Source organism: Streptomyces sp. NPDC001530 (genome assembly GCF_042894545.1).
Lineage (GTDB): Bacteria > Actinomycetota > Actinomycetes > Streptomycetales > Streptomycetaceae > Streptomyces.
Genome location: NZ_JBIAVS010000017.1, coordinates 168,287 through 250,303 on the forward strand (window position 1 = coordinate 168,287; position 82,017 = coordinate 250,303).

Consider the following 82,017-nt stretch of genomic DNA (forward strand, 5'->3'; position numbering starts at 1 on the left):
CGGCGCGGGAGAGCAGCGGTGTGGCGAGCGCGTCCCGCGCCAGTTCCGCTTCGGAGTGCAACCGCACCGGCGGCAGGGGGGAGCTGTCTGACATCGGCTCGTTCTCCTAGGACGCCTCGAAGGCCGTACGACCACCTGGATGCCGTACGACCGCCCGAAAGCACCGTACGGCGTGCCGCACGACCGCCGGATGGCTGTCGTACGACTCAGCCGCTCAGCCTAGACGGATTTCCACCCATGCCGCCCGGTTCATGTCCCTGACAGCAGCCATACACCCCCGAAACCTTGACAACTCCCCTGCCCACACACGAGATTGACGCGCGTAGAAGTTGAACGGCACTCTGCTCACCGGCCTCTACGCGCGTCACTGGCCCGCACGCAGGTCGCGCTCCCCCCACTGCTCCACCCTCGTCCCGGCGCTCACGCACGTCCCCGGAGGGATTCCCTTGCCGAGCAAGAGAACCGCGCGCATAGGCGCGCTGACCGTCGCCGCGGTCTGTTCCACCCTTTCCGCCGTGGTGCTCACCACACCCGCCCACGCGGACACCGTCCACATCCACGACATCCAGGGCACCACCCGGACCTCCCCGCTCGCGGGCACGAAGGTCACGGACGTGGCGGGCATCGTCACCGGTGTGCGGACCTACGGTTCGTCGAAGGGCTTCTGGTTCCAGGACCCGAACGCGGACGACAACCCGGCCACCAGTGAGGGCGTCTTCGTCTTCACCAGCTCCGCCCCGAAGGTCGCCGTCGGTGACTCGGTCACGGTGTCGGGCACGGTCTCGGAGTACGTTCCGGGCGGCGCCTCCTCCGGCAACCAGTCGCTCACCGAGATCACCAAGCCGACGGTGACCGTGGTCTCCAGCGGCAACGCCGTCCCGGCCGCGACGGTCGTCGACGCCGACTCCGTACCGGAGGACTACACCCCGGCGGGCGACACCGCCGCGGGCGGTTCGATCAACGGCCTGACCCTGGAGCCGTCGACGTACGCGCTGGACTACTACGAGTCCCTCGAGGGCATGAACGTCCAGGTCGAGGACGCCCGCGTGGTCACGGCCACCGACCCGTACAGCGAGCTGTGGGTCACTGTGAAGCCGCACGAGCACGCCAACCGCCGCGGCGGCTCGGTGTACGGCTCGTACACCTCGCAGAACACCGGCCGGATCCAGATCCAGTCCCTCGGCTCGACCGCGGACTTCCCGGTCGCGAACGTGGGCGACGAGCTCACGGGCACCACCGCGGGCCCGCTCGACTTCAACCAGTACGGCGGCTACACCCTCGTGGCCAGCCGGCTGGGCACCCTGGAGAAGGGCGGCCTGGAGCGCGAGACGACGCGGAAGCAGTCGCGCGGCGAGCTGGCGGTGGCGACGTACAACGTCGAGAACCTGGACCCGGGCGACGCCACCTTCGACGCCCACGCGTCCGCGATCGTGAACAACCTGCAGTCGCCCGACATCGTGTCCCTGGAGGAGATCCAGGACAACAACGGTGCGACGGACGACGGCACGGTCGCCGCCGACCAGACGGTGCGGAAGCTGATCGACGCGATCGTGGCCGCGGGCGGCCCGACGTACGACTGGCGCTCCATCGACCCGGTGAACGACAAGGACGGCGGCGAGCCCGGCGGCAACATCCGCCAGGTCTTCCTCTTCAACCCCGAGCGGGTCTCGTTCACCGACCGCGCGGGCGGCGACTCGACGACCGCCGTGGGCGTCACGAAGGTCAACGGCAAGGCGCAGCTGACCGCGTCCCCCGGCCGTGTCGACCCGGCCAACGCGGCCTGGACCTCCAGCCGCAAGCCGCTCGCGGGCGAGTTCGTCTTCCGCGGCAAGACGGTCTTCGTGATCGCCAACCACCTCAACTCCAAGGGCGGCGACCAGGGGCTGACCTCGCAGTACCAGCCGCCGGTGCGCAGCTCGGAGATCCAGCGGCACGCCCAGGCGACCGCGGTGAACTCCTTCGTGAACGAGATCCTGAAGACGCAGAAGAACGCCGACGTCATCACCCTCGGCGACATCAACGACTTCGACTTCTCGGACACCACCAAGATCCTGGAGGGCGACGGCGAGCTCTGGTCGGCGATCAAGTCGCTGCCGAAGAGCGAGCGTTACACCTACGACTACCAGGGCAACAGCCAGGTCCTGGACCAGATCCTGGTCAGCCCCTCGATCCGCAGGGGCTGCGACTTCGATTACGACAGCGTGCACATCAACTCGGAGTTCTCCGACCAGATCAGCGACCACGACCCGCAGGTGCTGCGGTTCCGGCCGTAACCCTGCGCAGCGAAGAGCCCGGCCCCGTCGTCCGGGGGGCCGGGCTCTTCCCATGGCCGCCTTGCCGCCGCTAGGCGCTGAACAGGCCGTTCAGCCAGCCCTGCCAAGCGGTCTCGTTCCGCTTCGCGTCGGCGTCGGCCGCGAAGTCGTGGACGCTGATGCCGACCGGGGCGCCCCAGTGGTTGCGCCCGAAGAAGCGGATGAGGGCGTTGTCGGTGCGCAGTCCGATGAAATACGGGTTGCGGTAGTCGATCAGGGCGTCGAGGACCTGCCCCTCGGGCCCCTGGGCCTGGACCCGCGCTCCCTCAGCGGTGTCGTCCGCGAGGCCGAGCGCCCGCCCGACGGCGGTGAAGGCGTCGGACGTCACAGACGCCCCGGGTCCGTCGAACGTCGAGAAGGCGACGGGGCGGCCCGCGAAGTGGGTCAGGTACTCGCGCAGGGTGTGCAGATAGAAGTCCGTGTGCTTGCTCGCGCCGTCGTACTGGTTGTCCCAGTCCTCGACGAAGATCCCGCTGTGCACGTAGCGCACCCAGGACCGGCGGCCGTCGTCGCGCGGCTCGATGGTCTCGTCGATCTGGTTGCGGGTCTGCTGGGAGATGCCCTCGACGTCCTCGACCAGGCTGGTGAGGCGATGCGGCGGGTCCCAGTTGGTGAGCGTGGAGCCGAAGGGCCCCGCGCCGCCCTGGCGTGGCTCGAACTCCATCGGCCACAGCCAGCCGCCGATGCCGCTGGTGATCGCGTCCCACACCTCCTGCGGCGTGGCGTCGACCTCGAACTCACGGGCGATCTCGAATTCCTTGGACATGGTGGTGGCTCCTGAGTGATCAGTGGGCGGCTTCTACGGCTTCGGGGGCCGCTACGGCTTCGGGTTTGACCGTGGGGTGGACGGCGACGACGATCCGGTGCGGGCGGCCGCCCTCCGCGTCCCCGTCGTGGTACTTGCGGATCAGCGCACCGACCCCGGCCGTCAGCTCCTCGATGAACGCGGCCCGGTCGGCGGCGGAGGCGAAGGTTACCTCGCCGTCGAGCGCGTAGGTCGCGAGCCGCTTGCGGGCCTTCGTCGCGCCGGTGATCAGCGCACCGACGTCCCGTACGAGCCGGGCGCCGAGCGCGAGCAGCCAGCGGGCGGACAGCTGGTCCCGGAAGCGGTCGGGGTCGGGCTGTACGGCGGCCAGCGCGAGCGGCGAGATCACGTACGACGCGGCGGTCGCGCGCATCAGCCGCTCGGTGACATTGCCCTTGCGGCGCTCGCCCGCGAGCTCGACCAGGCCGTGCCGCTCCAGCGCCTTCAGGTGGTAGTTCACCTTCTGCCGGGGCAGGCCGACCTTGCCGGCCAGCATGGCGGCCGACGCGGGCCCGGCGGCCAGCTCGGCCAGCAGCCGGGCCCGTATGGGGTCCAGTGAGACGGCGGCGGCCTCTGCGTCCTCGATCACGGTCACGTCCAACATGACTCCACCGTCCCACCGAAAACTTTTTTTGTCCAGACGGTTGGAGTTGTCGGACGGGAAGCGCAAGGAGTCCCTCAGGGCACCAGCCCGAGCGCATACGTGTACCGACTCCCCTTGAACCCCGTCAGCCCCGATACGTCCGCACGCGCTCCCACGGCGGGGGGCCACCTTTCAACCTCGACCGTGATTCAGGTCAAGTACGCGCCGACCAGACCGTCACTTCGCCGGCTTCCCGCCCCCGTCGAAGCGTGCCAACTGGGTCTGGAACCAGTCGAGTCGGGCCTGCAGCAGGGCCGCCTCGGCGACCAGCTCGGACACGCCGAGGTCGGCGGGCACGGGCACGACACCGCCGGCGGCCCGGACCCGTAGCCCCTCCCCCGCCAGCCGCGCGAAGGAGGCGAGCGACAGGGACGCACGACCGCGTACGCATCCCGCGCACGCCGCCGTCAGCGCGCGCCAACCCGGCCTGCCCCAGCCCGCGTCGGCGAGGGCCCCGGCCACGGCGCCGCACGCGCACGGGCCGACGGTCGCGGTCCGCACCCGCTGCCGGGCGTACCGGAAGCCCTGTTCGAAGCGGATGTAGGCGCCGAGGACGGAGACTTCGAGGAGGACGGCCGCCCGATGTTCGGCGGTACAGAGCATCGCCTCGGCGGCGGTGGAGTCGTGTACGCAGTGGTAGCCGCAGTCGCAGCGGCGGTGCGGCGCCCGGTGCCGTCGCCCGTAGACACAGCGCGCCTCGTCCAGCACTCCGTACGGCAGCGCGCCACCCAGCGATACGCCGGTGAACCCGGCCCGGGTGCCGTCCTGGGACAGCACCGGGTGGGCGATCTTGTATCCGGTCGGCGGCTCCGTCGGTCGTTCCTCGGGGAGCCGCAGCCTCATCGGCCGGCCGAGACCTCTTCGGGCACGGACGCCTCCAACTCCTCGACCGCCTCGGGGAGTTCCTCTTCTTCGGTGTGAGCCCGCTCTTCCGCAACTCCGGTGGCGAGTGCCTTGCCGAGCCTCATGACGCCTCCCGTGATCTGCCGCCGTCTTCCGCCTTCGCCATGGTGACCCATAACGGGCCGATTTGGCACTAGGGCCTCGCCTCGCAGAAGTTCGCACCTCGTAGCGTTCGTTACCCCTATCTCGTAGAAGAATTAAGTGGAGCTTCACGATCGGGGTGCCGACACTACTCCCATGAACACCACGACCTCACCCGACGCCACTCCCCCCTTCGGCCGCGCCCTCTGCGCCATGGTCACCCCCTTCACCGAGGCGGGCGCGCTCGATCTCGACGGGGCGCAGCGGCTGGCCGACCGGCTGGTGGCCGAGGGCTGTGACGGGCTGGTCCTGTCCGGCACGACGGGTGAGTCGCCGACCACGACGGACGCGGAGAAGGCCGCGCTGGTGCGGGCGGTGCGGGAGGCGGTCGGGGAGCGGGCGTCGATCGTGGCGGGGGTGGGGACGGCCGACACGCGACACACCGTGGAGCTGGCCCTGGAGGCCGAAAAGGCAGGCGCGGACGGGCTGTTGGTGGTCGCGCCGTACTACAGCAGGCCTCCGCAGGACGCGGTCGAGGCGCACTTCCGTGCGATCGCGGACGCCTCCGGGCTGCCGATCGCGCTGTACGACATCCCGGGACGCACCGGCACACGCATCGAGCCGGACACGATGATCCGGCTCGCCGAGCACCCGAGGATCGTGGCGGTCAAGGACTGCGCGTACGACCTGCTGGGCACCCAGAAGGTGCTGGCCCGCACGGAGTTGGCGTACTACGCGGGTTGCGACGAGTACGTCCTCGCGCTGTACGCGATCGGCGCGAGCGGGTACATCAGCACCGTCGCGAATGTGGTGCCCCGTCAGTTCCGGGCGATCCTGGACGCGTTCGACGCGGGGGACACCGCCGGGGCGGCCCGCCATCAGCGGCACGCCGTCCCCCTGGTCGAGTCGATGATGGGGGCGGGCCTGCCCGGCACGGTCACGGCCAAGGCGCTGCTCGGCGCGCTCGGGCTGCCCGCGGGTCCGGTCAGGCCGCCGCTGCGGCCCGCCGACCCGGCGAGGGTCGACGGGCTGCTGGCGGCGTACGAGCGGCTCGTGGCCGCCTGACGTCAGGCCGTCGGGGCCGCGGTCACCGCTCGGCGAAGACCGGCTGCCAGTCCTGCCGGGAGAAGTCCGTGGTGGGCGCGTGGGGACCGCTCAGCTGGACGAATGTGTCGCTGCCGATCGTGACCAGGACGAGCATGGGCCGGTACTCCCCCGGGCCCGGAGCCCGCTCATAGGCGATGAGCCGCTTGTCGTCCACCCAGGCGAGCAGCTCCGCGCCGCGCACCAGGGTGATCCGCTTGCCGGTACGGGGATCGACGATCTCGGAGTACGACGTGTCGGGGCGCTCCTTGGTCAGGCCGACCGCGGCGAGCCTGCCGTCCGGGGACAGCCGTGCGGCGACGTCCGACCGCAGGTGCTTCTCGTTCGCGGGCGCGGCGACCTCGTGGCCCGCGAGGTCGTAGAACTGCTGCATGCCGTCCCGGCCTCCGACGACGGCCGAATACACCAGCCTGCCGTCGCGGTTGAAGGCGAAGTCCTGGCGCGCGTTGATGTTGCGGTCGGCCGGGACGCTGCTCCAGGAACCCTTGCCGGAGGCCACGTCGAGGACGACGAAGCCGGTCCTGCTCGGCTTGTGGAAGCGTGGGATCCAGATGACGTCGGAGGGACCCTTCTGCTTGTCGCGCAGATCGGGGTTCTCGTCGTACGTCGTCGCGACGAGCTTCCTCCCGTCGCGCGAGAAGGCGAGCCCGCCGACCCCGTGGTCGACCGGGATCCACCGCTCGACCCTCCCGGTGGCGAGGTCGAGCAGCCCGATCCGCCGGGCGGGCAGACCCTGTTCCAGGACCGCGGCGGTCCGCATGCCGGGGGCGACGGCCACGTAGGACCACTTGGTGGTCTTCCGGTACCTGCCTGTCTCGGGGTCGAGCAGCCAGTAGGTGCGGACGGCGACGCCGACGTCGTCCGTCTTCTTGACGGTCTTCGCCGTGTAGTACGCGGCCAGCGCCACGTTCCCGGCCGAGATCAGGTCGCGCGGCGGCGACTGGTCGGGGTGCGCGTGGACCTCCTTGGAGTCCAGTACGCCCGACGGGCGCACGTCGTCCTTGCCGGAGCCCAGCAGCGGCACCGCCACCGCCATCGCGACCACGGCGGCCGTGGCGGCGGCGATGGACGCGATCCTGCGGGTGCGGCGGCGCCGGCGGACCGCCAGTACCCGGTCGGCGAATCCCGGTCCCACCGACGGCTCTTCGGCGGCCTGCTGCCGCAGGGAGTCGCGCACGAGTTCCTCGACGTTCACGAACGTACCTCCACGGGCGAGTAGTCACGGGACGGCTGCTCGGGGCCGACCATCCGGAGGGCGGCCAGTTCGGGCGCGAGGGTGCGCAGCCGGGCCAGGGAGCGGTGGGTGGTGGACCGTACGGTGCCGACCGAGCAGCCCAGCACGCGGGCCACGTCGGCCTCCGGCAGATCCTCGAAGTAGCGCAGCACGAGCACGGTGCGCTGCCGTGCCGTCAGCCGTGCGAGCGCGCCGCGCATCACGACGCGCAGTTCGGCGGCGGACAGGGCGTCCGCGCCGGGCGACGCCTCGGGCGGCTCGGCGACGCTCAGTTCCCGCCGGGGCCACTTCAGCCGCCAGCGGCTCACCTGCTGCCGGTACAGGATCTGCCGTACGTACGCCTCGGGCTCGTCGATGCGGTGCCATCGCCCCGCGGCCTTGATCAGGGCGTTCTGCAGCAGGTCCTCGGCGGCGTGCCGGTCCCCGCCGCTGAGCAGCACAGCCGTCTTCAGCAGCGCGGACGACCGGTTCGCCACGAACTCCCGAAAGCTCTCCTGCGCTTCGGCATCCATCGTCACCTTCTCTTCCCCGGCGGCCCCGGTGGCCCGCCCTGTGCCCCTTGTGACGCGCGTGCCCGCCCGCCGCTATGCCCCCGAGCCGGAACAAATTCCCGGCCTCCGCCACTCGGCCTCGCTTACGGTGGCCTGGTGAGCCGACCGCTGCTGTTCCTCGACGTCGACGGCCCCCTCAACCCGTGGGCCGCCCAGCCGGAGCGCCGGCCCGAGGGCTATACGACGATCCGGGTGGCCCTGATGCCCGGCAGGCCTCTGCGCGTCTGGCTCCACCCCGACCACGGCCGGGCACTCCTCGGCCTCGGCTACGACCTGTGCTGGGCCTCCACCTGGATGGACGCCGCAAACCGCTGGATCGCCCCCGTCATCGGCCTGCCCGAGCTGCCGTACGTCGACTTCACGGGCGCCCTGTTCGCCTACCGGCCCGACGGGGTGCACTGGAAGACGGAACGGATCGTGGCGTACGCGGAGGGCCGGCCCTTCGCCTGGGTGGACGACGAACAGAGTCCGGCCGACGACGCGTACGTGCGGGCCCACCATCCCGCGCCCGCGCTGCTCCATCACGTCAATCCCCGACTCGGCCTGCGCGAGGACGACTTCGAGCGGCTGGCGGAGTTCGCGGCGGCTCAGGTGGCGGAGCGGTAGCGCACTCCACGGAGCAGACGTGGTTGCAGCGGGCCCTCGGTCTGTGGGTGCACTGCGACGCCGCCGGGGTTGGCACGCGGTGGGGCGTTGTCGTCGGGAGGTGTGTCGCCCGGCGGTGCGTCAGCCGGAAGGGACGCTCCGGGGGCCGCCCCGGCCACCGGTGGGTGCCCGCAAGCCGAGCGCCCGCGCCCCTTGAGGGACGCGGGCGCTGTCACCGATCCGGCTCCGGCTGGGGAACCGCCTAGTTGTGGCTGTGCAGGACCTCGTTGAGGCCGCCCCAGACCGCGTTGTTCGGCCGTGCCTCCACCGCGCCGGTGACCGAGTTGCGGCGGAAGAGGATGTTCGAGGCGCCGGAGAGTTCGCGGGCCTTGACGATCTGCCCGTCGGGCATGGTCACGCGCGTACCGGCGGTGACGTACAGACCGGCTTCCACCACGCACTCGTCTCCGAGCGCGATGCCGACGCCCGCCTCGGCGCCGATGAGGCAGCGCTCGCCGACGGTGATGCGGACGTTGCCACCGCCGGAGAGGGTGCCCATGGTGGAGGCGCCGCCGCCGATGTCGGAACCGTCACCGACCACGACACCTGCGGAGATACGGCCCTCGATCATCGAGGTGCCGAGCGTGCCCGCGTTGAAGTTCACAAAGCCCTCGTGCATGACCGTCGTGCCCTCGGCGAGGTGCGCGCCGAGGCGGACCCGGTCGGCGTCGGCGATACGGACGCCCTTGGGCGCGACGTAGTCCGTCATGCGCGGGAACTTGTCGATGGACGTCACCTGGAGGTGCAGACCCTCCGCGCGGGCGTTCAGCCGGACCTTCTCGACGTCGTCGACGGCGACCGGGCCGAGCGAGGTCCAGGCGACGTTGGCGAGGTGGCCGAAGATGCCGTCCAGGCTCTGGCCGTGCGGCTTCACCAGCCGGTGCGAGAGCAGGTGCAGACGCAGATAGGTGTCGTGCGCGTCCAGCGGCTTGTCGTCGAGCGAGGCGATGACCGTACGGACCGCGACCACCTCGACGCCACGACGGGCGTCCGGGCCGAGGGCCTTCGCCGCGCCCTCGCCGAGCAGTTCCACGGCCCGCTCGGCGGACAGCCGCTCGGTACCGGCCGGACCGGGCTCGGCGGACAGCTCGGGAGCGGGGAACCAGGTGTCGAGAACAGTGCCGTCGGCGGTGAGGGTGGCAAGCCCGGCGGCGACGGCGCCGGTGGTACGAGAAGCAGTCGTGTCGGTCATGGGTGAAACCTAACTTGGCGGGGGCCGCCCGGGCGAACCGGTGCGCCGGCGTCTCACGTGCCGGGCGCACCGTACGGCTCCTGGCGGCGCCCCCTCCGAAAAGGTGCGGCTCAGGGCCGCTCGCCCTGCTTGGCTCAGGGCCGCTCGCCCTCCTTGTCGACGACCGCGGTCTCCAGGACGGCCTCGTTGTTCACGGCCTGCACCGACTTCCAGATACCGCCGCCGCGCCGCATGGTCCCCCAGCCGCTGAAGTGGTACGTCCGCGGGTCGAGGAGCAGCAGGTTCGGCATCCCGGACCGCGCCTGACCGGGCAGGTAGATGCCGATGGCCTCGCGGCCCGCGGCGTCCCTCGTCTCGACGGCGCGCAGGCCGGGAATGGTGGCCATGGTCCGGTACACCGTGGCCAGCCCGGTGGGCTCGATCACGGTGGCACGGGAGACGAGGCTGCTCAGCCCCGCGTAGTCGTGCGCGTCGCCCGGCTCGGCGCCCTTGTCCTCCACGAAGAAGGCGTCGACCTTCTTCTTCACCTGTTCCGGTGCCTCGGGCAGCTGGGCGAGGAAGGTGAAGGTCTCGCGCGGCGAGCGGTCGTCACCGGAGCGTCCGTTCTCGAACAGCGGGTCCACGTACTTGGCCCAGTGCTCCACCACGCGGGGCCCGCCCTTCTCCTCCCCCGGACCGTCCTCCTGCGCGTAGATCCGCAGAAGCTTCTGGTAGGTCCACTCGTTCGCGTGGACGCTCGGCACCGGGTCGTCCGCCACCGCGCCGGCGGCCTCGACGAGGATGTCCTTGGCGCTGCCCAGTTCGTATGTGTACGGGGGTCGTCCACCGGGGCTCGCGGCCCCGTCGTCGCCCGTGCCGAAGACCTGGCTGCCGATCACCGATGCCGCGGCGATCGCGGCCGCGGCTCCCACGGCGGCGAGTCGCCAGTCGGCTCGCGGTCGGCCGGGGCGGCGGCCGCGCGGGCGTCCACCGCGTGCCGCCTCGCGCAGCAGTCGGTCGCGTCCGGCGCCGAGGCGTGCCCGGGGCGGTGCGGGGGCGTCCGCGCGCAGTTCACGGAGCAGGGTCAGGTCGTCCATGGCTGGGCCACCTCCGTGGCGTCGAGGGTGAATGCGGGGTCGGCGCCGAGTGCCGAGCGGACCTTGCGGCGGGCGCGGTTGAGCCGGGAGCGGACCGTGCCGACGGGGATGCGGAGCGCCTCGGCGACCTCCGCGTACGTCAGATCGGCCCAGGCCACGAGCAGCAGGACGTGCCGGTCGCCCGCGGGCAGCGCGGCCAGTGCTCCGGCGAGCGGGGCGTGCGCCGACTGTGCGGTGACCCTGTCGTCGGCGAGGTCGGTCCAGGATTCGGCGACGGTGTCGTGCCCGGTGCGCGCGAGGGCGCGCAGCGCCCGTACCTCGGCACGGCGCTGCTTGCCGATGAGGTTGCCCGCGATGCCGTACAGCCACGGGCGGGCGTTGGGCCGGTCCGTGTCGTAGCGGGCCCGGGTGCGGAAGGCGATCAGGAACGTCTCCGCGGTGATGTCGTCCGCCGCCCCCGTACCGAGGCGGCGCGCCGCGTAGCGGTGGATGTCGGACGCGTAGCGGTCGTAGAGGCGCGCGAACAGTTCCGGCTGCTCCAACGACTGGGCGACGACCTCGGCGTCCCCTTCCGGGGAGGTCGAGGGTTCGGGGCGTGGCGGTGGTCCGGTCACGTGGTCTCCGTCGGCGTGGTCGGGGTGAGCATGTCACCCGCTGTTCCCCGATGGGGGCATGGAGGTTCACGGCCGACGGAGGCGTACGGGTCCGAGGCGTACGGGTCTGCGGCGCACGGGTCCGGTGACGTATAGGTCCACGGCGTAGGGGTCCGCCGCGCACTGCCGGCGGCCGTCGCCTTGAGCTCGTCGATCCGGCCGCAGCCGATCACCTCGCCGCAGTTGACGGCCTCGCCGCCATCGACGACCTCGCCGCGGTCGACGGCCTCGCCGCCATCGAGGACCGTCGGCTCCCAGGGCGACCCGCCCGGCACCGAGGCCGTGCTCAGCCGATGATCCGCGCCAGCGCCTCCCGCGCGTACGCCTCGTCGTACGGAGCGTCGGTGAGCAGCACCTGGAGGCAGATGCCGTCCATGAGGGCGACCAGGGCCCGCGCGGTGACCGGATCCGTGCGGTGGGACAGCAACTCGGCGAGGCCCTGGGCCCACTCGGCGGCGACGGGCCGCAGGGCGGGGCGGCGCAGGGCGGCGAGGTAGAGCTCGTATTCCAGCTCGACCCCGGTGCGGTCCCCCGCGAGCCACTCGCCCATCCAGTCGGCGAGTTCCTCGGCCAGGTCGGTTCGCGTGTCCTCCAGCCCGCCGCGCGCGGCGATCACCTTGGCGAAGCCCTCGTTCGCCTGGCGCAGGGCGGCGACCATCAGCTCGTCGAGGGTCGTGAAGTGGTACGTCGTGGAGCCGAGCGGGACGTCGGCCTCGGCGGCGACGGAGCGGTGGCTCAGCCCGGCGAGCCCCTTGGCGCCCACGACCCGGATCGCCGCGTCGATGATCCGCTGGCGCCGCTCGGGGTCGTACCGGCGCGGCATCAGTGCGCACCGCCCAGGTTCAGCAGCACGACCCCGCCGATGATCAGCGCGATCCCGGCGGCCTTCGCGACGGTGAGTCCCTCCCCGAGGAACACCATGCCGATCGCGGCGATGACGGCGGTGCCGACCCCGGCCCAGATCGCGTAGGCCGTGCCGACCGAGACGGTCTTGAGGGTCTGCGCGAGGAGCACGAAGGCGATCACGTATCCGAGCACGGTCAGCAGCGACGGCCACAGCCTGCTGAAGCCGTCGCTGTACTTCATGGAGGTGGTGGCCGCCACCTCCGCGGCGATGGCTCCGGCGAGCAGTACGTATCCCATGCGTACGAGTGTACACATCGATGTGTACGCCCGTACACAACACCGTCTCGCCCTCCCCATAGGCACCACTGGCCTCACCGGATATCGTTCGCGATCACAGTGGGGGCAGGAGTCGCAGGACTCCCTGAGCATCGGAGCGCAAGAGCGATGTCGGACAGGTCGGGGTGGGGACCATCGGGGCCGTACGGCGGCCCTCCCGGCGGCTGGGGCTGGGTGCCGGCACCCCCTCCGCCCAAGCCGGGTGTCATACCCCTGGCCCCGCTCGGCGTGGACACGGTCTTCGGCGGCGCCTTCGCCACGATGCGCCGGTACGCGAAGCCGCTGTTCGGGCTGGCCGTACTCACCTACCTCGTACTGGGCGTCCTGCTCGCGGGCGCGGCGGGCGTCGCGTACGCCGTCGTGGGCGACCATCTGCGCACCCTCTCCGAGGCACCCCGTGACGTGCGCTGGACCGACGCCCGGCCCGTCGTGGTGGCGTTCGTCGCCGTGTGGGCCTTCGGCATGGTGGCCATGCTGGTGGCCAACGCCCTCGTCCAGGCGTCCTGCGTGGCGACCCTGCACGACGCGGTGCTCGGCCGTCGGGCCACGCTCGCCCAGGTCTGGCGGCGCACCTGGCGACGCACCCCCTCGGTGCTCGGGGTGACGGTGCTGCTGAGCCTGATCGTGCTGGTGCCGATGCTGCTGTTCGCGCTGGTGTTCTTCGCGATGTTCCTGGCGCTGATCTCCCAGACGACCTCGGCGCCCTTGGGACTCATCTTCCTGCTCGCGCTGGTCATGGTGCCGTTGACGGTCTGGCTCTACGTCCTGTTCGGCTTCGCCCCGGCCGCCGCCGTACTGGAGGCGGCGCGCCCCATCCAGGCGATGCGGCGTTCGGTGCGGCTGGTGCGGGGCGCGTGGTGGCGCACGTTCGGCATCACGCTGCTCGGCGCGCTGGCCGTGCTGATCGTGTCGCTCGCGATCCGGTTGCCGCTCACCTTCGCCATGCCCAGTCCGCAGCCGTACGACCCGTCGGCGCCGCCGCCCACGGACATGGCGGACGCCTTCGCCCAAACCATGCCGGACCTGGGCGCCTACGCGGTGCTCTCGATGGCCGGAAGTTTCGTCGCCCAGCTGTTCGCGGTGGTGTTCCTGCCGCTGATCACGACCCTGCTCTACATCGACCAGCGCATCCGCAGGGAGGGGCTCGCGGACGTACTGCTGCGGGCGTCGGGATCGTCAGGATCGTCGGGGTCAGTCAACGAGTGACTTCTTGGGCCGCAGCACACAGAACTCGTTGCCCTCGGGGTCGGCGAGGACGACCCAGCTGACGTCCTCGCCCTGCCCCACCTCGGCCCGGCGCGCCCCGAGGGCGACGATGCTCCCCAAGCCTTCGGCCGGGGGGACCCCCATCTCGCTCCGCTCGCCTCGGCGGCCTGGTTGTCCGGCGTGAGGTCGATGTGGAGCCGGTTCTTGACGGTCTTGCGCTCGGCGACGGGCACGAAGCAGAGCCCGGGCAGGGCGTACTCGTCGGAACCGATGATGATCTCGTCCTCGGCCTCGAACAGCACGCGCCAGTCGAGGACTTGACACCAGAAGCGGGCCTGCGCGGGCAGGTCGTGCGCGTCGACGACGAGGTGGTAGAGGGAGACAGCCATGGACGGCAGTCTCCTCCGGGGCCCGCGGTCCCGCCACCGCTCGCCCGGCACAGGGAGTCCACTCTCCCGGCACAGCCGAAGAATTCCAGCGTGCCGTGCGTGTGCCGGTGCTCCCCCAAGTAGCCGCACACAGTGCGCAGTTGACCCTCGGGGTCGGCCACCAGATCTTCGAAGCGCAGCTCCGGTCCCGGAGCGGGTACAGCCGAGGACGAAGACAGATCGCACAGAATCAGACACGCCGCCGCGCTGCCGCGACCCGATGCGCCGGATCTGGGATCGCGCCGAGAACGCCGTGTGAACCTGCCCGTGCCCGACGTCGGGCGGCATGCACGGCCGCCGAGGGCGAGTTCCCTTGGATCACTGAGGGAAACGGTGCTCAGAACTCACCATGTCCACTACTGTTTCACCAGTCGCGCACATGGCGTCCACGGCCACCGCCGTTCCATGTGCCTGCGCCTCCCCCCTTTTCTCTTGTGCGAGGAACGCGCATGCCAGAAACAACGCCCGAGTCCGGGCCCGAGCACGACCAGCCCTCCCCCTCCACGGAGATGGTGCCTTGGCGCCCGCGCCCGCACGGCACTCCCTACCCCGTGCAGACGGACTTCGCCCCGGAACCACCGGCGCCGTGGGAGGCCGGCCCGGTCACGGACGAGGGTCGGCTGCCCGGCACACGGCGGCTCTGGCTGGCCGGCGGGCTCGCGGTGGCGGTACTCATCGCCGCCGCGACCGCAATCGCCGTACAGAACAACGATACTGACGCCTCATCACGAAATCAGGCGAACGAGACCACCTCCGACACGGGCATCCTGTTCCCGCCCGATCCGTCCGCCGCGGCCACCGACACGACCGTGGCCCCGACGGGCAAGAGCGCGCTGTCCTCGCCGCAGTCGTCCCCCTCTGCCGCGCAGGGGTCCGCCTCGCCCAACCCCTCGGGTCAGGGTTCCGACGACCGGCCCCTCCCCGGTCCGTCGAAGTCCGCCTCGGCCGGCAAGTCCCCCTCGTCCAAGCCGGCTTCCTCACGGAAGTCGATCCAGTCGGTCAACTACCCCGACCGCTACTGGCACGTGAGCGACGGCTTCGTCCGGCTCGACCCGGTGGCTTCGGGCAGCTCGACCACGACCCGGCAGGGTGCCAGCTTCACCGTGGTCAAGGGACTCGCGGACTCCTCCTGTTACTCCTTCACCACCGCCGATGGCGGCTACCTCCGTCACCGCAACTTCTTCCTGCGCGCCGACCGCGACGACGGCTCCGGCCTCTTCGAGAAGGACGCCACCTTCTGCCCCCGGACGTCCTCGTACTCCGGCGCCGTCATGCTGGAGTCGGTCAACTACCCGGGCCGCTATCTGCGCCACCGCAACTTCCAGCTCCGCCTGGACCCGTACGACAACAGCCAGTTGTACCGGGCGGACTCGGCGTTCCGTGTGGTGAAGGGCTGGGCCTGAGCCCGGACACAGAAGTGGGCGACACCCCTGGGGTGTCGCCCACTTCGAAGTACAGAGGACTCAGACGTTGAACCCGAGGGCCCGAAGCTGCTCGCGCCCATCGTCCGTGATCTTGTCCGGGCCCCACGGCGGCATCCAGACCCAGTTGATGCGGAGCTCGCTCACGAGGCCGTCCGTGGCGGACTTGGCCTGGTCCTCGATGACGTCGGTGAGCGGACAGGCCGCGGACGTCAGGGTCATGTCGATCGTCGCGATGTTCGCGTCGTCGATGTGAATGCCGTAGATCAGGCCGAGGTTGACGACGTCGATGCCCAGCTCGGGGTCGACGACGTCGTACAGCGCCTCACGGATCTCCTCCTCCGAGGCCGGCTTCGTCAGGGTCTCGTTCTCGCTCATGCCGTCTTCCTCTCGGCGCTCTCGCCCAGAGCCTGGGCCGTCGCGTCCTTCCACGCCATCCAGCTCAGGAGGGCGCACTTGACCCGGGCCGGGTACTTGGAGACACCGGCGAACGCGACCGCGTCCTCCAGCACCTCCTCCATCGCGTCGTCCGGCTCGATCCGGCCCTTGGACTGCATCAGCTCCAGGAAGGCCTCCTGGATCTTCTGCGCCTCGGCCAGCTCCTTGCCGACCAGGAGGTCGTTCAGCACGGAGGCGCTCGCCTGGCTGATCGAGCAGCCCTGGCCCTCGTACGAGATGTCCGCGATCTGCTCGCCGTCGTACTTCACGCGCAGCGTGATCTCGTCGCCGCACGTCGGGTTGACGTGGTGCACCTCGGCATCGCCATCCCGCAAGCCCCGCCCGTGCGGGTGCTTGTAGTGGTCCAGGATGACTTCCTGGTACATCGAATCAAGCTTCACGTCTCAGCCAGCCCCTCAGCCGAAGAAGTTCCGGACGTGCTCCAAGCCGTCGATCAGCGCGTCGATCTCGGCCGGCGTGGAGTACAGATAGAACGACGCTCGCGTGGTCGCAGGAATTCCGTAGCGGAGGCAGACCGGACGGGCGCAGTGGTGGCCGACCCGGACCGCGATGCCCTGCTCGTCGAGCACCTGGCCCACGTCGTGCGGGTGGATGTCACCCAGCGTGAACGAGATCGCGGCGCCGCGGTCCTCGGCCGTGGTCGGGCCGATGATCCTGAGGTCGGGGACCTCCGCGAGCCGCTTCACCGCGTACTCGGTGAGCGCGTGCTCATGGGCGAGGATCTTGTCCATGCCGATCGCGCTCAGGTAGTCGATCGCCGCGCCCAGGCCGACCGCCTGCGCGATCGGGGGCGTACCGGCCTCGAACTTGTGCGGCGCGGGAGCGTACGTCGACGAGTGCATCGACACGGTCTCGATCATCTCGCCGCCGCCGAGGAACGGAGGCAGGTCCTCCAGCAGCTCCTGACGGCCCCAGAGGACGCCGATGCCGGTCGGGCCGCACATCTTGTGGCCGGTGAAGGCCACGAAGTCGGCCTGGAGGGCCTGGACGTCCAGCGGCATGTGCGGCGCGGCCTGCGAGGCGTCGATGCAGACCAGCGCACCGACCTCCTGCGCGCGGCGCACTATCGCCTCGACCGGGTTGACCGTGCCCAGGATGTTCGACACCAGCACGAAGGAGACGATCTTCGTCTTCTCGGTGATGATCTCGTCGATGTTGGACAGGTCGAGGCGGCCGTCGTCGGTCAGGCCGAACCACTTCAGCTTCGCGCCGGTGCGCTGCGACAGCAGCTGCCACGGAACGATGTTGGAGTGGTGCTCCATCTCCGTGATGACGATCTCGGTCTCGTGGTCGACCCGGTAGGGCTCGTCGGCCCAGCCCAGCATGTTGGCCACGAGGTTGAGCGATTCGGAGGCGTTCTTGGTGAAGATCACCTCGTCGCGGCTGGGCGCGTTGATGAACGCGGCGACCTTGTCGCGCGCGCCCTCGTACATCGCCGTGGCCTCCTCGGCGAGCACATGCACACCGCGGTGGACGTTGGCGTTGTAGCGCTCGTAGTACTCACTGAGGGCGTCCAGCACCTGGCGCGGCTTCTGCGAGGTCGCCGCATTGTCCAGGTACACAAGCTTCTTGCCGTCGTGGACCAGCCGGTCCAGTACGGGGAAGTCCTTGCGGATCGCCTCGGTGTCGAGGAGGCCCGGCAGCTGTGTCACGCGGATACGCCACCCTTCGTGTCGACTTCGTCGAGCTTCGCATAAGCCTCGTAGCCCTCGTCCTCCAGCTTGTCGGCGAGCTCGGCGCCGCCGGACTCCACGATCCGACCAGCGGAGAAGACGTGGACGAAGTCGGGCTTGATGTAGCGCAGGATGCGCGTGTAGTGGGTGATGAGCAGGGTGCCCACCTCGCCGGTCTCGCGGACGCGGTTGACGCCCTCGGAGACGATGCGCAGGGCGTCGACGTCCAGACCGGAGTCCGTCTCGTCGAGGATCGCGACCTTCGGCTTGAGGAGCTCCAGCTGGAGGATCTCGTGGCGCTTCTTCTCACCGCCGGAGAAGCCCTCGTTCACATTGCGCTCGGCGAAGGCCGGGTCCATGTTGAGGCGCTCCATGGCCTCCTTGACCTCCTTCACCCAGGTACGCAGCTTGGGGGCCTCGCCGCGGATGGCCGTGGCGGACGTACGGAGGAAGTTGGAGACCGAGACGCCGGGGACCTCGACCGGGTACTGCATCGCCAGGAACAGGCCCGCGCGGGCGCGCTCGTCGACGGACATCTCCAGGACGTCCTCGCCGTCGAGGGTGACGGTGCCGCCGGTGATCGTGTACTTCGGGTGGCCCGCGAGCGAGTAGGCGAGGGTCGACTTGCCGGAGCCGTTGGGGCCCATGATGGCGTGCGTCTCGCCCTGCTTCACGGTCAGGTCGACGCCCTTGAGGATCTCCTTCGTGGCGTTGTCGGCCTCGACGGTGACGTGCAGGTCGTGGATTTCAAGCGTTGCCATGGGTTCCTCAGGACTCCTGGGTGAGGGAGACGAGCACGTCGTCCCCTTCGATCTTTACGGGGTAAACGGGGACGGGGCGCGTCGCGGGAAGGCCGGACGGCTTGCCGGTGCGGAGGTCGAAGCTGGAGCCGTGCAGCCAGCACTCGATCTGGCAGTCCTCCACCTCGCCCTCGGAGAGCGAGACGTTCGCGTGGGAGCAGATGTCGTAGATGGCGAACACCTCGCCCTCGGTCTTCACGACCGAGACCGGCGTGCCGTCGAGTTCCACCCGCTTCGGGGTGTCCTCCTCCAGCTCGCTCAGCCCACAGACGCGTACGAAGGTGGTCATCAGACCGACGCCTCCAGCTCCTCGTCGATCTTCACGAGAAGGCGCTCTTCGATGTCGTCCACGCCGATCTGCTGGACCAGCTCGGCGAAGAAGCCGCGGACCACCAGACGGCGGGCCTCGTCGGCCGGGATGCCGCGGGCCATCAGGTAGAAGAGCTGCTCGTCGTCGAAGCGGCCGGTCGCCGAGGCGTGACCCGCGCCGACGATCTCGCCGGTCTCGATCTCCAGGTTCGGCACGGAGTCGACCCGGGCGCCGTCGGTCAGAACCAGGTTCCGGTTCATCTCGTAGGTGTCCGTGCCCTCGGCCTTGGCCTCGATGAGGACGTCGCCGATCCACACCGCGTGCGCGTCCTGGCCCTGCAGCGCGCCCTTGTAGGCGACGTTGGACTTGCAGTGCGGGGTGTTGTGGTCGACGAAGAGGCGGTGCTCCTGGTGCTGAGCCGCGTCCGTGAAGTACAGGCCGAAGAGCTCGGCCTCGCCACCGGTGCCGGCGTAGGAGACGCGCGGGTGGAGGCGTACCAGGTCGCCGCCGAAGGTGACCACGAACGACTTGAAGGTGGCGTCCCGGCCGATCTGCGCGTTGTGCTGGCCCACGTGCACGGCCTTGTCGTCCCAGTCCTGGACGGAGACGACGGTGAGCTTGGCGCCGTCGCCCAAGATGTAGTCGACGTTGGCGGCGAGCACGGCGTCACCGGTGTGGTCGATGACGACGACGGCCTCGGCGAAGGCTCCGAGCTCCACGACCTGGTGGCCGTAGGCGACCCCGCCCTCGCCGTGCACGGCGATGCGGATCGGCTCGGTGAGCACCGCCTCCTTGGGGACGGTGACGACACCGGCCTTCTCGAACGCCGAGTAGGCCTGGGCGGCGATGCGGTCCACCGGGGTGCCGGCCTTGCCCAGCCGGGCGTCGTCGCGGCCGACGGTCTCGACGATGACGCCCTCGGGCGCCTCGATCTCGACCTTCACGCCGTCGCCGGTGGCGACCGCGGTGCCGTCGTGCAGCCCGCGCAGGCGCTCCAGCGGGGTGAACCGCCACTCCTCCTCGCGGCCGTGGGGGACGGGGAAGTCCGCCACGTCGAAGGACGGGGGCGCGCTCATGCGCGTGGCGACGGTCGACTCGGCGGCCACCGCGATCTGGCCGGCGGTGGTGGACCCCACCGGGATGTTCTGAGCCTCAGCCATGGCTGTCGGTCTGCTCTCTTTCCTACGTCAGGCGGTGAAATCCGGGGGACTCCCCCGGACCCCCGGTGCTAGCTGGTTCCGGAAGGCGGGTCTTAACCGACCGCGCCTTCCATCTGCAGCTCGATCAGCCGGTTGAGCTCAAGGGCGTACTCCATGGGCAGTTCCTTGGCGATCGGCTCGACGAAGCCGCGCACGATCATCGCCATCGCCTCGAACTCGGTCATGCCCCGGCTCATCAGGTAGAAGAGCTGGTCGTCGCTGACCTTGGAGACGGTCGCCTCGTGGCCCATGGACACGTCGTCCTCGCGGACGTCGACGTACGGGTACGTGTCGGAGCGGGAGATGGTGTCGACGAGCAGCGCGTCGCACAGCACGTTCGACTTGGATCCGGCAGCGCCTTCGCCGATCTCGACCAGACCGCGGTAGGACGTACGGCCGCCGCCACGCGCCACGGACTTCGACACGATGTTCGAGGACGTGTTCGGCGCCATGTGGACCATCTTGGAGCCGGCGTCCTGGTGCTGGCCCTCGCCCGCGAAGGCGATGGACAGGGTCTCGCCCTTGGCGTGCTCGCCCATCAGGTAGACGGCCGGGTACTTCATGGTGACCTTGGAGCCGATGTTGCCGTCGATCCACTCCATGGTCGCGCCCTCGTACGCCACGGCGCGCTTGGTGACCAGGTTGTAGACGTTGTTCGACCAGTTCTGGATGGTCGTGTAACGGCAGCGGGCGCCCTTCTTCACGATGATCTCGACGACCGCGGAGTGCAGGGAGTCCGACTTGTAGATCGGGGCCGTACAACCCTCGACGTAGTGGACGTAGGCGTCCTCGTCGACGATGATCAGCGTCCGCTCGAACTGGCCCATGTTCTCCGTGTTGATGCGGAAGTAGGCCTGGAGCGGGATCTCGACGTGCACGCCCTTCGGCACGTAGATGAACGAGCCACCGGACCACACGGCGGTGTTCAGCGAGGCGAACTTGTTGTCACCGACCGGGATGACGGTGCCGAAGTACTCCTTGAAGAGCTCCGGGTGCTCCTTCAGAGCGGTGTCGGTGTCCAGGAAGATGACGCCCTGCTCCTCCAGGTCCTCGCGGATCTGGTGGTAGACGACCTCGGACTCGTACTGGGCCGCGACACCGGCGACGAGGCGCTGCTTCTCCGCCTCGGGGATGCCGAGCTTGTCGTACGTGTTCTTGATGTCCTCGGGCAGGTCCTCCCAGGACTCCGCCTGCTTCTCCGTGGAGCGTACGAAGTACTTGATGTTGTCGAAGTCGATGCCCGACAGGTCCGAGCCCCAGTTCGGCATGGGCTTCTTCTCGAACAGGCGCAGGCCCTTGAGGCGGAGCTTGGTCATCCACTCCGGCTCGCTCTTCTTCGCGGAGATGTCCCGGACGACGTCCTCGTTGATGCCGCGCTTGGCAGAGGCACCGGCCACGTCGGAGTCGGCCCAGCCGTATTCGTAATTGCCCAGACCCTCGAGCTCGGGGTGGGCAGTCTCCTCGATGGGGAGCGTCATGCGGGGTTCCTCCCGGCGGTACTTGCAGATGCGTTATGGGTGGTCTTGGGGATAAACGTGGTGCATACGCCGTCGCCGTGGGCGATGGTGGCCAGCCGCTGGACATGGGTGCCGAGGAGCTGGGAGAAGATCTCGGTCTCCGCCTCGCACAGCTGCGGGAACTGCTCGGCGACATGGGCGACCGGGCAGTGGTGCTGGCAGAGCTGCTCGCCGACCGGTGCGCTACGCGCCGTAGCAGCGTACCCGTCCGTACTCAAGGCCTTGGCCAGGGCTTCGGTGCGCTTCTCGGGGGCGGCGGCCTCGACGGCCCTGCGGTACGCCTCGGCCTGGGCGGCCATCCTGGCGCGGGCGAAGGCGACGACGGCCTCGTCCCCGCCCTCGTGCGAGGCGATCCAGCGCAGGGCGTCGGCGGCGAGCTTGTCGTAGGACTGGTCGAAGGCGTCCCGGCCGCAGTCGGTCAGGGCGAACACCTTGGCGGGACGGCCGCGCGTACGCGCTCCGTAGACCCGCTGCTCCCGCGCCTCCACGACATCGTCGGCGACGAGCGCGTCCAGGTGTCGACGTACGGCGGCCTGCGTCAGTCCCAGCCGCCCGGCGAGGTCGGAAACGGTCGAGGGGCCGTGGTCCAGGATGGACCGCGCGACCCGGTTGCGCGTCGAGCGCTCCCCGGTCGCGAGTTCCTCCTGCGGAGCCTCGCCAACGTTTTTCACAACGCCATTGTTGCGTAATTCCTCAGGGCCTGACAAGCGGCGTCCTGAGGGGTGGACGGTGCGGTGCATCACTTAGGTATGCCTAAGATGACCTGCGGAAACGACTTTGATCGATCAATTCAGTGGCGCCCGGCCAGCCTCTCGGGGAGACTGCCGAACCATGCCCACACCCCCTCCGACCGGCCCACTCGTCACTCGGGAGGCCCTCGCCGAGCAGCTCCTCTCGCTGGGCGTACGGCCAGGAGAAACGCTTCTCGTGCACTCCTCCCTCAGCGCCCTCGGCTGGGTCAACGGCGGCCCCGTCGCCGTCGTCCAGGGACTGCTCGACGCACTCGGTCCCGACGGCACCCTGGTGGTCCCGACGCAGTCCGGCGACCTCTCCGATCCGGCCTTGTGGAACAACCCGCCGGTACCCGAGGAGTGGTGGTCGACCATTCGGGCGACGATGCCGGCGTACGACCCCCGTGTGACGCCCTCGCGGGGCGTCGGCGTGATCCCGGAGACCGTACGGAACTGGCCCGGCGCCCTGCGCAGCGCGCACCCGCAGACCTCGTTCGCGGCGCTCGGCCCGCGCGCGGCGTTGATCGTCGAGGGCCACGCGGTCGACTGCCGCCTCGGTGAGCGCAGCCCGCTCGCCCGTCTGGAGGCGGACGGCGCCCGGATCCTGCTGCTCGGCGCGGGCTACGACACCTGCACCAGCTTCCACCTGGCCGAGTACCGCATACCGTCGCCCGTCGTGGACGTCGGACGCCCGTCCCCGACCGGCTGGGAAGTGGTGCGGGAGGTGTCGATCACCTCCGAGCTGTTCGCGGAGCTGGGCTCCGACTTCGAACGGGACCGTCCCGTCGTCCGGGGCACGGTGGGCGCGGCCGACGCACGGCTGTTCCCGGTGGCCGACGCGGTGGCGTACGCGGAGCGCTGGCTCGCGCTGCACCGGCCACGGGACCTGTACGTGGATGCGGGACCCGGCGCCCGCGAGCCGCGACGGCGTCCTTAGACTTGCGCCTCATGCGAAGCGAGCCCGTGGTCCAGGTCCAGGCCCTGGTGAAGCGGTACGGCACGAAGACCGCGGTGAACGGCCTCGACCTGGTGGCCAAGGTGGGCATCACCGCCGTACTCGGACCCAATGGCGCGGGCAAGACGACCACGGTCGAGACCTGCGAGGGCTACCGGAGACCGGACGCGGGCACGGTGCGCGTCCTGGGCCTCGACCCGGTCCGCGAGGCCGCCGCGCTGCGCCCCCGCATCGGTGTGATGCTCCAGTCCGGAGGCGTCTACTCGGGCGCGCGGGCGGACGAAATGCTCCGCCATGTCGCCAAGCTCCACGCCCACCCGCTGGACGTGGACACGCTCATCGAACGGCTCGGCCTCGACAGCTGCGGCCGGACGACCTACCGGCGCCTGTCCGGCGGCCAGCAGCAGCGCCTCGCGCTGGCGATGGCCGTGGTCGGCCGCCCCGAACTGGTCTTCCTCGACGAGCCGACCGCCGGACTCGACCCGCAGGCCCGCCGCGCCACCTGGGACCTGGTCCGCGATCTGCGCACCGACGGCGTCTCCGTCATCCTCACCACGCACTACATGGACGAGGCCGAGCAGCTCGCCGACGACGTCGCGATCATCGACGCGGGCAAGGTCATCGCCCAGGGCTCCCCCGAGGAGCTGTGCCGCGGCGGCGCCGAGAACACCCTGCGGTTCACCGGGCGCCCGGGCCTCGATGTGGGATCCCTGCTGAAGGCCCTGCCGGCCGACTGCACGGCGGCCGAGCTGACGCCGGGCGCCTACCGGGTGGGCGGCAAGGTCGACCCGCAGCTGCTGGCGACGGTCACGTCCTGGTGCGCGCAGCACGGCGTGATGCCGGAGAAGATCTCGGTCGAACGCCACACACTCGAAGACGTCTTCCTGGAACTCACGGGCAAGGAGCTGCGTTCGTGACCACCGCCGCCGCCACGTACACCCCGAAGCCGGGTGCGGCCCCGCTGTCCCGCATGATCGGCGCGCAGGCCGCCCTCGAAACGAAGATGCTGCTCCGCAACGGCGAGCAGCTCTTGTTGACGGTCGTCATCCCGACCCTGCTGCTGGTGCTGTTCAGCTCCGTCGACATCATCGACACCGGTGCGGGCAAGACGGTCGACTTCCTGGCCCCCGGCATCCTCGCGCTCGCCGTGATGTCGACGGCGTTCACGGGCCAGGCGATCGCGACGGGCTTCGAGCGGCGGTACGGCGTCCTGAAGCGGCTGGCCGCCTCCCCGCTCCCCCGCTGGGGCCTGATGACCGCGAAGACGGCGTCCGTGCTGGTCACGGAGGCCCTCCAGGTCGTCCTGCTGACAGTGATCGCCTTCGCGCTGGGCTGGTCTCCGCAGGGCAACCCGCTGGCCGTGCTGCTGTTGCTGGTTCTGGGGACGGCCACGTTCTCGGGCCTCGGCCTGCTGATGGCGGGCACGCTCAAGGCGGAGGCCACACTGGCCGCCGCCAACCTGGTCTTCCTGCTGCTCCTGGTCGGCGGCGGCGTGATCGTCCCGATGGACAAGTTCCCCTCCGGCGCCCAGGACGTCCTCGGCCTGCTGCCCATCTCGGCGCTCTCGGACGGGCTGCGGGATGTCCTCCAGCACGGCGCAGGGATGCCGTGGGGCGACCTCGGGATCCTGGCCGTGTGGGCGGTCGTGGGGCTGGCGGCCGCGGGACGGTTCTTCCGCTGGGAGTAGCGATGTGCCGAGGTGCGGGGGCCTCGTGAAGGCGTGCACAAGCGGCCCCCTACGATGGTGGGCGTGCCAAACGTGACCCCAGCCGACGCCCTGCGCGCGGTGCGCAACCCGCTCGTCTTCATCGCCGAACGCTGGACCCCGACTCCCCGGACGGTGCAGCGCGCGGCCCTCGCCGCGCTCGTCATGTCGGTGGTCATCGTGGTCACCGGCGGCGCCGTGCGGCTGACCGGCTCGGGTCTCGGCTGCCCGACCTGGCCCGAGTGCACCGACGGCTCGCTCACCCCCACCAGCGCGATGGACTTCCACGGCGCCATCGAGTTCGGCAACCGCATGCTGACGTACGTGCTGTGCGCGGCGGTCGGCTGGGCGATCATCGCCGCGCGCTCGGAGAAGCCCCGGCGACGGAGCCTCACCCGGCTGGGCTGGGCCCAGTTCTGGATCGTCATGAGCAACGCGATCCTCGGCGGCATCGTCGTCCTGGTCGGCCTCAACCCGTACACGGTCGCCGCGCACTTCCTGCTCTCCACCGCGCTCATCACCGTCGCGACGCTCATGTGGCAGCGCACCCGCGAGGGCGACACCCAGCCGCGTCCGCTGGTCGGCACGTCGGTGCAGCAGCTGGTCTGGTTCCTGGTCTCCGCCGCGGTCCTGCTGATCGCGGTCGGCACGGTCGTCACCGGCTCGGGCCCGCACGCGGGCGACTCGAGCAAGGTCGAACGCATGCCGCTGGACTGGGAGACCGTCAGTAAGCTGCACGCCGTGCTCGCCTGGATCGTGGTGACGCTGACCTTCGCCCTGTGGTTCGTCCTCAAGGCGGTCGACGCCCCCAAGGGTCCGCTGGACCGCACCCGCGACCTGTTCCTGGTCCTCCTCTCCCAGGGCGTCATCGGCTACGTCCAGTACTTCACGGACCTCCCCGAGGCCCTGGTCGGCCTCCACATGTTCGGATCCTGCCTGGTGTGGATCGCGGTCCTCCGCGTCCTGCTGGCACTGCGCGAACGCCCGGACGTCGTGGCGGATCTGCCGGGCCCTTCGACGGAATCGACGCTCACGCGCGCGTGAGGCTTTTCGTGGACCACGCGCGCGTGCCTCATGCGTACGTGTTCGTGCGCCACGCGCGTGTGCCTCATGCGTACGTGGTCACCAGGGCGTCGATCGCGGGGCCCAGGTAGTTCCGCGTCAGCTCGGCCCGACGCGCCGTCCACTCCGCCGTCGGCGGCTGCGGTTCCTCGTACCGTCGTCGCCGTATGTCCTCGACCACGTCTATGGGCGCGCCGAGTTCCGGCAGCACGTCCAGGGCCTCCCTCTTGGAGATCAGGCGGCCCTCCCGCAGGGTGACGGTCGCCCGGGCGAAGGTGATCGTCCCGAGGTCGACCCACACGTCCTGCTTCCAGAGCCCGGCCTTGTCCACGGCGGGCCGCCAGAACTCCTTCTGGTCCCGTACGACGAACTCGCCGAGCTCACGGTCCGGGACGGGCGGCAGCAGGTCCTCGGGCGGTTTGCCGTGCAGGACGAGGCCGAAGGCGTGCAGTTCGCGGCGGGTGACCGGGGTGACCGGGCGTTTCATCAGCCGGTTGTGGGCCCAGGTGAGGTACGAGCGCTCGGCGCCGGCCATGGAGTCGGGGGTCAGGTAGCTGCAGTGCAGCTTCGCGGCGAGCGGCTCGGCGCGCAGCCGTCGATGCAGCCGGACCACCTTCCGCACGGTGGCGAGCGAGACGGGGTCCTCCAGGACGGCGATCAGGTCGAGATCGCTGCGCCCCTGCTGATAGTCGCCGCCGGCGAGCGAACCGTGCGCCCACAGGGCCACCGGGGCGAAGGCGCGCAGATCGGTGAGGAAGCGGTCGAGGAGGCGAGCCGTGGCGTCGTCGGTCATGGGGGCAGAGTCTGGCGGCCTCACTCCACCCCGTACACCCGGCGCGCGTTCCCCGCCGCGATCAGCCCGGCCACCCGCTGTGCGTCGGCCAGTGACCAGGCCCCCTCGGCGACCCAGGCGCCGAGTACGCGGGCGAGCGCCTCACGGAAGAGGCGTGCCCCGACCACATGAAGTTCGGGCAGCCCATGTGCGCCGCTGGAGAACAGGAGCTTGCCGAAGGGCGCCAGCTCCAGGATCTCGGCGAGGACGGCCGCCGCCCGAGCCCCCGTACGGACCAGGGCCGCGCCCAAGTCGGCGTACACATGCGGGAAGACCCCGGCGAGATAGGCCGCGTGCCGGTGGTACGGGTAGCCGTGCAGGAGGACGAGGTCGGTACCGAGGCCGGCCGTGGCGCGGGCGAAGTCGGTGAGCAGGACGGGGTCGGTGCGGTCGATGCGCAGGCCGGGTTCGCCGAGTCCGGCGTGGAGTTGCAGGGGCCGCCCCGAGGCGACCGCGATCCACAGCAGGTGGCGGAGGAGGACGGGGTCGCTGAGCGGCCCGCCCACCCGGCGGTCCGCCAGCCAGCGCCCTGCCGCACCTCGGACCTCCCCGGGTCCGGGCGGCTCGGGCGCGAGCGCCAGACCGTGCCGTACGCCCGCCACGGAGGTGAAGGCGACAGCGTTCGCGGCGGCCCCGTGGACGGACTCGGCGAGATTGGCGAGAAAGGACTCGACGGTGCCGGAGGTGTCGGCGACCTGTTCGGCGAGCAGCTCCAGGCGGACGATCTCATGCGCGTGTGCGGCCCCGGCGGAGGCCATCTCACCGGGCCCGGTCAGGTCGCCGGGCAGCCCGGTGTCGACGAGATACGTCGTGATGCCGCTGCCGCGCAGCAGCCTGCGGCCCGATTCCAGTACGCCCAGTTCACGACGCCGGGCCAGATAGCGCGCGGGGGGACAGTGCGGCTCCAGACCGAGCAGCGGCGGGCACCAGCGGCGTACGGCGAACCCGGCCTGGGTGTCGAAGAAGGTGGTGCCGGGGGCGGGCGGGCCCTCGGTTCTGGCGAGGTGGGCCTCGAAAGTGCCGAGGCCCAGCTCCGTCCTCAGTACGCCGTGGCAGTACTGGTCCACCAGGGACGGCGTTTCGATCATCCGGACTCCCCGAGACTGGACCGTGCCTTCTCAGGTCCTAACGGGTGAACCGGTCGTCAGGTGTTGCTTGCGCACACGCCGTGTGAAAAGCCGACAGTTGTCAGCCGTTACTCGGGCCGCCGAGCTGGATTCCCGCCATCCGCTTCCACTCGTAGGGCCCCGTCGTCACTTTGGCCGCGAACTCGCCGTCGAACTCCTCGTGAACAGTGATGCCGGACTTCTTCACGGCCTCTTCGGCGATGGCGTACGTGGGCGCCACGAGGTCGCCCCAGCCGCCGTCCTCGCCGACGAGCACGATCCGGGCACCCTTCTGCCCGATGTACGCGACCTGTCCCTCGGCCCCGCCGTGCGCCTTGGAGAAGGCGGAAATCCGCTGGGCGAGCTTGGCGGCCTTGCGTTCGGCCTTGGCGTCCTGGGAGGCGCCGGTGCTCTCGTCAACCTGCTGGGTGTCTGCCATGGTCAGGATGCTACCGACGGGTAGATCAAACGGCGACCGGCGGGGTGCGTGGCCTTGACCACGCACCCCGCCCGTGCAACGTACGAAGAACGACTACCGGAGGAAGGGGTCCACCGCGACCGCGACGAACAGGATCGACACGTAGGTGATCGACCAGTGGAACAGCCGCATCTCCTTGAGCTTGCCGCCCGTCACCTCGGCCTTGGCGCGGTTTTGCAGACCGTGCGCCTCCCACAGCCAGTACCCGCCGGCGGCGAGCGCGACCGCCGTGTAGAACCAGCCCGTGTAGCCGAGCGGGGTGAGCAGCAGGGAGACCGCGACCATCACCCAGCTGTAGATGACGATCTGGCGGGCGACCACCTTGTTGGAGGCGACGACCGGGAGCATCGGCACGCCCACGCGCGCGTAGTCGTCCTTTACCTTCATGGACAGCGGCCAGTAGTGCGGCGGCGTCCAGAAGAACATGACGAGGAAAAGGACGATCGGCGCCCACGACATGGAGTTCGTGACGGCCGACCAGCCGATGAGGACCGGGAGGCAGCCCGCGATGCCGCCCCACACGATGTTCTGCGACGTACGCCGCTTGAGGATCATCGTGTAGACGACGACGTAGAAGAGAAGCGCTCCGAGCGACAGCCAGGCGGACAGCCAGTTGACGGTCAGGCCGAACAGCAGCGTCGAGACGACGGCCAGCGTGATGCCGAAGGCCAGGCACTCGCGGGGGCTGACCATGCCGGTGACCAGCGGGCGCTGCGAGGTGCGCTCCATCAGGGCGTCGATGTCACGGTCGATGTACATGTTCAGCGCGTTGGCGCCGCCCGCCGACAGATAGCCGCCGAGGCAGGTGAGGAGCACCAGCTTCAGGTCGGGCACACCCTGCTCGGCCAGGAACATCACCGGAACGGTGGTGATCAGCAGCAGTTCGATGATGCGCGGCTTGGTCAGCGCCACGAACGCTTTGACACGGGCCCCGAACGGCCGCTGGCCCCGGCTGCTGCTCGCCTCGAGCACCCCCGCTGGACGGGATTCGACGGCCGTCACGCACACCCCTGACAGAGAACATCCCAGCAAGCCCCCGGGTGTGAACTCCCCGTAACGGCTCGCGCGTACCACGCCACTGTAGACGTTGCCCAGACCCCGACATTCGCGGGGGTGGGGTCGTGTTGAGCGGCACCGCTGGAAGAGCTGAGCACCACTCGATTGAGCACTCTTACGAGCGGCTCCGTATTCACTTGCCGAACACGGAACGGCCCAGTCGAGAGGCGGATCCCGAAGAGTCCCGGCAGTCTGGAATGACTCGAAAAAACGCACGTACTTACGGGGGTAGGCTCGACCCCGCCGGTGGGCGCCCAGTGCACCGGCATTCGACATGTGTGACATGTGGAGAGGAGCCCTGACCCAGGGTGAGCACCAAGCCGACCACCACAGACCTCGAGTGGACCGAGTTGGACCAGCGGGCCGTCGACACCGCCCGCGTCCTGGCCGCCGATGCCGTACAGAAGGTCGGCAACGGCCATCCCGGTACGGCGATGAGCCTGGCGCCCGCCGCGTACACCCTCTTCCAGAAGGTGATGCGGCACGACCCGGCGGACGCCGACTGGGTCGGGCGCGACCGCTTCGTGCTGTCCGCCGGCCACTCGTCCCTGACCCTCTACACCCAGCTCTACCTGGCCGGCTTCGGCCTGGAGCTGGACGACCTGAAGGCGTTCCGTACCTGGGGATCGAAGACGCCGGGCCACCCCGAGTACGGGCACACCACCGGTGTGGAGACGACGACCGGCCCGCTCGGCCAGGGTGTCGCCAACGCCGTGGGCATGGCGATGGCCTCCCGTTACGAGCGTGGTCTGTTCGACCCGGACGCCGCGCAGGGCGAGTCCCCGTTCGACCACTTCATCTTCGCGATCGCCGGTGACGGCTGCCTCCAGGAGGGCATCTCCGCGGAGGCGTCCTCCCTCGCGGGCCACCAGAAGCTCGGCAACCTGATCCTGCTGTGGGACGACAACCACATCTCGATCGAGGGCGACACCGAGACGGCGGTCTCCGAGGACACGGTCAAGCGGTACGAGGCGTACGGCTGGCACGTGCAGCGCGTGGCCCCGAAGCCGGACGGCGACCTGGACCCGCACGCCCTCTACAACGCGATCGAGGCCGCGAAGAAGGTGACGGACAAGCCGTCCTTCATCGCGATGCGCTCGATCATCGCCTGGCCCGCGCCGAACGCGCAGAACACCGAGGCCGCGCACGGCTCGGCGCTCGGCGAGGACGAGGTCGCGGCCACCAAGCGCGTCCTGGGCTTCGACCCGGAGAAGAGCTTCGAGGTATCGGACGAGGTCATCCGCCACACCCGCGCGCTGGGCGACCGCGGCCGTGAGGCCAAGGCCGAGTGGGAGAAGGGCTTCGCCGCCTGGCGCACCGCCAACCCGGAGCGCGCCGCCGAGTACGACCGCATCGCCGCGAGCGAGCTGCCGGCCGGCTGGGAGGAGAAGCTCCCGGTCTTCGAGGCGGGCAAGGGTGTCGCCACGCGTGCCGCGTCCGGCAAGGTGCTGCAGGCGCTCGGCGCGGTGATCCCCGAGCTGTGGGGCGGCTCCGCCGACCTGGCGGGCTCGAACAACACCACGATCGACAAGAACAGCTCGTTCCTCCCGGCGGACAACCCGCTTCCGGAGGCGGACCCGTACGGCCGCACGATTCACTTCGGTATCCGCGAGCACTCGATGGCCGCGGAGATGAACGGCATCGCGCTGCACGGCAACACCCGTATCTACGGCGGCACCTTCCTGGTGTTCTCCGACTACATGCGCAACGCCGTGCGCCTGTCCGCGTTGATGCACCTGCCGGTGACGTACGTGTGGACGCACGACTCCATCGGCCTCGGCGAGGACGGCCCGACCCACCAGCCCATCGAGCACCTCGCCTCGCTGCGCGCGATCCCGGGCCTCAACGTCGTCCGTCCCGCGGACGCCAACGAGACCGCGATCGCCTGGCGCGAGATCCTCAGGCGCTACACGAAGGTGTTCGGCAAGGGCGCCCCGCACGGCCTCGCGCTGACCCGTCAGGGCGTGCCGACGTACGAGTTCAACGAGGATGCCGCCAAGGGCGGTTACGTGCTGTTCGAGGCCGAGGGCGGCACACCCGAGGTCATCCTCATCGGCACCGGCTCCGAGGTGCACGTCGCCGTCGAGGCGCGCGAGCAGCTGCAGGCCGCGGGCATCCCGACGCGGGTCGTGTCCATGCCGTCCGTGGAGTGGTTCGAGGAGCAGGACCAGGGGTACCGGGACAGCGTCCTGCCGCCGTCGGTGAAGGCGCGGGTCGCGGTCGAGGCCGGTATCGGTCTGACCTGGCACCGGTTCGTCGGGGATGCCGGACGCATTGTTTCGCTGGAGCACTTCGGTGCTTCGGCCGACGGCAAGGTGCTCTTCCGCGAATTCGGTTTCACTGCCGAGAATGTCGCGGGTGCCGCCCGGGAATCGATCGCCGCAGCCCAGCGCTGACGCTGATATACGACACGTAGGAGATGCAATTTCCATGACAGACGCACTCAAGCGCCTCTCCGAGGAAGGCGTCGCGATCTGGCTGGACGACCTGTCGCGCAAGCGGATCACGTCCGGCAATCTCGCCGAACTGATCGACCAGCAGCACGTCGTGGGCGTCACCACCAACCCGTCGATCTTCCAGAAGGCGATCAGCAGCGGTGACGGTTACGAGCAGCAGCTCGCGGACCTCGCCGCCCGCAAGGTCACCGTCGAAGAAGCGATCCGCATGATCACGACGGCGGACGTCCGTGACGCCGCCGACATCCTGCGCCCGGTCTTCGACGCGACCGGCGGCCAGGACGGGCGCGTGTCGATCGAGGTCGACCCGCGTCTGGCGCACAACACCAAGGCGACCGTCGCCGAGGCCAAGCAGCTGGCCTGGCTGGTGGACCGCCCCAACACCCTGATCAAGATCCCGGCCACCAAGGCGGGTCTCCCGGCGATCACCGAGACGATCGGCCTGGGCATCAGCGTCAACGTCACGCTGATCTTCTCGCTGGAGCGCTACCGCGAGGTCATGGACGCCTACCTCTCCGGCCTGGAGAAGGCCAAGGAGCGGGGTCTCGACCTCTCGAAGATCCACTCCGTCGCGTCCTTCTTCGTGTCCCGCGTGGACACCGAGATCGACAAGCGGATCGACGCGCTCGGCACCCCCGAGGCGAAGGCCGCCCGCGGCAAGGCCGGTGTCGCCAACGCGCGCCTCGCCTACCAGGCGTACGAGGAGGTCTTCTCCTCCGACCGCTGGGCCGCCCTCGACAAGGCGCAGGCCAACAAGCAGCGTCCGCTGTGGGCCTCCACCGGCGTCAAGGACAAGGCGTACAAGGACACCCTGTACGTCGACGAACTGGTCGCGCCGAACACGGTGAACACCATGCCGGAGGCCACTTTGGAGGCCACCGAGGACCACGGCCAGATCACCGGCAACACCATCGCCGGCACCTACGAGCAGGCCCGCGCCGAGCTCGACGCGGTCGAGAAGCTCGGGATCGCGTACGACGACGTGGTCCAGCTCCTGGAGGACGAGGGCGTCGAGAAGTTCGAGGCGTCCTGGAACGACCTGCTCAAGTCCACAGAGGCGGAGCTCGAGCGCCTCGCCCCTTCGGAGGGCTGAAATCTTGTCAAGCAGCAACCCGCTGCGTGACCCCGCAGACCGACGGCTCCCGCGTATCGCGGGGCCGTCGGGCCTGGTCATCTTCGGCGTCACGGGCGATTTGTCACGTAAAAAGCTGATGCCTGCCGTGTACGACCTCGCCAACCGGGGTCTGTTGCCGCCGGGCTTCTCGCTCGTCGGCTTCGCACGCCGTGAGTGGGCCAACGAGGACTTCGCCCAGGAGGTCCACGACGCGGTCAAGGAGCACGCGCGGACGCCCTTCCGTGAGGAGGTCTGGCAGCAGCTCGTCCAGGGCATGCGCTTCGTGCAGGGCACCTTCGACGACGACGACGCCTTCGACCGGCTGCGCTCCACGATCGACGAGCTGGACAAGGCGCAGGGCACGGGCGGCAACTTCGCCTTCTACCTCTCCGTACCGCCCAAGTCCTTCCCCGTGGTCATCCAGCAGCTGAAGAAGCACGGGCTGGCCGACCAGGAGGGCGGTTCCTGGCGGCGCGCGGTCATCGAGAAGCCCTTCGGGCACGACCTCAAGTCGGCCGAGGAGCTCAACAAGGTCGTGCACGAGGTCTTCGCCCCGGACCAGGTCTTCCGCATCGACCACTACCTGGGCAAGGAGACCGTCCAGAACATCCTGGCGCTCCGCTTCGCCAACACGATGTTCGAGCCGATCTGGAACCGGTCCTTCGTGGACCACGTGCAGATCACCATGGCCGAGGACATCGGCATCGGCGGCCGCGCCGGCTACTACGACGGCATCGGCGCCGCCCGCGACGTCATCCAGAACCACCTGCTCCAGCTGATGGCGCTGACCGCCATGGAGGAGCCCGCCTCCTTCGACGCGGACGCGCTCGCCGCCGAGAAGACCAAGGTGCTCGGCGCCGCCAAGCTGCCGAAGGACCTGGGCAAGAGCTCGGTCCGCGGACAGTACGCGGCCGGCTGGCAGGGCGGCGAGAAGGTCGTCGGCTACCTCCAGGAAGACGGCATCGACGCCAAGTCGAAGACCGACACCTACGCGGCGATCAAGCTGGAGATCGACAACCGCCGCTGGGCGGGCGTCCCGTTCTACCTGCGTACGGGCAAGCGCCTGGGCCGCCGCGTCACCGAGATCGCGGTCGTCTTCCAGCGCGCCCCGCACTCCCCCTTCGACCACACGGCGACGGAGGAACTGGGCAAGAACGCGATCGTCATCCGCGTCCAGCCCGACGAAGGCGTCACCGTCCGCTTCGGCTCCAAGGTGCCCGGCACCTCCATGGAGATCCGGGACGTCTCCATGGACTTCGCGTACGGCGAGTCGTTCACCGAGTCCAGCCCGGAGGCGTACGAGCGGCTGATCCTCGACGTGCTGCTCGGCGACTCGAACCTCTTCCCGCGCACGGAGGAGGTCGAGCTGTCCTGGAAGATCCTCGACCCGATCGAGGAGTACTGGGACAAGCACGGCAAGCCCGCGCAGTACCCGTCGGGCACGTGGGGTCCCGCGGAGGCCGACGAAATGCTCGCACGAGACGGACGGAGCTGGCGCCGGCCATGAAGATCGACCTCACGGACACCACGGCCAGCAAGATAAACAAGGCGCTGGTGCAGGGCCGCCGCGCCATCGGCACGCCCGCCGTGGGCATGGTGCTGACCCTTGTCATCGTCACCGACGAGGAGAACGCCTACGACGCCCTGAAGGCCGCCAACGAGGCCTCGCGCGAGCACCCTTCGCGCACCCTCGTGGTCATCAGGCGCGTCTCGCGCTCGCCCCGCGACCGTACGAAGTCGCGCCTCGACGCCGAGGTGCGGCTCGGCGCGGAGGCCGGCACCGGCGAGACGGTGGTGCTGCGCCTGTACGGCGAGGTCGTCGACCACGCCCAGTCGGTCGTCCTGCCGCTGCTCCTGCCGGACGCGCCCGTCGTCGTGTGGTGGCCGGTGAACGCACCGCTCGACCCGGCCAACGACCCGCTCGGCGCGCTCGGCCAGCGCCGCGTGACCGACACCTACGCGGCCGAGGCGCCGGTACGGGAGCTGAGTGCCCGCGCCGACGCCTACACCCCCGGTGACACGGACCTGTCGTGGACCCGCATCACGCCCTGGCGTTCGATGCTGGCCGCGGCCCTGGACCAGGTCACCTGCGAGGTGGCCGCGGTCGAGGTGGAGGGCGAGGAGTTCAACCCGAGCTGCGAGCTGCTCGCGATGTGGCTCGCGGACCGGCTCGACGTCCCCGTCAAGCGCTCCCTCTCCTCCGGCCCCGGCCTCACCGCCGTCCGGATGGACACGAGCTGCGGTCCGATCGTCCTGGACCGCGCCGACGGCTCCCTGGCGACCCTGTCCATCCAGGGACAGCCCGACCGCGCGGTGGCGCTCAAGCGCCGCGAGACGTCCGAGCTGATCGCGGAGGAGCTGCGCCGCCTCGACCCGGACGACACGTACGCTTCGGCGCTGCGCTACGGGGTGGACCGGCTGAACTCGTCCTCGGAGGAGGCCTCAGGCTCGGAGGAGGATGCGGCACCAGGTGCGGTCAGGACCGCGCCGAAGGCTCCGGCCAAGAAGGCCACCGCCAAGCGGGCTCCGGCGAAGAAGGCGGCCGCGAAGTGAGTACTCCGCAACTCGTCGTCCACCGCGACAAGGAGCTGATGGCCCAGGCCGCCGCGGCCCGGCTGATCACGAAGATCGTGGACGCGCAGGCCTCGCGCGGCTATGCCTCGGTCGTGCTCACGGGCGGCCGCAACGGCAACGGGCTCCTCGCGGCGCTCGCGGCCGCGCCCGCCCGGGACGCCGTCGACTGGGGCCGCCTCGACCTGTGGTGGGGCGACGAGCGGTACCTGCCCGAGGGCGACCCGGACCGCAACGACACGCAGGCCCGTGCGGCGCTGCTGGACTCGGTGCCGCTGGACCCCGCGCGGGTGCACGCGATGCCGGCGTCCGACGGCCCGTACGGCGCCGACGTGGAGGCGGCGGCGGAGGCGTACGCCGCCGAACTCGCGAAGGCCGCGGGGCCCGAGAACCACGGTTCGGTGCCGACCTTCGACGTCCTGATGCTGGGCGTCGGCCCGGACACCCATGTGGCCTCGCTCTTCCCGGAGCTGCCCGCCGTGCGGGAGACGGAGCGGATGGTAGTCGGCGTGCACGGTGCGCCGAAGCCTCCGCCGACCCGGATCTCCCTCACCCTGCCCGCGATCCGCTCCGCCCGCGAGGTGTGGCTGCTCGCGGCCGGCGAGGACAAGGCCCAGGCCGCGGCGATCGCCCTCTCGGGCGCGGGCGAAATCCAGGCCCCGGCCGCCGGCGCCCACGGCCGCTCCCGCACGTTGTGGCTCCTGGACGCGGCGGCTGCCTCCCAGCTCCCACGGTCGCTTTATCCGCCGGCTTCGCCCTGACGGTTGGGGGTGGGGGAGGTTTTTCGCCCCCTCCGCCCCTACCCATCCCGTCACTTGGGGGCTCCGCCCCCAAACCCCCGCTCCTCAAACGCCGGAGAGGCTGAATCTTTCAGCCCGTCCGGCGTTTGAGGACGAGCGCGCCAGCGCGATACGGGGGGTCTGGGGGGCGGAGCCCCCCAGGTACGGGACGGGCAGGGGCGGAAGGGGCGAAAAACCCCACCCCGCCCCCACGGCCCGTCACTTCACCGACCCCGCCATCACCCCCTGCACAAAGTGCCGCTGGAAGGCGAAGAAGACCACCACCGGCACCACCAGCGACAGAAACGCCCCCGGCGCCAGCACATCGATGTTGCTCCCGAACTGCCGTATCTGCGACTGGAGTTGAACAGTCAACGGCTGCGAGGAGCTGTCGGCGAACAGCAGGGCGACCAGCATGTCGTTCCACACCCACAGGAACTGGAAGATGGCCAGGCTCGCGATGGCCGGGCGCCCCACCGGCAGCACGAGGCGGGTGAAGATGCGCCACTCACTGCCGCCGTCCATCCGCGCGGCCTCCAGCATCTCCCGCGGCATCTCCGCGAAGTAGTTGCGCAGCAGGAAGATGGCGAACGGCAACCCGTAGGAGACGTGGAAGAGCACCACACCCGGAATCGTGCCGAACAGCCCCACCGCACCGAAGAGCTTGGCGACCGGCAGCAACCCGACCTGAACGGGCACCACCAACAACGCCACCACGACGAGGAAGATCGCGTCCCGGAAGGGGAACTCCAGCCAGGCGAAGGCGTATCCCGCGAGCGCCGCGATCACCACGACGAGGACCGTCGCCGGCACCGAGATCAGCACGGTGTTCCAGAACGCCCGCGTCATCCCCGCATTGCCCAGCAGCGCCGAGTAGTTGTCGAAGGACAGCTGACTCGGACTGGTCAACGCCGTCCACCAGCCGCCCTTGGCGGTGTCCTGCGCCGACCTCAGCGAAGACAGAAACAGCCCGGCGAGCGGGGTCACCCAGACCAGGCCGACGACCACGAGGAACGCCTGTACCAGGCCGTTGCCGAGCCCCCGCCTGAGCGCGTTCATCGTTGACTCCTTCGGAAACGGCGGACGTTGAAGACCATCGCGGGGACGACCAGCAGCAGGAGGAGCACACCGAGCGCGCTGCCCAGGCCCTGGTTGTTGCCGCCGCCGAAGGACACCAGCCACATCTGGGTGGCGAGTACGGTGGCGTCCTCCTGCACGGGGCCGGGCGCGATGATGTAGACGAGGTCGAAGACCTTCATCACGTTGATCACGAGGGTCACGAAGACCACGGTGAGCACGGGCGCCAGCAGCGGCACGGTGATCCGGCGGAAGATCTGCCACTCGTTGGCCCCGTCCATCCGGGCCGCCTCCAGCGCGTCGCGCGGCAGAGCGGCGAGGCCGGCACCGATCAGCACCATGGCGAAACCGGTCCAGATCCACAGGTACGCGCCGATGATGGCGGGCGTGACGAGCGCCGGACCGAGCCAGGACACACCCTCGTACGGCGGGGTGAAATTCGACGCGGGCAGCCGCACGCTGTACGCGCCGGAGCCCAGGTCCCCGAAGCGGAACGAGCCGTCGGCCGCGGTGGTCGTGCTCGCGACCGTCTTCCCGTCGCGCACCGCCTCGACCTTCATCTCCGGCAGTCCGCTCTCCCCCCGGTCGACCTTGCCCGGCTTCCCTCCCCCACCGGGCGTGAAGTCCAGGTAGACGACACCGCGCAGTTCGTCGGGGTCGGCCTTCCGCCCGGCCGCGGAGTACGCGGGCCGCGCGTCGTCGGGCAGGTCCTTGGGGAGTACGCCGACGACGCCGAGGCCGACCGCGTGGCCGGGCGACACGGAGGCCGTCGTACGGTACGAGCCGTCGGCGCCCTTCGTGAGGCCCTGGCCGTCGCGGGCGCGGGCGGTCGGGTAGGAGGAGGTTCCCTTGAACGCGTCGTGGACACCGACCACGGCGGCGTTCAGGACACCCTTGTCGGGGTCCTCGTCGTAGGCGAGCCGGAAGATGATGCCGGCGGCCAGGAAGGAGACCGCCATCGGCATGAACAGCAGCAGCTTGAACGCGGTGGCCCAGCGGATCTTCTCGACCAGTACGGCGAGCACGAGACCGAGCCCGGTGAGCAGCGTCGGCGCGACGACGACCCAGATGGCGCTGTTGCGCACGGCCTTGAGCGTGGCCGGGTCGCGGAACATCTCGGTGTAGTTGCCGCCGCCCACGAACCGGGTGCCGGAGGCGTCGAAGAAGCTGCGCCCCACGGAGAAGATCACGGGGTAGACCACGAGCGCGCCGAGCAGGAGCAGGGCGGGAAGGACGAAGGCGAGGGCGATGATCCGGCCGCGGCGTCTGGCGCGCCGTCGGCGGTCGGCCAGAGTGACGGCCGGAGGACTCGCCTCTTTCACGAGGGTGGCGGTCACGACGATCAGCCCTGGTACGCCTTGGCCGCGGCCTTCTCCAGCTCGGCAGCCGTTGCCTTCGGGTTCGACGGGTCGCGCAGGAAGTCCTGGAGGAGCTTCCACTCGCCCGCGCCCTTGGTGCCGCCGAACGCGGCCGGAGCCTGGTCGGACATGTCGAAGCGGACCGAATCCCCGGCCGCGATCAGGGACTTGGCGGTCTCGCGGGTGATGTCGTCGCCGTAGGAGGCGAGGTCGAGCTTCTTGTTCGGGGAGAGGAAACCGCCCGCCTTGGCCCAGACGGCGGACGCCTCCGGGGTCGCCAGGTACTCCAGGAACTTCATGGCAGCCTTCTGGTTCTTGCCGTCCTTGAGGACCACGGCCGCGTCACCGCCGCTGACCACGGGCGCCTTGCCGCCGTCGACCGCGGGGAAGGGGAAGAAGTTCGCGTCCTGGCCAATCTTCTTGCCGAACTGGTCCTTGGCGACCCCGGCGACGAAGTCGCCCTCGTAGACCATGCCCGCCTTGGGCTCCGGCCCGAAGACCTTCTCGACGGAGCCGGGGAAGTCGGTGTTCAGGGCCTCCTTCTGGCCGCCCGCTATCAGCTGCTTGTCCTTGAAGAGCTTGCCGAGGGTGGTGAGGGCCTTCACCACGGTGGGGTCGGTCCACTTGAGCTTGTGGGCGGCCAGGGCGTCGTACTTCTCGGGCCCTGCCTGGGAGAGGTAGATGTTCTCGAACCAGTCGGTGAGCGTCCAGCCGTCCTGTCCGGCGACGGAGAACGCGGCGAGGCCCGAGTCGGAGACGGTGTGCCCGGCCTTGAGCATCGCGTCGTACGTCGTCGGCGGCTTGACGCCCGCCTGGTCGAGGGCGTCGGGGCTGTACCAGACGGTCGACTTGTGGGCGGCCTTGAAGTACAGGCCGTAGAAGTTGTCGTCGACGCTGCCGTACTTCTTCCAGACGCTCGCGTAGTTGGTGTCGACGGACTGTTCGGTGGTCTTGGAGAGGGGCTTGAGCCAGCCCTTCTCGGCGAACTGCTGGAGGACGCCGACCTGCGGGACCATCACCACGTCGGGGGCGTTGCCGCCCTCGATCTTGCTGCCGACGACGGTGGAGACGTTGTCGCCGGTGGAGACGAACTGGGTCTTGGCGCCGGTCTTCTCGGTGAAGGCGTCCAGGACCTTCTGGAAGTTCTTCTGCTCGCTGCCGGACCAGACACCGGCCACGGTGATCGTCTGGCCGCTGAGCGACTTTCCGCCGCCGCCTGCGGAGACGGGCCCGCCTCCGCAGGCGGTCGCGCCGAGGGCCAGGGCGAGGGCCGTGCAGCTGGTGAGCAGGGTCGTACGTCGTCGCATCATCGTTGATGTCCCTTTCAGGGCAGGGGAATTGACGTGAAATGAGAGGGAGGTGAGGGTCAGGGGAGGTGAGGGTCAGGGGTTCGTGGAGTCGCTGATCCACCAGGCGGCCGTCGAGCCGGGCAGGACGCCGGCCGGGCAGGGGCCGCTGGACAGCAGCGGGGTGCCGGAGACCGGCGCGGGCGTCGGGGCCGTACCGAAGTTGACGGCGCACACCAGGCCGTCACCGCGGACGAAGGCGAGGACGCCGGGCGGCGCTTCCAGCCAGCGCAGTGCGCCCTCGCCCAACTGCGGGAGCTGGCCGCGCAGTTGGAGCCCGTCGCGGTACAGGTGCCAGAAGGAGCGGGTGTCCGCGAGCGCGCGGTCGGTGGCGTACTCGGCGAAGTAGGCCGGCTGCGGCAGCCACGGCTTGGCGCTCTCGGCGCCGGAGGTGAAGCCGAACGGCGAGGCGTGCCCGGACCACGGCAGCGGCACCCGGCAGCCGTCCCGGATACGGGCGCGGCTTCCCGTGCGGCGGAAGATCGGATCCGTCAGCACGTCGTCGGGCAGGTCGACGACCTCGGGCAGCCCGAGCTCCTCGCCCTGGTAGATGTACGCGGCTCCGGGCAGCGCCAGCATCAGCAGCGCGGCGGCGCGGGCGCGGGCGGCGCCGAGGCCGCTGCCCTCGGTGCCCAGCTCGCCGTACCGGGTGACGGTGCGGACCTGGTCGTGGTTGTTGAGGACCCAGGTGACCGTCGATCCGGTGCCGGCTATGTCCTGCATGGCCTCGGAGATGACCTTGCGGAAGGCGTCGGCGTCCCAGGGTGCGCTGAGCAGGTCGAAGAAGAAGGCCTGGTGGAGCTCGTCGGGCCGTACGTACTGGGCGTGTTCGCGGGCCGTCGGCACCGAGACCTCACCGACCAGCAGCCGGTCGCGGCCGTCGCGCTCGGTGTACTCCTCGCAGACGGACCGCCAGTGGCGCCATACGTCGTGCACCTCGGGCCGGTTCCAGGCGAGCGGGTTGACCGAGTCGCGGGTGCGGGCGTCGGCCTCGGGGTCCGGCGAGTCCGGCAGGTCGGGGTGCTTGAAGAGACCGGCGGCCACGTCGATGCGGAAGCCGTCGACGCCCCGGTCGAGCCAGAACCGCAGCACCTCGTCGAAGTGGGCGCCGACCTCGGGGTTGCGCCAGTTCAGGTCGGGCTGCTCGGACGTGAACATGTGCAGGTACCACTGGCCGGGGCGGCCATCGGCCTCGGTGACGCGGGACCAGGCGGGTCCGCCGAACATGGCGTGCCAGTTGTTGGGCGGCTCGGCGCCGGCCGGGCCGCGTCCGTCGGCGAAGTGGAAGCGGGCGCGGGCCGCGCTGCCCGGCTCCGCCGCGAGCGCGGCGCGGAACCACGGGTGCTCGCTGGAGCAGTGGTTGGGAACGATGTCCAGCAGCACCTTGATGCCGAGGCGGCGGGCGTCGGTCATCAGCAGGTCGAACTCGGCGAGGTCCCCGAAGAGCGGGTCCACGTCGCAGTAGTCGGCGACGTCGTAGCCGTGGTCGTGCTGCGGCGAGGGGTAGAAGGGGCTGAGCCAGATGCCGTCGACCCCGAGCTTCTTGAGGTACGGCATGCCCGCCCTGACTCCGGCGAGATCGCCGATGCCGTCCCCGGTGCTGTCCAGGAAGCTGCGGACGTACACCTGGTAGATCACTGCGTCGCGCCACCAGCGGTGCGTGTTGAGGGTCACCCGTTGACCTGTCTGTGCGTGCCTACGGTTATGCATGCATGTTAAGTAGGCGTGTCGCACGCGTGTCAACGAGTAGGCAGCAGTAGCTGGGAAGTTGGGGAGTTATATGGGGACTTTTCGGGCACAAAACCCGGAGATGGGATGCTCCCGTTACCTAACATGTAAGTAGAGAGATGCCGCCGAGGGCTATCGGCGGGAGATGGCCGCCAGCTCGCGCGCCAGCCGACGCACCGCCGCGGAAGGCGTCTCGTGCCCCGTCATCGCATCGTGCACAACGGCCTGCACCGCCAGGCTGACCTGGTCGTATCGCGGGCTCTTGGGGCGCGGAGCGGCCGCGAGGACGCCGGCACGCAGCGTCGGCAGATAGGGGAACTCCCGGATCAGCTCCGGGTCCTGGTAGAGCGCGGCCCGTACGGGCGGCAGCGCGCCCTTGGTGAGCACCTGCCGCTGCGCCCGCTCGGTGGTGAGGTACGCGATCAGGCGCGCGGCCGAATCGGGGTGCCGCGCATGCGTGTTGACGGCGAGGTTGGAGCCGCCGAGCACGCTCGTGCCCGGTCCGTCGGGTCCGGGCAGGGGTACGGCGCCGATCTTCCCGGCGACCGCCGAACCCTTGCCGGACGCGCCGACGTACGCGTAGGGCCAGTTGCGCAGAAAGAGGAGGTGGCCATCCTGGAAGGCCTGTTTGGACTCCTCTTCCTTGTACGTCAGCGCCTTCTTCGGGATCCAGCCGTCGCGCACCCCGCGGGCGAGGAATCCGATGCCCTCGCGCGCCGCCTCGGAGTTCACGGTGACGCGCTCGCCCTCGTCGCCGAGAATCGTGCCGCCCGCCGAGTAGACCGCCTCCGCCGCGTTCACGGTGAGTCCCTCGTAGGGCAGGAACTGGCCCGCGTAGCCGTCGAGTCCGTACTTCGGGGCGATGGTTCTCGCCTGCCTCTCCAGCTCGGCCCAGTTCCGCGGCGGCGCGACGCCCTCCTTGTCGAGGACGTCCTTGCGGTACAGCAGGAGCCCCGCGTTGGTGACGTACGGGACCGCGTACAGCCTTCCGTCGTACGTCGCCGTGTCCACGACCGGCGGCAGGAAGCTGTCGAGCGGGAAGCGGTCGCGGTCCAGCGGGGAGATCCAGCCCGCTGCGGCGAACTCCGAGGTCCAGGCGACGTCGATGTTGAGGACGTCGAAGCGGCTTCTGTCGCCGCCGCGCAGGTCGGTCGTCATCTGCGCGTGCGTCTCGTCGGCGGAGTCCGGAAGCTCGACGAGGGTGACCTTCTCCCCGGGGTGGGTGCGGTTCCACCCTTCGAGCAGCGGTCCCAGATAGCCGGTGAGGTCACCCGCGGTCGCCAGGGTGAGCGGGCCGCGACCGGGCTCGCGCGCCCCGTCGGCGGGGGTGCCGGAGGCGACGTAACCGGTCAGGATCACCGCCGCGACCAGGAGGCCCCTACCGGCGGCACGTATCCACCGCATAGGTTCCTCCCTGTACACCGGCGTCGGGCACCTTCGCCCGGCGTCAGACGCCATGTATACCTGTTAGGTATGGGCGATACTAGGGCCTGCGACACATTGGCCCTCGGCCACGACGGCCCGGTAACGGGCTGACATCGGTCTGCGGCACAGGACAAGTATGCGAGGAGGAGAGCACGGGTGCGGCTGCCCCTCCTGGCCCTGCTGGCGCGTGGCCCGGCCCACGGGTACGAGCTCAAGCAGGACCTTGAGCAACTGCTGGGCTCCGCGTACCCTCAGCCCAACGTCGGCCAGATCTATGTCACGCTCGGCCGCCTCGAGAAGTCGGGACTGATCGAGGGCGAGGAAGTCGAGCAGTCGAGCCGGCCCAACAAGAAGATCTACCACCTCACTGACGCCGGGCGCGAGGCGCTGCGCGACTGGTACCAGGAGACGGCGGACGAGCCGCGGGTGCGGGACGAGTTCTTCATGAAACTCGCGCTCGCCCGGACGACCGGCCTGGCCGACCAGATCGCCCTGATCAACAAACAGCGGCGCCAGTATCTGAACACCATGCGCAACCTGTCGAAGCTCGCCGCGGCCGAGAACCGGGACAACCGCATCTCCCATCTGCTGATCGAGGGCGCCATGCTGCATCTGCAGGCCGATCTCGACTGGCTGGAGCGCTGCCAGGAGGAACTGGAGGAGCTGGAGTGAGCCACACCGCTCCTTTGCCGCGTACCGAGGGTCCGGCTCCCTTGCTGCGCGCCGAGGGTCTGGTCAAGACCCACTACGGCGAGGGCGCCCCGGCGCGTGCCGTGCGCGGGGTGGACCTCTCCGTGCGCCAAGGCGAGTTCGTGGCCGTCACCGGCCCGTCCGGCGCCGGCAAGTCGACGTTGCTGCACCTCCTCGGCGGGCTCCAGCGGCCCGACTCCGGCAGCGTCTGGCTGGACGGCGAGTGCACGGACGCGTACAGCGAGGCGCGCTGGGCGGTGGAGCGCCGACGGCGCATCGGCATCGTCTTCCAGTTCTTCAACCTGGTCTCCAATCTGTCGGTCGCCGACAACGTGGAGCTGCCCGCCCTGCTCGCCGGGGTCTCCCCCAAGCAGGCGCGCGCCGAACGCGAGCGGCTGCTGTCCGAGCTGGGCCTGGAGGGCAAGGGGCGCAGCATGCCGGGTGAGCTGTCCGGCGGCGAACAGCAGCGCGTCGCCCTGGCCCGGGCACTGGTCAACCAGCCGTCCCTGCTGCTGGCCGACGAGCCCGCGGGCAGCCTGGACAGCAAGGGCACCCGCGAGGTGATGCGGCTGCTGACCCGCTTCCACCAGCGCGGTCAGACCATCCTGCTGGTCACCCATGACGCACGGCTCGCCAGCGCCGCGGACCGCGTGATCAGCTTCTTCGACGGCCGCATCGCCGACGACGCGGAACTCGACGGCACCCCGTCGCGCACCGCCGGGATATCCGGCGTGCTGGAACTGAGGGACTGAGCGGCGTGGGCGAGTCCAAGAACTGTTCCGTCGTACGCGTGGCTGCCGGCCGTCCGGTCGTACGCGGTGCGAAAAACGCTCGCGTCGTACGCGAGCCTGCCCGCTGTGCCGCCGTACGTGGCTCGAAGACCGCTCCCGCCGTACTCGAACCCGCCCGCTGTCCAGTCGTGCGCGTGCCGGAGAGCGGTCCAGCCGTACATGGTTCGCAGAACGCTCCCGTCCTACGCGCCTCTGCCCGCTGTCCCGTCGTGCGCGAACCGGAGGGCGGTCCCGCCGCTGTACATGGTTCGCAGAACGCTCCCGTCCTGCGCCACCCTGCCCGCTGTCCCGCCATACGCGAACCGGAGGGCGGTCCCGTCGCGCGTGTGTCAGAGAGCGGTCCCGTCGCGCGCGTGCCGGAGAGCGGTCTCGTCGTGCGCGAGCCGAGGGGCTGATCCGGCGTGCGGGCCACTCTGCGCTGGGCGCATGCCGATCTGCGGACGCATCGGGGCGAGGCACTGTTCATCGTGCTCGCCACCGCGGGGATCGTCGCCTCGCTGCTGCTGGCCGCCGCGCTCTTCGGCTATGCGACGAACCCCTGGCAGCGTGTCTTCACGCAGTCGCACGGCGCCCATGTGTGGATCCACACCGGCGCGTCCGCCGACGCCGGGCGGCTCGCGAAGCTGGACGGTGTCGAGTCCGTGGCGGGCCCGTACCGCACCGCCTCCGCCACCGTCGAGTCGCGCGGCACCCGCGCCTCGGTCGAGCTGCGCGGCGCCGTCGAGCCGCCCGCCACCGGTAAGCCGCTGCTCGCCTCCGGTCACTGGCTCGACCCCGCGCGACCCGACGGAGTCGTTCTGGAGGACAGCCTCGCCCAGGCGCTGTGGGCTGAGCCCGGGGACACCCTCACCGTGCCCGGCAGCACGCGCACCCTGACCGTCCTGGGCGTGGCCGACAGCGCCGAGCCCCGCTACAGCCCCGGCGAGCGGTCGGGGCTCGTCTGGGCGCTGCCGTCCGCGGTGCAGAGCGCCGACGGACGCACCGGCCAGGTCATCGGCCTGCGTCTGAGAGATCCCGACGACACGGACTACGCGGTCCAGCGCGCGGTGACGGCACTCGGCTCCGGCGCGGTCACCCAGGTATCGAACTGGCAGCAGGCCCGCGCCGAGGCCCAGGGCGACGACCGGCTGCTGGGGCAGGTGCTGGGCCTGTTCGGCCTCGGCGCACTTCTCGCCGCCGCGCTCGCCGTGCACGGCGCGATCGGCACCCGTATCCGCGGCCACCTGCGCGACATCTCGGTACTGAAGGCGATCGGGTTCACGCCCGGCCAGGTGGTGCGCATCTTCCTGATCCAGCATGTGGCGTTCGCGTCGCTGGGCGCCCTGGCGGCCGCGGCGCTCGCCCAGGCGCTGGGGAGCCGGATCCCAGGCCGCCTCGGAGACGCCGTGGGCGTATGGCAGGGGCTGCCCGGGCACACGGCGGCACTGTTCGCGGTACCGGTGGCCGCGGTGCTCTTCATCGGCGCGACGACCGGAATCGCGGCGTGGCGGGCAGGCCGGGTGCCTCCCGTGCCGGTGCTGCGGGCCGCGGCTCCGCCGGCCGGACGCCTGTCGGGCGTGGCACGCCGGGCGCTGGGACTGCGACTGCCTCCGGCGCTCGTACTGGGCTGGCACCAGGCGTTCCCGCGGCGGCCGCGCTCGCTGGCGACGGTCGCCCGGCTCGCCCTGCCACTGCTGTTGATCGTGGTGGCGCTGAGCGCCTGGACCACCATCGACCGCTTCCACAACAAGCCCGAGCAGATCGGCCTGGCGGCCGCTCTCACGGCACGCGCGGACGACAGCCTGAGCGATCCGGCCGCCCGCGCCCTGCTCGCCCGGAACCCGCAGATCACCGCCGTGCACCCAGGCGCCGAGGTGGCCGCTCTGGTCCCGGGCCAGACGGCCACGATCGCGCTGCGCGGGCTCGGCACACGCGATGACCCGTACCCGTTCACGCTGGCCGAGGGCCGCCCGGCCCGCGGGCCCGACGAGGCGGTGGCCGGGCAGGGGCTGCTCGATCTGCTGGACGTGCGCGTCGGCGACTGGGTACGGATGACCGTCGGCGCGCGCCCGCAGATCCTGCACATCGTCGGCCGCAGCATCGAGCCGGAGAACAGCGGCCGCGTCATTTCCACCTCGCTCGACACCCTCCGCGAGAACGACCCGGAGCTCCGCCCGACCCTCTACCAGCTCCAGCTGCGCCCCGGCGCCGACCCGGGCATGGTCGGCGCCCAGCTGACCACGGCCGGGCACGGACACCTGGACGTGCACGCCGTGACCAACCCGGCCGACGGCCTCTCGCCGCTGCGCGGCGTCGTCGTCGGGCTGATCGCCGTACTCGCCCTCATCGGGCTCATCGAGCTGCTGACCGCGATCGGCGGCACCGTGCGCGAGGGCGAGCGGGATCTGCTGGCGCTCAAGGCCATCGGGCTGTCCCCACGGCAGATCACGGCGGTCACCGTCACGGCCACCGCCTGCACGACCCTGGCCGCCGTCCTCGCCGGTACGGCACTGGGGCTGCCCCTCGCACACTGGCTGATCGACGTCCAGGGAAAGTCGAGCGGGATCGGCGCCGGTATCGCCCGGGGGCCGTCCCTCCTCCTGTTGCTGCTGTTCGGTACGGCCGCTGTGCTGGGCGCCGCCGCCCTCGCCGCGCTCCCCGCGGCCCGCTCGGCCCGACGACGGCTCGCGGACACCCTGAGCGCGGTGGCCTGAGCTCGCTCAGGGCCCGTACGGGTTCTGCCGGTTGTACGGGTTCTGCGGCCACTGCGTGTACGGGGCGCCGTTTCCAGGGGCGTACGGGTTGCCGTTGCCTGGTGCGTACGGCTGGCCCGGCGGCGCGTACGGCTGGCCCGGCGGCGCGTACGGCTGGCCCGGCGGAGGCACGAACCCCGCGTTCGGCGCGTACGCCGGCGTTGTGGGAAGCGGCGGCAGCGTGGCGGGGTGCGCGCCCAGCCGTATCCCGTACCGGCGGCGGAGCCGGTTCATCTCCAGGAAGGCGATCGCCGTGACCGTCACCGGCGCGCCCAGGATGAAGACGATGCCCATCGTGAAGCTGAGCCCATGCAGGTCACCGGTGACCAGGTCGGGAATGGCCATCAGCCATGCCGTCACCATGGCGAGCAGCGGCGGCAGACAGCGGTGCACGGCGGCGGAGCCGAAGAAGTTCCCGGACAACTGCACCGCTCCGTAGGCCAGGAATCCGGTCAGCCAGAGCGCCGCCAGACCGAGCACCGCGAGCATGATGCCCCCGAGCGAGGTCGACAGCTGCCACAAGAACACCGTCGCAACGACCATGCCGATGAAGAGCAGCAGCAGCTTGAGCGAGTTGAAGAGGGGCACGCGCAGCTGGCGGATCCTCCCGGTGCGCCGCCAGACGAAAAGCATCACCCCCACCGTCAGGGGCGTGATGAACAGCAGGACGGCGGCTGCCGTCAGCATGTTCTCCAGGACCTCCGTGAAGTCGAACTTGCCCTGCACGAAGGTGTACACGCCGAACGCCGCGACCGCCCCGGCAATGACACGCACGCGCTTGAGCCGTTCCACTGATGGATCGACCGACGCCGGAATCCACGCTGGGTGGAACACCGCCTGCGCCACGGCCTTGGGCTGCAGAAACGACCTCACCGTCAGGGTGCCGCTCAGCCATCTTCCTTGCGAACCAGCCAACTTCCGCTCCCCCGAGCCCTCGGCACCACGATCGCCGCGGAGTCTACGGGAAGCGGACGGACTCCCGCCGCCCGCTTCCCCGTATGCGGCCTTCCCGTGCGCGCGGCCCTCCTACCGGCCGCGCAGCTCCCGGTACTTGGCGACCAGCGCCTTCGTCGACTCGTCCAGACCCGATACCTCCGCCCCCTCGGTCAGGGCCGGCTCGACGCGCTTGGCGAGCACCTTGCCGAGCTCGACGCCCCACTGGTCGAAGGAGTCGATGTTCCAGATCGCGCCCTGGACGAACACCTTGTGCTCGTAGAGGGCGATCAACTGGCCCAGCACCGACGGGGTCAGCTCACGCGCGAGGATCGTGGTCGTCGGGTGGTTGCCCTTGAACGTCTTGTGCGGCACCAGCTCCTCGGGCACCCCCTCGGACCGCACCTCGTCCGGCGACTTGCCGAAGGCGAGGGCCTGCGTCTGCGCGAAGAAGTTCGCCATCAGCAGGTCGTGCTGGGGGACCAGACCGGGCAGCAGATCGGTGACCGGCTCGGCGAAGCCGATGAAGTCGGCCGGGATCAACTTCGTACCCTGGTGGATGAGTTGGTAGTACGCGTGCTGCCCGTTGGTGCCCGGCGTGCCCCACACGACCGGCCCGGTCTGCCACTCCACCTCGCGCCCGTCGCGGTCCACGTACTTGCCGTTGGACTCCATGTCCAGCTGCTGCAAGTACGCCGTGAACTTGGACAGGTAGTGCGAGTAGGGCAGGACCGCGTGCGACTGGGCATCGAAGAAGTTGCCGTACCAGACGCCCAACAGGCCGAGCAGCAGCGGCACGTTGGCCTCGGCGGGAGCCGTGCGGAAGTGCTCGTCGACGAGAAGGAACCCGTTGAGCATCTCCCGGAAGCGGTCCGGACCGATGGCGATCATCAAGGAGAGACCGATCGCGGAGTCGTACGAGTAGCGCCCGCCGACCCAGTCCCAGAACTCGAACATGTTGGCCGTGTCGATGCCGAAGTCCGCCACCTTCTCGGCGTTCGTCGACAGCGCCACGAAGTGCTTGGCGACGGCCTCCTGACCAGCCTTCAGCTCGGTCAGCAGCCAGTCGCGCGCGGAGGTGGCGTTGGTGATCGTCTCGATCGTGGTGAACGTCTTCGACGCGATGATGAACAGCGTCTCGGCCGCGTCCAGGTCCCGCACGGCCTCGTGCAGGTCGGCACCGTCCACGTTGGACACGAAGCGGACCGTCAGATCGCGGTCGGTGAAGGAGCGCAGCACCTCGTACGCCATCGCCGGGCCGAGGTCGGAGCCGCCGATGCCGACGTTGACGACGTTCTTGATGCGCTTGCCGGTGTGGCCGGTCCACGCGCCGGAGCGGATGCGCTCGGCGAAGTCGGCCATCTTGTCGAGCACCGCGTGCACCCCAGGCACGACGTTCTCGCCGTCGACCTCGATGACTGCGTCCCGCGGGGCGCGCAGGGCGGTGTGCAGCACCGCGCGGTCCTCGGTGACGTTGATCTTCTCGCCGCGGAACATGGCGTCCCGCAGCCCGAAGACGTCGGTCGCCGCGGCCAGCTCGCGCAGCAGCCGCAGCGTCTCGTCGGTGACCAGGTGCTTGGAGTAGTCGACGTGCAGATCGCCGACCTGGAGGGTGTAGCCGGAGCCGCGCCCGGGATCGGCCGCGAACAGGTCCCGCAGATGGGTGTCCCCGAGCTCCTCGCGGTGCTTGGCCAGAGCGGTCCACTCGGGCGTCTGGTTGAGCCTGGTACGGCGTTCTGCGTTCATCTCGGACTTCCGCCTCTTTCCTGCGTGTGCTGCTGCGTACCTTGCCCCGCTGCCGGTCCCAACCTAATTGATCAGGGCTTGACGTGAGCTGTCGTGGCGCCGTCGTCCGGCTCAACAACAGATACGTCCGGCTTGACCGCGGGTATCAGCGAGGTGACGGACAGGACGAAGAACGCGGCCGCGAGCAGCGCCGGCGTGTTCAGCCCCCAGGCCGTGGCCACGGCCCCGCCCAACAGGGCACCGAGGGGCGCCCCGGCGACGGCCAGGGTCCGGAAGGCCGAGCTGATGCGGCCCAGCATGTCGGCGGGGCTGCGTTGCTGCATCAGGGTCATCGTGTTGACGTTCCACACCATGCCCATGAGCCCGAAGACGGCCAGGCTCACCACCAGCGCGATCGGGCTGCGCACCGTGCCCATCACGACGAGCGCGCCGATCTGCGCCGTACCGGCGAGCAGCACGCCGCGTATCCGGCCGAGGCGGGCCACGAGCCGACGGTTGGCCACTCCGCCGATCAGGCTCCCGACCGTGTAGGCGGTCATCGCCGCCGCGTACCCCACGGTGCCCGCGTCCAGCCAGCCCGTCACCAGGAGCACCAGCGTGGCGATGAGGGCGCCCATGCCGATGTTGCACAGCGCCGTGGCGGCGCACAGCCCGCGCAGGGCCCTGTCCTGCCACAGGGCGCGCAGTCCGGCCGCGATCTCGGCGCGCAGGGTGCTGCCGGCCGGTCTCGGTGCGCGCTCGGGCGCGGTCGTCCGCAGCGAGGCGACCAGCGCGGCGCCCACCAGGAAGGTCACCGCATCCGCCGCGAAGGGCACGGCGGCTCCCGCGGCGATCAGGAGGGGCACGACGGGCCCGGCCAGCAGGCCGCCCGCGACGCGCTGTCCGGTCATCAGCCGAGCGTTCGCGCTGCCGAGCGCCTCCCGCTCCACCAGGACGGGCAGCAGGGCCGTCGAGGCGTTGTCGAACAGCGTCTGGAGCGTGGTCAGCGTGGAGGCCAGCGCGATCAGTAGGGCGATCGAGGCGTGTCCGAGGGCCACGGCCGCGGCGAAACCCGCCATGATCAGCGCCCGGACCGCGTCCACGGTCCACATGGCGCGCCGCTGGTCCACCCGGTCGGCGACGGCACCGCCCAGCAGCCCGAAGGCGATCCACGGAAGATAGCCACAGGCCGTGACGGACGCGATGAGCAGCGGGCTGTCGGTGAGCGACGCGGCCAGCAGGGGCAGCGCGGCCGTACGCAGCGCGTCGCCGAAGCTGGAGAGCACGGCGGCACTCCACAGCCGCCCGAATCCCCCACGCCACACGGGCGCCCGTACGCCCACCAGCCCCGTCGCCGCCACAATTCCCCCTCACGGTCCGCCGATTCACAAACCGTAGAGGGCACCACTGACAATCGGCCCCGGAGCAGGGCACGCTGAGCAAATCGCACGGTACGCACGGGCCCGGAGCAGGACACACAGCAATTCGCACCGTACGAACGGCCCCGGCGCAGAGCACGCTCAGCAATACGCACGGTACGAACGGCCCCGGCGCAGAGCACGCTCACCAATACGCACGGTACGAAACAGCTCCGGCCAGGCGCCCGCAGGTGCCCGGCCGGTTTCTCAACTCCTAGATTTCGCCCCGCAGTTTGGCGAGCGCCTCGGCGAGGATCGCCTCGCCGTCCGCGTCGCTGCGCCGCTCCCGCACATACGCGAGGTGCGTCTTGTACGGCTCGGTGCGCGGCGGGTCCGGCGGGTTGTCCCGGTCCTGTCCGGCGGGGAAGCCGCAGCGCGGGCAGTCCCAGGTCTCGGGAACCTGCGCGTCGCTGGCGAAGCTGGGCTGCGTCTCGTGCCCGTTGGAGCACCAGAAGGAGATGCGCAGCCGGGGTGCGGACTCGCCGCGCTCGGCCTCGCCCATCGGCCCCGCCCCGACCCGGCTTCCTCGGATCGCGTTGCCACTTGCCACGGTCGTAACTCCCTGCGTGATGGTGCCGCGAAGCGAGTCGGCGTGACGCTTCGCTGCGAGCGCCTCAGTCTACGTAAGGCCCAACGCGCGTCCAGTGATTGGAGTTACATCCCCACCCCTAGACGCAAGCCCCATGATAGGCCGCGCCTGAGGGCGCGTACCGGACATGGGGCCTTACGTGCGGAATGTGCTTGCGTAATGTGCAGTTGTGCTGCCGTACCGATGTCAGCCGGTGATCAGTTGTTGACCTTCATCAGGATGCCGAGCACGATAATGCACGCGAACCAGAGCAAACCGATCACCACGGTGATGCGGTCGAGGTTGCGCTCGGCGACCGAGGAGCCGCCGACGGACGACTGCATGCCGCCACCGAACATGTCGGAGAGGCCGCCGCCCTTCCCCTTGTGCATCAGCACCAGCAGCATCAGCAGCCCGCTGAAGACGATCAGGGCGATCGAGAACCCCAAAACCACGGCTGAACCAACTTCCTCGGAACTGGATGGACGACGGGGGCCCGGTGGCCACCGCGGCGAAGCCGCACATGGAAACGCACCAGACCCCCGCAAGGGTACGACGGATCGCCGCTAGCGCATACTCGCGGCTTGCCGGTTCGCCTCCGGGACGCTCAAGCCCCTTCGGCTCACGGCTCGGCTCACTGGTCGCGGAACCGGACGATCTTGACGAACTCGTCGGCGTCCAGCGAGGCACCGCCGACCAGCGCGCCGTCGATGTCGGGCTTCGCCATGATCTCGGCGACGTTCCCGGCCTTCACCGAGCCGCCGTACTGGATGCGGACCTGGTCGGCCAGCTCCTGCGTGTACAGCTCGGCGAGCTTGCCGCGGATCGCCGCGCAGACCTCCTGGGCGTCGTCGGAGCCGCAGACCTTGCCGGTGCCGATGGCCCAGACGGGCTCGTACGCGATCACGATCGACTCGGCCTGCTCGGCCGGGAGGTCCTTGAGACCGCCCTCGACCTGCGCGAGCGTGTGCGCGACGTGGTTGCCCGCATCGCGGACCTCCAGCTCCTCGCCGACGCACAGGATCGGAGTCAGGCCGTGCTTGTAGGCGGCCTTGACCTTGGCGTTGATGATCTCGTCGGTCTCGTTGTGGTACTGCCGGCGCTCGGAGTGCCCGATCGCGACGTACGTGCACTTGAGCTTGGCCAGCATCGGGCCGGAGATCTCGCCGGTGTAGGCGCCGGAGTCGTGCGCCGAGACGTCCTGGGCGCCGTACTTGATCTTGAGCTTGTCGCCGTCGACCAGGGTCTGCACGGAGCGCAGGTCGGTGAAGGGCGGCAGGACGGCGACCTCACAGGCCTCGTAGTCCTTGTCGGCCAGGGCGAAGGCGAGCTTCTGGACGTGGGCGATGGCCTCGAGGTGGTTGAGGTTCATCTTCCAGTTGCCCGCCATCAGCGGCGTGCGCGTGCTCATTAAGGTCAGTCCTCCAGTGCGGCGAGGCCGGGGAGCGTCTTGCCCTCGAGGTATTCGAGGGAGGCGCCGCCGCCGGTCGAGATGTGGCCGAATGCCGTCTCGTCGAAGCCCAGGATGCGGACGGCCGCGGCGGAGTCGCCACCGCCGACGACCGTGAAGGCCCGGGAGTCGAGTAGGGCCTGGGCGACCGCCTTGGTGCCCTCGGCGTAGTCCGGGTGCTCGAAGACGCCCATCGGACCGTTCCAGAAGACGGTGGCCGCGTCGGCGAGCTTCGATGCGTACAGCTTGCGGGTCTCAGGACCGATGTCGAGACCCTCCTGGTCGGCCGGGATGGCGTCCGCGGCGACGGTGGTGGGGTTGGCCGGGGCCTTCGTCTTCAGGTCCGGGAACTCCGTGGAGACGAGGACGTCGACGGGAAGGACCAGCTCGACGCCGTTCTTCTCCGCGCGCGCGATGTACTCGGTGACGGCCGGGATCTGGTCCTCCTGGAGGAGGGAGATGCCGACCTCGTAGCCCTTGGCCTTGAGGAAGGTGTACGCCATACCGCCGCCGATGAGCAGACGGTCGGCCTTGCCGAGGAGCTGGTCGATGACGGCGAGCTTGTCGGAGACCTTGGCGCCGCCGAGCGCGACCACGTAGGGGCGCTTGACGTCCTCGGTGAGCTTCTTCAGGACGCCGACCTCGGTGGCGATGAGGTAGCCGGCGTAGTGCGGCAGGCGCGCCGGAAGGTCGTACACGGAGGCGTGCTTGCGGTGCACGGCGCCGAAACCGTCGCCTACGTAGACATCGGCCAGGGCGGCGAGCCGGTCGGCGAACTCGCCGCGCTCGGTGTCGTCCTTGGACGTCTCGCCGGCGTTGAAGCGCAGGTTCTCGATGACCGCGACCTGGCCGGGCTGCAGGCCGTTCACGGCGTCGTGGGCGGCGGGGCCGACCGTGTCCTGGGCGAACGCGACAGGCGCGCCCAGGAGTTCACCGAGGCGCTCGGCGGCGGGCAGCAGGGAGAAGGCCGGGTCCGGGGCGCCCTTGGGGCGGCCCAGGTGCGAGGCGACGACCACCTTGGCGCCCGCTTCGACGAGGGCCTTGACGGTGGGCAGGACGGCGCGGATGCGGCCGTCGTCGGTGATGAGGCCGTCGGCCAGCGGCACGTTCAGGTCGGCGCGGACGAAGACCCGCTTGCCGTCCACGCCTTCGGCGAGAAGTTCGTCGATCGTCTTCATGAGTGGACTCCTAGGAAGCTCTTTTGATCCGAGAGGGCTGATCGATCAGCACGCGACTCAGGGCCCGGACAGCGCGGCGTTGCGCTGCCCGGGCCCTGTGCTCACATCGAGGTGCCTGCTCTGGGACTTAGAGCTGGCCGCCGACGAAGACCGTGAGGTCGACGAGGCGGTTGGAGTAGCCCCACTCGTTGTCGTACCAGCCGAGGATCTTCACCGAGTTGCCCTCCTGGACCATGGTCAGGGAGGAGTCGAAGGTGCAGGAGGCCGGGTCGCCGACGATGTCCGAGGAGACGATCGGGTCCTCGGTGTAGGACAGGTAGCCCTTGAGGTCGCCGTCGTCGGAGGCCTTCTTGAACGCGGCGTTGACCTCGTCCTTGGTGACCTCACGCTGCAGCGTCACGACCAGGTCGGTGGCCGAACCGGTCGGGACCGGGACGCGCATGGCGATGCCGTCCAGCTTGCCCTTGAGCTGCGGGAGGACCAGGGCGGTGGCCTTGGCGGCACCGGTCGTGGTCGGGATGATGTTCTCGGCGGCGGCGCGGGCGCGGCGCAGGTCCGAGTGCGGGAAGTCCAGGATGCGCTGGTCGTTCGTGTACGCGTGGACCGTCGTCATCAGACCCTTGACGATGCCGAAGTTCTCGTCGAGGACCTTGGCCATCGGCGCCACACAGTTGGTGGTGCAGGAGGCGTTGGAGATGACGTGGTGGTTCGCCGGGTCGTACTTGTCCTGGTTGACGCCCATCACGATGGTGATGTCCTCTTCCTTGGCCGGAGCCGAGATGAGGACCTTCTTGGCGCCGCCGGCGATGTGCTTCTCGGCGTCGGCCTTCTTCGTGAAGATGCCGGTCGACTCGATGACGATGTCGACGCCCAGCTCGCCCCACGGGATGTCGGCGGGGTTGCGCTCGGACAGAACCTTGATGGTGTGGCCGTCGACGGTGATCGTGTCGGCGGTGTGCGACACCTCGGCCTTGAGGCGGCCCAGGATGGTGTCGTACTTCAGCAGGTGAGCGGTGGTCGCGGTGTCACCCAGGTCGTTGACAGCCACGATCTCGATGTCTGCACCCTGCTCCAGCAGCGCGCGGAAGTAGTTACGACCGATGCGGCCAAAGCCGTTGATGCCTACGCGGATCGTCACGAACCGATCTCCTCGTTAGGTACGCCGGCTTTCGATGCCGGCGAGTTGTATGGGATGTCCCCGACCGCCTACGACCCTACCTCCCTGAGGCGCCCGGAGTGACATCGAGAGGGCCCATACACGGCAGGGCGGTTCGTACCCACCAGTAGGGGTACGGACCGCCCTCCATGTTCATGTGATCGTCACGCAGAGTCAGCTCCGCAGTGCCGTGACTGCCTTCCCGATGAGTGCCGCGCGGTCGGCCGCCGCGGTGACGTGTTCCAGGCCGAAGCCCAGCAGCACGGTGTCCTCCGTGGTGACCGCTCCGTACGTCTTGAAGAGCTCTCCATAACGCGCCCAGTCCTTGAGGACGGCCGGGCTGCCCGCGGGCGGTCCGGGGACGCTCCAGGCGCCCAGGGAAGCCTCGAAGCCTTCCGTCTGGGTGGCCGTGCCGCCGACGACGAGCGAGGCGTCGTCGGCGAGGACGCCGTGGCCGCCGGTGCTCGGGTCGGTGATGTAACTCAGCGAGACCTCGACCGACTTGCCGGCGTACGCGCTCAGGTCGAAGTTGACCTGCTGCCAGCCGGTGGAGGCGCCCGTGAAGCTGTTCCACGAGCCGCTGGTGCCGGTGTTGGCGCAGCCGGCCGAGCTCACGGTCAGATACCGCTTGAGCCAGGGGTGCTCGCCCACGAGGAATCCGGCCTCGCACTCCGCGGGAACGGCGGTGCTGGTGGCCCCGCCCGCCTCGGGGAGCGTCGTCCAGTCGTCGGCCCCGGTCGTGTGGACTTCGAGGACCGCATGGTCGTAGCCGGGCTCGGTGTCCCACAGGAGCTGGGTGCGCAGCGTCGGCTTGTCGGCCGCACCGACACCGGTGAGATCGATGGTGCGGGTGAGGCGCTTGTAGGCGTCGTCGGTGTGCACCGCCGCGGCCATGGAGGATCCCGCGTAGGGCCCGTACGGGTTGACGGTGCCGGCGAACTGTCCGGCTCCCGCGCTCGACGCGAACTGCGGGTACTGCGCGGCGGACAGCGTGTCCGAGGTGACGCCGTAGGTGCCCGCCGCGTTCAGCGGGTTGCCGGGCGCGTCGCCGAGCGCTCCGGTGGCGCCGGTGAGCTTCCCGGACCCGGCGAAGCCGGTGGCCCCCGGAGTGGACGTACGGGAGTAGGCGCCCAAGTAGTACTGGCTGAAGTCGTTCGACAGGGTGCCGCCGCCGAGATCGACGTTGCCGCCGGCCTGCTCACCCGCCTCGATCAGCTTTCCGCCCTCGTTGAGGAAGGCGCGCAGTTGGAGCTGGGTGGCGTTGCCCGGCCGTACGGCGCCGGTGTAGTGGACGACCGTCTTGAAGTGGTCGAGCACGCCGAGCGCGTCGGGTGCGCCCAGGGTCGCGACGTCCCAGACGAGCGCCTTCTTGCCGTTGGCCTTCAGCGCGTCGACGTACGTCTGCGCCTGTGTGGCGGTCGCGCCCTCCTCTGCGACCACGAGCGTGTCGGCGCGCGGCCGTTCGGCCACCGTGTACGTGAAGTGCGTGCTGGAGGTGGGCTTTCCACTCTTGGTCTCGCCGGTGAACCAGACCTCGACCTTGTCGCCCGGGTCACCGTCCTGGACCTTGGCCCGGTACTCGTCGAAGTAGAGGTTGTCCGTGCCACCGTAGGTCTCGCCGCCGTCCCAGGCCTTGAGCGCCATGTCCTGCGTACGGCCGCCGTTGACCCGGTACTTCAGTTCCTTGTCGCGTACGAATCTGCGTACGACTACGGAGACCTCCTGGTCGGCGCCGCGGGAGTACGACGTCGTGAAGGTGGCCGGGGTGAAGTCGGGCGCGTCGAGACCGACCGAGGAGGACGGCCGGTCGGGGTGGCCCGCGGTCTCGGCGACGGAGAGCGCGAACGGGATGTTCTTCTCGAACTCCTGCTCAATCAGCTTCTCGTCGTCCGGGAAGGTGAAGATCGAGGCGCAGTCGGCCGCGTTCCAGGCGTCGTTCGGGTCGATGTTCGACGCGGTCTGGCAGGTCGACATCTCGGGGGTGAACATCGCCAAGCCGTTGACGTTGCCCGCGTGGCCGTCCGCCTCGCCGTTGGTGGTGTAGAGCTCCGAGGAGACCTGTGGGTGGTAGCCCGGGATCGCGGAGTTCTCCGGCGTACCGGCCAGCGCCTTGTAGAGCACGTCGTCCGGGGTCGGCGTGGCGACCTGCCAGCCCACTCCGTAGAGGAGCAGTTCGGCGGCGGAGTGGTAGTTGATGCCGTACGTGAAGCCGATGCGCTTCTCGAAGGCGTCGAGGGCCTTGGTCTCGGGCTCGGAACTGGGGCTCGCGCCGCGGTAGGTCTGACTGGTGGGATTGGGCGACGAACCCTCGTCGTCGTAGCCCCACTTGTAGGCGAAGTTGCGGTTGAGGTCGACGCCGTCGCCGGTGGTGATGACGCCATCGCCGTTCACGTCCCGCAGGTTCTTGCGCCACTGGCGGGTTTCCGTGCCCTTGAACGTGTAGTCGTAGCCGTCCGGATTGGCCGACAGGACGAACCACAGCTCGGTGGAGTCGACAATCTTCTTGATGCGCTTGTTCGTCGCGTAGTTGTCCACGTAGTAGTGCATCAGACGCCGCGTCATCTCGGGCGTGATCCACTCGCGCGCGTGCTGGTTGGACAGGTACAGCACCGACGGCTTGGCGCCGTCCTTGATCCTCTTGGCGCCCTTGGTCAGCTTGAGCGCCAGGATGTCCTGGCCGTTGATGGTCTTGCCGATGGAGACGACCTTGGTCAGGTCGGGGTGCTCCTGGCCGGTCTTGAGGATTTCCTCCTGGAGGTTGCCCTTTCCGCTGTACGGGCGGAACACGCCCTGGGCCGCGTCCTCGACGCGGTCCTCGGCCTTGGCGGAGAGCGTGTGCTCGGTGAGCTCCACGCCCTGCTTCTCCAGCTTCTTGGCCTGCTGGTCGGTGAGGTAGACCTCGACCGTGGTCGTGCCCTTCTCCGGCGCCTGTTCGCCGAGTTCGTGACCGTCCTGGCCGGCCGCGAGCAGCAGGGGTATCTGCTGCTTCGTGACCTCGGCGCGGAACACCTTCACGGCGTTCGCGTCGGGCTTGGGTGAACTGCCGCTCTGCGCCTGGGCGATGGGCGCCATGCCCGCACCGCCCAGCAGGAGCGCGCCGGTAGCGAGGATCGCTCTCGCTCTTCGTCTCATGAGCCCCCCTTGCACTGGTCCGCCACAGCAGCGAACAGATGCCAGGCTCATGACACTTCATGGTCAAGTCAAGGGCGCCTCAAGGACGTTGAAACGCCGGTGCCGACTCCCCCAAGTGGGCATCGGCACCGGCGTGTTGAGCTCTAAGCGTCTCCGGGCCGCTACGGCCCGGCAGATGTCAGCCTGCGAGGTTGTCCGCCATCTCCTCGGTGAGGTTCGACTCCGTCCCGGGGATGCCGAGGTCCTGCGCCCGCTTGTCGGCCATCGCGAGCAGTCGGCGGATACGGCCGGCCACGGCGTCCTTGGTCAGCGGCGGGTCGGCGAGCGCGCCCAGCTCCTCCAGCGAGGCCTGCTTGTGCTCCATGCGCAGCCGTCCGGCGGCCGCGAGGTGCTCCGGCACCTCGTCCGCGAGGATCTCCAGGGCGCGCTGCACGCGGGCCCCGGCGGCGACGGCGGCGCGAGCCGAGCGGCGCAGGTTGGCGTCGTCGAAGTTGGCGAGACGGTTCGCCGTGGCGCGCACCTCGCGGCGCATCCGCCGCTCCTCCCAGGCCAGCACCGACTCGTGCGCCCCGAGGCGGGTCAGCAGCGCGCCGATCGCGTCTCCGTCCCGTACGACCACACGGTCCACACCCCGCACCTCGCGGGCCTTCGCGGCGATCGACAGCCGACGGGCGGCGCCGACCAGCGCGAGCGCGGCCTCCGGGCCCGGGCAGGTGACCTCAAGGGAGGAGGAGCGACCGGGTTCGGTCAGCGAGCCATGAGCCAGGAAGGCCCCGCGCCAGGCCGCCTCGGCGTCGCAGGTGGCCCCCGAGACCACCTGCGGGGGCAGCCCGCGGATCGGGCGGCCGCGGCCGTCGACGAGCCCGGTCTGGCGGGCCAGCTGGTCGCCGCCCGCGACGACGCGTACGACATAGCGGGAGCCGCGGCGCAGTCCGCCGGGCGCCATCACGATCAGTTCGGAGCTGTGGCCGAAGATCTCCAGGATGTCCCGCTTCAGGCGGCGCGCCGCCATCGCGGTGTCCAGCTCCGCCTCGATCACGATCCGGCCGCTCACCAGGTGAAGGCCGCCGGCGAACCGCAGAATGGCGGAGACCTCCGCCTTTCTGCAGCAGGTCCGGGTGACGGGAAGCCGGGAGATCTCGTCCTTCACCGCTGCCGTCATCGCCATGGGCCGATCCTTCCATGCATCCGAAAAATACGGTCGTACGCGGCGGCCAACAGCTCCGGATCGTGCCGCGGAGATCCGTCGGTCCGGGCCACCGGCGCCAGCTCGACCGCGGCGCCGAACCGCTTGGCGGCGTCGGTGAGTGAGTCGCGGTCGGGCACGGCGGCCTCGTCGGCCAGCACCACGTCCAGGGCGAGTTTAGGGGCGTGTCGTCCCAAAACCTCCAAATGACGCTGCGGGGAGAAGCCTTCGGTTTCTCCGGGCTGCGGGGCGAGGTTCAGCGAGAGTACCCGGCGCGCCTTCGTCTGGATGAGGGCATCGAGCAACTCGGGGACGAGCAGGTGCGGGATCACCGAGGAGAACCAGGAACCGGGGCCGAGGACCACCCAGTCGGCGTCCAGGACCGCCTCGACGGCCTCGGGGACGGCGGGCGGGTCGTGCGGCACGACGTGCACGGACTGCACCTCGCCAGGCGTGAGCGCCACGGTGGCCTGCCCGCGCACCGTGTCCACCTCGTCGGGCCGCTCCGGGTCGTGCCCCTTGACCAGGGCCTGCAGCTCCAGGGGTACGGCGGACATGGGCAGCACACGGCCGTGCGCGCCCAGGAGCTTGCCGACCAGGTCCAGGGCCTGGACATGGTCGCCGAGCTGCTCCCACAGGGCGACGATCAGCAGATTGCCGACCGCGTGCTCGTGCAGGTCGCCCTGGGACTGGAAGCGGTGCTGGATGACGCGGGCCCAGGTCTGGCCCCAGTCGTCGTCGCCGCACAGCGCGGCCAGCGCCTTGCGCAGGTCGCCGGGCGGCAGCACGCCCAGCTCGTCGCGCAGGCGCCCGCTGGAGCCGCCGTCGTCGGCCACGGTGACGACGGCGGTGAGGTCGCCGGTGATCCGGCGCAGGGCGGCGAGCGAGGCGGACAGGCCCATGCCGCCGCCGAGGGCGACGACCTTGGGCTGGGCGCCGCGGCGGCGCGGCTTCCCGCCGCGCGCCTCGGCGGGCCTGCCGCCGCGTCCCTCGGGGGTGATCCGGCGCAGCCTGCTCAGCCGCAGTGCAGCACGTCCGCTCACTCGCGCCCCATGTCCCGGTGCACGACCACGGTCTCCACGCCCTGGGAGACGAGACGGGCGGCGAGCTTCTCGGCGGTGGCGACCGAGCGGTGCTTGCCGCCCGTGCAGCCGACCGCGATGGTCACATAGCGCTTGCCCTCACGCCGGTACCCGGCCGCGATGAGCTGGAGCAGCTCGGCGTAGCGGTCGAGGAACTCCTTGGCGCCGGGCTGGTTGAAGACGTACGCCGAGACCTCCTCGTTCAGGCCGGTGAAGGGGCGCAGCTCCGGGACCCAGTGCGGGTTGGGCAGGAAGCGCATGTCCACGACCAGGTCGGCGTCGACCGGCAGGCCGTACTTGAAGCCGAAGGACATGACGGTGGCCCGCAGCTCGGGCTCCTCCTCTCCGGCGAACTGGGCGTCCATCTTGGCGCGCAGCTCGTGCACGTTCAGGCTCGACGTATCGATCACCAGGTCGGCGTCGCCGCGCAGCTCGCGCAGCAGCTCGCGCTCGGCTTCGATGCCGTCGACGATGCGGCCGTCGCCCTGGAGGGGGTGCGGGCGCCGCACGGACTCGAAGCGGCGCACCAGGGCCTCGTCGGAGGACTCCAGGAAGACGATCCGCCGGGTGACGTGCTTCGACTCCAGGTCGGCGAGGGACTCGCGGAGGTTGTCGAAGAAGCGGCGGCCGCGTACGTCGACGACGACCGCGATCCTGGCCACGTTGCCCTGGGAGCGGGCGCCGAGCTCCACCATGGTGGGGATCAGGGCAGGCGGCAGGTTGTCGACGACGAACCAGCCGAGGTCCTCCAGACACTTGGCGGCTGTCGAGCGGCCCGCTCCGGACATGCCGGAGATGATCACCAGCTCGGGGATGGCCGTGTCGGGGACCCCGGCTGTCTCGATACCCGTACCCACCTGTGCTCCGTCTTCCTGGGGTGCTTCGTGCTCCGGGTGATCTTCGCTTGTTTCCCTGTGCACTTCGTGTGCTGGAAGTGCTTCCTGGCCCTGCGCCGGGCGTTCCTCTTCACGCGCGTCGTTCTCGGTCATCTCTCCTGCCCCCGTCGCTCGTCCGAGGTGCCCGCGGTCACGGGCTCCTCTGCGGAGCCCGCCGTCGTTTCGGGCTCCTCGTCTTCCATGATCTCTCCAGTCGCCGTGTTCACGGCGGGTGCGGCCGGAGCCGCCTGGGCAAAGGCCACGGCGATGGTCTCGGCCGTTTTGCGGCCTATGCCGGGAACCTCGCAGATCTGGTCGATTGTCGCGGATCGCAGCTTTTTCACCGAGCCGAAGTGCTTGATCAGCGCCTGTTTGCGGGTCTCGCCCAGGCCCGGTACGTCGTCCAGCGGGCTCGACCTGAAGCGCTTGGCCCGCTTGGTGCGCTGGTAGGTGATCGCGAAGCGGTGGGCCTCGTCACGGACCCGCTGCAGCAGATAGAGGCCCTCGCTGGTCCGCGGCAGGACCACCGGGTCGTCGTCGTCCGGCAGCCACACCTCCTCCAGGCGCTTGGCGAGCCCGCATACGGCGATGTCGTCGATGCCGAGCTCGTCGAGGGCCTTCTTGGCGGCCGCGACCTGCGGCTGACCGCCGTCGACCACGACGAGCTGCGGGGGGTAGGCGAAGCGCTTGGGACGGCCGTCCTCCTCGGTGAGCCCACCCTCGCCGTCGGCCCACTCCCCCGTCTTCTCCTTCTCGGCGAGGTAGCGCCGGAAGCGGCGGGTGATCACCTCGTGCATGGAGCGGACGTCGTCCTGGCCCTCGAAGCCCTTGATCTGGAAGCGCCGGTACTCGCTCTTGCGCTGGAGCCCGTCCTCGAAGACGACCATCGACGCCACGACGTCGTCGCCCTGGAGGTGCGAGATGTCGTAGCACTCGATCCGCAGGGGGGCGCTGTCCAGGTCGAGGGCCTCGGAGATCTCCTCCAGGGCGCGGGAGCGGGTGGTGAGGTCGGAGGCGCGCTTGGTCTTGTGCAGCGCGAGCGCCTGGAGTGCGTTGCGCTGCACAGTCTCCATGAGGGCCTTCTTGTCGCCGCGCTGCGGGATGCGCAGCGACACGTTCGACCCGCGGCGCTCGGTGAGCCACTCCTGGATGGGCTCCACCGGGTCGGGCAGCGCCGGGACGAGCACTTCCTTGGGGACGGAGTCGCCCCTCTCCTCCCCGTAGAGCTGCTGGAGCGCGTGCTCGACGAGGTCACCGGTGGTGACGGCCTCCACCTTGTCCGTGACCCAGCCGCGCTGGCCACGCACGCGACCGCCGCGCACGTGGAAGATCTGCACGGCCGCTTCGAGCTCGTCCTCCGCGACGGCCATCAGGTCGGCGTCGGTCGCGTCGGCGAGCACGACCGCGTTCTTCTCCATGGCCTTCTTCAGGGCCTCGATGTCGTCGCGCAGGCGGGCCGCCCGCTCGTACTCCATCTCCTCGGCCGCGTCCGTCATCTGCTTTTCCAGGCGGCGGAGGTACGTCCCCGTGCGCCCGGCCATGAAGTCGCAGAACTCCTCGGCCAGTTCACGGTGCTCCTCGGCGGAGACGCGCTCGACGCAGGGTGCGGAGCACTTGCCGATGTAGCCGAGGAGGCAGGGGCGACCGGTGCGGGCCGCGTTCTTGAAGACGCCGGCGGAGCAGGTGCGGACGGGGAAGACGCGCAGCAGCAGGTCCACGGTGTCGCGGATCGCCCACGCGTGCCCGTACGGACCGAAGTAGCGCACGCCCTTCTTCTTGTGGCCGCGCATCACCTGCACGCGCGGGAACTCCTCGTTCATGGTCACCGCGAGGTAGGGATAGCTCTTGTCGTCGCGGTACTTGACGTTGAACCGGGGGTCGAACTCCTTGATCCAGGAGTACTCCAGCTGCAGCGCCTCGACCTCTGTGGACACGACCGTCCACTCCACCGACGCGGCCGTCGTGACCATGGTGCGGGTGCGCGGGTGGAGGTTCGCCAGGTCCTGGAAGTAGCTCGCCAGGCGCTGGCGCAGGCTCTTCGCCTTTCCGACGTAGATCACCCGGCGGTGCTCGTCGCGGAATTTGTACACCCCGGGAGAGTCCGGGATCTGTCCCGGCTTGGGGCGGTAGCTGGAGGGATCGGCCATGTCACACACCCTACTGTCGAGGGCTGACAGCGCGACGACCCTGTGGACAAGGCCCCGGGTCCCGCGTCGGCGCGACTCCGGGAACGTCAGGACGGCCCGGGCGCGGCGGTGGTCGTTGGGCTCCTGCTGGAGGCGCAGTTTGCCCAGGATTCCCCCTGGTCGCCATGGCCGGGCGGAACAGGGGGCGGCTGCTCCCGGCGCCGGGAGGAGGAGTCAGCGGCGGCGTCGGCACAGGGTGCGGGAGGTGCTCGGGGGCGGGCGACGAGGGCGCCGAAACCGGCTGTCGCCGGCCCCTGTCAGGGCCCCTGCGCTTGAGGCGATGACGACGGCGGGGCCTGGACTCTCCGGGTCACGCGGGTGATCGGTCCCCGGTGACTCGGCGCCGTATTCGGCCGCCTCGCCGGACCGTGCGTACGCGGAGCCGGGGAGCTTGTCTGCGTACGCCCTGTGCACGCGCGCACGGTAGGCGGCGAGCGTCGTGCCGCGGGCGCCGATCCCATGCCGGGCGTCCACGACGAGCGGCAGCACACGCGCGTGCCGCTCGGCAGACCAGGCGTCGAGCTGCGGCTCCCTGCAGACCGTGCCGCCCGGCAGCGGACGGGCGCCCAGCGCCGCGTAACGCGTCTCGTCGTCCCCGGAGGCGATGTTCACCACCTGCCAACGGCCACCCTGTCGGCGGTGAAGCATGTTTGAGCATCAGGTGTTGTCGGGGCTTGGTCAACACGCTTCAATGCGGGGGAACTCGGGCCGTGAACGACGGCACACGCGTGTGAACGGACCCCGCGCGCCGACCTGGCGGCCCCGACGACCCGCGCGAACGGCCTGATCAGCCGTAGTGAACATTCACAGAAAGGCCCCCCTGCATGCGGCACGGCACACAGCACGCGGACGTCGCCACGGCGGAATTGGAGACGGCTCTGCGGGGCGGTCCCTTCCATGTCGCCCTGCGCGCCGCGATCGCCGCCCGCGGACTGCCGCTGCAGCGCGTACAGCACCATCTGTCGCGGTACGGGGTCAAGGTCGGCGTGACCAGCCTGAGTTACTGGCAGCAGGGCGCCCGGCGCCCGCAGCGCCCCGAGTCGCTGCGCGCCGTGCGCGCCTTGGAGGAGATCCTCCAGCTCCCGGACGAGTCGCTGATCCGGCTGCTCGCCAAGGCCGACGAGCGCTCCGATCCGCAGCGCCCCGCGGGCCGTTCGTACCGCTCCCTGGTGGAGGCCTCCGGCGTCCTGGAACGGCTCCTGGCCGAGTTGGAGTCACCCCTTGACGGCGGGCTGCACACCATCGGCCACCACGAACGCGTACACATCGGCGCGCACCGCGAGCTGCTGGGCCGCGAGTCGCACCACATAGTGCGCGCCCATAAGGACGGCGTGGACCGCTATGTGGCCATTCACCATGGAGACCCGGGATGCGCTCCGGAGCGGATGGCGGTCCGCGCTCTGGAGAACTGCCGCACGGGGCGGGTGCGCTGGCACCACGACACCGGGGTGCTCGTGGCCGAGCTGCTCTTCGACACACGGCTGCGCGCGGGCGATACGTTCCTGTTCCGCTACGGCTTCGACGACGGCACGGCCGGTGCGTCCAGCGAGTACGTCCGCGGGTTCGGCTTCGCGGGCGGGCAGTACGCCCTCCAGGTGCGGTTCGCCGAGCAGGCGTTGCCCGTGCGCTGCCACCGGTTCACCCAGCACTCGGCAGCGGCTCCGCGCAGCGGCCGTCAGGAACTGACCTTCAGCGGTCGCCACCGCTCGGTGCATCTGGTCGAGCCGCGCGTCCGCTCGGGGATCGTGGGGATCGGGTGGGACTGGGAGTGACCGCTCCCGGGCCCGTGCCCTGCGGGTCGGTCCAGGCGCCCGATTCCGTGTCGCACGGGCGCGTTCAGAGGCCCGTTCCGTGTCGCATGGGCACGTTCAGACGCCCGGTTCCGTGTCGCCCAGGAATGTTCAGACGCCCGGTTTCCCGCCGTGCGGGCCTGTTCAGGCGGCCGGGCCCGCGACGATCTTCCCGTCCTTCGCTTCCACGGACAGCTCCTTCAGCGGCACGGTGGCCGGCGCCTGCACCACCTCGCCGGTCGTGGCGTCGAATTCGCTGCCGTGGCAGGGGCAGATGAGCGTCGTGCCCTGAAGCTTGTTGATGGCGCACCCGGCGTGCGTGCAGATCGAGCTGAAGGCCTTGAGGTCACCGTTCTCGGCGCGGCTGACCACGACGTTCTGGTCCCGGTACAGCTTGGCGGCCCCCTTGGCGAGCTCGCTCTCCGCGCCCAGATCGACTGGCGCGGTCGGCGTCGCGGGCGTCCCGCCGTCGCCGCCGCCCGAGCACGCGGTGAGGGCAAGCCCGGCGACCGGGGTGAGCGCCGCTCCCCGCAGGACGGTACGGCGGCTCGCGGACGGACGGGCGGGCATGGCATCTCCACTGGTCGGGGGCGGTGGCATCGACGATACCGGCACGAATCATTCCGCCCGTGGCGGGGTGGACCGACGCCAAGATCGAAACGAGGCGACTCCAAGATCGCAGCGAGCCGACTCCGCGATGATGGACGTAAGCGTTTACGCAAACGCTTACGCGAACCTTGACGTAAGCGTTTACGTCTGCCGCCGGATGGGATACGTTCCCGTGCGAACAACCAGGTTCCACATGCGAGCAACCAGGTTCCAAGGGAGGGAGCAGCACCATGGCGACGATGGTCGATGTGGCCCAGCGCGCGGGTGTGTCCATCGCGACCGTCTCGCACGTGCTCAATGACACGCGCCCGGTGCTGCCCCAGACGCGCCAGGCCGTCCTCGACGCCATCGACGAGCTCGGTTACACGCCCAACACCCTGGCCCGTTCGCTGGTCACCTCACGGACGCGGTCCATCGGGCTCGCCGTGTCGGCGATCAGCAACCCGTACTTCACGGAGATCCTTCAGGGTGTCGAGGCCAGCGTCCTGAAGCATGGCTACAGCCTGCTGATCGCCGATCCGCACGACGATCCGCAGCACGAGCGGAAGATCGTCCAGCTGCTGCACGAGCGACGCGTCGACGGCATGATCATCGCGCCCTCCGCGGCCCCTGCCGAACTCCTTGGCTACCTCGGGCAGCACAACGTGCCCACCGTGTTCCTGGACCGACTCGTCGACTCCCCCGCCGAGAGTCCCTTCCACTTCGACCAGGTCTGCACCGAAAACACCGAGCCCATGGCGAGACTCGTCACCCACCTCGCCGAACTGGGCCACCGACGCATCGCACTGGTCGCGGGCCTCCCCGGCCTCAGCACCACGACCGAGCGGATCACCGGCTACCGCCACGGCCTGGCGCACGCCGGACTCCCCTACGACGAACGGCTCGTGGCACATGGCAACTCCCAGGCGGAGGCCGCCGAGGAGGCCACCCACGCCCTGCTGTCCCTCGCCGCGCCACCCACCGCGCTCGTCACCGCCAACAACGCCATGACCATCGGCGCGCTGCGGGCCCTGCGCGAGCGGGACCTGTCCGTGCCGGACGACCTGGCGCTGTGCTGCTTCGACGACTTCTCCTGGGCCGACCTGTTCACCCCCCGGCTGACCGCGATCGCCCAGCCCAGCAAGGCGATCGGGGCCCAGGCCGTCCAGCTGCTCCTGGAACGGCTGGCGTCGCCCGACCGTCCGGGCCGTACCGTCCGGCTGCCCTCCGCCTTCGTCCACCGCACCTCGTGCGGCTGCCCCGAGAGCTCCAAGAGCACCGAGAGCCCCGAGAGCCCCGAGAGCCACAGGAAAGGACCCGAGTCGTGATCGTCGTCGCCGGTGAGGCCCTGATCGATCTGGTACCGCAGGGCGCGGGCGCCCTCGTGGGCCTGCTGCCGCGCCTCGGCGGCGGCCCCTACAACACGGCGGTGGCACTCGGCCGCCTCGGCTCCCCCACGGCCTTCTGCTCCCGGATTTCGTACGACGCGTTCGGCGAGGCACTCCTGAGCGGCCTGGGCGACGCGGGCGTCGACGTGTCGTCCGTGCAGCGCGGAACGGAGCCGACGACCCTCGCGGTCGCCTCCATCGGTACGGACGGCTCGGCCGCGTACTCCTTCTACGTCGAGGGCACGGCGGACCGTCTCTTCTCCACACCCGACCAACTCCCCGACGACACAAGGGCGGTGTCCTTCGGCACCTGCTCGCTCGTCCTGGAGCCGGGCGCGAGCGCGTACGAGGAGCTGATGCGGACCGCCGCCGCGCGAGGTGTGTTCACCGCGCTCGACCCGAACATCCGGGCCGGGCTGATCCCCGACGCGGACGCCTATCGGGCCCGCTTCAAGAGCTGGCTGCCGTCGGTGTCGCTCCTCAAGCTCTCGGAGGAGGACGCCGTGTGGCTCGGCGGCACCCCGCGCGAGTGGCTGGCGTCCGGCCCCGCGGCCGTGGTGATCACCCAGGGCGGCGACGGTCTGACGGCCTTCACCCGCGACGGCTCGGTCCATTGCGTACCCGGCGAACCGGTCGACGTCGTGGACACCATCGGCGCCGGCGACACGGTGAACGCGGCACTGCTGCACGGCCTGGCCGCGCGGGACGCCCTGTCACCGGAGGCGATGGCGGCCCTCGGCGCCGACGGCTGGACCGCGCTTCTGCGCTTCGCGGCCCGCGCGGCGGCGATCACCTGCTCACGCGCGGGAGCGGAACCGCCGTACGCCTCCGAACTCGGCGACCTGTGACAGGACCGCTCAGCTGCCGACCGCCCGCAGCGCCCCGGGCTGCCGCCCGTTGAGCCGGTCGAGCGCGACCGCCGTGGCTTCGTCGGCGGGCAGGTGCACGATCATGCGGAGGCCGTCGTCCGGCAGGGCGAGCGTCTCGTACGCCAGGCGCAGCGCGCCGGCCTCGGGGTGGGCGACGTGCTCGGTCCCGGCGCGCCGGGGCATGGCCGGTACGGCGGCGAGCCGGTCGGCGAAGACGGCGCCCGCAGTGACCGTCAACTCGTCGGCCATGGCGGTGACATGGGGATCGTGGATCGACGCCTCGTGCCTGAGGTGGGCGACCTGTTCGTCGGCCACCCGATCCCAGTCGGTGTAGGCGGCACGCGCCCGCTCGTCGGTGAACACGTACCGCAGCATGTTCGGCTGCTGGCCGTCGAGCACACCGAGCGGTCCGGCCAGCCGCCGATATCCGCTGGTGTACGCGAGGATGTCGCCGATCCAGTTGACCAGCACGACGGATGTGGGCTCCAGCCGGTCCAGCATCGCCCGCACGGTCGGGCGCACCGTCCGAGTGGGCTCCACCCCCGAGGAGCAGAACACGGCGCTGTCGCCGGACTCCTTGGCCAGCCGGCGCAGCAGGATCCGCTCCGTCACGGGCAGTCGCAGCGCGTCGGCGAGCACGCCCAGGACCTGGGGTGACGGGTTGCGGTCGCGGCCCTGTTCGAGCCGGGTGAGGTACTCGACGCTGATACCGGCGAGCGTGGCCAGCTCGGCCCGTCGCAGCCCCGGGGTACGGCGGCGGGGGCCGGTCGGCAGCCCCACCTCGACGGGTGTGATCGCTTCACGGCGTGCGCGCAGGAAGGTGCCCAACTCGTTGTCGCTCACTCGTTGAACGTACAGCGCGGACGCCGCCGGATCGTGGCCCTGTCACTACCATCCTCCGCCCGGTCTCCCTCCCGGCCGCCGGGCCGCGCAGGGTGGAGCCATGACTTACGACAACTCCCCGACCACGTATGCCGCTTCTCTGCCGCTCGCCCCTGGCGACTGGGAGCTCGACCCCCTGCATTCGGCCGTCAACTTCACCATCCGCCACCTCGGGATCGCCAAGGTGCGCGGCCGCTTCGCTGACGTGAAGGCCGAACTGTACGTCGGTGAGACGGCCGACGACGTCAAGGTGAGCGCCGAGATCGCTCTTGCCTCTATCGACACCGGGAACCCGGACCGCGACGCCCACACGCGCTCCGCCGAACTCCTCGACGTCGAGAAGCGCCCGACGATGGCCTTCCGCTCGACGCGGGTGTCCGGTGACGGCGAGGACTGGTCGATGGAAGGGGACTTGACCATCGGGGACGTGACTCGGCCGGTGACGCTCGCCGTCGAGTTCGGCGGGGTGGTGGACTCCCCCGTCGACCGTCGCAAGCACGCGGGGTTCGAGGCGGCGGGCGAGATCCGGCGCAGCGACTTCGGTCTGGACTTCGGGACCGGGTTCCTCGGTGATGTTGTCAAGGTTCAGCTGGACATGCAGTTCGTCGAGCCGCAGGGACAGGGCGGCTGACTGTGCAACGGACGGCGCCCCACGGGGAGTTCCCGTGGGGCGCCGTGTTTCTTGGGACTTGTCAGGCCTTGCGCAGTCGCCTGCTCGAGACCTTGAATGCCTGCTCGGCTCAGGCCTTGCGGGCCCGCGTGGTCTTCTTCGCGGGGGTCGCCTTCTTGGTGGCCGTCTTCTTCGTGACCGCTGCGGCCTTCTTGGTGGCCGTGTTGTTGACGGTCTTCGTGGTCGTCTTCTTCGCCGTCGTCCTGGCCGCCACCGTCTTCTTGGCGGCGGTCTGGCTCGCGGCCTTCACGGGGGCCGCGTCGCTGATCCGGTCGGCGCCGAGGATCTCGCGCAGGAACTTGCCGGTGTGGCTGGTCGGCACGCCGGCGACCTGCTCGGGGGTGCCCTCGGCGATCACGAGACCGCCGCCGTTGCCACCCTCGGGCCCCATGTCGACGACCCAGTCCGCGGTCTTGATGACGTCGAGGTTGTGCTCGATGACGATGACCGTGTTGCCCTTGTCGACCAGGCCGGACAGCACCGCGATGAGCTTGCTGATGTCCTCGAAGTGCAGACCGGTGGTCGGCTCGTCGAGCACGTACACCGTGCGGCCCGTGGAACGCTTCTGCAGCTCGCTCGCGAGCTTGACGCGCTGCGCCTCACCGCCGGACAGCGTCGGCGCGGACTGACCGAGCCGGACATAGCCGAGGCCGACGTCGTTCAGCGTCCTGAGGTGGCGGGCGATCGCGGGGACGGCCTCGAAGAAACCGAGCGCCTCCTCGATCGGCATGTCGAGGACCTCGGAGATGGACTTGCCCTTGTAGTGGACCTCCAGGGTCTCCCGGTTGTAGCGCGCCCCGTGGCAGACTTCGCACGGGACGTACACGTCCGGCAGGAAGTTCATCTCGATCTTGATGGTGCCGTCGCCGGAGCAGTTCTCGCAGCGGCCGCCCTTGACATTGAAGGAGAAGCGGCCGGGCTGGTAGCCCCGCACCTTCGCCTCGGTCGTCTCCGCGAACAGCTTGCGGACGTGATCGAAGACTCCGGTGTACGTCGCCGGGTTGGACCGGGGGGTACGGCCGATGGGCGACTGGTCGACGTGCACGACCTTGTCGACGAGATCGTCGCCCTCCACGCGCGTGTGCCGCCCCGGTACGTTCCTCGCGCCGTTCAGTTCGCGGGCCAGGTGCGTGTACAGGATGTCGTTGACCAGGGTCGACTTGCCGGAGCCCGAGACGCCGGTGACGGCCGTGAGGACGCCCAGCGGGAAGGACACGTCGATGTCCTGGAGGTTGTTCTCCCGGGCGCCGTGGACCGTGAGCTTGCGGCTCGGGTCGGCGGGGCGGCGGATGTCCGGGGTCGCGATCTCCCTCTTGCGCGAGAGGTACTGGCCGGTCATCGACTCGGCGTTGGTCAGCAGCTCCTTCAAGGGGCCGCTGTGCACGACCTTGCCGCCGTGCTCGCCCGCGCCGGGGCCGATGTCGACGACCCAGTCGGCGACCTTGATGGTGTCCTCGTCGTGCTCCACGACGATGAGCGTGTTGCCCATGTCGCGCAGCCGGACCAGGGTCTCGATCAGCCGGTGGTTGTCGCGCTGGTGCAGACCGATGGAGGGCTCGTCGAGGACGTACAGGACGCCCACGAGTCCGGAGCCGATCTGGGTGGCCAGGCGGATGCGCTGGGCCTCACCGCCGGAGAGGGTGCCGGCCGCGCGGTTCAGCGACAGGTAGTCGAGGCCGACGTCGACCAGGAAGCGCAGCCGTTCGTTGACCTCCTTCAGGACGCGCTCGGCGATCTTCTTGTCGCGGGCGTTGAGCTTCAGCTCGCCCAGGAAGTCCGCGCAGTCGCTGATGGACATCGCCGAGACCTCGGCGATCGACTTCTCCATGACGGTGACCGCGAGGACGAGCGGCTTCAGACGCGTGCCCTCACAGGTGGGGCAGGGCACCTCGCGCATATAGCCCTCGAAGCGCTCGCGGCTCGCGTCGCTCTCGGCCTCGCTGTGCCGCCGCTTGACGAAGGGGACGGCCCCTTCGAAAGGCGTGGTGTACACACGTTCGCGTCCGTACCGGTTGCGGTAGCGGACCTCGATCTGCGTCTTGTGCCCGTAGAGGAGGGCCTTCCTGGCGCGCTGCGGGAGACCGCCGAAGGGGATGTCGGTCCGGAATCCCAACGCATCGGCGAGAGCGCCGATGAGCCGCCCGAAGTAGTCCTTGGTGTGCCCGTGCGACCAGGGGTGGATGGCGCCCTCGTCGAGGGACTTGTCCTCGTCCGGAACGATCAGCTCGGGGTCGACCTCCATGCGCGTACCGATACCCGTGCACTCGGGGCAGGCGCCGAAGGGCGAGTTGAAGGAGAAGGAGCGGGGCTCCAGCTCCTCGAAGGACAGGTCGTCGTACGGGCAGTACAGGTGCTCCGAGTACATGCGCTCGCGCTCGGGGTCGTCCTCGGGGAGGTCGACGAAGTCGAGCACGACCATGCCGCCGGAGAGGCCGAGGGCGGTCTCCACGGAGTCGGTCAGGCGACGCTTGGCGGAGTCCTTCACCGTGAGGCGGTCGACGACCACCTCGATGGTGTGCTTCTCCTGCTTCTTCAGCACGGGCGGCTCGGTGAGCTGGATCGTCTCGCCGTCGACGCGGGCCCGGCTGTACCCCTTGGTCTGGAGGTCGGCGAAGAGGTCGACGAACTCTCCCTTGCGCTCGCGCACCAGCGGCGACAGGACCTGGAAGCGGCTCCCCTCCGGCAGCTCCAGAACCTTGTCGACGATGGCCTGCGGCGACTGGCGCGTGATGGGGCGGCCGCATTCGGGACAGTGCGGCTTGCCGATGCGCGCGAAGAGCAGGCGCAGGTAGTCGTAGACCTCGGTGATGGTGCCGACCGTCGAGCGCGGGTTGCGCGAGGTCGACTTCTGGTCGATGGAGACCGCCGGGGAGAGGCCCTCGATGAAGTCCACATCCGGCTTGTCCATCTGGCCGAGGAACTGCCGGGCGTACGAGGAGAGCGACTCCACGTAGCGCCGCTGCCCCTCGGCGAAGATCGTGTCGAAAGCCAGCGAGGACTTGCCCGACCCCGACAGGCCCGTAAAGACGATGAGCGAGTCGCGCGGGAGGTCGAGCGAGACATTCTTGAGATTGTGCTCGCGCGCTCCACGGACGATGAGACGGTCGGCCACGCCGGTCCGCACCTTTCTTGAGAGAAGTGACAGGGGCGGGGCCCCCGTCATTTCTCAGACTAGGGGGAGCCACTGACAGCGCCGGTTGGTTTCCCTGGTTCACAACAATCCCGGGCCATCCAGCATGCCCGACGCCGCACTCGAGCCTATAGCACGCACATTCGATTTGCGGGGGTGGTCGACCACCTTCACCCGAACGTGTGGCGGGGCTAGGGTCGGCCTCATGATTGATCATGTGCGCGACCTGGCGTCTGTACGTGACGCGACCGAACGGCTGCTCACCGCAGCCGCCACATTGGACAACGCATCCCTGTCCGAGCCGTCACGGCTTCCCGGCTGGAGCCGCGGCCACGTCCTCGCCCATCTTGCCCGTAACGCGGACGCTCTCGTGAACGTCCTCGAAGGGCGCCCCATGTACGCCTCCGGCGACGCCCGGGACACCGACATCGAGCGGGACGCGCCGCGCCCGCTGGACGTGCAGCTCGCGGACGTGCGCGAAAGCGCGGCCCGCTTCCAGGAGACGGGGGCCGCACCCGCGGACTGGTCCCGCACGGTGGAGCTGCGCAACGGGGTCACCGATTCCGCGGCCCGGGTGCCGTTCCGGCGGTGGATCGAGGTCGAGCTGCACCACGTGGATCTGGGCATCGGGTACGAGCTCGAAGATCTTCCGGAGGAGTTCGTGGAGCGGGAGATCGAGTTCCTCACCGACCGTTTCGCCGGGCATCCCGATGTGCCGCCGACGCGGATCACAGACGGCACGCGCGCGTGGAGCACCGGACGCGACGCGGAGGGCGCCCCGGAGGTCACCGTGACCGGCCCGGCCCCCGCGCTCCTGGGCTGGCTCGCGGGCCGCCGCGACGGCGCCGCTCTTACGGTCGACGGCGGCCTGCTTCCCGCCCTCCCCCCGCTATAGGCTGCCGTCATGACGTACAGCGGAGCGGTGAAGGTCGGCGGCCCTGCCGATGTGCACGAGCTGCAGGACCTGATGATCTCCAAGGTCGCCGTCGGCCCGATGGACAACAACGCCTATCTGCTGCGCTGCCGGGCCACCGACGAGCAGCTCCTGATCGACGCGGCGAACGACGCCTCGACACTGCTCACGCTGATCGGCGACGACGGCATCGCATCCGTCGTGACCACCCATCAGCACGGCGACCACTGGCAGGCACTCGCGGAGGTCGTGGCGGCCACGGGCGCCCGCACCTACGCGGGCCGGGACGACGCCGACGGCATCCCGGTGCCGACCGACGTCCTCGTCGACGACGGCGACACGATCCGGGTGGGGCGCGTGGAACTCACCGCGCGCCACCTGGTGGGGCACACGCCGGGCTCGATCGCCCTCGTCTACGACGACCCGCACGGGCACCCGCATGTGTTCACCGGGGACTGTCTCTTCCCGGGCGGTGTGGGCAACACACGCAAGGACCCGAAGGCGTTCGCCAGCCTGATCCACGACGTCGAGACCAAGATCTTCGACGTGCTGCCGGACGAGACCTGGATCTACCCGGGGCATGGCAACGACACGACGCTGGGCGCGGAGCGACCGCATCTGCCGGAGTGGCACGCGCGCGGGTGGTGAGCCCGGGCCAAGGGCGCGTGTTCGTGAGGCACGCGCCCCGCGCGTTGTTGTGAGCGCACGCCGGGCGTGATGCGTGCACCGGCGTCCCTCGCACCTCCCGTGCGTGCCCCACGCAATGCAGATGCACGCGTCCCGCGCGAAGGGTGAAACACGCGCCCCGTGTGAACCGAGCGCACGCACCGGTGTCACGCGCGCGCTCCCGGCGCAGGCACTGGTGCAGTCCACTGGAAACAGCCCCGCACAGGATGACGGCTCCTGGGCGGAACGGGCCGCCGGCCTTTCGATCCCCGCCCTCGGCCGGCGGCCCCGGCAGACCTTCCTGACGAGCACACGCCCGTGCTTCTCGTCGAGCGTTCACGGGACTGCAACACACGTTCCCACTATGCGGACATTTGACCTTGTGACCTCGACAAACACCATGGCGCACTGTCACTCTCCCGCCATGCATCTCGCCCAACGCGCCCTGCGCCGCACCGCGTCCGCCGCCACCGTCGCCCTGCTCGCCCTCGCCGTGGGCTGTGCTCCGCAGCCGGAGGAGAAGGCGACCGACAAGGCTTCCGGGGCAACCGGGGAGACCTGCGCCGAGGGCAAGTTGAGCACCCAGACCTCCGGAAAGCTGACGATCGCCACCGACGAGCCCGCGTACGAGCCGTGGTTCAAGGACGACAAGCCCGCCAACGGCAAGGGCTTCGAGTCGGCGGTCGCGTACGCCGTGGCCGAGCAACTCGGCTACGCCAAGGGCGACGTCGTCTGGCAGAGCATCCCCTTCAACAAGGCCTTCGCACCCGGCGAGAAGACCTTCGACTTCGACATCAACCAGGTGTCGATCAGTGCCGAGCGCAAGAAGGCCGTGGACTTCTCGTCCGGCTACTACGACGTGCGCCAGGCCGTCATCGCGCTGAAGAGCTCCAAGGCCGCGAAGGCGAAGGGCATCGCGGACCTCAAGGGTCTGAAGCTGGGCGCCCAGGTCGGCACCACCAGCCTGAACTACGTCAACGACGTGGTGAAGCCGACCCAGCAGCCCGCCGCGTACGCGAAGAACGACCAGGCCAAGTCCGCGCTGAAGAACGGCCAGGTCGACGCCATCGTGGTCGACCTGCCGACCGCCTTCTACATCACCGCGGCCGAGGTGACCGACGCGAAGATCGTCGGGCAGTTCGAGAACCAGGGCGGCACGCCCGAGCAGTTCGGGCTCGTCCTCGACAAGGGCAGCGCGCTGACCTCCTGCGTGACGAAGGCCGTCGACACCCTGCGGGAGGACGGCACGCTCGCGAAGATCGAGAAGCAGTGGCTGTCCGAGGCCGTCGACGCTCCGGTGCTCAAGTGACGGTCATGAAGGAGGAGTCGGGAGAGGACTCCGGCGAGGGAGACATGCCCGAGGCGTACGTCCCGTCGCAGCGGCGGATCGAGCGCGAGCGCTACAAGCGTGCCCGCGCCCGCCGCGCGACGGCGATCGCCGCGCTCTCCACCCTTGTCACCGGCGTCGTCCTGTACCTCGTCGTCGTCAACGCGCCCGGCTGGCCGCGCACCAAGGAGACGTTCTTCAACGCGCACTACGCGCGTGAGGCGTTCCCCAAGGTCCTCGAAGGACTCTGGCTCAACGTCCAACTGCTCCTGATATGCGGCGCGGCGGTCCTCGTCCTGGGCATGCTGATCGCCGTCGCCCGCACTCTGCGCGGCCCGGTGTTCTTCCCTCTCCGGGCACTGGCCGCCGCGTACACCGACTTCTTCCGCGGACTTCCGCTGATCATCAACCTGATGATCGTGGTCCTGGGCGTCCCCGCACTGCGGCTGCAGGGCGTCACGGTGGACCCGGTCCTCCTCGGCGGCACGGCGCTGACACTGACGTACTCGGCATACGTCGCCGAGGTGTTCCGCGCCGGCATCGAGTCCATCCACCCCTCCCAGCGCGCCGCGGCCCGCTCACTGGGCCTCACCAACCGGCAGGCCCTGCGCTACGTCGTCCTCCCCCAGGCCGTGCGCCGCCAGGTGCCGCCGCTCCTCAACGACTTGGTGTCCCTGCAGAAGGACACCGGGCTCGTCTCGATCGGCGGCGCGGTCGACGCGGTGCGCGCCGCCGACATCATCGTGGGCCGCAGCCTGAACTACACGCCGTACATCGTCGCGGGACTGGTCTTCGTCGCCCTGACCATCCCGATGACCCGCTTCACGGACTGGGTCACGGCCCGGATGGACCGTCAGCGGGCGCAGGGAGGGACCATATGACCGACGCTCCGGTGCTGCGAATGGAGTCCGTCCGCAAGACCTTCGGTGAATCGGTCGTGCTGCGGGACGTCGATCTGGAGGTCGCCCCGCACACGGTGACCGCACTCATCGGCGCCTCCGGCTCCGGCAAGTCCACGCTGCTGCGCTGCGCGAACCTCCTTGAGGAGATCGACGACGGCGCGATCTGGCTGGACGACGAGGAGATCACCGACCCCCGGGCCGACCAGGACGCGGTACGCCGCCGGATCGGCGTGGTCTTCCAGGCGTACAACCTCTTTCCGCACATGACCGTCCTGGAGAACATCACCCTCGCCCCGCGCCGCGTGCACGGCGTGAACCGCACGGAGGCGGCGGCCCACGCGCGTGAGCTGCTCGAACGGCTCGGGCTCGGCGCCAAGGCGGACGAGTACCCGGACCGGCTGAGCGGCGGCCAGCAGCAACGCGCCGCGATCGTCCGCGCCTTGGCCGTACGCCCCCGGCTGCTCCTCCTCGACGAGATCACCGCCGCCCTCGACCCGGAACTCGTGGGCGAAGTCCTGGGCGTCGTCCGGGACTTGAAGGACGACGGCATGACCATGGTCCTCGCCACGCACGAGATGGGCTTCGCCCGCGAAGTCGCGGACCAGGTCTGCTTCCTGGACGGCGGTGTGGTCCTCGAACGCGGCACGGCCGAGCAGCTCTTCGGGGACCCGCAGCAGGAGCGGACGCAGCGCTTTCTGCGGCGGATCGTGGAGGCGGGTCGGCTCTGACCGTGCTCCGCAGGGGGCGGCGGCTCATCCTCCGGCCAGATCCGCACGGCCTCGGCGGCCGCGGCTCGCAGCGCGGTGGCGTCGATCTCCGTACGGGTTTCGGGCACGCCCTGATCGGGCCATTCGGCCACCAGCTGCACGGGGCCTTCCGGTGGCAACTGTGAGAGGTGCAACTCCACTTGGTAGTGGAATCCACCGCCGCTGCCGCCGTGCAGCTGGGGTGTCGGCCGTGGCGGTCCCTCCGTGGGCGCGGGCCACGGGTGCCCGTCGAGCGTGGTGATCCGCCGTCCGCCGGCGAGCAGCACCCCGAAGCGCAGGGCTCCGGCGCCTGCGCGACTCGAACCGAAGTGGACGGAGTGTGCGGGCACGCCCTGCCGTATGGTCCGCAGGAAGACGCCCAGCCGGAGGGTCACCGAACCGGGCCACACCTGCCAGCCGGTGAGCATGATGCGCGTTTGGGCCGGCGCCGATCTCAACGGTCTGCGGCAGTTGGGCCGGCACGAACCAGTCCGTGGGCGCTAACGACTCGTCCTCGCCCGGCCGGTAGGCGCCTAGTCGGTGCTGCGTCTCCGGCTGCGGCTCGTCCGGCGGGTCGGGCGCGATCAATCCCTCGAAGAAGTTCATGAATTGATCGTGGCACCCGCCACTGACAATCGGACTTCGCGCGTCCGCTCTCTCCTCCGTCAGGCGTCTGCCTGCCCCGCCCCGGCCAGCGTGGCGACCCGCCCCACCGCGAACGCGTACCCCTGCACACCGCAGCCCGCGATGACCCCGTCGGCGCGGAGCGAGACGTACGAGTGGTGTCGGAACTCCTCTCGCTGGTGGATGTTGGAGATGTGGACCTCCACCACGGGAAGGCCGTCACAGGTGTTGAGCGCATCCAGGATCGCGACGGAGGTGTGCGAGTAGGCGGCCGGGTTGATCACGATCCCGGCGTGGTTCAGACGCGCTTCGTGGATCCACTCCACCAGTTCGCCCTCGTGGTTGGACTGCCGGAAGTCCACCGTGCCGCCGTGCGCGGCCGCCGCCTTGGCACAGAGCGCCTCTACGTCCGCGAGCGTGTCGGAGCCGTAGATCTCCGGCTGGCGCTGCCCGAGGAGGTTCAGGTTCGGTCCGTTGAGGATCATGATCGGGGCGTTGGCGAGGGTGCGGGGCACGGTTCCTCCGGTCCTTCAGGTCTGCCGGCCCGTTGAGGACCGCTGCTCAGACCCGGTTTATCACGGTGCACCGAAGAGGTGACGGCCCGTACCCTCCCGTCATGACGACGCCCTCGTACCCTCCCAAGCCCTCGCCCGGCGACCGGATAGCCGTGATCTCGCCGTCCGGGGGACTGCCGGGACTGCTCCCGCTGCCGTACGAGCTGGGTCTGGAACGCCTGCGCAAGGAGTACGGCCTCGAACCGGTCGAGTACCCGGCCACCCGGAAGATGGGCTCGACCCCGCAGGAGCGGGCGGACGACATCCACGCCGCGTTCGCCGACACGACGGTCAAGGCGGTCATCGCGTCGATCGGCGGCGACGACCAGATCACCGTGTTGCCGCTGCTGGACCGGGAGTTGATCCGCGCGAACCCGAAGCCGTTCTTCGGGTACAGCGACAACACGAATCTGCTGGCGTACCTGTGGAACGCCGGAATCGTCGGCTACCACGGCGGAACGGTGATGTGCGAGTTCGGCCGCCCCGGCGCCATGGATCCGCTGACCGCCGAGTCGCTGCGGGCCGCACTGTTCACGTCCGGGCCGTACGAACTGCGCCCCGCCGACCGTTTCCGTGACATCGACCGGCCCTGGGACGCGACGGACACATTCACCTCCGCACCGCAGACCGAACCGGGCGGCGGCTGGACCTGGCCCCGCCCGGACCGTGTGGTCGAGGGCCGCTCCTGGGGCGGCAACATCGAGATTCTGTCCTGGCTGCTGATGGCCGACCGTGAGATCGCCCGTGATCCTTCCGTGTACGACGGGCATGTGCTGTTCCTGGAGACCTCGGAGGACATGCCGAAGGCCAACGACGTCTTCTGGATCCTGCGCAGCATGGGCGAGCGCGGTCTGCTGCGACGTTTCTCCGCGCTCCTGATGGGCCGTCCGAAGGCGTGGTCGTTCGAGCAGCCCAATGACGCGGGCGCCAGGGCCCGTTACGCGCGGGAGCAGCACGAGGCGGTGCTCCGGGCCGTCGACATATATGCCCCAGACATGATGGTCGTCCTCGATGTAGATCTCGGTCACACCGATCCGCAAATCGTCATCCCCTATGGAGGCACGATCCGCGTCGACGGCCCTGCCCGGCGCATCACGGTCACCTACTGACGCGGCCCTCACCTCCGCGCGCCCCCGTAACCGTCGGTCACCGTGGGTAGTTGATGCGGCATGCACGACGTACGCACCGTAAGGGCACCCTCCATGCTCCGGCTCGCGGCCGCCTCGCTCGCCGGGACGGCCATCGAGTTCTACGACTTCTTCGTCTACGGGACCGCGGCCGCGCTGGTCCTCGGCCCCCTGTTCTTCCCGACGTTCTCACCGCTGGCGGGGACGCTGGCGGCCTTCGCGACGTTCGGCGTCGGGTTCGTCGCACGCCCTCTCGGCTCGGTGCTGTTCGGGCACATCGGGGACCGGCGCGGGCGGCGGCCCGTCCTGGTCGCCTCGCTGCTGCTGACCGGCGCGGCGACCGTCGCCGTCGGCTGCGTACCGACGTACGACCGCATCGGTGTGGCCGCTCCCGTGCTCCTTCTTGTGCTGCGTTTTCTGCAAGGGCTCGGGCTCGGCGGGGAGTGGGGCGGGGCGGTGCTGCTGACCGCCGAGCACGCGCCCGCCGAGCGGCGCGGGCTGTGGTCGAGCTTCCCGCAGATCGGGCCTTCACTCGGGTTCGTACTGGCCAACGGCGTGATGCTGGTGCTGTCGGCGACGCTGTCCGACGCGCAGTTCGCGGCGTGGGGGTGGCGGGTGCCGTTCTGGGCGGCGGGCGTTCTCGCGGTGGCGGGGCTGTGGCTGCGCAGCTCGCTCGCGGAGAGCCCGCGCTTTCTGGAAATGCGGGAGCACGCGCGCGTGCCGCTGGCCGAGGTGGTGCGCGACCACTGGCAGCTCGTGCTGCTGACGGCCGGCGGACTCGCGGTCGGATACGCCGTGTTCTATGCGGTGACAACCTGGGCGCTCGCCTATGGCGTCGAACGGCTCGGTGTGAGCCGTACCGTCATGCTGACCTGCATCATGGCCGCCGTGGTGGTGAAGGGCGCCCTGACGCCTCTGGTGGCCCTGCTCGGCGACCGCTTCGGGCGGCGGCCGCTGTGTCTGGCGGGCTGTGCGGGCGCCGCGCTGTGGATGTTCCCGATGATCGCGCTGCTGTCGACCGGCGAACCCCTGCTGATGTTCCTCGGTTTCCTGGTGGCGCTGCTCGCGTTCATCACGATGTTCGCGGTGATCGCCGCGTATCTGCCGGAGTTGTACAAGCCCCGGGTGCGCTGCACGGGAGCGGCGGTCGGCTACAACCTGGGCGGGGTGATCGGCGGCGCGCTCACGCCGATCGTGGCGACCGCGGTGGCGAGCGGAGAGCGCGTCCCGTGGGGCGTGGCCGCGTATCTGACCGGGATCGCGCTGCTCAGCCTGGTGTGCTTCGCGCTGCTGCCGGAGACCCGGCCGGTGCCGCGACTGGCGGTCGTCCAGGCGACGGAATGACGCACCGTGCCGTCGCACCGCCGCGGTCAGGGGTTGATCGCCAGTTCCAGACAGGCGGCGAACAGCACCCGGTGGACGCCTCCCTGGAGCGGGGTGGGGCGGGCGGGGGGCGCGCCCCCCCCCCCGCCCCCCGCCCCCCCCCCCCCAACCCCCCCCGGGGGGGGCCCCCCCCCGCCGCCGGGCGCCCGGCCCCCCCCCAAGCCCGCCCCCACGGAGCGCGGG

Annotated in this window: 76 protein-coding genes and 1 pseudogene (1 of these 77 running past the window's edge); 28 read left to right on the plus strand and 49 right to left on the minus strand. The window is 70.0% G+C overall.

The window, feature by feature from the left end:
• Positions 1-94, minus strand: the 5' portion of a protein-coding gene (locus ACFY0T_RS32760; RefSeq protein WP_388878648.1) for a hypothetical protein. Its footprint begins 1,334 nt before the window's first position; only the first 94 of its 1,428 coding nucleotides appear in the window; the start codon lies at positions 92-94; the stop codon falls past the left edge of the window.
• Between the two features lie 352 nt (positions 95-446).
• On the opposite strand from ACFY0T_RS32760, the gene ACFY0T_RS32765 reads away from it, so the two are divergent.
• Positions 447-2,273, plus strand: a complete 1,827-nt coding sequence (locus ACFY0T_RS32765; protein ID WP_388878651.1) for an endonuclease/exonuclease/phosphatase family protein — start codon at positions 447-449, stop codon at positions 2,271-2,273.
• A gap of 70 nt (positions 2,274-2,343) precedes the next feature.
• Here ACFY0T_RS32765 and ACFY0T_RS32770 read toward each other — a convergent pair whose 3' ends face one another.
• The 4 genes from ACFY0T_RS32770 to ACFY0T_RS32785 form a co-directional block, all read right to left on the minus strand.
• Positions 2,344-3,078, minus strand: coding sequence for an SRPBCC domain-containing protein (locus ACFY0T_RS32770; protein WP_388878654.1), 735 nt, complete (start codon positions 3,076-3,078; stop codon positions 2,344-2,346).
• 19 nt (positions 3,079-3,097) lie between these two features.
• Complete coding sequence (locus tag ACFY0T_RS32775; RefSeq protein WP_388878657.1) at positions 3,098-3,721, minus strand: ArsR/SmtB family transcription factor; 624 nt, start codon at positions 3,719-3,721, stop codon at positions 3,098-3,100.
• A 216-nt stretch (positions 3,722-3,937) separates the two neighbouring features.
• On the minus strand, positions 3,938-4,603 hold the full coding sequence (locus ACFY0T_RS32780; RefSeq protein WP_388878660.1) for a hypothetical protein: 666 nt from the start codon (positions 4,601-4,603) through the stop codon (positions 3,938-3,940).
• Entirely contained in the window at positions 4,600-4,728 is a 129-nt protein-coding gene (locus tag ACFY0T_RS32785) for a hypothetical protein (protein ID WP_388878663.1), read from the minus strand. The genes ACFY0T_RS32780 and ACFY0T_RS32785 overlap by 4 nt, the downstream gene beginning before the upstream one ends.
• A 172-nt stretch (positions 4,729-4,900) precedes the next feature.
• On the opposite strand from ACFY0T_RS32785, the gene dapA reads away from it, so the two are divergent.
• A complete protein-coding gene (dapA, locus tag ACFY0T_RS32790) occupies positions 4,901-5,809 on the plus strand; it encodes a 4-hydroxy-tetrahydrodipicolinate synthase (RefSeq protein ID WP_388878666.1) in 909 nt (302 codons plus the stop codon).
• Positions 5,810-5,831: 22 nt separating this feature from the next.
• Here dapA and ACFY0T_RS32795 read toward each other — a convergent pair whose 3' ends face one another.
• Together ACFY0T_RS32795 and ACFY0T_RS32800 are read right to left on the minus strand one after the other, a co-directional pair.
• The gene (locus ACFY0T_RS32795; protein ID WP_388878669.1) at positions 5,832-7,043 is read right to left on the minus strand and encodes a WD40 repeat domain-containing protein; all 1,212 of its coding nucleotides are present in this window, start codon (positions 7,041-7,043) and stop codon (positions 5,832-5,834) included.
• Complete coding sequence (locus tag ACFY0T_RS32800) at positions 7,040-7,594, minus strand: SigE family RNA polymerase sigma factor (protein ID WP_388878672.1); 555 nt, start codon at positions 7,592-7,594, stop codon at positions 7,040-7,042. The genes ACFY0T_RS32795 and ACFY0T_RS32800 overlap by 4 nt, the downstream gene beginning before the upstream one ends.
• Before the next feature lie 135 nt (positions 7,595-7,729).
• On the opposite strand from ACFY0T_RS32800, the gene ACFY0T_RS32805 reads away from it, so the two are divergent.
• Positions 7,730-8,239: a hypothetical protein gene (locus tag ACFY0T_RS32805; RefSeq protein ID WP_388878675.1), complete on the plus strand. Its 510-nt coding sequence runs from the start codon at positions 7,730-7,732 to the stop codon at positions 8,237-8,239.
• Positions 8,240-8,480: 241 nt separating this feature from the next.
• Here ACFY0T_RS32805 and dapD read toward each other — a convergent pair whose 3' ends face one another.
• The 6 genes from dapD to ACFY0T_RS32835 form a co-directional block, all read right to left on the minus strand.
• Positions 8,481-9,470 carry a 2,3,4,5-tetrahydropyridine-2,6-dicarboxylate N-succinyltransferase gene (gene dapD / locus ACFY0T_RS32810; RefSeq protein ID WP_388878678.1) on the minus strand — a complete coding sequence of 330 codons (990 nt, stop codon included), beginning with the start codon at positions 9,468-9,470 and terminating at the stop codon, positions 8,481-8,483.
• 134 nt (positions 9,471-9,604) lie between these two features.
• Positions 9,605-10,546: a CU044_5270 family protein gene (locus ACFY0T_RS32815; RefSeq protein WP_388878681.1), complete on the minus strand. Its 942-nt coding sequence runs from the start codon at positions 10,544-10,546 to the stop codon at positions 9,605-9,607.
• Positions 10,534-11,160, minus strand: coding sequence for an RNA polymerase sigma factor (locus tag ACFY0T_RS32820; RefSeq protein ID WP_388878684.1), 627 nt, complete (start codon positions 11,158-11,160; stop codon positions 10,534-10,536). The genes ACFY0T_RS32815 and ACFY0T_RS32820 overlap by 13 nt, the downstream gene beginning before the upstream one ends.
• Positions 11,157-11,474: a hypothetical protein gene (locus ACFY0T_RS32825; RefSeq protein ID WP_388878687.1), complete on the minus strand. Its 318-nt coding sequence runs from the start codon at positions 11,472-11,474 to the stop codon at positions 11,157-11,159. Before ACFY0T_RS32825 ends, ACFY0T_RS32820 begins: the two co-directional genes overlap by 4 nt.
• 11 nt (positions 11,475-11,485) lie before the next feature.
• A complete protein-coding gene (locus ACFY0T_RS32830; protein ID WP_388878690.1) occupies positions 11,486-12,022 on the minus strand; it encodes a TetR/AcrR family transcriptional regulator in 537 nt (178 codons plus the stop codon).
• The gene (locus ACFY0T_RS32835; protein WP_388878693.1) at positions 12,022-12,342 is read right to left on the minus strand and encodes a DMT family transporter; all 321 of its coding nucleotides are present in this window, start codon (positions 12,340-12,342) and stop codon (positions 12,022-12,024) included. The genes ACFY0T_RS32830 and ACFY0T_RS32835 overlap by 1 nt, the downstream gene beginning before the upstream one ends.
• A 147-nt stretch (positions 12,343-12,489) precedes the next feature.
• Here ACFY0T_RS32835 and ACFY0T_RS32840 point away from each other — a divergent pair, with 147 nt between their 5' ends.
• Positions 12,490-13,587 carry an oxidoreductase gene (locus ACFY0T_RS32840; RefSeq protein ID WP_388878696.1) on the plus strand — a complete coding sequence of 366 codons (1,098 nt, stop codon included), beginning with the start codon at positions 12,490-12,492 and terminating at the stop codon, positions 13,585-13,587.
• Here the strand turns inward: ACFY0T_RS32840 and ACFY0T_RS32845 are convergent.
• Positions 13,573-13,976: pseudogene (locus ACFY0T_RS32845) on the minus strand (VOC family protein). The gene ACFY0T_RS32840 and the pseudogene ACFY0T_RS32845 overlap by 15 nt on opposite strands.
• A 488-nt stretch (positions 13,977-14,464) precedes the next feature.
• Between ACFY0T_RS32845 and ACFY0T_RS32850 the strand changes: the two are divergent.
• Positions 14,465-15,418 (plus strand): AbfB domain-containing protein, encoded by a 954-nt coding sequence (locus ACFY0T_RS32850; protein ID WP_388878699.1) that lies wholly within the window; start codon positions 14,465-14,467, stop codon positions 15,416-15,418.
• Positions 15,419-15,478: 60 nt separating this feature from the next.
• Here ACFY0T_RS32850 and ACFY0T_RS32855 read toward each other — a convergent pair whose 3' ends face one another.
• The 8 genes from ACFY0T_RS32855 to ACFY0T_RS32890 form a co-directional block, all read right to left on the minus strand.
• The gene (locus ACFY0T_RS32855) at positions 15,479-15,814 is read right to left on the minus strand and encodes a metal-sulfur cluster assembly factor (RefSeq protein ID WP_388878702.1); all 336 of its coding nucleotides are present in this window, start codon (positions 15,812-15,814) and stop codon (positions 15,479-15,481) included.
• Positions 15,811-16,275 (minus strand): Fe-S cluster assembly sulfur transfer protein SufU, encoded by a 465-nt coding sequence (sufU, locus tag ACFY0T_RS32860; RefSeq protein ID WP_388878705.1) that lies wholly within the window; start codon positions 16,273-16,275, stop codon positions 15,811-15,813. The genes ACFY0T_RS32855 and sufU overlap by 4 nt, the downstream gene beginning before the upstream one ends.
• A gap of 15 nt (positions 16,276-16,290) precedes the next feature.
• Positions 16,291-17,547, minus strand: a complete 1,257-nt coding sequence (locus ACFY0T_RS32865) for a cysteine desulfurase (protein WP_388878708.1) — start codon at positions 17,545-17,547, stop codon at positions 16,291-16,293.
• Complete coding sequence (gene sufC / locus ACFY0T_RS32870) at positions 17,544-18,329, minus strand: Fe-S cluster assembly ATPase SufC (RefSeq protein ID WP_388878711.1); 786 nt, start codon at positions 18,327-18,329, stop codon at positions 17,544-17,546. Before sufC ends, ACFY0T_RS32865 begins: the two co-directional genes overlap by 4 nt.
• Positions 18,330-18,336: 7 nt before the next feature.
• Positions 18,337-18,657 carry a non-heme iron oxygenase ferredoxin subunit gene (locus ACFY0T_RS32875; RefSeq protein ID WP_023551624.1) on the minus strand — a complete coding sequence of 107 codons (321 nt, stop codon included), beginning with the start codon at positions 18,655-18,657 and terminating at the stop codon, positions 18,337-18,339.
• Positions 18,657-19,838, minus strand: a complete 1,182-nt coding sequence (gene sufD, locus ACFY0T_RS32880; RefSeq protein WP_388878715.1) for a Fe-S cluster assembly protein SufD — start codon at positions 19,836-19,838, stop codon at positions 18,657-18,659. The genes ACFY0T_RS32875 and sufD overlap by 1 nt, the downstream gene beginning before the upstream one ends.
• Before the next feature lie 92 nt (positions 19,839-19,930).
• Entirely contained in the window at positions 19,931-21,355 is a 1,425-nt protein-coding gene (gene sufB, locus ACFY0T_RS32885) for a Fe-S cluster assembly protein SufB (RefSeq protein WP_388878718.1), read from the minus strand.
• Positions 21,352-22,065 carry a helix-turn-helix transcriptional regulator gene (locus tag ACFY0T_RS32890; RefSeq protein ID WP_388878721.1) on the minus strand — a complete coding sequence of 238 codons (714 nt, stop codon included), beginning with the start codon at positions 22,063-22,065 and terminating at the stop codon, positions 21,352-21,354. The genes sufB and ACFY0T_RS32890 overlap by 4 nt, the downstream gene beginning before the upstream one ends.
• A 160-nt stretch (positions 22,066-22,225) precedes the next feature.
• Here ACFY0T_RS32890 and ACFY0T_RS32895 point away from each other — a divergent pair, with 160 nt between their 5' ends.
• The 4 genes from ACFY0T_RS32895 to ACFY0T_RS32910 are packed head-to-tail and all read left to right on the plus strand — an operon-like array spanning position 22,226 to position 25,829.
• Positions 22,226-23,062, plus strand: coding sequence for an aminoglycoside N(3)-acetyltransferase (locus ACFY0T_RS32895; protein WP_388878723.1), 837 nt, complete (start codon positions 22,226-22,228; stop codon positions 23,060-23,062).
• A gap of 11 nt (positions 23,063-23,073) precedes the next feature.
• Positions 23,074-23,997 (plus strand): ABC transporter ATP-binding protein, encoded by a 924-nt coding sequence (locus ACFY0T_RS32900; protein ID WP_388878725.1) that lies wholly within the window; start codon positions 23,074-23,076, stop codon positions 23,995-23,997.
• A gap of 53 nt (positions 23,998-24,050) precedes the next feature.
• Positions 24,051-24,767 carry an ABC transporter permease gene (locus tag ACFY0T_RS32905; protein ID WP_388878861.1) on the plus strand — a complete coding sequence of 239 codons (717 nt, stop codon included), beginning with the start codon at positions 24,051-24,053 and terminating at the stop codon, positions 24,765-24,767.
• Between the two features lie 54 nt (positions 24,768-24,821).
• Positions 24,822-25,829: a heme A synthase gene (locus ACFY0T_RS32910; protein ID WP_388878727.1), complete on the plus strand. Its 1,008-nt coding sequence runs from the start codon at positions 24,822-24,824 to the stop codon at positions 25,827-25,829.
• Between the two features lie 64 nt (positions 25,830-25,893).
• On the opposite strand, the gene ACFY0T_RS32915 is transcribed toward ACFY0T_RS32910, so the two are convergent.
• From ACFY0T_RS32915 to ACFY0T_RS32930, 4 genes are all read right to left on the minus strand, one after another.
• The gene (locus tag ACFY0T_RS32915) at positions 25,894-26,640 is read right to left on the minus strand and encodes a nucleotidyltransferase domain-containing protein (RefSeq protein ID WP_388878730.1); all 747 of its coding nucleotides are present in this window, start codon (positions 26,638-26,640) and stop codon (positions 25,894-25,896) included.
• Positions 26,641-26,660: 20 nt separating this feature from the next.
• On the minus strand, positions 26,661-27,767 hold the full coding sequence (locus tag ACFY0T_RS32920; RefSeq protein WP_388878733.1) for an amidohydrolase family protein: 1,107 nt from the start codon (positions 27,765-27,767) through the stop codon (positions 26,661-26,663).
• A 100-nt stretch (positions 27,768-27,867) separates the two neighbouring features.
• Positions 27,868-28,224: a hypothetical protein gene (locus ACFY0T_RS32925; RefSeq protein WP_388878736.1), complete on the minus strand. Its 357-nt coding sequence runs from the start codon at positions 28,222-28,224 to the stop codon at positions 27,868-27,870.
• A gap of 93 nt (positions 28,225-28,317) precedes the next feature.
• Positions 28,318-29,271, minus strand: a complete 954-nt coding sequence (locus tag ACFY0T_RS32930; RefSeq protein WP_388878864.1) for a heme o synthase — start codon at positions 29,269-29,271, stop codon at positions 28,318-28,320.
• A 356-nt stretch (positions 29,272-29,627) separates the two neighbouring features.
• Here ACFY0T_RS32930 and tkt point away from each other — a divergent pair, with 356 nt between their 5' ends.
• Genes tkt through pgl form a run of 5 tightly spaced genes read left to right on the plus strand, consistent with a single transcriptional unit; the run spans position 29,628 to position 36,221 of the window.
• Positions 29,628-31,715: a transketolase gene (gene tkt / locus ACFY0T_RS32935; RefSeq protein ID WP_388878738.1), complete on the plus strand. Its 2,088-nt coding sequence runs from the start codon at positions 29,628-29,630 to the stop codon at positions 31,713-31,715.
• 34 nt (positions 31,716-31,749) lie between these two features.
• Positions 31,750-32,868 carry a transaldolase gene (gene tal / locus ACFY0T_RS32940; RefSeq protein WP_388878741.1) on the plus strand — a complete coding sequence of 373 codons (1,119 nt, stop codon included), beginning with the start codon at positions 31,750-31,752 and terminating at the stop codon, positions 32,866-32,868.
• Between the two features lies 1 nt (position 32,869).
• Complete coding sequence (zwf, locus tag ACFY0T_RS32945; protein WP_388878867.1) at positions 32,870-34,396, plus strand: glucose-6-phosphate dehydrogenase; 1,527 nt, start codon at positions 32,870-32,872, stop codon at positions 34,394-34,396.
• On the plus strand, positions 34,393-35,442 hold the full coding sequence (gene opcA, locus ACFY0T_RS32950; RefSeq protein WP_388878743.1) for a glucose-6-phosphate dehydrogenase assembly protein OpcA: 1,050 nt from the start codon (positions 34,393-34,395) through the stop codon (positions 35,440-35,442). Before zwf ends, opcA begins: the two co-directional genes overlap by 4 nt.
• Complete coding sequence (pgl, locus tag ACFY0T_RS32955; protein WP_388878746.1) at positions 35,439-36,221, plus strand: 6-phosphogluconolactonase; 783 nt, start codon at positions 35,439-35,441, stop codon at positions 36,219-36,221. The genes opcA and pgl overlap by 4 nt, the downstream gene beginning before the upstream one ends.
• A 237-nt stretch (positions 36,222-36,458) precedes the next feature.
• Here the strand turns inward: pgl and ACFY0T_RS32960 are convergent, their stop codons facing one another.
• The 5 genes from ACFY0T_RS32960 to ACFY0T_RS32980 all read right to left on the minus strand — a co-directional run bounded on the left by ACFY0T_RS32960 (position 36,459) and on the right by ACFY0T_RS32980 (position 43,152).
• On the minus strand, positions 36,459-37,298 hold the full coding sequence (locus ACFY0T_RS32960; protein ID WP_388878748.1) for a carbohydrate ABC transporter permease: 840 nt from the start codon (positions 37,296-37,298) through the stop codon (positions 36,459-36,461).
• The gene (locus ACFY0T_RS32965) at positions 37,295-38,653 is read right to left on the minus strand and encodes an ABC transporter permease subunit (protein WP_388878751.1); all 1,359 of its coding nucleotides are present in this window, start codon (positions 38,651-38,653) and stop codon (positions 37,295-37,297) included. Before ACFY0T_RS32965 ends, ACFY0T_RS32960 begins: the two co-directional genes overlap by 4 nt.
• Before the next feature lie 5 nt (positions 38,654-38,658).
• The gene (locus ACFY0T_RS32970) at positions 38,659-39,984 is read right to left on the minus strand and encodes an ABC transporter substrate-binding protein (RefSeq protein ID WP_388878754.1); all 1,326 of its coding nucleotides are present in this window, start codon (positions 39,982-39,984) and stop codon (positions 38,659-38,661) included.
• A 72-nt stretch (positions 39,985-40,056) separates the two neighbouring features.
• Positions 40,057-41,730, minus strand: a complete 1,674-nt coding sequence (locus ACFY0T_RS32975) for a glycoside hydrolase family 13 protein (RefSeq protein ID WP_388878757.1) — start codon at positions 41,728-41,730, stop codon at positions 40,057-40,059.
• Between the two features lie 150 nt (positions 41,731-41,880).
• Positions 41,881-43,152 carry an ABC transporter substrate-binding protein gene (locus ACFY0T_RS32980; RefSeq protein WP_388878760.1) on the minus strand — a complete coding sequence of 424 codons (1,272 nt, stop codon included), beginning with the start codon at positions 43,150-43,152 and terminating at the stop codon, positions 41,881-41,883.
• A 177-nt stretch (positions 43,153-43,329) separates the two neighbouring features.
• Here ACFY0T_RS32980 and ACFY0T_RS32985 point away from each other — a divergent pair, with 177 nt between their 5' ends.
• From ACFY0T_RS32985 to ACFY0T_RS32995, 3 genes are all read left to right on the plus strand, one after another.
• Entirely contained in the window at positions 43,330-43,845 is a 516-nt protein-coding gene (locus tag ACFY0T_RS32985; RefSeq protein WP_388878763.1) for a PadR family transcriptional regulator, read from the plus strand.
• A complete protein-coding gene (locus ACFY0T_RS32990) occupies positions 43,842-44,615 on the plus strand; it encodes an ABC transporter ATP-binding protein (protein WP_388878766.1) in 774 nt (257 codons plus the stop codon). The genes ACFY0T_RS32985 and ACFY0T_RS32990 overlap by 4 nt, the downstream gene beginning before the upstream one ends.
• A 440-nt stretch (positions 44,616-45,055) precedes the next feature.
• Positions 45,056-47,347, plus strand: coding sequence for an ABC transporter permease (locus tag ACFY0T_RS32995; RefSeq protein WP_388878768.1), 2,292 nt, complete (start codon positions 45,056-45,058; stop codon positions 47,345-47,347).
• A 6-nt stretch (positions 47,348-47,353) separates the two neighbouring features.
• Here the strand turns inward: ACFY0T_RS32995 and ACFY0T_RS33000 are convergent, their stop codons facing one another.
• The 14 genes from ACFY0T_RS33000 to ACFY0T_RS33065 all read right to left on the minus strand — a co-directional run bounded on the left by ACFY0T_RS33000 (position 47,354) and on the right by ACFY0T_RS33065 (position 64,890).
• Positions 47,354-48,301: a hypothetical protein gene (locus ACFY0T_RS33000; protein ID WP_388878770.1), complete on the minus strand. Its 948-nt coding sequence runs from the start codon at positions 48,299-48,301 to the stop codon at positions 47,354-47,356.
• A 111-nt stretch (positions 48,302-48,412) separates the two neighbouring features.
• Complete coding sequence (pgi, locus tag ACFY0T_RS33005) at positions 48,413-50,065, minus strand: glucose-6-phosphate isomerase (protein ID WP_388878773.1); 1,653 nt, start codon at positions 50,063-50,065, stop codon at positions 48,413-48,415.
• 71 nt (positions 50,066-50,136) lie between these two features.
• Positions 50,137-51,405, minus strand: a complete 1,269-nt coding sequence (locus ACFY0T_RS33010) for an MFS transporter (RefSeq protein WP_388878775.1) — start codon at positions 51,403-51,405, stop codon at positions 50,137-50,139.
• Between the two features lie 271 nt (positions 51,406-51,676).
• Positions 51,677-52,012, minus strand: a complete 336-nt coding sequence (locus ACFY0T_RS33015) for an RNA polymerase-binding protein RbpA (RefSeq protein ID WP_003976875.1) — start codon at positions 52,010-52,012, stop codon at positions 51,677-51,679.
• Positions 52,013-52,248: 236 nt separating this feature from the next.
• Complete coding sequence (gene secG / locus ACFY0T_RS33020; protein WP_388878869.1) at positions 52,249-52,479, minus strand: preprotein translocase subunit SecG; 231 nt, start codon at positions 52,477-52,479, stop codon at positions 52,249-52,251.
• 185 nt (positions 52,480-52,664) lie between these two features.
• The gene (tpiA, locus tag ACFY0T_RS33025) at positions 52,665-53,441 is read right to left on the minus strand and encodes a triose-phosphate isomerase (RefSeq protein WP_388878778.1); all 777 of its coding nucleotides are present in this window, start codon (positions 53,439-53,441) and stop codon (positions 52,665-52,667) included.
• A gap of 5 nt (positions 53,442-53,446) precedes the next feature.
• The gene (locus ACFY0T_RS33030) at positions 53,447-54,658 is read right to left on the minus strand and encodes a phosphoglycerate kinase (protein ID WP_388878780.1); all 1,212 of its coding nucleotides are present in this window, start codon (positions 54,656-54,658) and stop codon (positions 53,447-53,449) included.
• Positions 54,659-54,785: 127 nt separating this feature from the next.
• Positions 54,786-55,796: a type I glyceraldehyde-3-phosphate dehydrogenase gene (gene gap / locus ACFY0T_RS33035; RefSeq protein WP_388878782.1), complete on the minus strand. Its 1,011-nt coding sequence runs from the start codon at positions 55,794-55,796 to the stop codon at positions 54,786-54,788.
• 192 nt (positions 55,797-55,988) lie between these two features.
• Positions 55,989-58,946, minus strand: a complete 2,958-nt coding sequence (locus tag ACFY0T_RS33040) for a M14 family zinc carboxypeptidase (RefSeq protein WP_388878785.1) — start codon at positions 58,944-58,946, stop codon at positions 55,989-55,991.
• Positions 58,947-59,124: 178 nt separating this feature from the next.
• The gene (gene whiA / locus ACFY0T_RS33045; RefSeq protein ID WP_010987695.1) at positions 59,125-60,114 is read right to left on the minus strand and encodes a DNA-binding protein WhiA; all 990 of its coding nucleotides are present in this window, start codon (positions 60,112-60,114) and stop codon (positions 59,125-59,127) included.
• The gene (gene yvcK, locus ACFY0T_RS33050) at positions 60,105-61,175 is read right to left on the minus strand and encodes a uridine diphosphate-N-acetylglucosamine-binding protein YvcK (RefSeq protein WP_388878788.1); all 1,071 of its coding nucleotides are present in this window, start codon (positions 61,173-61,175) and stop codon (positions 60,105-60,107) included. Before yvcK ends, whiA begins: the two co-directional genes overlap by 10 nt.
• Positions 61,172-62,203 (minus strand): RNase adapter RapZ, encoded by a 1,032-nt coding sequence (gene rapZ / locus ACFY0T_RS33055; protein WP_388878791.1) that lies wholly within the window; start codon positions 62,201-62,203, stop codon positions 61,172-61,174. Before rapZ ends, yvcK begins: the two co-directional genes overlap by 4 nt.
• Entirely contained in the window at positions 62,200-64,236 is a 2,037-nt protein-coding gene (gene uvrC, locus ACFY0T_RS33060; protein WP_388878793.1) for an excinuclease ABC subunit UvrC, read from the minus strand. The genes rapZ and uvrC overlap by 4 nt, the downstream gene beginning before the upstream one ends.
• A 213-nt stretch (positions 64,237-64,449) precedes the next feature.
• On the minus strand, positions 64,450-64,890 hold the full coding sequence (locus ACFY0T_RS33065; RefSeq protein WP_388878796.1) for a hypothetical protein: 441 nt from the start codon (positions 64,888-64,890) through the stop codon (positions 64,450-64,452).
• A gap of 209 nt (positions 64,891-65,099) precedes the next feature.
• Between ACFY0T_RS33065 and ACFY0T_RS33070 the strand changes: the two genes are divergently transcribed.
• Positions 65,100-66,047 (plus strand): hypothetical protein, encoded by a 948-nt coding sequence (locus ACFY0T_RS33070; protein ID WP_388878799.1) that lies wholly within the window; start codon positions 65,100-65,102, stop codon positions 66,045-66,047.
• Between the two features lie 162 nt (positions 66,048-66,209).
• Here ACFY0T_RS33070 and ACFY0T_RS33075 read toward each other — a convergent pair whose 3' ends face one another.
• Positions 66,210-66,635, minus strand: a complete 426-nt coding sequence (locus ACFY0T_RS33075; RefSeq protein WP_388878803.1) for a Rieske (2Fe-2S) protein — start codon at positions 66,633-66,635, stop codon at positions 66,210-66,212.
• 269 nt (positions 66,636-66,904) lie between these two features.
• On the opposite strand from ACFY0T_RS33075, the gene ACFY0T_RS33080 reads away from it, so the two are divergent.
• Positions 66,905-67,981 (plus strand): LacI family DNA-binding transcriptional regulator, encoded by a 1,077-nt coding sequence (locus ACFY0T_RS33080; RefSeq protein WP_388878805.1) that lies wholly within the window; start codon positions 66,905-66,907, stop codon positions 67,979-67,981.
• Entirely contained in the window at positions 67,978-68,889 is a 912-nt protein-coding gene (locus tag ACFY0T_RS33085) for a carbohydrate kinase (protein ID WP_388878808.1), read from the plus strand. The genes ACFY0T_RS33080 and ACFY0T_RS33085 overlap by 4 nt, the downstream gene beginning before the upstream one ends.
• Positions 68,890-68,898: 9 nt before the next feature.
• On the opposite strand, the gene ACFY0T_RS33090 is transcribed toward ACFY0T_RS33085, so the two are convergent.
• Positions 68,899-69,753 carry a helix-turn-helix domain-containing protein gene (locus ACFY0T_RS33090; protein ID WP_388878811.1) on the minus strand — a complete coding sequence of 285 codons (855 nt, stop codon included), beginning with the start codon at positions 69,751-69,753 and terminating at the stop codon, positions 68,899-68,901.
• Positions 69,754-69,853: 100 nt separating this feature from the next.
• Here ACFY0T_RS33090 and ACFY0T_RS33095 point away from each other — a divergent pair, with 100 nt between their 5' ends.
• Positions 69,854-70,423: a YceI family protein gene (locus ACFY0T_RS33095; RefSeq protein WP_388878814.1), complete on the plus strand. Its 570-nt coding sequence runs from the start codon at positions 69,854-69,856 to the stop codon at positions 70,421-70,423.
• 109 nt (positions 70,424-70,532) lie between these two features.
• Here ACFY0T_RS33095 and uvrA read toward each other — a convergent pair whose 3' ends face one another.
• On the minus strand, positions 70,533-73,574 hold the full coding sequence (gene uvrA, locus ACFY0T_RS33100; RefSeq protein ID WP_388878816.1) for an excinuclease ABC subunit UvrA: 3,042 nt from the start codon (positions 73,572-73,574) through the stop codon (positions 70,533-70,535).
• Positions 73,575-73,797: 223 nt separating this feature from the next.
• Between uvrA and ACFY0T_RS33105 the strand changes: the two genes are divergently transcribed.
• From ACFY0T_RS33105 to ACFY0T_RS33125, 5 genes are all read left to right on the plus strand, one after another.
• On the plus strand, positions 73,798-74,487 hold the full coding sequence (locus ACFY0T_RS33105) for a maleylpyruvate isomerase family mycothiol-dependent enzyme (protein WP_388878819.1): 690 nt from the start codon (positions 73,798-73,800) through the stop codon (positions 74,485-74,487).
• 9 nt (positions 74,488-74,496) lie between these two features.
• Entirely contained in the window at positions 74,497-75,153 is a 657-nt protein-coding gene (locus ACFY0T_RS33110; protein WP_388878822.1) for an MBL fold metallo-hydrolase, read from the plus strand.
• A 442-nt stretch (positions 75,154-75,595) separates the two neighbouring features.
• Positions 75,596-76,480, plus strand: a complete 885-nt coding sequence (locus tag ACFY0T_RS33115; RefSeq protein ID WP_388878825.1) for an ABC transporter substrate-binding protein — start codon at positions 75,596-75,598, stop codon at positions 76,478-76,480.
• Positions 76,477-77,379 carry an amino acid ABC transporter permease gene (locus tag ACFY0T_RS33120; RefSeq protein WP_388878827.1) on the plus strand — a complete coding sequence of 301 codons (903 nt, stop codon included), beginning with the start codon at positions 76,477-76,479 and terminating at the stop codon, positions 77,377-77,379. The genes ACFY0T_RS33115 and ACFY0T_RS33120 overlap by 4 nt, the downstream gene beginning before the upstream one ends.
• Entirely contained in the window at positions 77,376-78,128 is a 753-nt protein-coding gene (locus ACFY0T_RS33125) for an amino acid ABC transporter ATP-binding protein (protein WP_388878830.1), read from the plus strand. The genes ACFY0T_RS33120 and ACFY0T_RS33125 overlap by 4 nt, the downstream gene beginning before the upstream one ends.
• Positions 78,129-78,811: 683 nt before the next feature.
• Here the strand turns inward: ACFY0T_RS33125 and aroQ are convergent.
• A complete protein-coding gene (aroQ, locus tag ACFY0T_RS33130) occupies positions 78,812-79,285 on the minus strand; it encodes a type II 3-dehydroquinate dehydratase (RefSeq protein WP_388878833.1) in 474 nt (157 codons plus the stop codon).
• 101 nt (positions 79,286-79,386) lie between these two features.
• Between aroQ and ACFY0T_RS33135 the strand changes: the two genes are divergently transcribed.
• The gene (locus ACFY0T_RS33135) at positions 79,387-80,433 is read left to right on the plus strand and encodes a S66 peptidase family protein (RefSeq protein ID WP_388878836.1); all 1,047 of its coding nucleotides are present in this window, start codon (positions 79,387-79,389) and stop codon (positions 80,431-80,433) included.
• A 60-nt stretch (positions 80,434-80,493) separates the two neighbouring features.
• The gene (locus ACFY0T_RS33140) at positions 80,494-81,795 is read left to right on the plus strand and encodes an MFS transporter (protein ID WP_388878839.1); all 1,302 of its coding nucleotides are present in this window, start codon (positions 80,494-80,496) and stop codon (positions 81,793-81,795) included.
• Positions 81,796-82,017: the final 222 nt, after the last annotated feature.

What these genes read in the sequence shown, in the direction of transcription:
- pgi (WP_388878773.1), bottom strand. Translation starts at nt 50,065, where the DNA reads ATGAACGCAGAACGCCGTACCAGGCTCAACCAGACGCCCGAGTGGACC.
- ACFY0T_RS32800 (WP_388878672.1), bottom strand. Translation starts at nt 7,594, where the DNA reads ATGGATGCCGAAGCGCAGGAGAGCTTTCGGGAGTTCGTGGCGAACCGG.
- ACFY0T_RS32975 (WP_388878757.1), bottom strand. Translation starts at nt 41,730, where the DNA reads ATGCATAACCGTAGGCACGCACAGACAGGTCAACGGGTGACCCTCAAC.
- ACFY0T_RS32840 (WP_388878696.1), top strand. Translation starts at nt 12,490, where the DNA reads ATGTCGGACAGGTCGGGGTGGGGACCATCGGGGCCGTACGGCGGCCCT.
- ACFY0T_RS33080 (WP_388878805.1), top strand. Translation starts at nt 66,905, where the DNA reads ATGGCGACGATGGTCGATGTGGCCCAGCGCGCGGGTGTGTCCATCGCG.
- ACFY0T_RS32970 (WP_388878754.1), bottom strand. Translation starts at nt 39,984, where the DNA reads ATGATGCGACGACGTACGACCCTGCTCACCAGCTGCACGGCCCTCGCC.
- ACFY0T_RS33135 (WP_388878836.1), top strand. Translation starts at nt 79,387, where the DNA reads ATGACGACGCCCTCGTACCCTCCCAAGCCCTCGCCCGGCGACCGGATA.
- opcA (WP_388878743.1), top strand. Translation starts at nt 34,393, where the DNA reads ATGAAGATCGACCTCACGGACACCACGGCCAGCAAGATAAACAAGGCG.
- ACFY0T_RS32770 (WP_388878654.1), bottom strand. Translation starts at nt 3,078, where the DNA reads ATGTCCAAGGAATTCGAGATCGCCCGTGAGTTCGAGGTCGACGCCACG.
- ACFY0T_RS32780 (WP_388878660.1), bottom strand. Translation starts at nt 4,603, where the DNA reads ATGAGGCTGCGGCTCCCCGAGGAACGACCGACGGAGCCGCCGACCGGA.
- ACFY0T_RS33105 (WP_388878819.1), top strand. Translation starts at nt 73,798, where the DNA reads ATGATTGATCATGTGCGCGACCTGGCGTCTGTACGTGACGCGACCGAA.
- uvrC (WP_388878793.1), bottom strand. Translation starts at nt 64,236, where the DNA reads ATGGCCGATCCCTCCAGCTACCGCCCCAAGCCGGGACAGATCCCGGAC.
- dapD (WP_388878678.1), bottom strand. Translation starts at nt 9,470, where the DNA reads ATGACCGACACGACTGCTTCTCGTACCACCGGCGCCGTCGCCGCCGGG.
- ACFY0T_RS32785 (WP_388878663.1), bottom strand. Translation starts at nt 4,728, where the DNA reads ATGAGGCTCGGCAAGGCACTCGCCACCGGAGTTGCGGAAGAGCGGGCT.
- ACFY0T_RS32855 (WP_388878702.1), bottom strand. Translation starts at nt 15,814, where the DNA reads ATGAGCGAGAACGAGACCCTGACGAAGCCGGCCTCGGAGGAGGAGATC.
- ACFY0T_RS32775 (WP_388878657.1), bottom strand. Translation starts at nt 3,721, where the DNA reads ATGTTGGACGTGACCGTGATCGAGGACGCAGAGGCCGCCGCCGTCTCA.
- ACFY0T_RS32980 (WP_388878760.1), bottom strand. Translation starts at nt 43,152, where the DNA reads ATGCGGTGGATACGTGCCGCCGGTAGGGGCCTCCTGGTCGCGGCGGTG.
- ACFY0T_RS32830 (WP_388878690.1), bottom strand. Translation starts at nt 12,022, where the DNA reads ATGCCGCGCCGGTACGACCCCGAGCGGCGCCAGCGGATCATCGACGCG.
- ACFY0T_RS32910 (WP_388878727.1), top strand. Translation starts at nt 24,822, where the DNA reads ATGGTGGGCGTGCCAAACGTGACCCCAGCCGACGCCCTGCGCGCGGTG.
- tal (WP_388878741.1), top strand. Translation starts at nt 31,750, where the DNA reads ATGACAGACGCACTCAAGCGCCTCTCCGAGGAAGGCGTCGCGATCTGG.
- ACFY0T_RS32895 (WP_388878723.1), top strand. Translation starts at nt 22,226, where the DNA reads ATGCCCACACCCCCTCCGACCGGCCCACTCGTCACTCGGGAGGCCCTC.
- ACFY0T_RS32850 (WP_388878699.1), top strand. Translation starts at nt 14,465, where the DNA reads ATGCCAGAAACAACGCCCGAGTCCGGGCCCGAGCACGACCAGCCCTCC.
- sufC (WP_388878711.1), bottom strand. Translation starts at nt 18,329, where the DNA reads ATGGCAACGCTTGAAATCCACGACCTGCACGTCACCGTCGAGGCCGAC.
- ACFY0T_RS32875 (WP_023551624.1), bottom strand. Translation starts at nt 18,657, where the DNA reads ATGACCACCTTCGTACGCGTCTGTGGGCTGAGCGAGCTGGAGGAGGAC.
- whiA (WP_010987695.1), bottom strand. Translation starts at nt 60,114, where the DNA reads ATGGCGATGACGGCAGCGGTGAAGGACGAGATCTCCCGGCTTCCCGTC.
- ACFY0T_RS33075 (WP_388878803.1), bottom strand. Translation starts at nt 66,635, where the DNA reads ATGCCCGCCCGTCCGTCCGCGAGCCGCCGTACCGTCCTGCGGGGAGCG.
- ACFY0T_RS32835 (WP_388878693.1), bottom strand. Translation starts at nt 12,342, where the DNA reads ATGGGATACGTACTGCTCGCCGGAGCCATCGCCGCGGAGGTGGCGGCC.
- ACFY0T_RS33125 (WP_388878830.1), top strand. Translation starts at nt 77,376, where the DNA reads ATGACCGACGCTCCGGTGCTGCGAATGGAGTCCGTCCGCAAGACCTTC.
- ACFY0T_RS32815 (WP_388878681.1), bottom strand. Translation starts at nt 10,546, where the DNA reads ATGGACGACCTGACCCTGCTCCGTGAACTGCGCGCGGACGCCCCCGCA.
- ACFY0T_RS33070 (WP_388878799.1), top strand. Translation starts at nt 65,100, where the DNA reads ATGCGGCACGGCACACAGCACGCGGACGTCGCCACGGCGGAATTGGAG.
- ACFY0T_RS33030 (WP_388878780.1), bottom strand. Translation starts at nt 54,658, where the DNA reads ATGAAGACGATCGACGAACTTCTCGCCGAAGGCGTGGACGGCAAGCGG.
- ACFY0T_RS33095 (WP_388878814.1), top strand. Translation starts at nt 69,854, where the DNA reads ATGACTTACGACAACTCCCCGACCACGTATGCCGCTTCTCTGCCGCTC.
- sufD (WP_388878715.1), bottom strand. Translation starts at nt 19,838, where the DNA reads ATGGCTGAGGCTCAGAACATCCCGGTGGGGTCCACCACCGCCGGCCAG.
- ACFY0T_RS32925 (WP_388878736.1), bottom strand. Translation starts at nt 28,224, where the DNA reads ATGGCAGACACCCAGCAGGTTGACGAGAGCACCGGCGCCTCCCAGGAC.
- ACFY0T_RS32960 (WP_388878748.1), bottom strand. Translation starts at nt 37,298, where the DNA reads ATGAACGCGCTCAGGCGGGGGCTCGGCAACGGCCTGGTACAGGCGTTC.
- rapZ (WP_388878791.1), bottom strand. Translation starts at nt 62,203, where the DNA reads ATGACCGAGAACGACGCGCGTGAAGAGGAACGCCCGGCGCAGGGCCAG.
- ACFY0T_RS32920 (WP_388878733.1), bottom strand. Translation starts at nt 27,767, where the DNA reads ATGATCGAAACGCCGTCCCTGGTGGACCAGTACTGCCACGGCGTACTG.
- ACFY0T_RS33110 (WP_388878822.1), top strand. Translation starts at nt 74,497, where the DNA reads ATGACGTACAGCGGAGCGGTGAAGGTCGGCGGCCCTGCCGATGTGCAC.
- ACFY0T_RS33040 (WP_388878785.1), bottom strand. Translation starts at nt 58,946, where the DNA reads ATGAGACGAAGAGCGAGAGCGATCCTCGCTACCGGCGCGCTCCTGCTG.
- dapA (WP_388878666.1), top strand. Translation starts at nt 4,901, where the DNA reads ATGAACACCACGACCTCACCCGACGCCACTCCCCCCTTCGGCCGCGCC.
- ACFY0T_RS33140 (WP_388878839.1), top strand. Translation starts at nt 80,494, where the DNA reads ATGCACGACGTACGCACCGTAAGGGCACCCTCCATGCTCCGGCTCGCG.
- ACFY0T_RS33115 (WP_388878825.1), top strand. Translation starts at nt 75,596, where the DNA reads ATGCATCTCGCCCAACGCGCCCTGCGCCGCACCGCGTCCGCCGCCACC.
- ACFY0T_RS32900 (WP_388878725.1), top strand. Translation starts at nt 23,074, where the DNA reads ATGCGAAGCGAGCCCGTGGTCCAGGTCCAGGCCCTGGTGAAGCGGTAC.
- sufB (WP_388878718.1), bottom strand. Translation starts at nt 21,355, where the DNA reads ATGACGCTCCCCATCGAGGAGACTGCCCACCCCGAGCTCGAGGGTCTG.
- ACFY0T_RS32905 (WP_388878861.1), top strand. Translation starts at nt 24,051, where the DNA reads ATGATCGGCGCGCAGGCCGCCCTCGAAACGAAGATGCTGCTCCGCAAC.
- ACFY0T_RS32915 (WP_388878730.1), bottom strand. Translation starts at nt 26,640, where the DNA reads ATGACCGACGACGCCACGGCTCGCCTCCTCGACCGCTTCCTCACCGAT.
- tpiA (WP_388878778.1), bottom strand. Translation starts at nt 53,441, where the DNA reads ATGAGCACGCGCACGCCGCTGATGGCGGGCAACTGGAAGATGAACCTC.